This window comes from Rhodoferax potami (assembly GCF_032193765.1).
GTDB lineage: Bacteria > Pseudomonadota > Gammaproteobacteria > Burkholderiales > Burkholderiaceae_C > Allorhodoferax > Allorhodoferax potami.
In genome coordinates this window covers 3400324-3513127 of sequence record NZ_JAVBIJ010000001.1, presented here as the reverse complement: position 1 = coordinate 3513127, position 112804 = coordinate 3400324, and the positions used below count along the sequence as shown (strand labels likewise).

The following is a 112804-nucleotide window of genomic DNA, read 5'->3' as shown; positions in this document are numbered from 1 at the left end:
GTTTCTTGCGTTGCGGGCGAAACAATGTAGTTGCCCATCGGGATAGCGGATTCGAAATTCTGATTCATTTAAAGGGAGAGGTGCGGGCCACGTTGTAAGGCCGGCTTGAGCAAAAAGAGATTCGGTTGGCTGCTGCTCTGCAGATCAACGCGGTCGACAGGTGTCGAATAAACCGGGAACCAACGGCAGGAGACATCTCGTGGTGGTTCTCGTGGAACAGGGGTGTGTTGGGAGGTACACCGCATTCCTGCTCCGAATTATATGCATGTAGGAATAAAAGTCAACTCATTTATTCTCAATGGTTATAAACAGCGCTTTCGCCCCGGGTACGACAGCGCACCGACGGCCCCCAATGCCCCGCCTAAGGTGCAGCTTGTGCAACCTTTGTTGCATGCCGGTGATGAGCCGGACCACCTTTTCAGGAGCGAGTCATGGGTATCAACAAAGACCAAATCAAAGGGCGCACACAAGAAGCCAAGGGCAAGGTCAAAGAGGTCGTGGGCAAAGCCTTGGGCAACAAGTCGCTCGAGGTCAAAGGCAACGTCCAAAAGAACCTGGGTGCGGTGCGCGCCTCGGTGGGCGACGCCAAAGAAAGTGTCGCCAAAGCCATCAAGCGCTCATAAAACCTGCGCCAGGAGCCCCCCAGAATCACCCATGCCACTCCTCTCGATCCAACAGAGCCGTTTCGCCTACTTTGCAGACTTCGGGGTTTATGGCGTGTGCGTGGCAGCGTTGGCGGCTTTTCTGGGCTTGGCGGCGCCTCACGCATTGCAGTGGCAGCTGGTGGCCTGGGCCCTGGGCGGGCTGGGTGGCTGGACCTTGATTGAATATGGCCTGCACCGCTTTGTGCTGCACCGGCTGCCCCCGTTTCAGGCCATGCACGCGCTGCACCACCGCCACCCGCACGACTACATTGGCACCCCCACCTGTGTCACGCTCACCTTGTTTGTGGTGCTGGCGTTTCTGCCGGCGTGGTGGCTGGGCAACCTGTGGATTGCGAGTGCGCTCAGCCTGGGTTTGCTGCTGGGTTACATCGCTTATTCGATGACCCACCACGCGGCCCACCACTCCCGCTCGTCCAGCGAATGGATGAAGCGCCGCAAGCTACTACACGGGCTGCACCACCAGCGCGGGCACACCCACCATTACGGCGTGAGCACCAGCCTGTGGGATCACGTGTTTCGCACCGCATAACCCTCGACCACCACTGCCTGCACGTGCAGGTCGCGGTCAAGCACCACCGCATCGGCCCAAGCGCCGGGCTCTAGCCGGCCACGGTCCGCCAAGCCCATGTGGTCGGCCGCAAAGGTGGACACACGGCTGCTGGCATCCGCCAGGCTCAGGCTCAGTGTGTTGACCAAGTTGCGCAGCGCCTGGTCCAGGCTCAGCACCGAGCCGGCCAGCGTGCCATCGGCCAGGCGCACACCGCCCATGCACTTGGTGACGGTGTGGCGGCCGAGCTTGTAGTCGCCATCGGGCATGCCGGCGGCTGAGGTGGAGTCGGTCACGCAATACAACTTGGGAATAGCCCGCAGCGCCGCGTGAATGGCGCCAGGGTGCACATGCAGCAGGTCGGGGATGACCTCTGCAAACTCGGCATGCGCCAGCGCCGCACCCACCATGCCCGGCTCGCGGTGGTGCAGTGCCGACATGGCGTTGAACAAATGGGTAAAGCCCGTGGCCCCGCAGCGCAGAGCGGCCACGCCCTGCTCGTAACTGCCGGTGGTGTGGCCCAGCTGCACCTTGAAGCCCTCGGCCACCAGCTGCGCAATCAGTGCATCGTTGCCACCCACTTCGGGCGCAAGGGTGATCAGGCGGATGGGTGCGAGCGCATGCAGGCGGTGGATTTCGCCCAAGCTGGCCGGCCGCGCAAACGGTGGCTGCGCGCCCAAGCGCGCCTCGCTGATGTACGGCCCCTCGAGGTGCACACCCAGCACACGGGCCGCGTCGCGCGCAGGCGCGGTGCACAGGGGTGCGAGTGCGGCAAATGCGGCATCGAGGTCGCTTTGCGGCGCGGTCATGGTGGTGGCCAAAAGCGAGGTGGTGCCGTGCTGCGCATGCAGGCGCGCCACGTGCCAAGCGGCGTCGCCACCTTCCATGATGTCGTGCCCCGCCCCGCCGTGCACATGCAAGTCGATAAAGCCAGGCAGCACGATGGGCGCACTGCCCTCGCGCACTTGGGCCTCGCTCACCGGCTCGCCGGTGATGCCGGCAATGCGGCCGTCTGCGCCCATGTGCAGGCTGCCGTACACAAAGCCGGCGGGGGTGAGGATGTGGCCTCGCAAAGAGGTGGCGCTCATGGGGTGCTCCGGAGTTCGGCCACAAAGGCGTAGTAGTCGCTGCGGCAATAGGTTTGGGTGAATTCAATGGCTGCGCCATCGGCGCTATGGGCCACGCGGCTTACCCACAAGAGTGCAGCGCCCTCGGGCACTTGCAGGTGGGCAGCCATGTCGGCGGTGGCGTTGATGGCACGCAGGTGCTGCACCGCGCGCACGGGTGCTACGCCGCTGCGGGCCAGGTGCAAATACAGCGAGCCGTCCAGCTCTTGCGGGCTGGGCAACACCGGCAGGGGCAGCGCGCTGTGCTCGTAGGCCATGGGCACGCCATCGGCCAAGCGCAAGCGCAGCAGCCGCGCCACCTTAGCCCGGCGGGGCAGGTCCAGCGCCTCGCGCTCTTGGGGGGTGGCGGTGCCGGTTTCGCGGGTGATCCACTGGCTGGCTGGCACATAGCCGCGCTGGCGCAGCTCTTCAGAAAAGCTCGCCAGCTTGCTGGTGGGCTGCTCAATGCGCGGGGCAATAAAGTTGCCCGAGCCATGGCGGCGCAGCACCAGGCCCTGCTCCACCAGCACCGCAATCGCCTTGCGCGCCGTGATGCGCGACACCCCCAGCGACTCGCACAGCACCCGCTCCGAGGGCAGTGCCTGGTCTACCCGGTAGGTGCCCGCAAGAATGCCTGCCGTCAACTGGCGCGCCAGTTGCTGGTACAGCGGGGAGGTGTCTTCGGGGCTGAGTTCAGCGTTGGGTGAAGTGGCAGGCACGGTGCAGGGGTGGACTGGTGTGAAGTGGTCTTGATTGTATTACCACTTCAATACCAGTTACCAGCCCGAGGGCTGGGCCAACACCACCCGGTGGCGGCCCTGGGCCTTGGCCTCGTAGAGGGCGATGTCTGCATTGCCCAGCAGGTTTTCGGGGCTGCTCTCGGGGCCGGGCACCGTGAACGCGACCCCGCAGCTCAGGGTCACAAAGCCCTCTTCAGACAGCGGGTGCAACAGGGCCAGCTCGCGCACCGCATCGCAGGCGCGCTGGGCCATTTGCAGGGCCTGCGGGCCATCGTTGCCGGGGGCGATGATCACAAACTCCTCGCCGCCATAGCGGGCTACCAAATCGCTGGCGCGGCTCACACCGCTGATCGCCAGGGCCACCTCGCGCAGGCACTCGTCGCCGGCCTGGTGGCCAAAGTGGTCGTTGTAGCGCTTGAACCAGTCCACATCCAGCATCACCAGCGCCAAGGGCTGGCCCACCCGCTCCAGCCGCGCCCACTCTTTGTGCAGCACCTGGTCAAAGTGGCGGCGGTTGGCAATGCCGGTCAGGCCGTCCACCATGCTCAGGGCCTCTAGCCGGGCGTTGGCCGCTTGCAATTGGCGGGTGCGCTTTTCGACCCGGTAGGCCAGCTCTTTTTCAGAGGCCTGCAGGGTATCGACCAGCTGGTCTTGGATGGCTACCAGCTCGTTTTGCACACTCATTTTTTCGCGGCGCATTTCGTTAAAGCGGTCTGCAAGGGCCAAGGCCAGCACCAGCATTTCAAACACCGAGCCCAGCTGCAAGCCGTCTACGGTAAAGATGTTGGTGGGCACCCAGCCATAGGCGCGCAACACGGCCATCAGGGTGCCGGCCAGCAACAAACTAAACGCCCCCAGCTGGAAATACGCCGCCCGCATCCGCCGGATGGAGCCCCACACCGCCACCCCGCCGTAAAACAAAATCGTGAACCCGAAAAACGCAGTGCCGTAGGGCGCCACCACCGGCAAGGCAAACCAATAGGCCACAGGCGCCAGCACATGCACCCAAGTCATCAGCTGCATGACGCTGTCGACCCGGGGCATGGTCCGCGGGGTATCCAACATGCGCCGGGTGAACGGGTAAAACGCCGCCAGCGTGAAAGAGATAGCCGCAAAAAACGAGAAATTGCCCCACACCAAGCTCGCCGGCCACACAAATTGCGCACCCAAGCCGGTCTTGGAGGCCACGGTCACCGCCATGGCCAGCACAAAGATCACGTAGTAGATGTAGATGCGGTCCCGAATAGCGAGCCACAGCAACAGGTTGAACAGCACCATGGCGCTGGCCATGCCGAAATACCAGCCCTGCACCATGTACTCCGGGCGGCTGGCAATGTCGAAATCGTGAGGCTCCCAAAGGCGCAAGGGCACGATCAGCGAACTGCTGTTTTGCACCCGCATGTACACCACCTGCTCAGACTTCGGGCTCACGGTGAGCGGGAACACAAAGTGGCGGTGCGGGTACGGCCGGTTGGCAAAGGGGGTGTCACCCCCGGTCACCATGGCCTTGTAGTTGCCCGACGCATCAGGCACATACAGCGACACACTGGAAATGCGCGCATTGCTCACCTCCAGCAACTGCTCTATGGGCCGCAGCTCGGGGTTGCGGATGGCCAAGCGCAGCCAAAACGCCGAGCGGCTGTAGCCGAGCGAGAGGCCTTTGGCGACCTCGGCCCCTTTCTCAAAACCACCCGCGCGGTCTGCAGCCAACACCTCGGCCAAGGTGAACGCGCCCGACACGTCTTCAAGCACCGCCACCACCGGGCCCGGGTCCACGCTGCCGGAACCCGGCGCTCGCACATCGACTGCGGCTGCCGGCACCCAGAGTGGCAGCAGCATCAGGCAATATGCTATGAATTTAATAGCTACCCGCGCAGAATAAATGAGCGCCAGAGGCATATTTGGCTCGAAGTTTGATGGCGTTACCTGCATGGTAGCGGAATCAGACCCGGAGAGGTGATCGACTATCGCCCACGCAAAATCAGTGAAATTCGCAAGCGCTAAAACTGGAAATTGTGCTTTTATGCGGGCATGATGGCAGCCATCTAAAAAAATGCATTCAGGGTGGCAGGTAGTTCATGGCGACATTGATTCCGTCTATAGGCACGTCTGCCTTTGACTCGACAGGCGAGAGACGACTCGCAGAGCGGCTGGAGCAAAAGCTGGACGCAGACTACCTGCTCTGGCACAACGTGCCCATAGGCCCCAAGCAAACCCACCCCGACTTTGTACTGCTGCACCCGCGCCACGGCCTCCTAGTGCTGGAGACCAAAGACTGGCGCCTGCAAACCGTGCAAAAGGCCACCCGCCAGTACTGGGAAATTCTGGACAACAGCGGCCAACTCAAAACCGTCATCAACCCACTAGCCCAAGCCCGCCATTGCGCCATCCAGGTGGTCAATGCGCTGGAGCGCGACGCGCAGCTAGTACAGGCCAGCGGCGCGCACCAAGGCAAGCTGGCGTTTCCGTGGGGGCATGGCGTAGTGTTCACTCGCATTACGCGCAAAGAGTTTGAAACCTCAGGCTTGGGCGAAACCATCGCCGCCAACTACGTGATCTGCCAGGACGAGATGCTGGAGCAGGCCGACCCAGAAGAGTTTCAAAAGCGGCTGTGGAACATGTTTCCGCACTACTTTGGCGGCGCCATCACCCTGCCGCAGTTGGACCGGGTACGCTGGATCATGTTCCCCCAAGTGCGGGTGCAAACCCAAGGCGCCTTGTTTGACGACAACGACGCCGACGCCCAACTGCCCGACATCATGCGCGTGATGGACATCCAGCAAGAGCAGCTGGCCCGCAGCCTGGGCGACGGGCACCGCGTGATTCACGGCGTGGCGGGCTCGGGCAAAACCATGATCTTGGGCTACCGCGCCGAATACCTGGCCAAGGCCTGCACCAGCAACAGCAAACCCATCCTCATCCTCTGCTTTAACGAGCCGCTGGGCGTGAAGCTGGCCAGCGTGATGGACGCCAAAGGCCTGAGCGACCGCGTGCATGTGCGGCACTTTCATAGCTGGTGCCACCGCCAGCTCACCGCCTACGGGCAAGCGCTGCCGCCGCAAGGCAACGGGTTTTATGACGGCTTGGTAGACAACGTGATCCGCGCCGTGGAGCGCAGCCAGATTCCCGGCGGGCAATACCAAGCGGTGATGATTGACGAGGGCCACGACTTCGCACCCGAATGGCTCAAGCTCGTCACCCAAATGGTGGACCCCACCACCAACAGCCTGCTGGTGCTGTACGACGATGCGCAAAGCATTTACGAACGCGCGCGCAGCAAACAGTTCAGCTTCAAGAGCGTGGGCATCCAGGCGCAGGGGCGCACCACCATCCTGAAGATCAACTACCGCAACACCCGCCAGATATTGCACACCGCCAGCCTGGTGGCGGCTGACCTGCTGACCGCGGACGAAAAGGACGACGACGGCATCCCCCTGCTCAAACCTGTGAGCTGTGGGCGCGAGGGTCAAGCCCCCGTCATCGTCAAGTTGCCCACCCTGCGCGACGAAGCTTTTGCTATAGCCGACCATCTGGCCAGCGCCCACAAAGAAGGCTTTGCATGGGGCGACATGGCCATCCTATGCGCGGACTGGAAAACCATGGACCTGTGCGCCAGCGCCCTGGCCCAACGCAAGCTACCGCACCGCGTGCGCAAAAAGAGTGGCGAATACCAACCCGGCGCAGACGCCATTCAGGTCATGACCATGAAGGTCAGCAAAGGCTTGGAGTTCCCCGTGGTGGCGCTACCCGGTGTGGGGCATATGCCAGCGCCGGGGGAGGATGAGAAGGAAGCGGCGCGGGTGTTTTATGTGGCGGCTACGCGGTCAACGCAGCGATTGATTTTGGGAGTTACAACAAATGCTGCGGCGATTAACGATTCATTTGCAAATAAATTATGACCAGCAACGATTTAGCTTAAAAACAATTATTTAAGGAACATCACAACATGGACTATCAATCGACGCAATATACCGTGGATCTGCTTATTCAGCGAATTCGAACCGGAAGGTTGGCTCTTCCTGATTTTCAAAGAGAGTTCGTTTGGAACCCAAGTAAGGTCGTTGACTTATTAGATAGTGTTGCGCGCCGGTGGCCAATTGGGTCACTTTTACTTCTGAGCGGTCCTCAACCGTTCGCCATCCGTGCTATAGATCATGCACCGCAGATATCAAGCAATAATTTAGAACTTTATATTCTTGACGGGCAGCAGCGAATAACTTCACTATTCCATGCCGTAAACGATGTTTCTGATTATTGTTATTACATCGACTTCAACTTACTTCAACTTGGGGATGATGAATTCATTCGTTGGCAAAGACGAGAGCAGTTTGAAAAAAGCTACCCCACCGTCAAGAGCAGAGCGACTGCCCGGATCGCCACAGTCAAAGAGGTATGGGAGTTAGAGCTGTTTTTTGCCTGGCTGGAGCAGCTTCCACCCGGTGAAATTGGATCGAACTTTGTATCACTTAGAGAACATCGACTAGGTGGACTACAAGCAAAAGTCTACAAAGTAATGGCTGTTGAGCTTGATCAAGAAATTGAACTGGAAGCACTAGCACGAATATTCGAAACACTAAATAGAACAGGCGTGCGTTTAAGCGCCTTTGATTTGATGGTTGCCGCTCTATATCCGAGTGGCTTTAGATTAAGAGATGCGTGGGAAGAGGCATTACAAAAATATGAAATATTGCGCGAATCCAACGTCGATTCAAATGAGGTATTGAAATTAATTTCCTTATTGATAAGAAAATTTGAAGGCAAACCTTACTCCAAAGGTGTTCGACAAGGCGACCTGCTTGCAATCGAAAAATCCCTAATTCGTAGGTACTGGGTGGATGCCCTGGAGCTATACGTCAGCGCTCTTGAGTATTGCAAAAAGCACTTTGGCGTTATTTGTGAGGATGTCATGCCTACACCATCGATGGCGCTCGGAATTGCTATCTTTCTTAGTAAAGATTCGACCTTTGCGCATCAAGACATAGCAACTTGGTGGGTTGATCGTCTAGCTACTCAAAATTACTCGCAAGCAGCAAATACTCGAATCATTTCAGACACTGACAATATAAATTCTGGAAAATTTGAATTGATAGGAAATGCATCAACTCTTATTGCAGAGTTACTAGATCAGCCCGCAAGAAGGAATGGGTTGTTATTGCGTGGATTGTCCGGCATGCTGATTTCTAAGGGAGCTCGAGATTTACTTTCCGGCAACCTTCTCAAAGAGGAGAAGAAAGTTTGCTATTGCGCAATCGACGAAAATGGAGCACTGCGAAAATTGAGTGCCAGCGACCCATTACGAAGACTTGTACTAACAACTCAAGCTACTGAAAATCAGATTGGCAAAGGCAAGTCACTGGGATCATTACCAAGTGCTTCCATTCAACATCTTCTCACACAAGGGTTTGATTCCAATCTACATCGCTCAAATGAGTTTATAAATGCACTTATTCAAGCTTAAGGCAAGTATCATGAAATCATTTAAAGTTGCCTTAGGTTTTATCATCTCATTTTTTATTGTTGCTTCGATTTGGGCCTCTTCGGTTTATTGGCTTCCAAAACTAGCCATATATTTGCAAAAAAACACTGTATGCACGGAAACAGAAAAGCAAAAATTAGAGGCTTCCATATCTTCGACGGATCCAATCGCTTGTGTTGAGTCGCTGACTAACTTGGGCATTACCGGCGACCTATTCGGCGCAGTGAACTCTTTATTTACAGGACTAGCTCTCTTTGCTGTTGCTGTAACCTTGTGGATTGACAGCAAAGCAAGAAGGACGTCTCTTAAGCCATTAGTGATTGCGGTTGCAGACAAAGACTTCTTAGTAATTGATAAGCCACTAATCAAGCCCACCGCTTCTCTGAGATTTAAGTTTGAGCCAGAGATATCAAATATCGTCAATGAACCAGCATTAAATGTGGTATTGAAAATTACATTGAGAACAAGCAGACTTTCCCAGATCGTTTCTCAAAGTGCTTTGGATATACCATTAGTTTCTGGTAGCAATAGAAAAATCGAGCTAGTGAGTCGTATTGATGAAAGCGACTTATTGACCGACTTTCTGAGTCAGTTGACGGCCAATGGGCAGAATCCATCAGTTTTGATAGAGATCACATATGAAAATCTCGAATCCATTAAGTGGGTTACTAAGGTAGTTTATTGTTTGCAATTGAACTTTGAAGCTGATGGGAATAAGTTGAACGCCTTTAGAGCGAAGGTAGATGGCTTCGAAACTATATGGGACAACACCGCTGCAGTATCGATAAAAAGTTCTGTTGAGACAGGAAGTTGGAGGCGTGAGTTAGCTGGTTAGCGCTACAAACAATCGGGGCGGAGAAGCTTTCTACGAAAAGCTCAATGCATTTTCATGAATTTCAAGGTTATACGATCACTACGGGTGCCACACCCATGCGGCACTTGAGGGTGCTGCCCTGGAGCCCGACGACTGCCTATTTGGCCGACATCAGCAGCTTTTTGGTAGAACTGTGCACGCACGCGGGCTGAAACTGTTTCGCACTTACTATGTTTCGGTATCTGCTCGCGCACATTTGACGTGGGCTTACTATCAACTTGAACAATAGACATCCCCTCCTCATGCACGAAATCATCTGCCCCCACTGCAGCAAAGCCTTCAAGATCGACGAGGCGGGGTATGCCGACATCCTCAAGCAGGTGCGCGATGGCGATTTTGAAAAACAGTTGCACGAGCGGCTGGAGCTGGCCGAGCGCGAAAAGCGCGACGCGATTGCCCTGGCCGAGGCCAAGGTTGCCAATGAGCTGCAAAAAGCCGGGGCTGCCAAAGACACAGAGATTCAGGCCCTTAGAGCCCAGCTCGACGCAGGTGACGTAGCCAACAAGCTTGCACTAGCCGAGGCATTGGGCACTATAGAAAAGCAGCGCGATGCCATTGCCAACGAGCTAGCGCAAGCCAAGCAAGACCAGCAAGCGGCGCTCAGGCTGGCCGAGGCCCAGCTGGCCCATGAGCTGCAAAGTGCTGCGGCGCGCAAAGATGCGGAGATTCAGGCCTTGCAGGCCCAACTCGCGGCCGGCGAGGTAGCCCGCAAGCTGGCGGTGGCAGAGGCTTTGGGCGCGGTGAGCAAAGAGCGCGATCAACTGGCCAACGAGCTCGAGCAAGCGCGTAACGCGCAGCAAGCCGCTGCGGAGTTGGCTGCGGCCAAGCTGGCCCATGAGCTGCAGGCGGCTGCCGCCAAAAAGGACGCGGAAATTCAGGCGCTGCAAGCCAAACTGGAGGCCAGCGACACCGCGCGCCAGCTGGCCGTGAACGAGGCCGTGGGGGTGGTCGCCCGCGAGCGCGACGGGCTCAAAAATGACCTGAGCCTCATCACCGTCAAAAACCAGCTGGAAGAAAAAGCCATCAAAGAGCAATTCGCCTTGCAGCTGCGCGACCGTGAAGGCGAGATTGAGCGCCTGCGGGACATGAAAGCGCGGCTATCGACCAAGATGGTGGGCGAGACGCTGGAGCAGCACTGCGAGATTGAGTTCAACCGCATTCGTGCGGCGGCTTTTCAGCGCGCGCATTTTGAAAAAGACAACGACGCCCGCTCCGGCAGCAAGGGCGACTACATTTTTCGCGACATGGACGAGTCGGGCAACGAGATCGTTTCCATCATGTTTGAGATGAAAAACGAGAGCGACGAAACCGCCACCAAAAAACGGAACGAAGACTTTCTGAAAGAGCTGGACAAAGACCGCACCGAGAAGGCGTGCGAATACGCGGTGCTGGTGTCTTTGCTGGAGCCGGAGAGCGAGCTGTACAACAGCGGCATTGTGGATGTGTCGCACCGCTACCCCAAGATGTATGTGGTGCGGCCGCAGTTTTTTGTGCCCCTGATCACGCTGCTGCGCAATGCGGCTTTGAACTCGATGAAATACAAGTCCGAGCTGGCGCTGGTGCGCTCGCAGAACGTGGACATCACCAAATTCGAGACCCAGCTCGACGAGTTCAAGACCGCGTTTGGGCGCAACTGGCGCCTGGCTTCCGAGGGCTTTGAAGAAGCCGTCAAACGCATCGACGAAGCCATCAAGGACCTGGAGAAAACCAAGGAAGCGCTGCACAAGTCCGCCAACAACTTGCGCCTGGCCAACGACAAGGCCGACGACCTGACGATCAAAAAGCTCACCCGCGGCAACCCCACGATGGCGGCCAAGTTTGCGGAATTGGCAGGCCCCATCACCCCAGCGGGCACGGAGTAAAGGCGCATCAAATTGCTTCGATATTGATAGCTGCTTGCGCTTATTTCACCGGCGCTATCGGCCTACTTTGCCTTAAACCCATCCTCTCTCTGCGCTCGCACTGCCAGCACAAACACGGTGTCGATGGCCGCTACATAGCGGTACAGCGCCACATAGCCGCGAGTGGCGCGGCCAATGACGAGTTCGCGTTTGCCGTCTTTCACGGGCCGCCCGATCAGAGGGCTGTGGGTCAGGATTTGGATGGCTTCCAGAATGTCGCCAATGCGCTGAGGCGCAGATGTAGGGTCGAACTGGGCAATGTGTTCAAAGAAACGGTCAAAATCGTCAAAGACTTCCGGGGCCAGTTCTATACGCGTCATGCCCGAGGTCACTTGGCTAATTTGCGTGCGGCGGGTTTGCGTGCGGGTTCACCGTTCGCCCGCGCGGTGAGGTAGGTTTTTGCGGCGTCCCACGCCACGGTTTTGCCGCTGGCTTGTATGTTGGCCCAACGCTGATCGGCCAGCGCGTTAAAAGCGTTGTCCAGCTCCACTTGCTCCACGGTTTGGGAGATCGCATCCAGGATGAAAGCATGCGCAGTTTTACCAGCATGCTGTGCGGCGGCAGCGACGCGGGCTTTGAGCTCGTCTTCAATGCGGATGGTGGTGGTGGACATGCTGCAGTCTCCTTGTTGAGCTGAAATAGTAGCACGTCCGTGCTACATAACTCACTTCACCGGTATAGGCAGCTCCGCCGGCACCGGCACTGCGGTCACGCTGTTTTTGGGGCTGCCTTCGATGATCTTGTCGGAGTACGACATATAGACCAAGGTGTTGCGCTTCGCGTCCACCATGCGCACCACGCGCACGTGTTTGAACAAGAAAGAGGCGCTGGCCTTGAAGACTTCGTCTTGCTTGTCGACCTTTTCTTTGAAGCTGATGGGACCCACTTGGCGGCAGGCGACTGAGGCATCAGACGTGTCTTCTGCCAAGCCCAGCGCGCCGGCGTAGCCGCCGGTTTTGGCGTGCGACAGGTAGCAGGCCACGCCGTTGACGACCGGGTCGTCAAACACATCGACCACCACTTTGTCGTTGGGGCTGAGCAGTTTGAAGGTGGTGCTGACGGTGCCCACAGTTTCGGCGCTGGCGGCCAGCGCAAGGCTGCTAAGCAGCAAGGCGGCTAGTGTTTTTTTCATGACAAACTCCCTTGGTAAAAATGAGGCGGATGCTTCATTGTGTGCCCATTACCAACCCCAGGGAGACTTGCCATGCAGCTCGGCTACACCATCCTCTACGTCCCCGACGTGCCTGCCACGCTCAAGTTTTACGAAGCGGCCTTCGGGCTCACCACCCGCTTTTTGCATGAGGGTGGCGACTACGGCGAGTTGGAGACGGGTAGCACCGCACTGGCGTTTTCAGCCCACCGCCTGATGCAACAGCTGGGCAAGAACCCGCAAGCGGCCAGCCCCACGGCGCCCTGTTTTGAGATTGCACTCTGCACGCCCGATGTGGCCGCTGCGCTGGAGCGCGCCATAGCCGCCGGCGCCAGGCCCATGCGCCCCCTGGAGGTAATGCCCTGGGGCCAGACGATTGCTTATGTGGCCGACATCAATGGCTTTTTGGTGGAGCTGTGCACGCCCATGGGCTGAGCGTGGCGCAAGCGTGCCACGCGGTTTGCTACGGTTTTAATAGCTACCTGCGCAGGCTTTACCTGGGCTAGGTGCCCATTTGGCTTAAATGCGCGGTCAATACCGCCCGCGTCGCCTCGTCCGCCGGGAACACATGCTCCACCCGCAAGGATGCCAGCGTGATGTCTTGCGGGGTGCCGAAGGTGGAAAACATGCTGAAGAAAGACAGCTCGCCGTGCCGCGTGGCAAAGCGGGTGGTGAGCACCGGCGCCATTTGGCGCGGCCACGCTGCCAGCACCCGCTTGCCCAGGCGCTGCTGCATTTGCTGCGCCAACTGCTCGACGCGGGGCAGGATGTCGGGCACCACGCTGGCGTCGTCGCGCATGTGGGCCAGCAGGGCGGGGGCCACTTCTTCGAGGTTGGTGATGTGCAGGGTCATGCCATCGGGGTGCAGCATGGCGTCGATCATGTTTACCGGCGCGCCGGGGGGCAGGTCGGCCACCCAGGGCATGAGGGTGGTGGCCAGCCATTGGGCGCCGCGGTTCATGTGCAGCACGTTCCACGCCGCGTCCATCACCATGGCGGGCATGGGGTCGTGCGCTTGCAGCAGCTGGGCCAGCGCGTCGCGCACCGGGGCGAGCACGGCGTCGGCCAACTCGCTGCCGCGGTAGACCGGGGCAAAGCCGGCCTGCTGCAGGGCCACGTTGCGCAGGGCGAGCGGGGCTTGCAACTCGTGCAGCCAGCTCAGCAGCAGCTCGCGGCTGGGCTGGGCGCGGCCGCTTTCCACAAAGCTCACATGCCGCTGGCTCACGCCCATGCGCAGTGCCAGCTCCAACTGGCTCAGGCGCTTGGATTTGCGCGCGGTTTGCAGGGTGGCTTGCAGGCTGTCGGACTGGGCGTTAGGCGGGTGGATGGTGCTGGTTTCCATGCGGGCATTGAATCACAGCGCTGCGCTTTCGCAATTACCTGCGACGTAATTGCGCACATGCAGGGCGCTGCGCAAACTTGGCTCCGTCAGCGTTGTTTGCTGGCGCCACAACTCAGAAGGAACTCTCATGAACAAGGCTTTGTTGATCTTCGTACTCGTTGTTTTTGGTGCCCTGACCGGCTACACGCTGCTGCACTATGGCGGGCTGTTTGCGTGGCTGGCGTTTTACACACGCGACCCGGCCAGCTGGCAGATTTATGCCGACTTGGTGATCGCCATGTGTTTGCTGCTGGTGTTCATCAGGCGCGATGCGCAAGCCAACGGCCGGCCTTTTGTGCCGTGGGCGGTGTTCTGCCTGTTGGTGGGATCGTTCGGGCCGCTGCTGTATTTCATTACCGCCAAAAAGCGCGCGGCGAATTGAGCTATTCGGGGGGGAAGTCGGGGGGCAGTCCCGCAGGTGCGGTCGGGTGCGGTGCTTTCTGGTAGAACTCTGCTCGGCCATGGCACACAACAAAGGAGACTCCCATGTTCAGTCACGTCATCCTCGGTGTTAACGATCTTGAAGCCTCGCGCAAGTTTTACGACGCGCTTTTGGGCACCTTGGACATCAAGCCCGGTGTCCACAACCACAACGGCGAGGCCGGGCGCTACTTTTACCGCACGGCGACCGGGCTATTCGGGATCACCACCCCCATCAATGGCGAGCCGGCCACCCCCGGTAACGGCAGCACTATCGGCTTTGCCATGAGCAGCACAGAGCAGGCCGATGCGTTTCACGCAGCTGGTGTGGCCAATGGCGGCATTACCTGCGAAGACCCGCCCGGCTGGCGCAATGGCCCCTCGGGCAAGCTCTACCTGGCCTACCTGCGCGACCCGGACGGCAACAAGATCTGCGCACTGTTTCGCCCGCCTAAGGTGTAAATAGAGCCGGATTCACAGATACGGGGAGAACACACCATGCAGCGACGACACCGTCTTTTGGCATTGGCGGCCTGCTGCTTGGGCACCATGGGGAGTGGCGCCACGCACGCGATGGAGCTGGCGACACACGGCAATACCCTCATTCTTTCCGGGCCTGTGGTGGGCACCGAACTGGTTATGGTGAAAGACGCCTTTGCTGCCAACCCGAAGATTGATTTGGTGGTGTTGCGCAATTCGCATGGCGGTGATGCGTGGACCGGCTATCGCGTCGGCGAGTTCTTGCGCGATGTTGGCGTTACCACTGCGGTGTCGGGCTATTGCATTTCGTCATGTTCACGCATGTTCCTCGGTGGCAAATACCGGCTGTTTACCGACGACTACCCGGCGGACCGCACCTTGGTGGGCTTCCATGGGCACTACGGTGCAGATGGCAATCTGGACCGCGCTGCCGTGCAAAAAAACGGGCTCTATGCGTGGACCCTGCGCTACTCCGATGGAAAAGGTGACCCGGATCTGGTCAAGCGCTGGATATCCATCGAAAAGAACAGGGGCGCAGCGAATTTCTTTCATCCCGATCTGGGTGCACGCTTGGGCAACAGCGTGTTTTTCTGTGACGGTTTGACCCCACAGAACCCCACCAGCTGCGAGCCCATCGCAACCAACGCGCTGGAACGCGGGGTGATAACGGATGTTCGGCGCGTAGCCAGTCCGGACCAGGGCTTGCTGCCCGGGCGCCAACGGGCGCTGCAGTTTCCGCCCAGCGGATATGCCGCACTGGCAGACCTTGGCAAGCTACCGCTGGAGTCTGCCGCTGGCACAGAGCAATACCAACGCTATCTGCAAGCAAAACCGCCAAGGGCGTTTGCCGTGGCACCCACCCGCCAGCATTGGGGATGGGTGTCGGGTGGCACGGATGATGTGAACGCAGCAGCCCTGAAACGCTGCGAGGAGCGTGCCAAACAAGCCTGCACCTTGTACAGCGTGGATGACAACGTGGTCTATCACTAAGCCAGACTCTCCACCCGCAACACACTGGCATAGCCCAGCACGGTGGGCCAGGCCTCTATCGCTTGCAAGGCGGGGCGCAAAGTGCGCAAGGCCAGCGGGGCGGTTAGCAACACCAGGCAGCGCAGCTCGGAGTCGCTGGGGTGGGGGTGTTGCGCCATGCGCTGTACCTGCACGCCGTCAGCGGCCAGCTGCTGCAACACACGGGGCACGGTAGCGTCCGGGCGGCTCAGGTCCAGGCGGACATAAAAGGCGCTCTCCACATCGTCTGCGCCCACGACCGGCAGGCCGGGCTGCACTCCGCTGGCAAAGCCGAGTGCGGGCACCCGCTGCGCCGGTGCGAGGCTGGCACTGCGGGCTAGGTCTACCAGGTCGGCAATCACTGCCGAGCCGGTTTGCTCGGCCCCAGCCCCGGCGCCGTAATACAAGGTAATGCCCGCCGCATCGCTCTTGACCATGACGGCGTTCATGCTGCCATGCACCTGCGCGAGCAAATGGCTCTCAGGCAGCAAGGTGGGGTGCACCCGCAGCTCCAGCCCAGTGCCGCGGCGCTTGGCAATGCCCAGCAGCTTGAGGCGGTAGCCCAGTTGCTCGGCAAAGGCGACATCAGCCGCGTCTACCGCGGTAATGCCTTGCACCTGCACTTGCGGGAATTGCGGCAACGTGCCGAAGGCGTTAGCGGCCAGCAGGCTGAGCTTGTGCGCGGCATCGGTGCCCTGCACATCCAAGGCGGGGTCGGCCTCGGCGTAGCCCAGGGCTTGGGCCTCGGCCAGCGCGGCGGCAAAGCCCAGCCCCCGCTCGCGCATGGCCGACAAAATGAAGTTGCTGGTGCCGTTGATGATGCCGGCCACCCACTCGATGCGGTTGGCGGTCAGGCCTTCGCGCAGCGCCTTGATGATCGGAATGCTGACCGCTACCGCACCCTCGTAGGCCACCACCACGCCACGGGCTTGGGCGGCGGCAAAGATCTCGGTGCCGTGCTCGGCGAGCAATGCCTTGTTGGCGGTGACGATGTGTTTGCCGTGCGCAATGGCTTGCAGCACCAGGCTGCGGGCCAGCCCGGTGCCGCCCATGACCTCGACCACCACATCGACCTCAGGGCTGCAGACCAAGGCTTGCGGGTCGTCGGTCAGCAGCGGGGTGCCCGGCTGCTCGCCCAGCACGGTGCGGGCCCTAGCCAGGTTGCGCACGGCCACCATGCGCACCTCGATCCGGCGGCCGGCGCGGGCGGCAATCAAGGCCGCGTTGCGCTGGAGCACCGCATAGGTGCCGCTGCCCACGGTGCCGAGCCCGAGCAGGCCTACGCGCAAGGGGGCGGGCGCAGCAGGCGGTGCCGTGCCGGCCGGGCTGCTGGCAGAGAGGGAGAAGTGGTCTTGGTACATAAGGTGTCTTCCGGAACAGTTGCGGGCCCGGCTGCCGGGGCCGGTTCGCTCTGCGGGAGGTACACCAGGTGGCAGCCGGAACGGCCACCTGCACGACTCAGGTGGCCGTGGTGGTAATGGTGGTAATGCTGCGCACGGCCTCGCCCGGCAGGGCACGCGCCAAAGCGCGGTGGGGGTTCAGGCAAAAAGTGCACAACATGGGCCGGAGCATAGCACAGACAAAGTGCTCCGCGCGGAGCAAATTAAAACTATGCCACCGACCGTGCAAACGTCACATCGAAGGTGTTTTTCTGGATGTCATGGAGCGTCGGGTCGGTGCCGGCCCACAGCACCAGCACCGGGCCGGGCAAGTCCAGCGAGCGCTCGAGGCTGCGGCACAGCGCATAGCGCTCGCCATCGGGCAGGCCGGGCAGCTCCACAAACAGGATGTAGCAGCGGCGGTAGGCAAACTCTTGGAGGTTTTTGCGCACCAGCCAAGCGCGGCGCAGGGGCTTACAGCGCGCCAGATCGGCCTGCAGTTCGCCGGTCTCAAAGTCGTTGAGGTCGTGGCGGGTGATGGACTGGAAATACGGGGTGTCGACCATCTCGTTCCAGGCGCGTTGCTCGGCCTCGTCGGCCTGCTTGAGGCGGGCACGCCATTGCTTGAGCAGCGGGTCATAGGGCTGGCCTGCGGCCACCAGCGGCTCCAGCATCTGCACCGCGGTGCTGGCCGCCCACCAGGTGCTGGCGGCATGGACCTCGACCAAGCGGTTGAGCCCATCGAGGCGGCCGGCTACATCGGTGTCAGGCAGGGTGCGCACCATGCCGCGCAGGGCGCCCGGGTGGTTGGGCGCCAACTGCAGGGCGCGGGCATAGCAGTCGCGCACGTCGGCGGTGGCGTTAAGCCGGCGCTTCAGGTCGCCGAGCTGGGCGAGCTCATCGGCGTTGTTGCGCAAGAGGCTGGCTTGCAGGGCTTGGACCCGCTCTTCGACCCGGCGCAAATAGGCGTGGTGAAGCTTCCAGTCGGAGGCGTTGTCGCGGCACCATTGCTGGTCCATGCGCTGGAGCCAGGTGTTGGCGCTTGCGCCCAGCAGGTCGATCGCCGGTTTGGCGGACCACTGGGGCAGCTCTTTACGCGCGCCCATGGCCTCGAGCCGGTCGCGCAGCACGGGGTGGGTGTCGTCAAGGTTGCTCATTTCCTTGAGGGATTGGCGGAGCGCGTCGCGGGCAAAGTCGTCGCGCACCGGTTGGGTGAGCAGCACCCGCATGGCCGAAAACGGCCCCATGGGCTGGAGGCTGCGCCCTGCCGATGCCCAGTGCAAAGGCCAGAACTCGCGGCCCAGCCAGGCGCCTTTGACGGCGATTTCGGCCAGGGCGGCGCCAGTTACATCGCGCCCCAACAGCTTGCAGGCGATGCGGTCGGCCTCGTACTCGTCTTGCCGGGCCAGCGCAAAGGTTTTGGCCATGAACCGCGGAAAGTACCAGCGCAGAAAGGTCTGGGTGGCGTGGGCCATGAGGCCTGCATCTTCTTCCATGCTTTCGTAGAGCTTGGTCCAGCTCATGCGGGTGCGGTAGATCCAAGCCGCAAACTGGCCGTGGCCGCCGCGCAGGTGGCCGTATTCGTGCGCCATAACCGCCAGAAACCGCGGCCGGTCCAGCGCGAGCAGCAGGGGCAGGCCGATGGTCAGGTAGTTGGTGGCGCCGCCCAACAAGCCGAAGCGGGGCAACTGGCTGATGCTGGCGTTGAAGCTGGAATCGAGCAGCACATGGTGGATGGGCGGGCCCTGGGTTTTTTTGCGGATGCGCTCCAGCGCCTCAAACAGCAAGGGGGCGTCGGCAGGGGTGAGCGGGCTGCCTTCGGGCGCCTCCAGGCGCAGCCACAGTGCGCGCACGCTGCTCCAGAGCAAACCCACCCCGGAGAGCAGCAGCATGACCCAATATCCTTTGACTGGCCCCTGCAACAGCGCTTTGCCCGACATGACCAGCAGCACGATGGCCAAGACGAAACACAACACCACCCACAAGTAGCCCAGCGCCGCAAACCGCGCCAGGCTGCGGCGGTAGGCGCCACTGTTTTCTGCGCTGGCGTGTTCGCTCAGGCGCACTAGATGTATGAAGTCGGCTTTGTCCATCGCGCTCCCTTTTTTGGTAGATGCTAGCGCGGCGCCGGGCCCCTCTAGCGGCTGATGTGCTCCAGATTGCCGGCGCAAATGGCCCTGAAGCCGCCCGAGATGCGGGTGTCTTGCGCGGCAGCACTCCAAAAGCTGCGGGCCAGCGCCAGAGCTTGCGGCCATTCGGCCAGGATGGCGGCGGTGGGCTGCAAGGGGCGATCCGCCAGATTACGGGGCACCACCTCGCCGCCTACCGGCGCGTAAAGCATGGGGAGCATGTCGTAGGCGGGTGCAAGGGCCCAATCGTCGTCGTCGAGCAGCAAAGAGATGTTGCCGTAGTGCCGGTTGGTGTTGGCAATCAAGACGCCAAAGGCCTCGAGCAGGCGCAGGGTGCGCGCGTCGGCGGGGCGCAGCAGCTGGCGCTCTTGCATGCGGTTGGCCGTGGCGCCCCAGTTGTCCATGGCGCCGACGTATTCGGCGTCGTACACCATTAGCGACACCATGCCGATACGGCCCAGCCCCAGCGGGTTGGCGGGGCCGAGGGGCGTGCGGTCAAAGCGCTCGACCTCGAGAAACACCCGGCCCGCCGCGGTGCTGATGCGGCTGGCCGCAGCGGCAATGCCTGCGCTGGCCAGGGTTTGCAAAGCCAGGTGCTCGCACACCAGCAGATCGCGGGTGCGCTGGTCGGTGGGGGCATCGCCTGCGGGTGAAAACTTGACCAGCACATGGCGGGCGCCCTCGCCGGGTGCGGTACCGGGCGCGGCTGCATCGCCCTGCACGATCGTGCAGAACTTGGGCTGCTCACCGCCGGCGGATGAGCCGCCGATGCTGCCTTGCATGGCGGCCTCGGCCAAGGCGGGGTAGTCCGCAGGCGATGCCACACGGCTGGCGCGCTGCGGCAGGGTGTGGAAGCGGGCAAACGCCGCTTCGCCCACCACGAGGTTGCCGGGCAGGTCGTCGCCACACAGGGCGAGGGCGCGCAAGACGTCGTCATCGCTCCAGAAGCGGGGGTCGTTGCCGAGCTGCAGCTCGGGGTGGGTGGTCGCAAAAGTGCGGCCCATGAAGCCTTGGGGGCGCATGTCGTCCAGAAACCAGGGCAGGCCGTCAAAGCGGGCGCTGAGGCCGTCTTCTTCATCCACCCACACGGCGCCACTGGCGAGCGGCACCATGCGGGCAAAGGGGCTGGGCTGGCCGTGGGCGTTGATGCGCATGACCGGCACAGTGCGGCCGACATCGCGCACGGTGCGCGGCAGCACATAGCGTTGCTTGCGGGCGGCACCCACTTTTTGCACCTCGCCCGACTGGATCAGCGGCGCGAGTGCGCGCGACACCGTGGGCTGGCTCACCCGCAACACCGCTTGCAGCTCGGCGCTGCTAAGCGCCCCGCCTTGGCGGCGCAAGGCTTGCACGATGGCGTGGGAAAGGTCGCTAGCGGCAGGCATGAATGATTATATGAATAGATTTATTTTCCATTAAACCTTTTAAATCATGTGCTTAGGCGTTTATCTGCATAGATTTATCCTACAGTGCAGGCGGCTGTGATTGGCACCCGGCGCAAGGCCAGCGACAATCGGGCGCATGACTGACAAATACAAAGCCGCGGCCGAAGCCCGCGAAGCCGCACTCTGCGAACCCTGCCGCGGCATCCAACGCAACTGGCGACGTGCGCCCGGCCACGCCGAACTGGTGCAAACCCAAAACTGGAAAGAAGAGCGCGGCGGCAAACCGGTGACCATCACCCGCTGGCGCTGCGACCGCTGCGCCAGCACCTGGGATTACGAAAACGACAAGAACAACCAGCAGGCCGGCTGGTCGCTGCCCTCGCGCTAAAGCGCCTTTCAGCCCGCACGGTTCAAGCGGGCTTGGCGGGGGCGGTCACAATCGGTAGATGAAAGCTCCCCCCGCCTCCAGTCCCTCATGGAAGAAGGCCTCATCGACACTGTGGTGCGCCAGCTCATGAGCGGCAAAGAGGCCATGGTGTTTGTGGTGCGCAATGGTGAGCACACCTTGTGCGCCAAGATTTACAAAGAAGCCACCCACCGCAGCTTTCGCCAGGCGGTGGACTACACCGAGAACCGCAAGGTCAAAAACTCACGCTCCGCCCGGGCCATGGCCAAGGGCAGCAAGTTTGGCCGCCAGGAGCAAGAAGCCGCTTGGCAAAGCGCCGAGGTAGACGCGCTCTACCGCCTGGCTGCAGCCGGTGTGCGGGTGCCGCAGCCCTATAACTTTCACGATGGTGTGCTGCTCATGGAGCTGGTCACCGACGCCCATGGCGACGCCGCGCCACGCCTGAACGATGTGGCCTTTACACCCGAACAAGCCCTCACCCACCACGCCACGCTGATCGGCGAGGTGGTGCGCATGTTGTGCGCGGGGGTGGTGCACGGGGATTTGTCGGAGTTCAATATCTTGCTGGCGAACACCGGGGTGGAAGCGGGCGGGGTGGATGTGCCGGTCATCATTGACCTGCCACAGGCGGTGGATGCGGCGGGCAACAACCACGCCCAGCGCATGCTGATGCGCGATGTGGGCAACCTGCGGGATTTTTTCGGGCAGTTTGCACCCGAGCTGCTAACCACCGAATACGGCCCCGAGATCTGGAGCCTGTACCAGGCCGGCATGCTGACCAACGACACCCCGCTCACCGGCCGCTACGAGCGCCAACATGCCGATGTGGACATGCTGGCGGTGCTGCGCGAGATTGACGACGCCCGCGCCGAAGACGCCGCACGCCGGCTGCGCATGGCCGGCGGCTAATGGCAGCGTAACGGTCTCCCCGCGCTGGGGGCCGCGATAGCCGATACCAAACAGTCCGGAAGCCCCTAGAGACTGCAGCCCGCATGATGTCTCTACGCGATGCGGTTTAATCGCGGGTTTCCATTTCCGAAGAATGCCCCAATGAAATACAAAATGGCTCCCAACTCACTGTTTGCGATCTTGCTGCGCAACCCGTGGTGGTACAGCGTTTTGATTGCAGGCGTCATCAGTGCGATGTGCGCCGCTCTGATGCCCAAGGACCTGGTCGTGTTTGGCATCATCGGCACGTTCCCGTTCTTGGTGATCGCGGCAATGGCACTCAAGCGGCAATGGAACACCCCGTCTGCGGCAGCCGTAGAGGCCGAGACAGCGCGCTTGGCAGGCTTGTCGTGGCGAGAGTTTTCCGCAGAGTTAAACGCCAAATTCGTTAAGCAGGGATATAGCGTGACGCGTTTGGGGGCCAACGCCTCGGGGAGTGCGGCCGACTTTCGTTTGGAAAAGGCAGGACAAGTCACCCTGGTCGCTGCCAAACGCTACAAAGCGGCCACCCACGGGGTGGAGCCGCTCGAAGCCTTGGTGGCCCAGAAAGAAGCGCTGGGTGCGGACTTTGCGGTCTATGTGTGCTTGGGCTCTGTGAGCCCGCAAGCGGCCAAGTTCGCCAAGGACAAGGCCATCCAACTGGGGCTCTGAAGCACACAGCGCTTCAGCTGCGGGCTTAGCCCAAGTGTTTGCCGAAGAAATGCAGCGTGCGGTCCCACGCCTGCTGGGCCCAGACCGGGTCGAACTGGGTGGCGGGTGTGCGGCTGGGGCCCACAGCGGTTTCGTTGGCAAAAGCGTGGTGGGCCAGATAGCGGTGAAACTCAAAGCCCACACCCGCGGCGGTGAGCTTGGCCTCCAGGCCGTCTACGGTGTCGATAGCAAAGAACTGGTCTTGGGTGGCCCAGTGGCCTTGTAACGGCGCTTTGATTTTGCTGGCGTCGATGTAGTCGAGCGGCGGGCAGCCGTACCAGACCACAGCCGCATCAATATCCGGTGACTGGGTCACGCCCAGGAGTGTGAGCGCACCGCCCATGCAGAAGCCGGTGAGGCCGACTTTGGGGGCGCGAGTTTTCATGAACTGCACCGCACCGGTGATGTCTTGGCCGGCGGCGTCGCCAAAATCGAGCGCGGTCATGAGGTGGTGGGCTTCTTCGGCCTCAACGGTGGATTTGCCGCGGTAGAGGTCTGGCACCAGCGCCTGGAAACCCGCCAGGGCCAGCCGGTCGGCGACGCCGCGGATCTGGTCGTTCAGACCCCACCACTCCTGGATGACCACGATGGCCGGGGCGTTGGGTGCTTGGGCCGGTACGGCCAGATAGCCTTGCACGGCTTTGCCGTCGGGCCGCTGAAATTCAACCATGGTTCCCATTGCTGCTCCTGCTGTGTAAAAAAACGATGCCGCATTTTTACCGCGGCACCGTGACCGAGCGCGGGTACAGGTTATTCGGAGCGGAGCAAGAAGCGCGCAAGCAGGATGCGCAGCATTTCGACCTTGTAGGGCTTGGCGAGGTGCTCGTCCATGCCGGCTTCGAGGCAGTCGGCGCGGTCGCGGTCCATCGCGTTGGCGGTCATGGCGATGATAGGGGTGCGGGGCCGCTGCTCCTGGCGCTCCCACGCGCGCATGGCGCGAGTCGCCTCGAGGCCGCCCATGACGGGCATTTGAACGTCCATCAAGATCAGGTCCCAGTGGCCCCCCTTGAACAGGTCCAGGCCCTCTTGCCCATTCTCGGCAAGCACCACCTCGTAGCCCCACTTGCTCAAGAGGGTGATGGCCAGTTTTTGGTTGATCGGGTGGTCCTCTACCAGCAGGATGCGGCAAGGTGCGCCGGGAAGTGCAGGCTCTGTGTTTGCGGGGGTGCTTGGCACGGGTGGCGCAGATACCTCTGGGGTGTAGACCACCGCTGGGCCCTGCTGGGCAGGCTGCAGTGGCATCGTGAAATAGAAGGTGCTGCCCATGGAGGGCGCGCTCTCGACCCAGATGCCGCCGCCCATCAGCTCGACCAGGTTTTTGCAGATGCTCAAGCCCAGCCCGGTGCCGCCAAAGCCCCGGGTGGTAGACGCATCGGCCTGGCTGAAGGACTCAAAAATGTGTTTCTGGGTGGCTGCCGACATGCCGATGCCGGTGTCGCTCACCGCAAACTGCAGCTCTACCGTGCCATTGGGCAAACGGGTGGAGCGGAGCGTGACGCGGACCTGCCCCTCCGAGGTGAATTTGATGGCGTTGTCCACCAAGTTGCTCAGCACTTGGCGGATACGGCCGGGGTCGCCACGCAGAACGGTGGGTAAGTTAGTGGGCCAGAGGTATTCGAGCGCGATGTTCTTGGCTTCAGCCCGCGCGATGAGGGGGCGCAAGATGTCGTTGAGGGTTTCTAGCACCGAGAAATCGATGTGCTCGATGTGCAGTTTGCCGGCTTCGATCTTGGAGAAATCGAGCAGGTCGTTCAGGATGACCATCAGGGTCTGCGCCGAGCCTTTGACAGTGGTCAGGTAGTCGCGCTGCTGGGGGGAGAGGTCGGTGTCGAGCGCGAGCTCGGTCATGCCGATGACCCCGATCATCGGGGTGCGGATCTCGTGGCTCATATTGGCCAGAAACTCGCTTTTGGCATTGTTGGCCTGCTCGGCGGCGCGCTTGGCGTGGCGCAGCTCCCGCTCGGTGCGGGTTTTGTAGGCCATCATGGCGATCACCGAAGCGACCAGAATCAGGCCGAAGAAGAAGGTGGCGTCAGTGACGTAGCTTTTGGCGACCAGCTCGGCCTTGTCCAGCGGCACAGTGACGTAGAGGGCGCCCAAGAGCTCGTTTTGCTTCCATTGCTTGCCGGGGGTGATGCCTTCTGCAGTCCGGCGGGCCAGGATGTCGGGGCGCTTTTCGTAAGCGTTGTGGCATGCCACGCACGACATGTCGGAGGCGGGGTCGGCCTTGAGGTAGCGCAGCACCCGGATACCGTCTTGCTCGTCGATACGGCTGATGACCCGCCACTGCACCAAATCAGGCGGGGCCGATTTTTCTTGGGTTTCGAGCTGTGGCCAGGCCCAGCGCAGAAAGTCGTCGTTCAGGCCTTGGCCGGGGTCCAGGTTCCATTTGCTGACGGGACGGTAGGCAAACAGGTTGTCTGTGCTCTGGCTGGCGGCTTGCGCCATTTGCTTCAAGAACTGCGCCGGAATCGGCACATGGCCGGGCATGGTGAGAAAGTTTTCACTGGGGCCCGAGCCATCACGGCGTAGCTTTTCAGCAATCTCGCGGGAATACACCGTGCGGGCGGTAGCGGCCTGGCTGGCGACCACTTGCGCGATCGACAGCGCCTGGTGGTCTACGGTTTTTTGTACCGTGTTACGGACCACCAGATAGCCCAGCGCAAAGGCCAATAAAAGTAACGCTACCAGAAACAAGTAGCCACTCGAGATACGCCAAGGTCGCGAATTTGACATCGGTCACATTATGTCGGAGAGGCATCCAAAACATGGCGGACGCTGGCGACTCAAGTCTGGCGTGCGCGGCGCATGGCGTCGAGCTTGGGTTTCAAATAGAAGCCCATGAAAAACCCAATCAGCAGCCCGATAGGCAGCGAGCGGCTGAAGGCCTTCCACCAGTAGAGCGGCAAGGTGGCGTCCCACGGGCTGTTGATCAGCGAGATCACGAGCGCCAGCAGGCTTTCAATGGCCAATGAGCTCAGCAGCGACACCACCACCTTGCCCCAGAACGGGCGCAGCGTGGGCGCCACCACGGCAACCAGTTTTTCGAGTTGGGCGATGCCCAGCAAAATCAGCGGAAGCATCACCAGGCAGGTGGCAAAGTTGCGCGCCCACAGTGCTGCAAACGGGGCACCGGCTGCGGCATTGGCCCAAGTCATGAAGGCGCTGAGCAACAAAGCGATCGTAGGCAAGATGAGAACGGGCGGTGGAATTTTGCGGAAGGCAGAAGTAGGCATGGAAGCGTTAATAGTTGACAATATCAACATTGTAGAAATATTGGTTGATAAAGTCAACCATATAGCGCCATGCCGACCACACCGACTTCCACGCCCCCCACGCCTGCCCCCGCCGAGACCTCGTTAACAGTCGCCACGTTTGTGGCCTTCATGACGGCTTCGGGCCATGCCCAGCAAATCCTCAAGGCCCGCATGCTCGCAGCCGACGTTGAGCAGGGCCTGGGCCCGCTGCATTTGCACGCGCTGTGCCTGTGTCAGCGTAGCCCCGGGGCTACCCAGCAACAGTTGGTGCAGTCCATGGGGCGGGACAAGGGCCAGATGGCCCGCCTGATCCGCGAGCTGGAAGACCGGCAACTGCTGGTGCGCACCCCCGATGAGCGGGACCGCCGGGTGTGGCGCCTGAGCCTGACGCCGGAGGGTGCACAAAAAAGCGCCTGGTTTCTGGCTCTCGAGGCCACACTGGCAGAAGACCTGTTTGGCGCGCTGGACGAGGCGGAGGCCGCGTCTTTGTATGCGGTCTTGCAGACGGTGCAAGCTCGCATGAACGGATGGGAACCCCATGCATAAGCCGGTTCCCGCAGAACCCCATGCGGTGTCGCGCCTGCGCGCTGCACGCCTGGCCCGCAGCAGCAAACCGTTTCTGGCGCGCGGCGGCATGAAGGGTGAACGGTGCCCAGGCTGCCGCATCAACCCGGCGCACTGCATTTGCGCGTTACAGCCCCGAATGCAGGCGCGCGCCGGGGTGTGCCTGATCATGGCGGATATTGAGCCTCTCAAACCCAGCAACACGGGTTGGCTGATTGCCGATGTGGTGACAGACACCTATGCCTTCGGCTGGGCGCGCACCGAGGTCGACCCCGCCTTGCTAGCCCTGCTGGCAGACCCGCAGTGGCTGCCGGTGGTGGTGTTCCCCGGCGAGTTTGTGACGCCGGGGCGGGTGATGAACACCTTGCCACCGCCGGCATTGGTGCCAGAGGGGGCAGACTCCGGACCTGCCAAACGGCCTCTGTTTATCTTGCTCGATGCCACCTGGCCGGAAGCGCGCAAGATGTTCCGCAAGAGCCCTTACCTCGACCGCTTCCCGGTGCTCAGCTTGCAGCCCGAGCAGATCTCGCGCTACAAGTTGCGCCGATCCCGCAGAGAAGACCACTTTTGCACCAGTGAAGTGGGGGCCCTGTGCCTAGAGCTGGCCGGCGAGACCCGTGCCGCCCTGGTGCTGGAGGCCTGGCTGGAGGTCTACACCCACCACTACCTGCAGGCCAAGCACCAGCTCCCCCCGCACCTCGACACCCCGGCGCACCTCGCGTTACAACACTTGGCGCAAGAAGCTTCACCGGCCGGTGGATAATCCGCTCCTGTTTTGATAGCTACTCGCGCACTTAGAACCTGCGCCAGAGGCCGATTTGACTCTAAAACTTGGAGAACCCTGCCATGCCGCACTTGGTTGTTTTGTACACCGCGAATCTCGACCGTGAGGCCGATATGTCCGGCCTGTGCCGCAGTTTGTGCGACACCATGCTCGCCCAGCGCGACGAGAGCGGCAAACAAGTCTTCCCCACCGGAGGCACCCGCGTCCTGGCCTACCCGGCTGCACACAGTGCTGTGGCTGATGGCAAGGGCGACTACGGTTTTGTGTACATGAACCTGCGTATGGCCAAGGGCCGCAGCCCGGTGGTGCACCAGCAAATGGGCGAGGCCCTCAAGGCCACCGCCGGCACTTATCTGGCGGCGGTGTTAACCAGCAAACCCTTGGGCATTACGGTGCAAATCGATGAAGGCCACGAGGTGTTTGACGGCAAGCACAGCACCCTGCACCCCTTGTTTAACAAGGCCTGAGGCATGGCGCTGCCACAACACCCCGCACTGTCACCCGCTGCCCCCGACCTCACACACATCGTGAAGGTGCAACTCACCACCGGCTTGCTGCTGGCGGCGATTGCCTTCCCCTGGGTCAGCCCGCTGTCCTGGGGACCCAACCCTGACATGCTGCAGCGCTTGGGCACAGCGGGCAGCTGCGCGTTGTTTTTGCTGGTGTGGGCCGTGGGCGGGCACCGCATGCCGCGCGCGAGCCTGGTGGCGACGATGGCCTGGGGCTGGCTGCTCGCTGCACTGCTCAGCGCCAGCATGGCCTGGATGCAGTATTTCGGGGCGGTGGATCCAGGCTGGTCGGATTGGATCATGCAGACAAGCCAAGGCACAGCATTCGCCAATCTGCGCCAGCGCAACCAGTTTGCGACACTCACCTCCATCGGCTTGCTCAGCCTGCTGTGTTTGGCACATAGGCCGGCGAATGCGGCCCCACTGGCCCTGCCGGCCTTGCGCACGGCAGCGATAGGGGCTGCGGTGTTGTTACTGGCTGGGGGTAACGCGGCCAGCAGCTCCCGCACGGGAGCTTTGCAATGGATATTGATTGCTGCGGTGGCGTGGTTCTGGAACTGGCGCAGCACAGACGCAGGCAAGGGCACCGCTTGGCGCTGGAGCCTGTGGGCGCTGGCGGCCTACCTTGCTGCCAACGTGGCGCTGCCCTACGCCTTGCAATCACTCACAGGGCAAGTCCCTGCCAATGCATTCGCGCGTTTTTCAGAGGACGCAGGCTCCCAAAGCCGCATGATTCTGTGGGCCAACGTAATGGAGTTGATCACGGTGCACCCGTGGACGGGCTGGGGCTGGGGGGAGCTGAAGTTTGCCCACTTCATGCACCCCTATGCCGGTGCGCGGTTCAGTGAAATTCTGGACAACGCGCACAACCTGCCCTTGCAATTGGCGGTGGAGCTGGGGCTGCCGGCTGCGACCCTGCTGTGTGGTGGCGCGCTGGTTTTGGCGGCCCGCGCCAAGCCGTGGCGCGCACAGCACCCTACTACCCAGTTGGCTTGGGGTGTGCTGCTGGTCATCGGGCTGCACAGCCTGCTGGAGTATCCCCTGTGGTACGGGCCGTTTCAGGTTGCGGCCCTGTTGGCGGTGGGCATGTTGTGCACTGCACAGCACCTGCAAGGGACCGGCCTGCAAAGAAACGGCCTTCGGTTGGTGGCCTGTGGTCTGGCGGGTGCATTGATTGCAATCACCGCCTTCACCGGTTGGGAGTATTCGCGGGTGAGTCAGCTTTATATGCATCCCCAGGCGCGCAGCCCTGAGCTGAAAGACAACACCTATGAAAAAGTCAAAGACGCGGTGCTGTTTCGCAGCGCAGTGCAGTTTGCGTATGTGACCACCACACCAGTAACGCCGGAGACGGCTCGCGCGCTGTACACCGCTGCGCTGCAAACCATGCACTACTCGCCCGAACCAAGGGTGATCGAGGTGCTGCTGGAAAGTGCGGCCCTGCTGGGCTTGGAGAGCCCGCTAACCGCCCACATCCGCGAGCGGGGCAAAGTGGTCTACCCGCCGCGCTAACTGCCCTTTGTGTCTGCCGCTGCGCGGCGGCTGAACCACCAGCCCTCGAGGCTGTACACCCCTAGGGCAGCCCAGATCAGGCAAAAGCCGATAGCCCGGGCCGCCTCGAAGGGTTCGCCATAAAGCCACACACCAATCAGCAGTTGCAGGCTGGGGGAGATATATTGCAGGATACCCATAGTGGCCATGGACACCCGGCGCGCACCGGCGGCAAACAAGAGCAAGGGCACCGCGGTAAACGGGCCGGCCAGTAGCAGCCAGCCGATGTCCGACACACTGCCCTGGACCAAGGCGCCCTGCCCCTGCAGGCCCCACCAGAGCAGCAGGCCGCCCGCTACCGGTGCGAGCACCAGCGTCTCCAACGTGAGGCCTTCCAATGCGCCCAGAGCGCCCACTTTGCGCAGCAAGCCGTAGAACCCGAAAGTGACAGCCAACACCAGCGCCACCCACGGCACATGGCCCGAGAGCAGGGCCAGCCAGAGCACGCCGGCGGCCGCCACAGCCACCGCAATCCATTGACCAGGGCGCGGGCGCTCGTGCAAAAACACAAAGCCCAGCCCCACGTTGACCAGCGGCAGGATGAAATAGCCCAGGCTGGCGTCAAGCACATGGCCGTTTTGCACCGCCCACACGTATACCAGCCAGTTCACCCCCAGCAGCACGGCCGAGAGGGCAAACGCGCCCATCACTTTAGGGGTGCGCCACACCGCACCCAACCAGGCCCACTGGCGGCGCATGGCCAACACGGCAAGCAAAAGCACCATGCACCAGACGGTGCGGTGCATCACCACCTCCAGGGCGGGGATGGCGGAGAGTTGCTTGAAATAAAGCGGGAAGAGCCCCCAGGCCAGGTAGGCCAGGGCTGCATAAAGAACACCAGGTTGCATGCGGCGAGCTTACCCGCCCCGGGACTCAGGGCCCGCCGAGCAAGGCTAGCTTGAGCTTGGCATCGGCCGGGCGTTCGCCGAAGTAGTTGTACATCAGGCAGGCAAAGAACTCCGGCTCGGAAATCTCAGCGGCCACCTTGTTGTTGATGCTGATGACGGTCGCTTTGGCAGGAATTTCGTCCACGGTGAACATTTCTCCGACACCCATCTTTTTCTTGTCAGCAAAGAGCTCGCCCAGCTTGATAAGGCCGGGTATGCATTTGCCGAACTGTTCGCGCGGAAGGTTGTCACTCATCACCTGGGACATGGTTTTACCCAGGGTCGTGGCATCGATTTCGCGCACAAAACTCACCTTCAGACGCTTGGGGCCTTTGGTGGCATAGACCTCTGCAGGGGTTCTGGCCGGGGCCGCCAAATACAAGCCCGCCGCATAGACCTTGAAGACAAACTTGGACCGCACACCGGCGCCATTTAGCTTGAGTGCGGTGCCGGCCACCTGGGCTTCTTTCTCAAAGACCACGCCCTCGACGGTAACGCCACCGGTCGGGGCCGCGGTTTGCGCAGTGGCGGCAGAGGCCAGAAAAAGAGACACCAGCACCGCTGCCAGTACGCGGGGAGCATAGATCGTCATTACGGTGCGTTCTCCGGGGGTGAGCGGCGCAATACCAGAAATCCGAAGGCGGTTGCCGTGAGATACATGCTCACCGAGTAAATAGCGGCTGGCAGACCTAACTGCAGATTGCCCAAGACCGATAGCGCCACAAAAATCGCCAAGGTGGAGTTGTGGATACCGATCTCAAAACTCACCGCCGTGGCCAACGGCTTGGCAAGCCCTGCTGCCCGTGACAGGTAGTAGCCGACCAGCAAGCTGGCCAGGTTGGAGGCCAACACCACAGGGCCGAGGCTGTTGATGGATGCGGTGAGTGCGCTCCACTCTTTGACGATGGCAATCAACGAAAACGCAGCCAGCACCACCGCGCTGAACGCCTTCATGGGCGAACCCATGCGCTCACTGAAACCGGGCTGGCGGTGCCGCACCACCATGCCGATGAGCACCGGCACCATCACAACACCCACCACCTCCAGCACCTTGCCGAACTGCAGGGGAACCACCTGGCCCGTCTGCAAGTAGGTGGCAATGGCCCAGTTGGCAATGAGGGGGAGGCTCACAATGGAGAGCACCGTGTTGATGGCGGTTAGCGAAATGTTCATCGCCACATTGCCGCCAAACAAGTGGCTGAACAGGTTGGCTGACACCCCGCCCGGAGAGGCGGCCAGCAGCATCAGGCCGACGGCGTAAATGGGCTGCACGCCCAACAGCACAATCAGTCCGACGGCCACTGCCGGCAGCGCCACCATCTGCAGCACGAGGGCCAGCAACACGGCGCGTGGATGTTCGCGCAGGCGGGCAAAGTCCTGAACGGTCAATGACAGACCCAGACCAAACATCACCAGCGCAAGCGCCAGCAGCAACAAGGTGGGCAGCGCAGCGGTAAAGCTCATGCTGCCAGGCCGGTTGCAGCAGGAGCCGCGCCCAAGCGGCGACGGATCTCATCGCGCACTTCGGTGCGCATGTTCCAGTGGAAGGCCACCTCGGCCACCAGAAACAAGGGGCCGACCAGCAGGCCGATCAGGTCATCCACAAAAGCCGGTTTCTTGCCCTCGTAGTAATGGCCCACAAACTGGAACGCCCAACCCACCACAAACAAGCCAATGCCCCAGCCCAGCCAGACACTGGTACTTTGTGCCGCAAACCATTGGCTGGCCGCCAGCGCTGCGGCCAATAGCACCGCCATGACGACACCAAAACGCGCATCCAAGCGTGTGTAAAACCAGGTGGACCCCAAGGCCACCAACACAGCAGGGCTGAGGTGCAGCCCGGCGGCAGACCACTGGGGACGCGACAACAAAATCGTGACGGCCAGAACAATCATCGGGATGCCCACAAAGTGGGTGACCACGTTTCGGCTGTCCTGGTGGTAGGCAGCGTATTGGGTTAGATGGTCGGTGAGGGTTTTCATAGGTGTCTCCTTGGCTTTGGGCGGATCATGGGCGCAGGTATGCTTGGCGTCTGTCAAGTAGCCGACACAACACCACCCACCTAGTGAAAGCCCTAGCCCCGACGCCATGCCTGATATCTCGAGTCATTTGCCCATGCTGCGTAGCGGCCGCTGGTTTGCCCAGTTGCCACCGGACTTTGCCCAAGGCCTGTTGGCCATGGCCCGGGTACGCTACCTGCAAGCCGGCGAAAAGCTGTTTTTGCGGGAGGCTGCGCCTTGCGGGCTCTATGCGGTGGTACGCGGCACCATCCGCATTTCCGGTCACAGCGGAGAAGGCGATGCAGCCCGCGAAGCGGTACTGGTGCTGCTGTCACCCCCGCAATGGTTCGGCGAAATCTCAGTGTTTGACGGATCTGCCCGCACCCACGACGCCCATGCGGCCGAAGCCTGCACCCTCCTGCACATTCCGCATGAAGAACTGCTCGCATGGCTCGCCCGGCACCCTGCACATTGGCGCGACTTGGCGGTGCTGATGGCCGACAAACTGCGCCTGGCCTTTGTGAGCATGGAGGAACAAACCGTGCTGCCCGCGCCCCAACGCCTGGCGCGGCGACTGCTGACCATGGCCCTGAGCTACGGCCAAGCCACGGAAAGCGACCGCACCTTGCGTGTGCTGGCCGTCACCCAAGAGCAACTGGCCTTGATGATCGGCGTATCCCGCCAGACCACCAACCAGATCCTGCGTGACTTCAAAGCCCGTGGAGTGCTGCAGGCGCAACGCGGCTCTATCGAGCTGCTGGACCTGCAGGCGCTGCGCGCAGAGTGCGAATAAAGTACCAGCCACAACCCCATAAAAAAACGCGCCCGAGGGCGCGTTTTTTTTGCATGAAGGGGAGTCCCACCAAGGCTACCGCAGCACCGGCTCAGCCGGGCTGCTGGCAGCGCCCCCTGCAAGGGGGAAGGCGGCAAAGCCGCCACGGGGGTGAACCTTATTTCGATACCACGCGAGCCATTTCCAACACTTTGTTGGAGTAGCCCCATTCGTTGTCGTACCAGCTCACCAACTTGACGAAAGTGCCGTCCAAAGCGATGGAGGCTTCTGCGTCGTAGATGGAGGTGCGGCTGTCACCACGGAAGTCGGTGGCAACCACTTTGTCTTCGGTGTAACCCAACACGCCCTTCAAGGCGCCTTCGGATTGCGCCTTCAACTCGGCGTTGATTTCGGCAATCGTGGCAGAAGTGTTCAGCTCAACAGTCAAGTCGACCACGGACACATCGCTGGTGGGCACGCGGAAAGCCATGCCGGTGAGCTTTTTGTTCAGCTCAGGAATCACCACGCCCACAGCCTTGGCAGCGCCGGTGGAAGAGGGAATGATATTTTCCAAAATGCCGCGGCCGCCGCGCCAGTCTTTGTTGGACGGGCCGTCCACAGTCTTCTGGGTCGCAGTGGCAGCGTGTACGGTGGTCATCAGGCCGCGCTTGATGCCGAACTTGTCGTTGATCACCTTGGCCAGGGGAGCCAGGCAGTTGGTGGTGCAGGACGCGTTGGAGATGATGGCTTGGCCGGCGTAGGTCTTGTTGTTCACGCCGTAGACGAACATGGGGGTGTCGTCTTTGGAAGGAGCAGACAGGATGACCTTCTTGGCACCAGCGTCGATGTGCTTCTGGGCGGTTTCCTTGGTCAGGAACAAGCCGGTGGACTCGACCACGATATCGGCGCCGACTTCGGACCACTTCAGGTTCGCAGGATCGCGCTCCTGGGTCAGGCGGATTTTCTTGCCGTTGACGATGATGTTGCCACCGTCCACGGTGACTTCACCCTTGAAGCGGCCGTGCACGCTGTCGTACTGCAGCATGTAGGCTAGGTAGTCAGGCTCCAACAGGTCGTTGATGCCGACGATTTCGATGTCGTTGAAGTTTTGCACCGCTGCGCGGAACACCATACGGCCGATGCGGCCGAAACCATTGATACCTACTTTGATTGCCATTTGCTTCTCTCTTCAATTAAAAAATTGTCGGACTCAAAAACCAGAGTTACTTACTTGCGCAAAACTTTTTCGACGGTGTCGGCCACGTTCTCAGGCGTGAAACCGAAGTGCTTGAACAATACCGGTGCGGGTGCGGATTCACCGTACGTATCCAGACCGACAACCGCGGCCGTGCCGTACTTCCACCAGCCACCGGTGGAGCCCATTTCCACCGCAATGCGGGGCACACCGGCCGGCAACACGCTGGTCTTGTACTCGGCGCTCTGCAAGTCGAAGGTGGTGGTGGAGGGCATAGAGACCACGCGCACGGCGATCTTGCGTTCAGCCAACACCTTTTGCGCGGCAATCGCCAACTGCACTTCGGAACCGGTGGCGATGATCACAGCTTGGGCCTTCTTCTTGATACCCACATCCGCTGGCTCGGACAACACGTAGGCGCCCTTGCTGATGGAGTCGATGCCGGAGGCATCAGGCGCGGCAGCGGAGTCGCATTTGGCCGCATAAGCGATGTTCTGGCGGCTCAAGAGCAGCGCCGTAGGCTTGGCCTTGTTTTGCAAGGCAACAGTCCATGCCACGGCAGTTTCAGCCGTGTCAGCGGGACGCCAGACGTCCAGGTTGGGGATCAGACGCAGAGAAGCCGCGTGCTCGATGGACTGGTGGGTCGGGCCGTCTTCGCCCAGACCGATGGAGTCGTGGGTGAACACGTGCACCACACGCAGCTTCATCAGGGCCGCCATGCGAATGGCGTTGCGACTGTAGTCGCTGAAGGTCAGGAAGGTGCCGCCGTAAGGGATGTAGCCACCGTGCAGGGCCACGCCGTTCATGATGGCGGCCATGCCGAACTCGCGCACACCGTAGTTGATGTGGCGGCCGCCCTGGCCGGCTTCGTTGGTCACCACGTCGCCGGTCAGTGCGTCAAAACGCAGGTTGGGCGTGCTCTTGGTGTTGGTCAGGTTGGAGCCGGTCAAGTCGGCAGAGCCACCCAGCATTTCGGGCAAGGCTGCGGTGAAAGACTCCAGCGCCAACTGGCTGGCCTTGCGGCTGGCCACGGTTTCGCCCTTCTGGTGGGCGGCGATCACGGTGTCCACCGCAGTCTGCACAAAGTTCTTGGGCAGGTCGCCCTTCATGCGGCGCACGAACTCTTTAGCCAGCTCAGGGAAAGCGGCTTTGTAGGCAGCAAACTTCTCGTTCCATGCAGCTTCTGCAGCCTTGCCTTTTTCCTTGGCATCCCAGTCTGCATAGACTTCTTTGGGGATCACGAAGGGGGCGTGGCTCCAGCCGATGGACTCGCGGGTGAGCTTGATTTCTTCAGCGCCCAAAGGTTCGCCGTGGGCCTTGGAGGTGTTGGCGCGGTTGGGGCTGCCCTTGCCGATGTGGGTCTTGCTGATGATCAGGGTGGGGCGGTTGTCGGTGCCGGCCTTGGCTTGCGCGATGGAAGCAGAGACAGCAGCAGCATCGTGACCATCCACGGGGCCGATCACGTTCCAGCCGTAGGCCACAAAACGCTGAGCGGTGTTGTCGATGAACCATGGGGCCACTTGGCCGTCGATGGAAATGCCGTTGTCGTCATACAGGGCGATCAGCTTGCCCAGCTTCCAGGCGCCGGCCAGTGCAGCGGCTTCGTGGCTGATGCCTTCCATCAGGCAGCCGTCGCCCATGAACACGTAAGTGTGGTGGTCCACGATGGCGTGGCCTTCACGGTTGAACTCTTTGGCGAGCAGCTTTTCAGCCAAGGCGAAGCCCACGGCGTTGGTGATGCCCTGGCCCAAGGGGCCGGTGGTGGTTTCCACGCCGGGGGTGATGCCGAACTCAGGATGGCCCGCAGTCTTGCTGTGCAGCTGGCGGAAGTTCTTGAGTTCGTTGATGGGCAGCTTGTAGCCGGTCAGGTGCAGCAGCGCATAGATCAGCATGGAGCCGTGGCCGTTTGACAGGATGAAGCGGTCGCGGTTAGCCCAGTTCGGGTTGGTGGGGTTGTGACGGAGGTGATCACCCCACAAAGCCACTGCCATGTCGGCCATGCCCATGGGGGCGCCGGGGTGGCCGGAATTGGCTTGCTGCACAGCGTCCATGGACAGTGCGCGAATGGCATTTGCCATGTCTTTGGTATTGGGGGTGGGGGCCATTGAGGGCAGCTCCAAGGGTAAGGTTAAGAAACAGGTGAAAGGCAAAACTCCGCTGATTTTACCGGTGCGCGCTTTGGGGCCGTTACAGAGCAGTACTGCACCGAATTTGACCCATGGGCTATGCTTTTGTGCATGAGCCAACTCTTCACCTCTTACACCCTGCCTTCGCCCCGCGGCGGCCTTGTTTTACCGAACCGCATCGTCGTCGCTCCGATGTGCCAATACCAAGCGGTGGACGGCGAAGCGACGGACTGGCATTTGATGCACTGGGGCAATTTGCTCAACAGTGGTGCGGGCCTATTCACGATTGAGGCGACCGGTGTGTTGCCCGAGGGGCGCATCACGCCCGCTTGCCTCGGGTTGTGGGACGACCGCACCGAAGCGGCCTTTACAGACAAACTGCACCGCGCGCGAAAGCTCGCGCCGCACACGGCGGTGTGCATCCAGCTGGCACACGCAGGGCGTAAAGCATCCAGCAAGTTACCTTGGCAAGGCGGGCAGCTGCTGGCTCGCGAAGACGGCGGGTGGGAGCCCGTGGGCCCCTCAGCCCTGCCACAGTTGCCCCAAGAACCGCCACCTACCGAGCTGACCCTGGAAGGCATGGAGCGCGTCAAGGCTGCGTTTGTGCAGGCGGCGATTCGCAGCGCACGCATGGGCGTGAACGCTATCGAACTGCATGGCGCCCACGGCTATCTGGTGCATGAATTTTTGTCGCCGATTGCCAACCAGCGCACCGATGCCTATGGCGGCAGCCTGGAGAACCGCATGCGCTTTCCTCTGGAGCTGTTCTCCGCCATGCGGGCTGCATTTGACGGCGTGCTGGGTGTGCGTATCTCCGCCAGCGATTGGGTGGAGGGCGCGTGGGACGTCACACAAAGTGCCGTCTTCGCACAACAACTCAAGGCGCTGGGTTGCGACTTCATCCACGTCTCCAGTGGGGGGGTATCACCGCAGCAAAAAATCGCGCTGGGTGCCAACTACCAGGTGCCATTTGCGCGCGACATCCGCGCTGCCAGCGGCATGGCCACCACCGCGGTCGGACTGATCACCGATCCGCAACAGGCTGAAGATATTCTGCAAGCCGGCGATGCGGATCTGATCGCCTTGGCGCGCGCTTTTTTGTACAACCCGCGTTGGGGTTGGCATGCCGCGGCCGCGCTGGGCGGCCAAGTGGAAGGCAACCCCGTCTACTGGCGCTGCCTGCCACGCGAAGCACAAGCCGTGTTCGGCAAAGTGGCAGTGGGCACGCGTTAGTTGGGTACTGCAAGTGTCTGCCCAACCCCTTCGGCTAACTGAGGGGTCGGTTTAACGGCCAATGCCGGTGAAATCGCTTGCCCGTCAACCCCGAGGCTTTCGATGAAACCGCCTTCGGCCCATTCCGCATAGCGCCAATCGTCACCGGCGCGCACGACGCCCTCAGGGGGCTGCACCTCTTGCACCGGCACACCGTTAAGAGCCACCGACATGTAATCAATCCAGGCGGGAAGCGCCAGCGCGGACCCGGAGGCACGGGTGCCCAAGCTGCGGGGCGTGTCGTAGCCCACCCACACCACCGCCACCACACCGGGCTGGTAGCCGGCAAACCAGGCGTCCACCACGTCATTGGTGGTGCCGGTCTTGCCATACAGATCAGGGCGCTTGAGTGCGGCCTGTGCTTTGGCGGCTGTGCCGCTACGCGTCACTTCCTGCAACAAGCTCGACACCATGAAGGTGTTGCGGGCCGGCACGGTGCGCAGCGTCTCGTCCAACACCTGGGGCTTGGCTTCGAACACCACCTCGCCACTGGCGCGGGCAATCTTCTGGATCAGTACCGGATTCACCCGGTAGCCACCGTTGGCCAACACCGAATAAGCACCCGCCATTTGCAAGGGGTTGGTGGAGCCCGAGCCGAGGGCCTGGGTGAGGTTGTCCGGTTGGCGTTCCGGGTCAAACCCAAAGCGGCTGACCCACTCCCGCGCGCCTTGGGGCGAGAGCAACTGCATCAGGCGGATAGACACCAGGTTTTTGGAGCGCGCCAAGGCGCGGCGCAAGGTGATGGGGCCATCGGTGCTGCCGTCGTCGTTCTCGGGGGCCCAGTCGCCTACGTTTTCCATGGGCGCATCGTTCACCAGCGATTCAGGTTGCATGCCGCTCTCAATCGCGCCAGAGTAAATGAACGGCTTGTAGCTGGAGCCGGGCTGGCGCCAGCCTCGGGTGACGTGGTTGAACTGGTTGCGGTGAAAGTCGAACCCTCCCACCAGGGCGCGGATATCGCCATTCAGGGGGTCCATGGCGACCAGCGCGCCTTCAGCCTCCGGCCACTGCACCAGACTCCAGGCCTTGGCCTGCTGCACCACCCGCACCACCGCGCCGCGCCGCACCCGTAACTTGGCGGCAGCAGATTCGGCTAGGCCTGACTGGGCGGGTCGCAAGCCAGTGCCCTCGATGGTCACGACCTCGCCAGTACCCAACACCACGGTCACGGATTTGGTGCTGGCACGGGTCACGATGGCAATACGCAGGTCTTCGTCATCGTCGTAATCGGCAAGTGCCTGGGCCACCGCAGGGTCGTCGTCTTTCAGGTCGGTGGCAAGGGTCTCCTGCCCTTCAGGGCCACGCCAGACCTGGCGCAAGGAGTGCTCCACCAACGTTCGGCGCAGTGCCTTGTAAGCGGCCTGCTGCTCAGCGGCGCGCAGGGTAGTGGTGACATTCAGGCCGGTGGTGTAGCTCATTTCGCCGAACTGGGCATAGACCTGCTGGCGCACCATTTCGGCCACGTGTTCGGCGTGCACATCGACTTCGTTGCGCTTTCGCACCACCAGCTTCTCTGCCTTGGCGGCTTGGAACTGGGCGTCGGTGATCACGTCTTGCGCCCGCATGCGGCCCAGGACCAACAGCTGGCGGGCCCGGGCGCGCTCAAAGTTTTGAATCGGGTTGGCAAAGTGCGGGTTCTGGGGCAGACCGGCCAGCATTGCGGACTCAGCGGCACTGAGTGCTGAGAGTGTTTTGCCGAAATACGCCTGGGCCGCCGCTTCAAAACCATAGGCCCGCGAACCCAGATAGATCTGGTTCATGTAGAGCTCCAGAATCTGGTCTTTGCTGAGCTGGGACTCGATTTTGAACGCCAGCAGCGCTTCTTTGATCTTGCGCTCCAGGGTCCGGGAGCGGCTCAAAAAGAAGGTGCGCGCCACCTGCTGCGTGATGGTGGATGCCCCTTGGGTGCGCCCACCAGTGAGGTTAGCCACGATAGCCCGGGCCACGCCGATCGGGTCCAGCCCGCCATGTTCATAAAACCGCGCGTCTTCCACGGCCAGCAGACTGTCTTTCATCAACCGGGGAATCTGGTCGATCGGCTTGTAGACCCGGCGCTCGGTGCCGAAACCTGCCACTTCCACCCCATCCGCAGTCAGCACACGCAGGGGCTGCTTGGGCTGGTAGTTGGAGAGGGACGAGGTGTCCGGCAGCTGGGTCGAGAAAAACGCGGTGAGCGCCAGCAGGGCGACGAGGCCCAAGCCGGCCAACACCAGACTGATTTTCAAGAGGCGCAGGGGCCAGGAGCCCCGGGAGATGGTTTGCATGGCGATTCACAATTGGACCGCGCATTATGGGCAGCCCGGGCGCCGGCTGGTGGCCGGCTTTGTAAACGCTATGAAATAAGGAGCTAATCCGGAACTATTTGTGCCGGCTAGCGGCTTTTTTTACTGTTTTTCTTCTTGGGCAGCAGAGCGTCATGCAGCGCTACAAATTCCTGGGTCAGCTTGTGGCCGGGTTCCAGGTAGATCATGGGTTTGGACTGCTCGTGCGACTCGCGGATCTTCACCGAGGCACCGAGGTAGGGCTGCAAGACCGGCAGGCCTTCGTCAATCAGCTCCTGTACCATGCGCTGCGGCAGGTTGGCGCGCGGCTGGAACTGGTTGACCACAATGCCTTCCACCTCCAGGGTCTTGTTGTGGTCGGCCTTGATTTCCTGCACGTTCTCCAAGAGGGTGTAGAGCGCGCGGCGGGAAAAGTCGTCGCAGTCAAACGGGATCAGGCAGCCCTGCGCGGCAATCAGCGCGCTGCGGGTGTAGAAGTTGAGTGCGGGCGGGGTGTCGATGTAAATCTGGTCGTAGTCGGCGGCCAAGAGCTCCAGCGCATCGCGCAACTTGTAGATCTTGTGGCGGCTCTCCAGCTTGCTGTGCAGCTCGTCAAGCAGCGGGCTCGAAGGCAGCAAGTCCAGGTTGGGCCACTGGGTCTCGCTGATGTAGTCACTGGCGGGCTTGTCGCGCACAGTGAATTTGAGGCTCTGCTCAAAAAACTCCGCCACGTTCGGCAGCTCGTCCGTCATATCGGCCCCCAACAAATAGCGGCTGGAGTTGCCCTGCGAGTCCAAGTCAATCACCAGCGTGCGCAGCCCCTGCGAGGCGCTGATGGCCGCCAGGTTACAGGTGATGGTGGACTTGCCGACGCCACCTTTCTGGTTGAAAACAACATGCTGCATAACGATTTCCTTTGCTCAAAGCGGACCACAGGCGTGCAGGCAGTCTAGCGGGGCTGCATGACACGACCCTGAACACCCTGCGCACACGCCATGCAGGCAAAAACTACGCCAAGGCCGCCGCTTGACGTGCGTCAAGAAAGACCGATCGCCCGACGGCTCCACATGGACACCATCCGACTGGCGTGGCACCATTCGCAAAACGGTCACAGAACCGGTTTTCTATGGGGGTTGACACCATGACCAGCACACTGGAGGGCGCTTTGCTGCGGCTGGCGCACAAGCAATCTGCCTCGCCACACGAGGATTTCACGGAAACGCTGTCGCGGAGCCTGCACGCCATCCGCACCCACCTGAATATGGATGTGGGCTTTATCTCCGAGTTTGTGGACGACCGCCGTTACTTTCGCTATGTCGATGCGGACAACCGGGATGCGGTCATTTGCGTGGGCCAGTCTGATGCGCTGGAAGACAGCTTCTGCCAACGCGTGGTCGACGGGCGCCTGCCCGGCCTGCTCACAGATGCAGGCCTTCATCCAGAAGCACTGACCCTGCCAGCGACCCAGTCGCTGCCCGTGGGTGCACACCTGAGCGCGCCCATACGGCTCAGTAATGGCCGGATATTCGGGACTTTGTGTTGCTTCAGTGCACGGGCGGACCACAGCCTGAACGGGCGCGACATCGCCATGCTGCAAGTGGTGTCCGACATGTTGGCAGGCCACATCGAGGCCCGCCTGCAAGAGCAACGTGCGCAAACCGACATCGAAAGCCGTATCGCACTGGCCATGGAGCCGGACCATATGCGCAGCGTCTACCAACCCATCTGGGACCTGACGCAGCAGCGATTGGTGGGCTTCGAAGCGCTGACCCGCTTCCAGTGCGGGCCTGCGCAATCGCCAGAACAGTGGTTCATGGAAGCCGCCCAAGCCGACCTGGGCACCGTGATGGAGATTCACGCCATCGAGTGCGCCGTGCAAGCGCTCCACCATCTGCCCGAAGGCATCTACCTCGCTATCAACGCGTCCCCGCGCACGGTGGTGAGCCCTGAACTCTCGCAATTGCTGGCAGGCCTTCCGCTGGACCGGCTGGTGCTGGAGATCACGGAACACGAAGTGGTGGATGCCACGATGTACACCCACATTGCCCATATCACCCGCTCGTTGCGGGACGCGGGCCTGCGGGTGGCGGTTGACGATGCAGGCGCGGGTTACGCCAGCTTCAAGCACATCCTGCACCTAGCGCCCGACATCATCAAGCTCGACGTCAGCATGACGCGGGACATCGACCGCGACCTCAGCCGCCAAGCCCTGGCCGCCGCTTTGGTGCGCTTTGCCGAATCCACCCATGGGCGCTTGGTTGCCGAGGGCGTGGAAACCGACGCGGAAATGGCCACCCTGCGCCAACTCGGCGTTGGCCTGGCACAGGGCTATGCCTTGGGCAAGCCCATGCCGCTGGAGCAGGCATTGCACCTCGCACGGACGCCCTGACGCCTGCCCCCATGCTTGGGCTATGCTCGCTGCCCATGCCTGACGCACTCCCTTTTCAACCGGTCAAACCGGCCATTTCCAGCCCCGCCATCGTGCTGGCCGCCGGACGCGGCGAGCGCATGCGGCCGCTCACCGACACCACGCCCAAACCTCTGCTCCAGGTGCACGGCAAGCCGCTCATGCAGTACCACCTGGAGGCGCTGGCCGCGGGGGGCTTTGCGTCCGCGGTGGTGAACACCGCCTGGCTAGGGGAGCAGATTGAAGCTGCGTTTCATGATGTTTTAGCCCTCCAGCCCTCGCCATATTTGCGCGAGCAGCTATCAAATTCAGAGCACTCCACTGCCGGCATCCGCCTGCACTACTCCCATGAAGGCCGCGATTTCGGCAGCGCGCTGGAGACAGCGGGTGGCATTGCCCGCGCTCTGCCGCAGTTGGACACGGTGTTCTGGTCCATGGCAGGTGACGTGTTTGCGCCCGACATGGTGTTCACCCACAGCGCCTTGGAGCGCTTTGCGCGCAGCGGCATGTTGGCCCACCTGTGGCTGGTGCCCAACCCGGCGCACAACACCAAGGGTGACTTCGGGCTTGAGGCCGTGGGCGCGGATGGCATTGGCCGCTGCGTGGACCCCGCTCCGGGCAGCACCGCGCCCCGCTACACCTACAGCACCTTTGCGCTCTTCCACCGCGACCTGTTTGCCCTGCCCTGGTGCGACATCCCCGCCGGCAACCCGCAAGGCATCAAAGCGCCGCTGGCCCCGCTTTTGCGCCGGGCCATGCAGGGTGCAAGGGTAAGCGCCGAGATTTACACTGGCCGCTGGACCGACGTCGGCACCCCCGAGCGCCTGGCAGAACTCAACGCACAGACACCATGACCCAGCCCTCCACTTCCGCACTCACCGCAGACTATGCCGGCCGCCGCGCGCGCCTGGCCGCCCACATCGGCCCGCATGGCGTGGCGGTGCTGCCCACGGCCCCGGAGCAGCAGCGCAACCGGGATGCGGACTTTTTGTTCCGCCACGACAGCTACTTCCATTACCTGAGCGGTTTTGCCGAGCCGCGGGCTTGGCTGGTGATTCAGGGTGATGGCACCACCACCCTGTTTTGCCAACCTAAAGACCTGGAGCGCGAAATCTGGGACGGCTTTCGCCTCGGGCCGGACGCAGCGCCTGGCGCCCTCGGCGTGAACGCCGCCTATTCGGTGGCCGAGCTGGACCAGCGCCTCCCCGGCCTGCTCGATGGCGCCGATGCCGTCTGGTACCCCTTTGCCACACACAAAGGCCTGGAGACGCGCATCGACGGCTGGCTCAGCAGTCTGCGCGCCCGCGTGCGCTTTGGCACGTTGGTGCCCGAGCAGGTGCGCGACCTGTGCGGTCCGCTGGACGAGATGCGCCTGATCAAGGATGCCTATGAACAGGACGTGATGCGCCGCGCCGCGCAGATCAGCGCGCAAGCCCACATCCGCGCCATGCAGCTCTCTGCCCGCATGCTACGCGAAGGCAAAGACGTGCGCGAATATCACCTGGACGCTGAGCTGCTGCACGAGTTCCGCCTGCAGGGCTCGCAGTATCCGGCCTACAGCTCCATCGTGGCCGCCGGTGCCAACGCCTGTGTGCTGCACTACCGTGCCGACGCGGCCCCGGTGCGCCATGGTGAGCTGGTGCTGATTGACGCGGGCTGCGAGCTGGACGGCTACGCCTCAGACATCACCCGCACCTTCCCCGCCAACGGCACATTCACCGGCCCGCAGCGCGCGCTGTATGACCTGGTGCTGGCCTCGCAAGTGGCCGCTGTGGAAGCCACCAAGGCCGGGGCGCGCTTTACCGACCCGCATGACGCCACCGTCAAGGTGCTGGCGCAAGGCATGCTGGACCTGGGGCTGCTAGACAAAAACACCGTGGGTAGCCTGGACGATGTGATCGAGAAGCGGGCCTACTTCCAGTTCTACATGCACCGCACCGGCCACTGGCTGGGCATGGATGTGCATGACTGCGGCTCGTACACCGAGCCGTCTGAGCTGGGCACCAAGCATGTGCGCAAAGACGCGCTCACCGGCAACGAGATCGTGAACCGGCCCGCCCGCATACTGCGCAGCGGCATGGTGCTGACCATCGAGCCCGGCATTTATGTGCGTCCGGCACCAGGGGTGCCAGAGGAGTTCCACCACATCGGCATCCGCATCGAAGACGACGCCATCGTCACCGACACCGGCTGCGAGCTCATCAGCCGCGGCGTGCCGGTGGAGGCAGACGCCATCGAAGCCTTGATGCGCGGCTGATCAGTCTTCGGCGCTATCGTCCTGCTCAGCGGCCTGCTGGGCAGCCGTCCAGTGGCGCTTGGGCAGGTGGCCGAACAGGCGCTCGATCACGGTATCCACCACCGCATCGTTCACCTCGTGGACGAGGAAGGGAATGACATCCGCCGTCACATCCGCACCCAGGCTGACCAGGTGTTCCGCAGCCGTCACGGTGTAGCCATAGTGCATAACAGTGTCCGCCTTGCCGTGCACCATGTGCAGGGTCGTGTGGGCGTGGGGCGCCAGTGGCAGCTGGGCAAAGCGGCCTGACAAGGCGACTACGCGGCCGGCCAAAAAGTCGTTTTGCTGGGTGGACTCGAGGCACATGATGGCGCCCTGCGAAAAGCCCACCAGCGCTGTGGCCTCAGAGCTCACGCCGGCGCGGGCTTGCCAGTCTTGCACGGCTTTCACAAACGCGGGCATGGCGGCGGCTACACGCTCCGGGCGGCTTTCTTCGGTGATGCCGATGACCGAAAACCATTGGTAGCCCTGACCCAAGTCAGAGGCTTCTGGCCCCTGCACGCTCACCACCAAGGCCTCAGGAAATTCGGCCGCCAAACGCCGCCCCAAAGGCAACAAACCTTGGGGCGTGGCACCTACGCCATGGTGCAGCAAGAAAAGTTGTTTGGCTGCGCCCGCGGGCTGTTGCACAACGATATCGGTCATGGGGTCACTCCTGCGAAAACGGGTATCTGAAGATGGAGGGGTTAGTCCGCCGCTGCGGCTGTTTTGCCCAGCGTTATACGGGTCAACAACAATGCCACGATAGCGGATCCGGCAATGCCAGCCACCATCGGCCGGGCGGTGCCATCGGCGAGCGCGCCGGTAATACCCATGACCACGGCACCGGTCACAAACTGCAAGGTGCCCATCAAGGCAGAGGCGGTGCCGGCAATTTCGCCGTGCTCATCCAGGGCTAACACGGCCGTCGTGGGCACCACGAGGCCCAAAAAGCCATAGCCCACAAACAGCATGCCCAGCATCACATCGAGCCGCTCGATACCACTGAGGTTCACCGCCAGCAGCAGGCTCATCATGAGCGCGTAGCCCACCACCGCGAACTTCACCAGTTTGACCAACCCGAAGCGCGCGCTGAGTTTGCCGGTGAACTGCGAAATGCCGATGAAGGACGCCGCGTTGGCCGCAAACGCCAAGCTGTACTGCCGGGGCGTGAGACCGTAATGGTCGATCAGCACGAACGACGAATTAGCCAGGTAGGCAAAGAAGCTGGAGATGCCAAAAGCACCGATGAACACCAGCCCCAGAAAATGCCGGTCGCGCAGCAACACGCCATAGGCGGCCACCGCACTGCCGACGCTGCTATTTACACGGTCCTTCGCGGGCCGGGTTTCCGGCAGGCTGGTGGCCAACAACACCAGGCCCAAAATGGCGGCCACCGTCACCGCCCAAAACACCGCGCGCCAGCCGGATGCCTCTATCAAGACACTACCGACCAAAGGGGCGAGGATGGGGGACACGCTGAACACCAGCATCAACAGCGACATCAGCCGCGCGGCGTCGTGGCCTGTGTGCAAGTCGCGCACCACGGCGCGTGGGATCACCATACCCGCGCAGGCGCCCAGCCCCTGGATAAAGCGCAACACCACCAGGGTTTCAATATCCGGTGCCAGTGCACAGCCCACACTGCCCAGAGCAAATAGCACCAGGCCGAAATACAGCGGCTTCTTGCGACCCAGCATGTCAGAGACCGGGCCATAAATAATCTGGCCCACCCCCAGCGAGATAAAGAAAGCCATCAAGCTAGCCTGCACGGCCCCCATGGAGGCACCAAGGCTTTGGCCGATGGAGGGGAGGGCGGGGAGGTACATATCGATGGCGAAAGGGCCGATGGCTGACAGCAAGCCGAGCACCAGGGCGGTGCCGAAGAAGGAAGTTTTCATAGGGGCGCGAGCATACCCCCGCGCGCTCACCTCCGTATGGCACCGGGCGTTCGCCCCGGTCGGCAAAATGGGCGAGACAGCGGCTCCCTGCTCAGGTATAACCCCAGTACCTTCAAGGAGATGGCGCATGAAAGGCATGGTCTTTACCGAATTTCTGGAAATGGTGGAAAGCACCTTTTCCGCGGACATGGTGGACGACATCATTGACGACAGCGCACCGCCCAGTGGAGGGGCTTACACCTCGGTGGGCACCTATGACCACCAGGAACTCGTCGGCATGGTGACGGCTTTGTCCGCCCGCTCGGGTTTGCCGGTGCCAGCGCTGATCCATGGGTTCGGTACCCACCTGTTCGGCCGGTTTCATGCGCTGTACCCCCGCTTCTTCGAAGGCATTCCGTCGGCCGTAGATTTTCTGTTTGGCATCGAATCCGTCATCCACACCGAAGTGCGCAAGCTCTACCCCGATGCGCAGCTCCCCAGCTTTGACTGTGTGCGCCGGGACGACGGGCTCGATATGGTGTACGCATCACCGCGCCACTTCGGCGATTTGGCGGAGGGCCTTATCGGCGGCGCGATTGCGCATTTCGGTGACCCTCTGGGGCTGACAAGGGTGAATTTGCCGGATGGCTCCATCCGGTTTGAATTGCGTCACAAATCTTAAGCGCATGTCTGATCCGGTGAACCCACCCACCTCCGACGCCCACGCAGATCCACTGCGCCGTTTGCTCAACCGGGTGGAGCGCGAGAAATCGGCCCGCAAACAAGCCGAGCAACTGCTGGAAGAAAAAAGCATGGCGCTGTTTGAGGTCAACCAGGCCTTGGAGCAACGGGTAAACGAACGGACGGCGGCCCTACAAGCCGCCTTGGCACAGGCAGAAGCGGCCAATGTTGCCAAGAGCCGCTTTCTAGCCATGATGAGTCACGAGATTCGCACGCCGCTGAATGGGGCGCTGGGGCTGACGGAGTTGCTCAAGAGCACACCACTGAGCGCGGAGCAATCGCACTTTGTGGACAACATCTTGCTGGCAGGCAATGCGCTGCTGAACCTGATCAACGACATCTTGGACTTTTCCAAGATTGAGGCCAACCAGATGGAGCTGGAGCGCATCAAGTTCAATCCCCGGAATTTGGTCACCGAGACCTTGGACATGTTCCGCCCGCAAGCCAACGCCAAGCAAGTGGCACTGTCACTCCAGATCGATAGCCATGTGCCCTACGCCGCCACGGGAGACCCCAGCCGCTTGCGCCAGGTGTGGATGAATCTGGTGGGCAATGCACTCAAGTTCACCCACCAGGGGAGCATCACCATCAGCCTGCGGTGCACACCGGAGGGACTGCACTGCTCCGTCAAAGACACGGGCATCGGCATGACTGAGGAGGTCATGCAACAGCTGTTCTCCCCCTTCAAGCAAGGTGACAGTTCGATTGCCCGAAAATTCGGCGGAACCGGCCTGGGCTTGGTGATTTGCAAAGCCATCATCACGCAGATGGGCGCAGATCTGAAGGTCGCGAGCCGTCCTGACGAGGGTTCGGAGTTCAGCTTTACGTTGTCGGCGGCGTCTTTGGGACTGGAAGCCTCCGACACCTGGATCACACCGCCCGCGCTACCTGCATCACCCGCTCAGGCGCCCACTACGGACTTGAGTGGCCTGCGTATTTTGTTGGTGGACGATCAACCGATCAATCGGCTTCTCGCGCGCAGCCAATTGCGGCAGCTCGGCTGTCCACCCGTAGCGGAAGCAGAAAACGGATTGGTCGCTTTGCAAAAGTTGAGCGAGCAGCCCTTCGATGTGGTGTTGATGGACATGCAAATGCCCGAGCTGGACGGCTTGAGCGCGACCAGAGCGCTGCGCACCATGCCGCTGGACTTTCAACCTTTTGTAATTGCGATGACTGCCAATGCCTACGCAGAAGACCGGGCCGCTTGCAGTGCGGCGGGCATGGATTTCTTTTTGAGTAAACCGGTTCAACTGGACACCCTGCGCGAAGCGCTGAGCAGCATCACGGTACCCAGCTAATGCCGCGTTCCCGGCGCACCGCCGCGATAACAGCGGCGTCTACCCCATCATAGTTTTTATGAATTAGTTAGTAAATATCGATTGGATGCAGGAATCCGCTTCCGATACCATTCATTCCAGTCCCCGGAGCATGGGCACCATCCACCACAGCCCCCCCCCGGTGAAGCACTTCAAGGAACCACTCGCATGACCCGCTTTGTCCGACAAAACTTATCCACGCTGAAAAAGACCGCCAGTTATTACGTGGTGCACATCAGCGTAGCCGCCATGGTCGCCTACGCAGTCACTGGCGACGTGCTGATGTCTTTGACGCTTAGCTTGCTTGAGCCGACCGTGCAAGCCGTTGCCTTCTTTTTCCATGAAAAAGGCTGGGAGCGCATCAACCAGCGCAGGGCATTGCGCGCTGCAGAAGGAGCCCCCGCATGAGCCAAGCACCCCTTATCGTTGTCGGTACTGGCGTAGCCGGTTGGTCCACGGTGCGTGAGTTCCGCAAGCTGGATACCGCCACCCCTGTGATGTTGATCACGACCGACAGCGGCGACTTCTATGCCAAGCCGACGCTTTCCAACGCCTATGCACAGAAGCGTACGCCAGCCCAGTTGGTCACCACACCAGCCGCCAAAATGGTCGAGACACTCGGCATCACATTGATGGCACACACGCAGGTGCTTAGCTTTGACCCAGCGGCCCGCACGGTCACTCTGCAAAGTTCCGCAGGCGTCCAGACTTTGGCTTTCCGTCAACTGGTTCTGGCCACCGGTGCTCACCCGATTCGCGTGCCTTTGGCTGGCGATGCGGCTGACGCGGTGCAATCCGTCAACACCTTGGACGACTTTGCCGCTTTTCATCAAGCGCTGGGGGTGGACGCGAGCCTTCCGGACAGTGGCAAGGGCAAGACCGTAGTAGTCATGGGCGCCGGCTTGATCGGCTGCGAATTTGCCAACGACCTGGCCCAAGCGGGTGTGCACGTCCATGTGAGCGATCTGGCACTCCGCCCTTTGGCGGCCTTGCTGCCCGAAGCCGCCAGCCAGCAGTTGGAAACCGCCCTCGCAGGCCTTGGCATAGAGTGGCACTTTGGCACCTCTGTGGCCAAGGTAGAGCATGGCGAAGGCAAGCGCTTGTCTGTCACTTTGTCAGACGGTCGCAGCCTGGTGGCCGATTGCGTACTCAGCGCCATCGGGCTCCGGGCGGACACTGAACTCGCCCTGTCCGCGGGCTTGGTGTGTGAACGGGGTGTTGTGGTCAACGTGCTGCTGGAGACTTCGGCACCGGGCGTGTATGCCTTGGGAGATTGTGTGCAGTACGAGAGCGCAGGACAGCGCACCCTGCCCTATGTGATGCCGGTGATGACGGCTGCACGCGCCTTGGCGGCTACGCTCGCGGGCACACCCACTGAGGTGGTATTTCCGCTGATGCCTGTCAGTGTCAAAACACCCGCTTTACCCTTGGTGGTTGCCGCCGCCCATCCAGCAGTAGGAGGTGACTGGGAAGCCGAAGGTGGAGAGGGTGCCTGGCGCTTTGTAGACAAAGCGGGCGTACAACGCGGCTTTGTGCTTGCCGGAAAGAGCACCGCGCGCCGCATGGAAATGTCCAAACTCACCACGCCGTAAGTGAGCATAAACCCATACCCCATTCGCATAAAGTTGACCTCCTTACAGGTAAGCCTTTAGTAAGCGAGGTCTACAATGCAAAGCCCATTAACGTGCTGCGGGTCACGCGCCTTTGCTAGAGCCCCAGCCGCAGAGGAAGCCGAATGACAGATCTGATCCAGCCGCTTACGCCACGTCCCCCTGTTTCAAATTCCGCTGAGAAAAAAGCCCAGTTGCGTCAAGCAGCGCTGGAGTACCACGAGTTCCCGACCCCGGGCAAAGTGGCGATTGCAGCGACCAAACAGCTGATCAACCAACACGATCTGGCGCTGGCGTATTCGCCCGGCGTGGCTGCTCCCTGCGAAGAAATCGTCAAAGACCCCAACAACGCTTTCAAATACACCAGCCGGGGTAACCTGGTTGCAGTGATCACCAACGGAACCGCAGTGCTCGGCCTGGGTGACATCGGCCCCTTGGCCTCCAAGCCGGTCATGGAAGGCAAAGGCGTCTTGTTCAAGAAGTTCGCCGGCATCGATGTGTTCGACATCGAAATCGATGAAAAGAACGACCTCGACAAGCTGGTTGACATCATCGCCTCGCTGGAGCCCACCTTTGGTGGCATCAACCTTGAAGACATCAAGGCGCCTGACTGCTTCTACGTGGAGCGCAAGCTGCGCGAGCGGATGAAGATCCCAGTGTTCCACGATGACCAGCATGGCACTGCGATTTGCGTGGGCGCCGCCATTTTGAACGGCTTGAAAGTCGCAGGTAAAGACCCTAAATCGGTCAAGCTGGTGACGTCCGGCGCAGGCGCCGCTGCATTGGCCTGCTTGGGCTTGTTGGTGAAGCTGGGTATTCCACGCGAAAACATTTTCGTGACCGACCTGGCAGGCGTGGTTTATGAGGGCCGTACGGAGCTGATGGACGAAGACAAGATCCAGTTCGCCCAAAAAACCGACGCACGCACCTTGCGTGAAGTCATTGCCGGTGCCGACATTTTCTTGGGCTTGTCCGCGGGCGGCGTGCTGAAGGCGGACATGGTGAAATCGATGGCGGCGCGTCCTCTGATTTTCGCTCTGGCCAACCCCACCCCGGAAATCCTGCCTGAAGAAGTCAAAGCGGTACGTGACGACGCCATCATGGCCACCGGACGCACCGACTACCCCAATCAGGTCAACAACGTCCTGTGTTTCCCCTACATCTTCCGCGGCGCGCTGGATGCAGGTGCTTCCACGATCACCCTGGAGATGGAAATCGCTGCGGTACACGCCATTGCAGAGCTCGCCCAAGCGGAGCAGAGCGAAGTGGTGGCTGCCGCCTATGTGGGCGAACAACTGGCGTTCGGACCAGAATATTTGATTCCCAAGCCGTTTGACCCGCGCTTAATGATGAAGATTGCTCCCGCAGTTGCCCAGGCCGCAGCGGACAGCGGCGTGGCCTTGCGCCCGATCCAAGACATGGATGCCTACCGCGACAAGTTGCAAAGCTTTGTCTACGCATCCGGCACCACCATGAAGCCGATATTCAATGCCGCCAAAAAGGCGCTGAAGAAGCGCGTGGCTTACGCGGAAGGCGAAGACGAGCGCGTGCTGCGCGCTGCGCAAATTGTGGTGGACGAGCGTTTGGCGCTCCCGACCCTAATTGGTCGCCCTGCAGTGATTGCTGAGCGTATTGAAAAATTCGGGCTCCGCTTGAAAGAGAATGTGGACTACAACGTAGTCAACGTGGAGCAGGACCACCGCTACCGCGACTTCTGGCAGACCTACCACCAGATGACTGAACGCAAGGGCGTGACGGTGCAGATGGCCAAGATCGAAATGCGCCGCCGCCTGACCCTGATCGGCTCGATGTTGCTCCACAAGGGTGATGTCGATGGCTTGATCTGCGGCACCTGGGGCACCACCGCGACCCACCTGCAGTACATCGACCAAGTGATCGGTAAACGTCAGGGCGGCAGCCCCAGCACGCCCCAGGATGTCCAGATTTACGCGTGCATGAACGGCTTGATGCTGCCTAACCGCCAAGTGTTTTTGGTCGACACGCATGTGAATTACGACCCCAGCGCAGAAGAGCTGTGCGAAATCACGGTCATGGCTGCAGAGGAAATGATGCGTTTCGGCTTCAAGCCCAAGGCAGCGTTGTTGAGCCACTCCAACTTCGGCAGCAGCAACGAGCCCAGCGCAATCAAGATGCGCCGCACCTTGGAGCTATTGCGCGAACAAGCGCCGTGGCTGGAAGTCGACGGGGAAATGCACGGCGATGTCGCGCTGGACAGCGCCGCCCGCAAAGCCCTGATGCCCAACAGCACCTTGCATGGCGATGCAAACCTCTTGGTTCTGCCCAACATCGATGCTGCCAATATTGCCTACAACCTGCTCAAAACAGCGGCGGGCGGCAACATTGCTATCGGGCCAGTGTTGTTGGGCGCGGCCAAACCGGTGCACGTGTTGACTGCCAGCACCACGGTCCGGCGCATTGTGAATATGACAGCATTGACAGTGGCTGACGCCAACGCAACGCGCTGAAAACGGAGGGGGCTCACCCCTCAAAATCTGTAAATCTTGTGTAAGGGCTTGCTTATTTATTGAGCAAGCCCTTGCTTTTTTGTGCTGTTTCCGCGACACTAGAAGCTTAGTTTTTCGGGTTAACCCGCAGTAGTCGCAAAGGATTCTGGGTGCACAAGGGAGTCATCAAGTTAGTACTCACTGGCTTGTTTTTATCGGTAGCGCTGACCTCTGGGCATGTAATTGCCAAAGAGACACCGGGCTTCGCAACAGACAGCGTCGTCTCACTCAACAGCCTGCCGCCCCAAGCGCGCACGACCTACCAACTGGTACTGCAAGGGGGCCCATTTCCCTACGACAAAGACGGCAGTGTTTTCGGTAACCGGGAGCGATTACTCCCCCTGCAAACACGTGGTTTCTACCGTGAATACACCGTCAAAACCCCTGGCGCCTCCAACCGAGGTGCTCGAAGAATTGTGTGTGGTGGGCGCCAGATCACGGCGCCACAAGCTTGTTACTACACGGCCGATCACTATGCGAGCTTTCGCAAGATCGTGCCCTGAATCGAATTTTGTACTTTGAGAAAGAGAATCGGGGATGGATATGCCACTTCGAACTGTTAGAACGAATATCGTTCAGTCTATTCGCGCTTTTCGCGTGTCGGACTTACAAGAAGCCGCTCAGGGTCTGGGCCATCACTTTTTGTACGCCAATTTGGCGGACGCGCAAACCAAACAAGATGTTTTGGACATGATCGGACAGCAATTCATGTTGCCTACGACTGTCAGCAAGAACTTTGATGCGCTGTACGACAACCTGACGGATCCCGTCCACAAATCAGGCCCACAGCCCGGTTTTGTGGCTGTGCTGGAGCACATTCCGGCCAACGTGAAATTCGACAAGGAAGCGCGCGAGCAGTTGCTCGACATCTTCCGTGACACTGCAGATTACTGGGGAGACCGGAAAATTCCATTCCGATGCTTCTATTCTTTTCTGTAGCCCGTTCTGCACAAACCAGCCAAGCAGAACGGGCGAACGAGGCAAGCAGCGATGCAATGGCCGAATTGGCCATCACAGAGCCCGTAACCGAGAGTGGTGAAAAAATGCCCACTGACAAGTTATTGGACGTATCACCTTTGGCGCTGCGCATGAGCAGCCCTTTCAATGCAGGTTATTGGCTGGCAGCCGCTTAAAGACCACGCATTGAGCGATAAAAAATGCCTGTCGATGACAGGCCTTTTTTTCGCCCCTGAGTTTTCTGTTCAGGGGTTTCAGACAAAAGTCTGATCAGGTTTTGATAGCCTGAACCAACGCGACGTATTCCTCCACAGGCACCTCTTGCGCGCGGCGCTGGACATCAAACTGCCCGGTAAATCCTTTTTGCTCCAACCATGCACCCAAGGTGTGGCGCAGCAGTTTGCGGCGCTGGCTGAAGGCCACTTGCACCATTTCTGAAAACAAGGCGATATCGAGCACCGGCGGCTGCTCCAAGGGCACCATCCGCACGACCGCGCTATTGACGCGCGGAGGCGGGTCAAAGCACTCGGGCGGAACAAACAAGACATCTTCCATGGCGTAGCGCCACTGCAGCATCACGCTCAAGCGACTGAAATCGGAGCTATCGGGTGCTGCCACCATCCTGTCGATCACCTCTTTTTGCAGCATAAAGTGCTGGTCTTCAATGCGGTCTACGTGATCCAACAGGTGAAAAAGAATCGGTGTCGAGATGTTGTAGGGTAAGTTACCCACCACACGGAGCTTGCCAGATCCGGCCTTGGCACCGGACTCCGGAGCCGCCGGAGCGATCTCAATGGCGCTGAAATCCACATTCAGGACATCTGACTCGATCACGGTGAGTTGAGGGTGACTGCGCAGCCGCTTGGCGAGGTCGCGGTCCAGTTCGATCACTGTCAAGTGCCCCAAACGCTCCACCAGAGGCTGGGTCAGAGCGGCAAGGCCGGGCCCGATTTCCACCACGGGTTGACCGGGTTGGGGATTAATCGCCTGCACGATGGCGTCAATGATGCCGGCATCCGACAGAAAATGCTGCCCAAAGCGTTTACGCGCCAAATGTTTCATAGCGGTGCCTCGCGCAGCTCAACAAAAGCCCGGGCGCGCACATCACGCGCCCACGCGGTGTAGGCCTCTTCGTAGCGGCTTTGTCGCAATTGAGCACGCACCGACTCGCGAACCTGTTGGGGACTCAACTCCACACGGCGACGATCATTCAGTTGAATCAAGTGCACACCAAACCGCGACACCACGGGTGGGCTAACAGCACCTTCTTCTTGCAAACGGCCCATGGCTTCCTCAAACTCGGGCACAAACATCCCCGGGGAGGCCCAGCCCAAATCGCCACCCTGCTCGGCAGAGGTGTCTTGCGACATCTTGCGCGCCATGCTGGCGAAGTCCGCTTGGCCACTGACAATCTGTTTGCGTGCATCGCTCAATCTCGCGATCGCCTGTGCTTGCGTCATTTGGGCATTGGTGCGCAACAAAATATGCCGTGCACGGGTCTGCACCATCGTCACCACCAGGCGTTCCGGCGCTTTGCGTTCTATCAGTTTCAAAATGTGAAAGCCTGCGCCGGTGCGCACCACGTCAGAAACCTGACCCGGCTGCAGGCCCTGAGTCGCGGTCACAAAAGCGGGGGGCAAACGGTCGCCGCGACGCAAGCCGATTTGCCCACCATTTCGGCGATCCGCTGCCGAAAATTCCTGGACCAACGCATTGAAGTCTTCACCGTTGCGGGCACGCTGCATCAGTTTTTGGGCTTTCAATAACAAGGCAGCTGCTTCTTCGCCGTTGGCCTTCTCGGGCAGCACCAGCAAAATCTGGGCGAGGTTGATTTCCTGGGTAAACGGGTCTGTATTCGTCGCTTGCTGTTCTTGGATCGCCCGATCGACATCCACATCCGAAATACGGATGGACGACTCCACTTCGCGTTCGTGGAGCCGGTTCAAAATCAGCTGATCCCGCAAATTGTTACGAAAGCTGGTGACAGAAAACCCGTCATTCGCGGCCTTTTGGCGAAGCGCATCCACGTCCAACCCATTCTGGCTCGCGATGTTTTGCTCGGCCCGGTCAATGGCAACCGCATCTATCCGGATACCCTGCTCCCGCGCCAGTTGCAGCTGGGCCCGGTCATTGATCAGCCTGTCCAAGACCAAACGACGCAACTCCTCAGCACCGGGCACAGGGCGCCCCTGCTGCGCCAATTGCTGCCCGACACGACGGACTTCAAGGTTCATCTCTTGAAAGGTGATCGGCTCAGAGTTCACGACTGCCACGATGTAGTCTGCGGCTTGACTGGTCTGTGCCATCGATGCAGGTACCGACACGGTCAGCATGCAGGCCAGGGCCAACGCCCTTACACAAAAATTCATGGTTTTCATTCGTAGTTACTAAAGCGGCTGTTATTGGAGCCACCTGGTTCCCGCAAGTTCTGGTAACGCGAAATATTCGATTTCAAGGCCTGGAGGGGGCTTACCCCGACGCGGGTAAATCCCACAAACTCCAGTTCAAATTTGATGCTGCTAGTCGACGAACTGGCGCTCGTCTGCACCCGCCCGATCACGACCCGGGCAAGCCAACAGCCGGCATCGTACTCGACACCCAACAGGGTATCGACCATACGGTTCTCATTCAAGCTGTAGTTCAGGCGCCCCACTCCGTAGTAGCGGCCCTCACCCAAGCCACCGCCGGGAACTGCTGCGCTGCCTGCATCGCCCCAGAGATCATTCAGGGGCCACTGCCAACTCACGTCAATTTGCTCGCTCACACCCCGCTGGAACCGATAAGCGGCATTCAGCACACGATAGGGCGAAGGCGTATAGCGGGCGCCGACGGTTGCACGGCTCGACTGCGAGGTCAAGGGGTTGTATTGGACCGTTGAATCAAATCCCCATTGACGCGACACATTGACCCCGGCCCCGAGCAGAATGTCGCTCCAACCGGCCAACGCGGGCTCGGCTGCGGGGCTCAAAGTCACCCGTTGGTCTTCAAAACGGTAACGTTGCGCAACGCCGAAACGCGCCAATTGCTCACCGGTTTGCGCATCCAAAAAGCGGGTCGTCAGACCGAAGGTCGCCAGATTGTTGTCTGAAATCTTGTCGTGCCCGACGTAGGCATTTTCGGTAAAGATGCTGGCGAAGTTGAAGTCGCTCGCAGCGGTATCGTAGTTGGGGAGGTAGCTCTGGTTGCGATAAGGGGTCCGGACATAAAACAGCCGCGGCTCCAGGGTTTGGGTCATTGCACGCCCATTCCACCCGGTGTCGCGCTCAAACACCAAGCCACTATCAAGGCTGAACGTGGGAACGGTACTGTCAGCCGACCGGTTGCCGGTAGAAATAGCCGAATCGAACTGGTAGACCGATGTGTGCAGCTGAAGCTTGGGGGTTACAAAGCCCTCAGGCGCAATAAAAGGCCTGCTAACCTGGGCCAAGCCGTACATCCGCTGGGCATTCGGCTGAAGCGTGAGTGCACGATCCGACTCAAACTGCGACAGATCGCCCTGCACAGACCAATCGAAGCCACGATCATTAAGCTGGCTACGCAGCACATTGAGCTGGGTCAGGTCATAGGGAGGAGTGATCACCGATGTGGAAGACTGCAAGGTCTGCCACCGCAACGCCCGACCCGTCACCGTATAGCCGGAGCGGGACCAGGTGGTCACCGCATCGTTGGCCAATGTTCGCGACGTCAGGGCACCGATACTGGCGAAATCGCTCCAGTAGTTGTCATCGCTGACCCGGTTCAGATTGAGCGAATAAGCCGCATTTCCTAAGTCCGCGCCGAGAGTGCCCGTTTGGTTCAGTGAGGCGCCCCAGCGGTCTGCGCTGCGCAGTTTGTCAGCGGGCATGTAATTGCCCCGCACAACGCCGGAATAGGTGGGCTCGAGGTAGCGGAACTCGCCCGCCACGGTCACACCACGCGCGGTCATCACGGTCGGGGTGACCGTGGCATCCCGGTTGGGCGCAATATTCCAGTAGTAGGGAACACTGACTTCGGTACCGTTCACATCCCCCAAGCCGATGGTGGGCGGCATGACCCCCGACTTGCGGGCATCACTCAGGGGAAAGCTGATGGCCGGAACCGGCAGGATGGGCACATCCATGAAATGCAGGTATGCGCCATGCGCAATGCCAACGTCCTCGCCACTGTCAAACTCAATATCTGCTGCGCGGAGCACCCATTCGGGAACCCAATCAGGCCCGGGTTTGCGGCGGCAGGTGGTGTAGGTTGCCCCGTACACCACAGTACGGCTTTCATCCAGGAAAACCGCTTTCGAGGCATCCCCGTGCGCGCCGTTTTGGAGAAACCGGTATTGGGGCGACTCAAAAGTGCCTTCAAAGGCCTCGACTTTGAGCTCTAGCGCAGGCCCTTCAAATACATTGCCATTGCGGTTGATCCGCACATTACCGGTCGCGCGCGCCAGATCATCAGGTGCGTAGTACTCGAGGCGGTCTGCTTTGATGACTGTGCCGGGTTTGCGCATTTCAGCGTTACCTTGCACGATGGTTTCAAGATCGGTACGGCCGGTCAGGGTGTCACCAAACAAGAAGGTCGGCGCAGACTCCAGCTGGGTCGCCTCGAGCCCCTCTTGCAACTTGGGAGTGGCGATCAGCTTTAACGGGCTTTGATCGGCTTCCTGTTGCGCTTGTGCAGACATCTGGACACACGCCAACGCCACCAAAGCCACAAGGCGGATCAACGGCGGCCGGCAATCAGGCGCCCCGACGGGCAGAGCGCACATAGAAAAACGCATGGGCGGAAGGCAGAAACCACGTTATGGGAGAAAGGCACCAGCACGCTGCCCACAGGGCGCGGCGGCATGGCTTTGTAGAATGGATTATCCATGACCCCAAGCTCTCACCCTGTGCCGTCCGCCACATCCACTCCCCCCACCTCGCCCTTGCAACCCATTCCATGGGCTGATACGGAACGACAACAGCGTTTTCAAGCCTGGTTTGATAGCCAACAAGTGGGTTTCGGCTTTGTGCCCGACACCCTGGGGCTGGCCTCTGCCGACGCCAGTTTTCGCCGTTACTTCCGGGTGCAAAGCAACCGCGGAAACCTGGTGATCATGGACGCCCCCCCGGAAAAAGAGAACTGCAAGCCCTTCGTGGACATTGCCGCCTTGCTTAACCATGCGGGCTTGCGCGCCCCGAAGATACTGGCGTGGGACGAAGGCAATGGCTTCATGCTGCTGACGGACCTAGGCACCCGGACCATGATGCAAACCATAGACCCGGCGCAGCCCCCTTTGAATTTGTACCTGAATGCGGTGGATACCCTGGTCCAGTGGCAACTCTCGTCCGCCCCCCAAGTGCTACCGCCCTACGACGAGGCGCTGCTGCGCCGCGAGCTGGAATTGTTTCCCGAGTGGTACATCGGCGCACACCGCCAGGTCACCATCGACCCGGCCATGCGTAAAACGCTGGATGACACCTTCGCACTGCTGATACAAAACAACCTGTCGTGGCCCAGCGTCTATGTCCACCGCGATTTCATGCCCCGCAACCTGATGGTGCCCGATGACCTCGCGGTGCCCGGCCAGACCGACCCGCGCTACTTGGGCGTGCTCGACTTTCAAGATGCGGTGTACGGCCCCATCACCTATGACATTGCCAGCCTGATGCGTGACGCGTTCTTGACGTGGGAAGAAGACTTCTGCCTCGACGTGACGATCCGCTACTGGGAAAAAGCCCGTAAGGCGGGCCTGCCCGTGGGGGATGATTTCGGTGAGTTCTACCGTGGCGTGGAGTGGATGGGGCTGCAGCGCCATCTCAAAATCGCCGGTATCTTTGCGCGCCTGACCTTGCGTGATGGCAAGCCCAAGTACCTTGCGGATACGCCCCGCTTTATTGACTACATCCGCAGCACCTGCAGCCGCTATATCCAGCTCAAGCCTTTGTTGCGCTTAGTGGAAAAGGTGGATGGCATTGAAGTGCCGAATGTCTTCGCGTTCGGCCGTTCATAGCCAATAGCAGCGCTAGCGCTCTTATTACTTGCGCCTAGCGCTACTGAATTCATAGCAAAATATGCCACGCTTTTACTGCGCTGCCCCTCTGGTACGCGACACAGAACTGGACTTGCCTGCAGGGGCCGCCCGGCACGTCCAGGTGCTGCGGCTGCAACCGGGGGATGCCATCACCCTGTTCGATGGGCGCAGCCAGGACGAATACGATGCCACCGTCACCCGCATGGGCCGCAGCGATGTCCAAGTGCGTGTCGGCGCCGCCCGCAGCATGGCCCGTGAACCCGCACGGCAGATCCATCTCGCCGTCGGCATGCCGGCCAACGACCGCATGGACTGGCTGATTGAAAAAGCCACCGAGCTCGGCGTTGCCGGCATTCAGCCACTGATGACCGAGCGCAGTGTCCTCAAACTCAGCGGCGAGCGTGCTGAGAAAAAAATCGCCCATTGGCAAAGTGTGGCCATCTCGGCGTGCGAGCAATGTGGTGGCAATCGGGTCCCCGTCATCCACCCGATGCAAAGCCTGACCCAGTGGCTGAAAACACCGGCCGCCGGGCAAGCCGACCACCAGCGTTTGCTACTGTCCTTGCGCGCAGGCAGCACACCGGTTGCGCGCTTGCCCGCGCAACCCGGGCCTGCCTTGTTTCTTTCCGGCCCCGAAGGCGGCCTGAGCCAAGCAGAAGAGGAGTTAGCCATCGTGACCGGCTTTGCACCCGCGTCTCTGGGGCCGCGCGTGCTGCGGGCCGAGACCGCAGCACTTGCAGCACTCACCTTGCTGACCCAAGCATGAACCGGAGCCTTTGGCTGCTCGCTCTGTGCCAGGGGCTGTTTCTCACCAACAACGTCACCTTCATTGCCATCAACGGACTGGTGGGCTTGAGCTTGGCCCCCTATGGCTGGATGGCGACGCTACCCGTCATGGGCTACGTCGTGGGCGGCGCCTTGGCCACCCCGCTGGTGGCTGCTACACAAGCGCGCTTCGGGCGCCGGACCTCGTTCCAGATTGGCTTGGCAGTCGCCGTGGTATCGGCGCTCGCGGGCGCCTGGTGCGTGGCACACCACCAGTTTTGGGGCTTGGTCGCGGCGACAGTGGTGGCCGGCTATTACAGCGCCAACGGGCAGCTCTACCGGTTTGCAGCTGCCGAGTTGGCACTGCCGGCCTTTCGTGAAAAAGCGGTCTCGCTGGTGCTGGCGGGCGGTCTTCTGGGCGCCATTGCCGGACCTAATCTCGCCGCCCAAACCCGCACCCTGATGGAGGTGCCATTTACCGGGGCCTATCTCGTATTGGCTGGCGTCGCATTGCTGGCGATGGTGCTCATGGCCTGGGTGCAGTTTCCACCCCACCAGCCGCCCACGAGCCAGGTGCACACCGGTCGCTCCCTGGCAGAGATCGCACGCCAACCGGCATTTCTGGTGGCCTGCCTGAGCGCATCCATGGGCTATGGCGTGATGAACCTGCTAATGGCGGCAACCCCACTGGCAATGCAGCAATGCGGCCTCAGCTTTGACGATGCCGCGCTGGTACTGGAGTGGCACGTAATCGGCATGTTTGCGCCCGGCTTCTTCACCGGCCACCTGATCAAGCGTTTTGGCACGTTGCCAGTGATGGCCGTCGGACTGGCCCTGAACCTGCTGTGTGTGGCGATTGCCCTGAGCGGTTTGGAGCTGCAGCAGTTTGTCGTATCGCTGTTTTTGCTGGGTGTAGGTTGGAACTTCCTGTTCACCGGCAGCACCACCCTGGCACTCAGCGCCTACCGGCCGGAAGAAAAAGACCGTGCGCAAGCCGCAATCAACTTCTGCGTTTTTGCAGTCATGGCCCTGAGCTCGCTCACTTCTGGCGCACTGGTGATCACGCAGGGGTGGGCCTGGCTCAACATCGGATCCATCCCCCCGCTGCTGCTCACGGCAGCCGGCTTGCTCTGGCTACAGCTCAAAGGCCGAGCAGCGCGTCCTTGAGTTTGAAGTCCGCCGGCACGGGGCCGATCCATATTCTGAGCACCATGCTGAAGAACTCGGCATCGCCGATCGGTGCACCCTGCGCTTGTCCTTGAATATAAAAGGTCGTGCCTTTGCCCGGTACGAACTCCATCGCAAAGGTGTCACCCGCCGACAGCTTTGCCTTGCCCGAGAAAATCTCAATCAACCGGGTGCTCGAAGCGGTGTGTTTTTGAACCAGTTCTGCCGGTGAGTTGTTGGTCAAGCCTTTGATGAAGGCCAAGCCCAAATCAGTCCCCGGCAAATCGCGCAAGGCAACAAAACTCAAGCGCTTGGGGCCCTGCATGGCAATCAAGGACTCCGGCGTGTTCACCTTGGCGGGGGTGTACAAAGCCATGTCATAGACCTTGAAAATCGCACGGTAACGAGTACCCGCACCGTTGAGCTGCAAGGGCACCCCTTGCACTACCGGTCTGGCTTCAAACGTACTGTTCACAGTACCCGCCGCATGCACTGCGGCCGGCGACGCACTAAGTGCGGCCAGTACGAGTGCTGTCAAAACAAACGATGTGTCTGCGGATGTTTTGGTTAATGTATTCATCCTGTTTCTCCCTGTATCAATTTATGTTTTGCGGTTGCGAAGCCAGTCCTCCAAAGCGTCGACATTCAGTGGCTTGGCAATGAAATACCCCTGCAAGGTGTGGCAGCCCGCCTCGATCAAAAACTGCTGCTGCTCGGCGGTTTCCACCCCTTCAGCCACCACATTCAGCCCCAAGGCGTTCGCAAGCCCTATGACGCCCTTGACGATGGCTCGCGAGTCGCTGTCGGTTTCGGTGTCATTCACGAATGAACGGTCAATTTTGAGTTGGTGGGGGCGCAAGCGCTTGAGATAAGCCAACGACGAGTAACCCGTGCCGAAGTCATCAATCGCAATGCCGACACCGATCTGCCGCAAGCGCTCAATGATGCGTTGGCTGGTTTCCGTCTCCGCCATCAAGACGCTTTCGGTGATCTCGATCTCCAGGCGCTGCGGCGGCACGCCGCTGGCTTCCAAAGCGGCTTGCAAACTGTCCAGCAAGCGGTGATCGCGGAACTCCAGCGCCGACACGTTCACTGCCATATTGCCGACCATGATTCCACGCGCGGTCCAGTCTGCGAGTTGGCGGCAGGCCTCGCGCAAGGTCCAGACGCCCATTTCCGCAATTTGTCCGGACTCCTCGGCCAAACCGATAAATTGGGCCGGATACAAGAGGCCGCGGGTAGGGTGCTGCCAGCGGACCAAGGCTTCCACCGCAACCAGTTGACCGCCGGAAGCATCTACTTGCGGTTGGTAGTGCAGCACCAGCTGGTTATGGTCGATCGCATAGGCAAGCTCTTGCTCGAGCTCCAGATTAGCCAGCAATCGCGAGTTCAACTCCGAGTGATAAAAGCTGTAGCGGGCCCGGCCCAATGTCTTGGCTTGGTAGACCGCGATATCCGCATTTTTAACCAGCGTTTCAAAATCGCGGCCATCCTCAGGAAACAGGGCAATCCCCATACTGGCCGACACCTTGACCGGTATCTGCGCCAAAACCACCGGTGCTTCCACCACCCGCAAGATGCGCTGTGCCAACTCTCCCAGCGACTCCCAGTGGTCGATGTCCCGCACCAGCACCAGGAATTCGTCTCCGCTCTGGCGGCATACCACATCGACTTCGCGCAGCACCTCGCGCAACCTGCGGGCGACTTCGATCAGCAAGGCATCGCCCGCGGCATGCCCCATGGAATCGTTGACCGCCTTGAAGCGATCCAGGTCGATAAAGAAAATCCCGAAGTGCTGGCCATTGCGCTCTGCCGCCAGCATTTCGCGCTGCACCAAGTCAATAAACAGCGAGCGGTTGGGCAGACCCGTCAACTGGTCGTAAAACGCCATTTGCTGCAACTGTGCATTTTTTTTGCCCAGCTGCATGAACAGCTCGCGCAACTCCTCTTGCACCCGGCCCAAATGCCGACCAAGCAAGCCGAGCTCATCGTGCCTGCGCCAAACAAAAAGCTGAGCAGCCGGGGCGTCGAGGTTGTGGTCCAGCAAGGCACTGGCATGCTCTTTCAAGCGCTCGATAGGACGCAACACCCGGGTGACCAGAATCGGCATCAACACCGCCAAAATCGCGAGGGTCTGAAGCAACACCAAAACCAACATCTGGTCGCGCCGCGCCTGCAGCAGACCTCGCCCGTAGTCGGCATCAAACCACAGCACCAGCGTCCCTAGGGACTCGCCGTTGCGCATCACCGGTTGGGCACGACGGCTTAACCGGGCACCAGCGGTATCGCGATCCAGGTCACCGGTGAAGTCGGCACGCACTCGCTCCAGAACCGGGGTGTTGGCAAGGCCGTCTTCAATGCGGACCGCCACAATCTGCGGGCTTTCCAGCAAGCGCACGGCCGCAGCATCCAGCGCCACCCGGTCAACGACCCACATCGGTTCCGCGATAGACACACTGCCGATTTTCATCAGCGCTGTTTCGCTCTGGGTCAAAAGCGCCTGCTGGGACTTTTCTGAAATCCGCTGCTCCAACGCCAAGAGCAAGAGCGCAGGCAGCAAGACACCCACCACCACCACAACCATCATGGTGTAGCGCAAAGGCATGCCCTTGCGCACGCGCAAACGCAAACGCCGCCACCGTGTGAGAAGAAAGTTCATCCGACGGAGGGATTAAAAAGCCACGCGATCAATACGGTCCCTGCACGTCAAAAGCGCTTGTCCAGCCAATCACGCAAGGTATTAAAAACCGGCGTGGCATCAGGCTCATTGAAAATCTCATGGAAAAAGCCGTCAAAACAGACCGACTTCACCAAAGACGCGGGGGCTGCAGCGGCAAAGTCGCGGCTGCCTTGGGGGTTGACCAGACGATCGTCCCCGGCATACATCAAGAGCGTGGGCACGGTCCATGAAGGTGCTACCTGCAAGGTCGCCTCGCCTTGCGTCGCAATGAATTGCGCCAGACGCGCCGAGATACGGTCATGCACCAGCCGGTCCTCCAGGTACGCGCGGACCACAGCAGGGTCATGCGAAATGTGCGCCGCGTTCAGGCCATTGCCCACCCGCAAGTTAGGCACGATTTTGGGCAATACCGAGACCAGAAATTTTTGGAAGGCATTCATGCCGGGGTTCAAGGCCGGCGAAGACAGCACCAAGGCATCGATCTTGCGCAGCCCCAGCGAGACAAAGCGGCCTGCGACCAAGCCGCCCATGCTGTGCCCCAGCACAATCAAAGGCGTGCCGGGTTTGAAGCGTGCCCGCGTGGAGTCCACGAGATCGGCCAAATCATCCAGAAGCCGTGTATCCGACCGCAAGCTACCAGGAAGGCCGGAGCTTTCACCATGGCCGCATTGGTCATAGCCGCGAACTGCAAAGCCCCATTGATTCAGCTGTTCAGCAACATGCTGGTATCGGCCCGCATGCTCGCCCAAGCCATGCACGATGAGCACCACACCGCGCACAGGAACACCGGGCTCCAACGGCCAGTCCTGCACGGCCAAGTTGTCACCGTCATTGGCGGTAAATGTGCTGAGAGTCGAATCAGAGGCCATGCGTTCCTGCCTGTTCAAGGGAATCGGGAGATCACTTGTGCAACCGCTGCTGTGAGTTTTTTGGCGTAGGGTACATGCAAAAACTCGTTGGGACCATGGGCGTTACTCTTGGGTCCCAGTACGCCGCAGACCATCATCTGCGCCTTGGGAAAGCCCTTGGAGAGCATGTTCATCAACGGGATCGTGCCGCCCTGACCGATGTGGCCGCAAGGCGCACCGAAATGCGCATTCGAGGCATCGTTCAGTGCTGCGTCAAACCAGGGAGCGGTATCGGGCGCATTCCAGCCGGTTGCGCTGGACAGGCCTTCAAAAGTCACCTTGGCCTGATAGGGCGCGTTGTCTTCCAAGAGCGCCTTGAGTTCTTGCACCGCAGCAGAAGCTTCCACCAAGGGTGGCAGCCGCAGACTCAACTTGAACGCCGTGTAGGGCCGCAGCACATTGCCTGCGTTTTGGATGTCCGGAAAACCATCCGCACCGGTCACGCTCAGAGTCGGCTGCCAGGTGCGCTTGAGCAGGGCTTCCAATGGGTCGGAGGTCGTGGGCAGCGCGAATGTGGTGGCGCCGCCGCAATCGTAGTGGGCCCACGGGAAGCGCTTGAAAAGCTCGTCACCCAATATTGCTGCGGTTGCTTGGGCCTGCTGCATGCGCTGCACAGGCACCTCGCAATGGAAGTTGGAGGGCAGCAGGTGGCCGGTCTTGCTGTCTTCCAAACGGTCCAGCACCTGGCGCAGGATGCGGAAGCTGGACGGCACCAAGCCGCTAGCATCCCCCGAGTGAATGCCCTCGGTCAGAATTTCCACTTTTAATACCCCGCTGGCCATGCCGCGCAGGCTATTGGTCAGCCAGAGCTGGTCGTAATTGCCGGCACCGGAGTCCAAGCAGACCACCAGCCCGACCTCGCCCAGCCGAGGCTTGAGCGCATCCACATAATGGAGCAGGTCGTAAGAACCGCTTTCTTCGCAGGTTTCAATCAAACCCACGATGCGCGGGTGGCGCAGTTTTTGGGCCTTGAGTGCCTGCAGGGCGGCAATGGCGGCATACGCGGCATAGCCGTCGTCCGCCCCACCACGGCCATAGAGCTTGCCGTTCTCATATTTGGGAGTCCAAGGTCCGAGGTCGTTGCGCCAGCCGGAGAACTCGGGCTGCTTGTCCAAATGGCCATACATCAGCACCGTCTGCCCGGAGGCCGGTTGTTCGCCGGCTTCGCCACCACTGGCCTCGACTTCGAAAAACAGGACCGGCGTGCGGCCCTCGAGGCGAATGACTTCCAGCGTCAAGCCAGGTACTTTCTGGGCTTCGATCCACTGGGCGGTGTTGCGCACCACGGTATCGAGCAAGCCAGACGAAGCCCAGTCGGGGTCAAACATCGGCGACTTGGCCGGGATGCGGATGTAATCGGTCAGGCGGTGGACGATGTCCTGATCCCAAGCTGCGCTGACGTGGTCAAGGGCTTGGGCGGTATCGAAAACGGAAGAGGGAACGCGGGCGTTCATGGAGCTCCTGCTGCAAATTTAGCCAAGCATCCATCATGCCATGCGCGCCGCCCCCCACAGCCGCTGGCTTACCCGCAAAAAGTCGCACTAACGCGCCAATTTGTACACCGAAGTGCCGGCCCGCAAGTTCGGCAACCAACGCACCGTGCGACCGTCCTGCAAGCCAAAACTATCCAACACGCGCAATCCATTACGCGCTGCCAATACCTCGAGGTCCGCATGGGTGCCCACGCGGATGTTGGGCGTGTCGTACCACTGGTAAGGCAGGCGCTTGGTCACCGGCATACGCCCCTGCAAGATGCTCAGGCGGTTGGGCCAATGCGCAAAGTTGGGGAATGCCACGATACCGACCCGCCCCACGCGAGCGGTTTCACGCAACATGGTCTCGGCATTGCGCAGGTGTTGCAGGGTGTCGATCTGCAGCACTACATCGAAGCTGGCGTCCTCAAACACGGTGAGGCCTTGGTCAAGGTTGAGCTGCAGCACATTGACGCCGCGCTTCACGCAGGCCAGCACATTGGCATCGTCCAGCTCCACGCCATAACCGCTGCAGCCGCGCTCGCGCTGCAGGTGGTCCAGCAGGGCGCCGTCGCCGCAACCGAGGTCCAGCACGCGCGAGCCTTGAGGCACCAAACTGGCAATCGCATGCAAGGTGTTGATATCTGTCATACGGCCACCTCCAAACCCGTAGAAATGCTATCAAAATAAGAGCGCATCACGCTCATGTAACGGGCGTCATCGAGCAAAAAGGCATCATGACCGTGGGGTGCGTCGATCTCGGCGTAGCTCACGTCGCGCTTGTTGTCCAAGAGGGCCTTCACCACCTCGCGGCTGCGTTGGGGGCTAAAGCGCCAATCGGTCGTGAAGCTCACAAGCAGGAATTTGGCGCGCGTGCGGGCCAGGGCCTGGCTCAGGTCGCCGCCATAGGCTTTGGCCGGGTCAAAGTAATCGAGCGCGCGGGTGATCAGCAGGTAGGTGTTGGCGTCAAAGTACTCGGCAAACTTGTCGCCCTGGTAGCGCAGGTAGCTCTCGATCTGGAACTCCACCTCCTGTGTGCTGTACTTGTAGCCGTTGGCGCTGGCCAGCACTTTGTCTTTGAGCTCGCGACCGAACTTGGCGTTCATCACATCGTCGCTCAGGTAGGTGATGTGGCCGATCATGCGGGCAATGCGCAAGCCGCGTTTGGGGATCACACCGTGCTCGTAAAAGTGCCCGCCATGGAAGTCGGGGTCGGTCACGATGGCGCGCCGCGCCACTTCATTGAACGCAATGTTTTCGGCATTCAGGTTGGGAGCACTGGCCACCACCACCGCGTGGCGCATGCGCTCAGGGTATTGCAGCGTCCAGCTCAGGGCCTGCATGCCGCCCAAGCTGCCGCCCAAGACCGCAGCTAGCGTCTGGATGCCCAGCGCGTCGAGCAGCAGGGCTTGGGCATTCACCCAGTCTTCCACGGTAACCACCGGAAAGTCCGCGCCATAGACCTTGCCCGTGTCAGGGTGGGTATGCATCGGGCCGGTGGAGCCAAAACAAGAGCCCAGGTTGTTGATGCCAATGACAAAGAACTTATTCGTATCCACCGACTTGCCTGGGCCGATCATGTTGTCCCACCAGCCTTCGGACTTGTCTTGACCTTCATAAACACCCGCTACATGGTGCGAGGCGTTCAGGGCGTGGCACACCAGCACCGCGTTGGACTTGTCGGCATTGAGCGTGCCGTAAGTCTCGTAACTCAAGGAATAGCCGTGGATGGACGCCCCGCTTTGCAACTGCAAAGGGGCATCAAAGCGCATGGTCTGGGGTGTGGCAATCAGCATAAAAACAAAACCCGGCAACGCTAAACGCGGGCCGGGTTGCAATGCCTGAAGGCGGGTCCGTGTTTAGCTGAATTTATTAAGCGCCCGCAAGCTGGAGCAAATTGGCGCTGTGTGGGGCAAGTATATCAACGACCCGCATTTTTGCGCTCAAGGGCGCAATGCACCAGCTTGGACTGGTTGGCGTGTTTTTTGCTTAATTTTGGTGCGCAAAGCAGTTTTGAGCTGCTTTTGCACCAAGCACAAGCATTTAACGACCAAAGGACTCGTATGGAAGCACTAAAACAGGGCGCGGACGCTTTGTTCATTTTGTTGGGCGCAATCATGGTGCTGGCCATGCACGCCGGTTTTGCCTTTCTGGAACTCGGCACCGTGCGCCGCAAGAACCAGGTGAACGCGCTGGTCAAGATCCTGGTGGACTTCTCGGTGTCCACCGTGGTGTATTTCGCTGTGGGCTACAGCGTGGCTTATGGCACGCACTTCTTTATCGGCGCCGAGCAGTTGGCCGCGCAAAACGGTTATGCACTGGTGAAGTTCTTCTTCTTACTGACCTTTGCCGCCGCCATTCCCGCCATCATTTCAGGCGGAATCGCAGAGCGGGCCAAGTTCTGGCCGCAGCTGATTGCCACAGCCGTCATCGTGGGCGTGATTTACCCCTTCTTTGAAGGCATTGTCTGGAACCAGCACTTCGGCGTGCAGGCCTGGATCAAGGCGCTGACCGGCGACGAATTTCACGACTTTGCAGGCAGCGTAGTGGTCCACGCCGTAGGCGGCTGGATCGCACTGGGTGCCGTGCTCTTGCTCGGCGCACGTAGCAACCGCTACCGCAAAGATGGCGCCATGTCGGCCCACCCACCCAGCAGCATCCCTTTTCTGGCATTGGGCGCTTGGATTTTGATCGTGGGTTGGTTCGGCTTCAATGTGATGAGCGCACAGCTGCTCGACAAAATGTCCGGTCTGGTAGCGGTGAACTCGCTCATGGCCATGGTGGGCGGCACGCTGGTGGCCCTGCTCATGGGCAAAAACGACCCCGGCTTTGTGCACAACGGCCCCTTGGCTGGCCTAGTGGCCGTGTGCGCCGGCTCTGACCTGATGCATCCGCTGGGCGCACTGGTAGTGGGCGGTGTGGCAGGCGCCATCTTTGTGGTGATGTTCACCCTGACCCAAAACAAATGGAAGATTGACGACGTGCTGGGCGTCTGGCCGCTGCACGGCTTGTGCGGCACCTGGGGCGGGATTGCCGCCGGCATTTTTGGCAGCACCACCTTCGGCGGCCTGGGCGGCGTGAACCTCGCCGCGCAACTCATCGGCACCGCCATGGGCGTGGCATGGGCGGCTGCGGCCGGGTTCGTGGTGTACGGCTTGCTCAAAGCCACCATGGGCCTGCGCATGAGCCAGGAAGAGGAATATGACGGCGCCGACCTCTCGATCCACAAAATCAGCGCCAGCCCCGAGCGCGAGGCCAACTGGTAACTCAAGAGCAGAAACAGGCAGCTACAAAAATCATAGCTACCTGCGCAAGCAAAACGGGCGCTAGCGCCCGTTTTCTATTAGAGTCCGCAGAAAAACCGCTACGGCTCGGTTCAGTGCCGAGTAGCTGCACACAGAGCTATGTGCTCGATAACAACCAGGCATCCAGCTTGTCACCGTGCAGAGGACGGCTACCAAGGTAGCCTTGCATGACATCGCAACCCAGCGCCTTCAAGGTATCGCGCTCTGCAGGTGTCTCAACGCCTTCGGCCGTCACCATCAGGTTCAGGCCGTGGCCCATCTCAATCATGGCCTTGACCAGGCGTTGGGTGGCGGGCGCGGCGTCTAACCCGTCGACAAAGCTGCGGTCAATCTTGAGCTCGCTCACCGGCATCTTCTGCAAATACGCAAGTGACGAATAGCCGGTACCGAAATCGTCAATCGACAAGGGCATGCCCGCAGCGCGCAAGGCATGCAGCAAGGCAACACTTTTGGCGGGGTCATCCATCAGCCCGCTTTCCGTGATCTCCAGGCGCAACCGCTTCGGATCCACACCGCTGGCGGCGACCCGCTGTGCGAGCCGCGGGGCAAAACCGGGGTCCTGCAGATCCCGAGTGCTCAGGTTCACGGCAATGCTCAAGTCGGGGTGACTGCGCTGCCATGTTTGCAAGGTGCGTAAGGCCTCGGCCAACATCCAGTCGGTGACCAGGGTGATGTAGCCGGTCTGCTCCGCAAACGGCACAAAGTCGGCCGGAGACACCATGCCCCGCTCAGGGTGCGCCCACCGCACCAAGGCCTCCGCACCGACCGGGCGGCCATCGCGCAGACTGAACTTGGGCTGCAACCACATTTGCAGCTGCGACTGGGCCACCGCCACACGCAGATCAGACACCAAGCTGAGGTGGTCAAGCCGAGCAGCCTCTTGCGCTTCGCTGTACCAGGCAAAGCTACCGGCAGTGCGTTTGGCGGAGTGCAAGGCCACCTCGGCATTGCGCAACAGTGTTGCCACAGGAGGGACGGGTGCAGCAGGGCCGTTGCCCGCATCTGCACACCCATAGGCCAAGCTCAAATCCACCTGGTGGCCGCTGCACGACACGGCGGGTGCCATGGCGCGCTCCCACAAGACGTGCAGCCGCTCCACTGCGGCGCGCTCAGGCACCTGCACCGCAGCCGCCATAGTGCCGCCCGATAGGCGAGCCAGCACGAACTCCGCGCCGATACAGCCCTCCAGAGCGGCAACCGCCAGCGTTTCGTGCGCGCGGGCTGCCATTTCCCGGATCAAGGTGTCACCGGTGGTGTAACCCAAGGTTTCGTTCACTCCCTTCAGCCGGGCCAGGTCCATCAAAACCAGCGTGTTCATTCCTACAGGAGGCGGTTGGAGTGGCGTTAATAGTGCAGTGCGATTGGGCAGGCCAGTCAGGCTGTCCTGGTAGGCGAGGCGCACGATTTGTTGCTCGCGCTGTGCGACGGCTTCGGCCATGGTGTTGAGGGCGCTGCCAACCCGGTCGACCTCGCGCGTGCCGGTGAGCGCCATGCGGTGGGCGTAGTCTCCCTCGGCAATAGTGTTCGCCACGGTTTCCAGTTGCAGCAAAGGCCCGACCACGCGGCGGGCAGTGCGCCAGGCCACGTAAATGGCCAACACCATGGCGAGCACCGAGAGCGCTGTCAGCCACCACATGACCCGCTCCAGCAAGTCCAAGGCGCTGTCAAGCTGCGCCTCCACCCGCTGGCGCTCTCTTTGCAAGAGGGCCTGGGACTCTTGCAACAGGGCCTTCAAAGCCGGATTGACCTGTTCATTGAGCATCTGCACTGCCGCGGGCAGGTTCTCGGCCTCAATTTCGTCTACCGTGTTGATGAAGGCCTCTGCGTATTGCTTGCGGGAGGCCACGAGGCGTGCGAGCGTCGCTTCTTGGGTGGCATCCATCAGATCTTCCGACAGGGACTCGACGATGCCGTCCAACACCCGGTTGCGTTCGTCGACAACCGCATATTCCCGGACCCGGTCCGCACGGGGCGCATGTACCAACCGCACTAGGGCACTGCCTGCGCCCTCGATTTGTTGCGACAGGGTTTGCACCCGCAATAAGCGTTGCATGTCGCCGGTGGCGAAGTGCCGGGTCAGCTCGGTCACCATGCGCAGCTGCCAAGCGCCTTGGCCCAGGACCAAAAGCAGCATCAAAACCAGCCCGCCCAAAGCCCATGCCAGACGCGCAGCAATACTTCGCGGGCGCAGCCACGCCAGCCAGTGGGCAGAGTCAGTCTGGTGAGCGTGCGCCATGCACCGGATTAAACCCCAGCCAAGCGGCGCCGGTAGATCCAACGATCCACCGACCACGCACCGCAGCTGTACAAAGCCAACGCAGCCAACAACACGCCCCACGTGATGTGCTGCTGCAAGGCTGCCGCAGCAATCTCACTCAAGGACCATACGGCCACCACGTTCACCACACTCAAGCCCAAAGCGGCGAAGCGACCCGCCAGCCCGAAAACGAGGAGAACCGGCAACACCAACTCACCGGCCGTACCCAGCCAAGCAGCGACGTTAGGGTGCAGCAGGGGTACGTGGTATTCGTCCATGAAAAGCGCCAGGGTGGTCTCCCAATCACGCAGTTTGGTGAGCCCCGAGGAAAAAAACACATAGGCCACATACAAACGGGCCAGCAAGGCTGCGGGAGCTTGCAGCGCATCCAACGCACCATGGGCGAGGATCACGACACGTTCGCCAGCCACCCAACCAGCAAAACGGGTGCGGGGAAAGTACACGGGGACAGAAGATTTCACACAAAGCCTTGTTTAAAAAAGAAATGTCACTCAGCGCGACAGGGCGGCGGGCACCACAACCCGCACCGCCAATAGCAGGCCGGTCTGCACCGCGAGCGGCAACCAAGCCGCCACATCAAGGCCCGGAGCCGCATCCAAGGCAGCGCCCAAGGTGCCGTGCTGGAGCAGCACTGCCAGCGCATCGGCCTCACCTTCGAGCGCCACTCGCACTTGCGGTTTAAACCCTTGACGCCAGACCACCGCGTTTTCACCGGTGCCGGCTTGCAGCAAGCGATGCACTTCATCAAACCCCGCAGACTCCGATTGGTGAGCCGCCCAGATGGCGACCACCGGCCACGGGCTGCACAGCAAAGCAGCGCCGGGCGCCAATGCAAGTTGCAACAGGTCGGGGTCTTCGGCGCTGAGCAGGGCGAATGTTGACGCATCAGGCGGCGCATCCAAAGCGCCGGCGGCATGGTGCAAAGCCCATTCCAAGCGGGCAACGTCCGGCAAAAACGGGGTATCACGGAGCTGCGGGCTCGCGGCCACGAATTCAGCCAGATCGCTGCCCCACAAGGCCAGATCGCCAGCCTGCGGCGGGTGCGCGTGCCAGAGTGCAGGCGCGAGGTCGTCCATGCTCTCCAGGCCGATCAACTGGCTCAGCACAGGGTACGCCTCGTGCAAGGCGCGACGGGCCAGGGCATGCCCGTTCGTTTGATAAGCTTTTAGGCCTCTAGCGCCCGTATCTATTGCGCAGTCAGCTATTATTTTCATAGCATCATGCGATGGCGAGTCGAACAGGGCGCGAATCAGGGCTTGCTGCTGGGCGATCAATGGACTCATGCCACCACCTGTAGATGTGGAGCCAGGGTCCCGCTGATTGCGCGAGCGCGCGCAGCCTCTTGCAACAGCACATCGAGGGCGGGAACATCGGTATCCCACTCGATCAAGGTCGGCACAGGGCCGAAACGCTCCAGCGCATGGCGGTACAAGTCCCACACGGGTTCAGCCACGCGGCTCCCGTGATCGTCGATCACGATGTGACCATGCACATCGTTCACCTCGCAATGCCCCGCCAGGTGCAGCTCACCTACACAGTGCGCAGGTAGAGCGTCCAACCACTGCCGACAGGCTGCGATCGGGTCTTGCACCAGACCCCGGAGCTGCGCATTCAGGGCGTTCACATAGATGTTGTTAACGTCAACCAACAGCGCGCAACCCGTACGCTCGGCCAGCGCGGCCAGGAACGCAGGTTCTTCCCATTCACGCATCCCCACCGGCACACGCCAGCTCAAGTAGGCCGACAGGTTTTCCACCATGAACTGGCGCTGCAGGCGCTCTTGCACTTGCTGCACGTGGGTGCACAACACATTGAGCGCTTCGTCGGTAAAGGGCAGGGGCAACAAATCCGAGGCATGCACCATCAAGGCTTCGGCCCCGGGGCCATAAGGCGCGCGGGCAAAGGAGGCGTGGTCACTCACCCGCACCGGGTCGATGCGATCTACCAGCCGGGCCAGCTGATCCAGATGCCACGGGTCGAGCCCGGCGGCAGAGCCCAGCGACAAGCCCACCCCATGCAAACTCACGGGGTACAGCGCCCGGCCCTGCTCAAAAACCGCGAGGGCAGCGCCACCTGCAGCGAAGAAGTTTTCAGAGTGGACTTCCAAAAAGTCCACCGCAGGCTGCCGCTGAAGCAGCTCCGCGTAATGAGGATGCCGCCACCCTATGCCGACCGGCACTTGCGCACCCTGCATAGGCAGTGCTGGCTCGGTTCGCTTCATGGGTGGTCGGGCTTTCAAACAGCGCGAAACGCCGGATTACATCTTGGGCGCTTTGACGCTGCCCTTCATGCTTTCGCAAGTGCCTTTGGCCACATATTTCCACTCGCCCTTGTCCATATCGACTTTGGCTTGGCCCGCGCAGGAGTGGCTGCCGGATGCATTGGCACAGTCGTTTTGACCGGCTTTGGCAATGCCGTAGCACTTTTCTTTTTGCTGGGCAGCAGCGGGTGCGGAGGCCAGGGCCATGGTCATCAAAGTGGCGGCCGTGGCGGCGAGCAGAGCGCGTTGGTTCATGTCGTAACTCCTTAACAAAACAAGTTGGGTCGCAAGAAAATCAACCAGCCGGCATCTGTGGCCTCATGCCCCAGGGCGGTGGTTATGTTTTAGTCTGGCGAGATTGGCGTTCCTTACGCGGCCTGTCAAAAAAACTTCCGTTGCGCCCCGTACACTGGCCGCTCACTCACCGAGACGCCCATGACCCGCTACGAACAACAGGTCGCCGACCACCGGAGCTACCTCTACAAATTCGCACGCCTGCAGCTCCGCAATGATGCATGGGCCGAGGACGCGGTCTCTGAAACCATGCTGGCAGCACTCGCCAAACCCCAGGCTTTTGAACAACGCAGTCAACTCAAAACCTGGCTGGTGGGAATCTTGAAACACAAGGTCGTCGATGCGCTTCGGCACCACGGCCGGGAAATCACCGGCGCCGGTGCCACTGAGGATGAAGATACCGACCCTCTGGATTATTTGAGCTTCAAGACCGATGGCCACTTTTCAGAGGCGCCGGCCGACTGGGGCAATCCGGAGCAACAAACACAGAGCCGCCAGTTTTTCGAAGTGCTGGAAGCCTGCGCGGACAAACTGCCCGCCACCCAAGGACGTTTGTTTTTGATGCGGGAGTGGCTGGAACTCTCCAGCGAAGAAATCTGTAAGGAGTTGAATCTGACGCCGACGAACCTGTACGTCCAACTCCACCGCGCGCGTCTGCGATTGAGGGAGTGCCTTGAAATGAACTGGTTCCGGAAAGCAGTGGCTCCATGAAACTCTTACGTCGCACCTGCAAAGAAACCGCCGCCCTCTTGGTCGCAAGAGAAGACCGTGCTTTGCCCCTTAACGATCGGGTCGCGCTGTACTTCCATTTACTCGCATGCAAAGCCTGCCCGCGCTTTGAAAAGCAGCTTCTGACATTGCGAAACAGCATGCAGCAATGGCGGCATTACCGCGAAAACGATATCGATTCTCCCGGCTAGCCTGAAAAAACAAGAAAAATTAGGTTTCAGCAACAAAGTAACGCATAATGGTCTGGCATTGCCGAAATATCGGTGTGCAAGTTTGCGGTGAAGTGTCAGTTTCGCGTCTGCTCTAAGTCTTCAATGGTTTGTTGATTGCGGTTAAGGACTCCATCGCGTTTTGAGTTATTTTGAGGAGTCCCTCCATGGGCAACAAACTTTACGTGGGCAACCTGCCTTATTCTTTCCGTGACGAAGACCTGCAACAAGCATTTGCAGCACACGGTTCTGTTTCCAGCGCCAAAGTCATGATGGAACGCGACACAGGTCGCTCCAAGGGTTTCGGCTTTGTGGAAATGGGCAGCGATGCTGAAGCACAAACCGCTATCAACGCAATGAACGGTCAGCAATTCGGTGGCCGCGGTCTCGTGGTGAACGAAGCACGTCCGATGGAGCCACGTCCTCCACGTTCCGGCGGCTTCGGCGGCGGCGGTGGCGGCTACGGTGGTGGCGGACGCTCCGGTGGCGGCGGCTTTGGTGGCGGCGGTGACCGTTCCGGTGGCGGCGGCTACGGCGGCGGTGGCCGTTCCGGTGGCGGCGGCTACGGTGGCGGCGGTGACCGTTCCGGTGGCGGCGGCTACGGCGGCGGCCGTTCCAGCTACTAAGCCAGGAACTGCTTCTGCAGAACTAAAAAGGGACCCTCGGGTCCCTTTTTGCATGGTGGCCTCTACATTCAGGCTTCGTCTGCCCTGCGTTTGCGCGGACGTCCCGCCAAAACACGGTCAAACCATGCATCAGGCAAGGCACGCAGCATCTTTGCAACCCAACCCATCTGCCATGGAATCACGCGGTAGCGATCACCGCGTTGCACCGCGTCGAAGGCTTTATCTGCAAAAACCTCCGGCCGCATCAAGAATGGCATGGAGTACCGGTTCTGTCGGGTCAGGGGGGTGTCTATATAACCGGGGCAAATCGTCACAACCTGAACACCACTTGCACGCAGCTCCCCGCGCAACGATTCGCAATAGGCAATAACGGCTGCTTTGCTTGCGCAATACGCCCCGTGCCCGGGTAATCCACGGATACCAGCCACGCTGCCAATCCCTACCAGTCGACCGGAACCTCTCTGCTCCATCGCCCGCACAAAAGGGTGGAAAGTGGCTGCCAACCCGAGGTTGTTGGTGGCGAAAGTACGCTGCATGACGTCCAGATCAGTCCGCACACCGGTATCCATTCCAATACTGATGCCCGCATTGGCCACCACCACATCCGGCAGACCTTGCGCCTGAATACATTGCTGCCCAGCTGCGACGATGCTCTCGATCTCAGACACATCGGCGCTGTAAACCCGGAAACGTTGGGGATCCAGCTTCTCGGCTTGCGCCCATGTGTGAATCTCCGCCGTACGGCGAGCCGCCAGTGCAAGCGAATAACCCGCGTCATAGAACCGCTTGGCAAGCGCTTGGCCGATGCCGCTGGAGGCGCCTGTAATGAAAATCAGTGGAGGCATATGACCGTTCTTTGAGTGCTGTTGGAGTCAGCGCTTGCTCGGAATCAACGTGCCACGCACCCGACCTTGCAGAAGCATGGTTTGCTGCACATTGTCAAAGTCCAAGCTGTCTGCGGTGAAGACATCTTGACCGCGACGCAGTTCCACAGGCTTGTGGGACTTTACTTGCTCAGTGTCCATAAAGGCATGCAAAAACTCTCCGCGGTATTCAGACCGGGGCTGTGCGGGCGCCGAGCCTGCCGCAGTTACCGCCTCTCGAACGACCACCGCGTTGCCCATGAGCTGTACCTCTGAGCCATCTTCGTTGGCCAAGCCTTTGTTGGCCGTCGCCGTCGTCAAGCGACCACTGGCGTCAAAAGATCGGATGCGGATGGCATCAATTTCCATCCACTTCGTGTCCGGGTAGTGTTTGGCGACATCGCCCGCCACCTCAGATCGCAAGCGGCCTGTTGCATCAAAGGTTTTCACCTTGAAACCATGCATGAAATAGTCGGGCTCGTGCCCGCGCACCCGCTCCGGCACTTGAGGCCCCGATACAGGCGTGCTCCGCACCAACCAATAGGTGCCCAAAGCCAGCACTCCCATCACCAACACTGGGAGGTACAGCATGAGCCGCTCCCACGCGGCGTACAAAATGCCTTTCACCGCAAGTAAGGCTTCAGGAGCCCCGCGTAGCGACCACTGGCAACCAAAAGTACGTCACACACCTCACGCACGGCCCCATGACCGGCTGCAGCACGGGTCACGTAATGGGCGCGACCACTCACTTCCGGATGGGCGTTTACCGGAGCGCACGCAAAACGAGCGCGTTCCATCATGGGCAGATCCGGCCAGTCATCGCCCATCGCTGCGGCGTGGTCCCAAGTCAGCCCCAATTCGGTCAGAATTTCTTCGGCGGCCGGTTGTTTGTCCTCGGTTCCGAAACGCGCATGGTGCACGCCCAGCGCCTGTAGACGGACCCGCAGCGCGGGCGAGTCTCGCCCGGTCACCACGGCAGGCGTGATGCCCGCTTTTTGCAACAGCTTCAGTCCGTGGCCGTCCAAGGTATTAAAGCGCTTGCTGGTTTCGCCCTCCGCAGTGAAATGCAAGCCACCGTCCGTCAATACCCCGTCGACGTCGAGAAACAGAATACGAATGTCTTGCGCTTTGAGCAGCAGCTCTGCGGGAAAGTTGAGAAGAGGTGTCATCAAATGACCTTGGCCCGCATCAAATCGTTGCTGTTGACTGCGCCGCACAAGCGGCCGGCTTCGTCGACCACCAGGACGCTGGTAATACGGCGTGCCTCCATGAGATCCGCAGCATCGACGGCCAAGGCGTGTGCACCAATAGTGCAGGGGGCCGCGTGCATGACTTCGGCTGCTGTTTTGCACCGCAAGTCGGCGCCTTGCTCCACCAAGCGACGCAAATCACCGTCGGTAAATATGCCCAAGACATCACCGGCCTCTGACACGACAGCCGTAGCGCCTAAGCCTTTGCTGCTCATTTCGCGCATTAACTCGCTGAAGTTTGCACCGGGCAAAACGCGGGGCACGGCATCGCCACTGCGCATGACATCCGACACATGCGTCAGCAACTTGCGCCCCAAGGCCCCGCCCGGGTGCGAACGGGCAAAGTCCTCCGCCCGGAACCCACGTGCATCCAACAGCGCCACCGCCAATGCATCTCCCATTGCGAGCTGGGCTGTGGTGCTTGCGGTGGGCGCCAAATTCAAAGGGCATGCCTCTTTGCTGACTGCGGTATCAATCCAGAGGGTGGCATGCAGCACCATCGTGCTTTGGCTATTGCCCGTCATGGCGACCAAGGGGATCCCGAGGCGCTTGAGCACCGGCAGGATCGCAGCTACCTCTTGTGACTCTCCGCTATTGGAAATCATGAGCACCAAATCGGAGGTGGTGACCATCCCCAGATCGCCGTGACTGGCTTCACCCGGATGCACAAACATCGCCGGGGTACCGGTAGAGGCCAGGGTTGCAGCAATCTTGCGACCTACATGCCCGCTCTTGCCCATGCCCATGACGACGACACGGCCCGGGATCTGCAAGATGGCTTCAACTGCCCGGGTAAAGCCATGTCCTACGCGGGCTTTCAGCCCCTGTATGGCCTCAGCCTCGATATCAAATGTTTCATGAGCGAGGTCAATGGCCCGCTGGGCATTGAAAGCGGGAGCTGCTGCAGTGGATGCTGTCATCCCGTCATTTTATAGAGCGCATGTCTCTTGCTAGTATCCATGCATGTCCGGTTTAGAAATTACTCTGCTCTACCTGTTGGCCGCTGTGCTCGGCGTTGTGGTGTGCCGCTCGCTGAAGCTCCCCCCTATGCTGGGATATCTGGCGGTAGGCGTGGTGATTGGGCCAAATGCTCTTGCACTTTCGCAGAACTCGGAAGCGGTAAGGCACCTTGGGGAATTTGGCGTCGTTTTCTTGATGTTCGTGATCGGGCTGGAGTTCAACCTGCCACGTCTACGCGCGATGCGACAGCATGTTTTCGGCCTCGGGCTCTTGCAAGTGACGCTCACCATTTTGCTGGCAACAGGCTTGACTCTGGGGCTATCCATCTGGCTGTCCGTTGCATGGAGCCTGGGATGGCAGGCCGCTTTGGCCCTGTCAAGTGCGTTGGCAATGAGCAGCACGGCAATCGTCGTGAAGCTCATGATTGAGAGATTAGAGCTGGAGTCTGAACACGGCAAACGGGTGATGGGCGTTTTGCTGTTTCAGGACTTGGCGGTAGTGCCGCTGCTGGTGTTGATACCCGCGCTCAGCGCTTCAGGTGAGGCTTTGTTTGAAGCACTGGCGTGGGCGGCCGTGAAAGCCACCGTACTGGTGACGGTGTTGCTGGTGGGTGGCCAGCATTTGATGCGGCGTTGGCTCACCATCGTCGTACGGCGCAAGAGCGACGAGCTGTTTGTTCTCAATTTGTTGCTCATCACGCTCGGTCTGGCCTGGTTGACCGAGATGGCTGGGCTGAGCTTAGCGCTCGGCGCGTTTATCGCCGGCATGCTGATTTCCGAGACCGAATACAAGCATCAGGTGGAAACCGATATCCGCCCCTTCCACGACGTGCTGCTCGGCTTGTTTTTCATCAGCATCGGGATGCTTCTGGACTGGAGATTGGTCTTGGAACGATGGCCGCTGGTGTTGCTGTTGGTGGTGGTGCCCACCGTGTTCAAAGCAGCCTTGGTTGCCGCTATTGCCCGGGTTCTGGGCTCAACGGCGGGGGTTTCGATCCGTACCGGGCTCTATCTTGCGCAGGCGGGGGAGTTCGGTTTCGTGTTGCTGACTTTGGCGCAAAAGAACGCATTGGTTCCCCCAGAGCTGCTGAACCCGATTCTGGCGGCTATGGTGCTCTCGATGTTGATCACGCCTTTTATCGTGATGAACACCAACCGAATTGTGATGAAACTGGTGAGCAGTGAGTGGTTGCAACAATCGCTGCAAATGACCTCGATTGCCCGCAAATCGATCAACGCCAACCGGCACGTGATCATTTGCGGGTATGGGCGTTGTGGCCAGAACTTGGCGCGCATGTTGGAACGGGAAGGGATTCCCTACATGGCCCTTGACCTGGACCCCGATCGGGTGCGGCAGGCGGCCGCAGCCGGTGACTCGGTGGTGTTCGGTGATGCAGCACGCCTGCAGGCGCTGATGGCAGCTGGCCTGGCTCGTGCGAGCGCTGTGGTTATTACTTATTTGGATGTACCCGGCGCACTCAAGGTTTTGGCCAACACCCGGTCCCATGCGCCTCAGGTGCCAGTCATTGTGCGCACCCAAGATGATCAAAATCTGGAAAAGCTCCAAGAGGCTGGTGCGACCGAAGTGGTCCCGGAAGCCATCGAAGGCTCCCTGATGCTGGCTAGTCACGCATTGGCGCTGGTGGGGGTGCCGATGCGGCGCGTTATCCGCATCGTGCAGGAACAGCGAGATGCCCGTTACAACCTGCTCAAAGGCTTCTTTCATGGAGCGGACGACAACTCCGTTGATGAGTTGCAGAACGAGCGGCTTGCCACTGTCAGCCTTCCTGCGGCGTTCAAGTCCAGTGGACAACCGGTCACGGCTTTTCAACTCGATCGCCTCGGGGTTCGGCTGGTCAGTCTGCGGCGCGCCAACGGTGCACAGGTCACCGTGGATGAGTCGGTCTGCATCCAAGGTGGGGACACACTGGTACTCAGTGGCAAAGCCGTCGAATTGGCGACCGCTGAACAAAAACTGCTGAAAGGCCTGTAAGGTCTGCCGGACTTGGGCGCACAATAGCCCCGCGCCACATTGGCGCTTTTTTCATGAGTTTTCTATGCAACATCTGAGCATTAATCAGTATCTTCGTGACCACATCCGGACCGTTCCCGATTGGCCGACGCCGGGAGTGCAGTTCCGCGACATCACGCCTTTGCTGCAAGATGCCAAGGTATTCCGGGTCTTGATCGACGCCTTTGTGCACCGTTATATGGACCCCGCCATGCGACCTGATGTCGTCGCGGGACTGGATGCACGTGGCTTTATTTTGGGCGCCGTGGTGGCCTATGAGCTCAACATCGGCTTTGTGCCGATCCGGAAAAAGGGCAAGCTGCCCTTCACCACCGTCGAAGAGACCTACGAGCTGGAATACGGCAGCGCAACCGTGGAGCTCCATACCGATGCGGTCAAGCCGGGGGACCGGGTCCTTTTGATCGACGACCTGATCGCGACCGGGGGCACCATGATGGCGGGGAGAAAGCTATTGGAGCGCCAAGGAGCCCATGTGATGGAGGGCGCTGCCATCGTAGACCTGCCGGAGTTGGGTGGCTCGCAGAAGCTGCGTGATTCGGGCCTGCCGCTGTTTACCTTGGTGGACTTTTCCGGCCACTGAAAGCAGCACGGTTAACGGCGGACCGAACCGGCTCAGTTCAGTTCGCCGTACTGTGTCGTACCCAAAGGAAACAAGCGCTCGTTCAACTCTGCATCACTGAAGCGAACGGGGGCAGGATTGCGCTTTGCGGACTTGATGATCTCTCCTGGCGCAGACAACGCCGGCGCAGCGGGCACTGACGACAGTGCACGCTTAAAAGCCTCAATCTCTGAAGGTTGAAGCGGCTCAAATCGTTCTGCTTGGCGAGCACTGGTATTTGAATGGGCCGGCAGGGCCTGTTCCCCTGTGCCGAGTTGTTCATTGATGCGCCAGTACATGGCAGTCACCAGCAAGTCATGGCGATTCTTCGCAATTTTCCCGATATGGCTTTCGATACCAAGCAACAACTTGGCATCGCGCACATTGTGCTCCGCCAAATCCACCATGATCAAGTACTGGCGTCCCCGTGAGTCCAGAGACAAAACTTTGAACTTGTAGCTGCCGGAGAGGAGACCTGCACCTGTCATCGACTCACGGACAACGGCATACAAAGACTCCCGGCGCTCGTTGCGTTCTGCTTTACGCCCATGCGGCTCTTGTGTGTCTGCAGAAAGCGCTTTTTTCGTACGAGAACGTGTGCCGGCACTCCGACCCGATGGGGCGCCAGGCGCTGCAGGATGTGTGGTTTCTGCCGAACGGCTAAACCATTTGAAAAAAGACATCAGTACAAGTCCTTCCCTTGAAAGCACGGCACCCGACTATTTGCCAATACAAAACTTCGAAAAAATGACGCCCAGCAAGTCATCTGCACCGAATTCACCAGTGATTCGGTTGAGCGCATTCTGACCCAAACGCAGCTCTTCGGCGAGCAGGTCCAAGGCGTTACTACCATTCGCCAGCAAATCAGAAGCGTGCACCAAATGGTCGGCCACTTCCTTCAAAGCATGCAGATGGCGCTGGCGTGCGATAAACGTTCCCCCTTGGGCGGGCTGCCAACCCGCCGCCTCCAAAAGACGTGAGCGCAGGGTGTCGAGGCCTGCACCTGTCTTCGCAGAAAGCACAAGCCCCTCGTCAGAAGAAGCCAATGGTTGTGCATCGGCTTTGTTCCAGACATGGATGACCGGCACTTTCTGCGGCAGTTTTTGGGCTATCGTGCCCGCTATATCTGCGTCAGCTGCTATGTAATCAGGAGCGCTGCAACGGGTTAGGTCGTGCAAAAACACGACCGCATCTGCGGCAGCAATGGCCTCCCAGGCACGCGCAATGCCGATTTGCTCCACGGCATCGTCGCTTTCGCGCAGACCCGCCGTGTCGATGATGTGCAATGGCACGCCCTCGATCTGGATCGTTTCCTGCACTTTGTCGCGGGTGGTCCCGGCGATCGGCGTTACGATGGCGAGTTCGGCGCCAGCCAGCGCATTGAGCAGGGACGATTTACCAGCATTCGGCTGCCCTGCAATCACCACCTTCATACCCTCACGCAGCAGCGCGCCCTGTGCAGCTTTGGCTTGCACAGCGAGCAACGCGGTTTGCAAGCGCTGCAACTGGCCGACAGCATCCGCTTTTTCAAGGAAATCAATTTCCTCTTCGGGGAAATCCAGCGTGGCCTCTACCAGCATGCGCAGGTGAATCAAGGCATCGCGCAAGGAGGCGACCTGTTTTGAAAAAACACCCGAGAGAGACTGGCTGGCACTGCGTGCAGCGGCTTCCGTGCTTGCATCGATCAAGTCCGCAATCGCTTCCGCTTGCGCGAGATCGAGCTTGTTGTTGAGAAACGCACGTTGGGTGAATTCACCGGGATCCGCCAAGCGCAAGGCGGGCAAAACCGCACCTTCATCACCGGGCCCGGGCTGCGCAGCTATTTCGAGGCAACGGGCGACCAGAAGCTGCAAAACAACCGGCCCACCATGCGCTTGAAGTTCAAGAACATCTTCGCCGGTGAATGAACGGGGCCCCGGAAAAAACAAAGCCAGTCCATGGTCAATGGGCTGGCCTTGCGCGTCGGGGAAGGGAAGGTAGGTCGCTTCGCGCGGCACCAGTGTGCGCCCGAAGAACGCCTCGGTGAACGCAAGCAGCGACTTGCCGCTTACCCTCACGATACCGACGGCGCCACGGCCAGAGGCCGTAGCGATGGCGGCAATCGGGTCAGTATGCCGTGACAGCACCTCGTCCCGGCCCGATTACTTGAACTTCGGCAGATTGAACTGCGGTGGCACGCCCATGCGGGTGTTAATGATCCACTGCTGTGCAATCGACAGAATGTTGTTGGTGATCCAGTACAGCACCAAGCCGGACGGGAAGAAGAAGAACATCACACTGAACGCCAGCGGCATGAACCACATCATCTTGGCTTGCAAAGGATCCGGAGGTGCCGGATTCAGCGCAGTTTGCAGCAAGGTCGTCAAGGTCATGACCACAGGCAGGATGAAGAATGGATCAGGCGAAGACAAATCCTGGATCCACAAAATCCACGGCGCGTTGCGCATTTCTACGCTGGACAACAACACCCAGTAGAGCGCAATGAAGACCGGGATCTGCACCATGATCGGGAAGCAACCACCCATGGGGTTCACCTTCTCTTCACGATAGATGCGCATCATCTCTTGTTGCATCTGCTGCGGGTTGTCCTTGAGACGTTCGCGCATTTCCATGATGCGGGGGTTCACCGCCTTCATCTTGGCCATGCTGGCATACGCCTTGGCGTTGAGCCAGTAGAACGCGATCTTCAGCAACAGCACCAAGGCCACGATAGACCATCCCCAGTTCTGGATGAAGCTGTGCAGCTTGTCGAGCAACCAGTACAAAGGCTTGGCCAGAATGGTCAACCAGCCATAGTCTTTCACCAGCTCCATGCCGGGAGCCAAAGCTTCGAGCTTTTTCTCCTCTTGGGGGCCCACAAACAGTTTGGCTTCCAGCGCCTTGGTTTGACCGGGGGCCACTGTTTCCAGCGGCGTAATCATGGTGGCTCGGTAGCAGCAATCAGCAACTGTCGCACCCACATCTCGCGCATCCAGAGAGAAAGTGCGTTTCACATCCGCAGGCAAAATCCAGGCGCTGGCGAAGTAGTGCTGCACCATGGCGATGTAGCCGTTGGTGCTTTCCTTCTCAAAATCGGCCTTGCCTTTTTTGATGTCACTGAACTCGACCTTCTGATACTTCTTGAGGTCGGTGTAAACCGCAGGGCCTGTGAAAGTGGAATAGAAAGAAGACTCACCGGCAGGTTTGTTGCCGTCACGCACCAACTGCAAGTACAACTGGGGGTTCAAGGAGGTCGCGCCAGTGTTGATCACCTCATGCTTCACGGCAATATCGTATGCACCGCGACGCAATGTGTAGGTCTTTACAAGCTTGATACCGCCCGTGTCTTGCGAGGTGAAAACAAGTTTGAGCTCGTCTTGTCCGTCTTTGAGCACCTTGTCACCACTCACCGCCATCACCGACTTGTGGGTCGGGAAGCTGTCCGGCGCAACGCCGCCGATCAACCCGGTCTGGGCTTGGTAATAACGATCCTTGGTGTCGTCCAACAAGACGAAATTGCGTGTCTTGTCGTTGGAGTCCAGATACTGCAAAAACTCAGTCCGCACCAACGCGCCACCTTGGGTGTCAAACGTCATTTTGAGCACATCCGTGCTGACCTCAAAACGCTCAGATGCCACGGCTACCGCAGACTCGGCCACTGGTGCTTGCCCTGCGACCGCTGGTGCAACGGGCACACCCGCGGATGCACTCACTGCAGGGGCGGGAGCCGACGCTGCTTTTTGTGCCGGATTAGGGAAGAAAGTGGCTTGCTTTCCGTTGTGGATCTGCCACTGATCCCACAACAGGACCATGGAGAACCCAAAGATCACCCACAAAATGGTGCGGCGAATATCGTTCATGAAGACTTCTTCTCAGAGGGGGATTGAATCAAGCGACTGAACAGTCGCGGCGCATTCTCAGGCACGGGGTCGTGCCCACCCGCGCACCACGGGTGACAGCGCGCAAGACGCGCAACCGTCAAATAGGTGCCTATTGTCGCACCGTGCCGTTCGAGGGCTTCAAGCGCATACACAGAACATGTGGGGTTAAAGCGGCAAGCGGATCCTAGCCAGGGGCTCAGCATCAAGCGATAGCCACGCACCAAACCCATCAGGATCCGCTTCATCATGGCCTCACCTGTGACGGGTCGGAACCCACCTTGCCGGGCAACGTGCCCACAATTTGGCCGAAAAGATCCATCAGTTCGCTGCGCACCGCCGCTTTCAGGGCATCCGACGTGGCGCTCACAAAGACTTTGCGATCAAAGTCGCGCCGCAAGCGGATCAAGTGGGCTTTTTCTTTCAGCAATGGAGCGAACTCAGCCCCCAAGCTGTACACCTGGCGCTTGATCGTATTGCGGGTCACCGCCCGTTTGGCCCAGCGCTTGGGTGCCATCGCTCCCAGCCAGAGGCCTGGCTCAGGAAAAACGGAAGAGTTTGCATCTACGCCAGAAACACTAACAGCGCAGCAATGCAAAGCAAAGTGCGCTGTTTTTGAAACCGTAGAGCCACCCAGGACCGCTTGGAACTGGGCGCGCGTTTGAAGGCGCTTAACGGCAGGCAGCCTGCCGATGTGCGGTTCCGCTATCACCAAAAGCCAAAAGCTCTGGTTTGCGAAGCCGTCTTAGACAGCCAGACGCTTGCGGCCTTTGGCGCGGCGTGCATTGATCACAGCGCGGCCGCCGCGAGTCTTCATGCGGACCAGGAAGCCGTGGGTACGTGCGCGACGGATTTTGGAAGGTTGGTATGTGCGTTTCATGAAATTTTCCTAACAGGCTCAGTGGTATCTGCGTGGCCCGCCAGTGCTACTCACCAGGGACTCGATAACGCAGATTTCGGTCTTATCGCCCCGAACACAATCAGGGGAACCGCGGATTATCGCAAATTTTCCCAAGCAGGGCAACACCTTAGGCGGCAATCAGATTCTTTTGCACGAACTGCGGCCGTCCCGGTCGACAATGTGGATAAAGTATTGATAAATTAGAATGCGCTTCGCAGCAAACAACAACTATCCACAGAAGCTGACCCGCACAATGACCCAGGGCTCCCTCCCTTCCCCCCACGACGGCTCCAATTTTGAACTCGGGCAAAGCCTGTGGCAGAGCTGCGTCGATCAGCTCGCCCAAGAGCTTCCCGAGCAGCAATTCAACACCTGGATCAAGCCGCTCACCGCCCTCGTTCACGAGGACATGTCCAAAATTACGGTGTTCGTTGCCAATCGCTTCAAACTAGACTGGGTTCGCGCCCAGTACAGCCAGCGCATTGCAGGAATGCTCGAGAAGCTTTATGGGCAAGCCGTAGCCGTTGAGTTAGTGATCACTCCGCGAGAGGCGCCTGTGCGCCCGACAGCGACTCCCCGTGCCGCTGAGGTGCCTGCAGCCATCGAAGAAGTCGAAGTAGGCGAAGACCGCTTCGCCGGCGTCCCCAAAAGCCGCCTCAACAGCATGCTCACCTTCGAGAGCCTGGTGGAAGGCACTGCCAACCGCATGGCGCGTGCAGCCGCCATGCATGTGGCCACCATGCCCGGGCACTTGTACAACCCCCTGTTTATCTATGGCGGTGTAGGCTTGGGCAAAACCCACTTGATGCACGCCGTAGGCAACCGCCTGCTTGTGGATAAGCCCGGATCCAAGGTGCTTTACATCCACGCAGAACAATTTGTGTCAGATGTCGTCAAGGCTTATCAGCGCAAAACTTTTGATGAATTCAAGGAGCGATACCACTCCCTAGACCTGCTGTTGATCGACGATGTGCAGTTTTTTGCGAACAAAGACCGCACCCAGGAAGAGTTTTTCAACGCCTTCGAAGCCCTGCTGGCCAAGAAGTCCCACATCGTGATGACCAGCGACACCTATCCCAAGGGTCTGGCCGATATTCACGAGCGTTTGGTATCCCGTTTCGACTCCGGCTTAACCGTGGCCATCGAGCCGCCGGAACTCGAAATGCGGGTGGCGATTCTGATCAACAAAGCGCATGCCGAGGGCTCTGAAATGCCCGAAGAAGTGGCGTTTTTTGTGGCGAAAAACGTGCGCTCCAACGTCCGCGAGCTCGAAGGCGCGCTGCGCAAAATCCTGGCGTATTCGCGCTTTAACCAGAAGGAAATCTCCATCCAGCTGGCCCGCGAAGCACTCCGCGACTTACTGTCGATCCAGAACCGGCAGATCTCAGTGGAGAACATCCAAAAAACCGTGGCCGATTACTACAAGATCAAGGTCGCGGACATGTACTCCAAGAAGCGTCCGGCGAGCATTGCACGGCCGCGCCAGATTGCGATGTATCTGGCGAAAGAACTGACCCAAAAGAGCCTGCCGGAAATCGGCGAGCTATTCGGTGGGCGCGATCACACGACGGTGTTGCACGCCGTGCGAAAAATCGGCGGCGAGCGCCAGCAACTGACCGAACTGAACCAGCAGTTACATGTTCTGGAGCAAACGCTCAAGGGTTAAGGGTAAAAACAGAGGCAAGCCCCCGTAACTCACTGAAAAAACAGAGAAAATGGCGGGATTGTTTGTTTGGCAGAGATTCACAAAGAGGTTGACATGATCGTATTGAAGGCAACGCAAGACAAGGTCTTATCGGTTCTGCAATCGGTGGCCGGTATTGTCGAGCGCCGCCACACCTTGCCCATTCTTGCCAACGTACTGCTGCGCAAGACCGGCACCTCCCTGCAACTCACCACCAGCGACCTCGAAATCCAGATCCGCACCACGGCAGAACTGGGCGGCGACACCGGCAACTTCACCACCACCATCGGTGCGCGCAAGCTGATCGACATTCTGCGCACCATGCCCGGTGACCAGACTGTGTCCCTCGAATCCAGCCAAAGCAAAATCATTCTCAAAGGCGGCAAGAGCAAGTTCACGCTGCAGACCATGCAGGCGGAAGACTTTCCGCTGGTGCAAGAAAGCGCCAGCTTCGGCCCCGTGTTTAGCGTGCCGCAAAAAACCCTGAAGGACCTGCTGAGCCAGGTGTCCTTCGCCATGGCGGTGCACGACATCCGCTACTACCTCAACGGCATTTTGTTTGTCGCCGAAGGCAAGCAACTCAGCTTGGTAGCCACCGACGGGCACCGCCTGGCATTCGCCTCCGCGACCTTGGACGTAGAAGTGCCCAAGCAGGAAGTCATCCTGCCCCGTAAAACCGTGATCGAGTTGCAGCGCTTGTTGTCTGACGCCGAAGGCGCCATCGAGATGCAGTTCGCCAACAACCAGGCCAAGTTCACATTTGACGGCATGGAATTCGTGACCAAGCTGGTCGAGGGCAAATTCCCTGACTACAACCGCGTCATCCCCAAGAACCACAAGAACAGTATCACCCTGGGCCGCGAAGCGTTGCTCAAGACGCTGCAACGCACCGCCATCCTGACCAGCGACAAGTTCAAGGGCGTGCGCCTGAACATCGACCCCGGCAGCCTGCGTGTGGCATCCAACAACGCCGAGCAGGAAGAAGCGGTGGACGAGTTGGACATCGACTACGGCGGTGACAGCATCGAAATCGGCTTCAACGTCACCTACCTGATCGACGCCCTGAGCAATATGAGCCAGGACATGGTGAAAGTGGAGCTGTCAGACGGCAATAGTTCTGCCCTGATCACCATCCCCGACAACACGACCTTCAAGTACGTCGTGATGCCCATGAGAATCTGACGCTATAAAAATAGTAGCTATCCGCGCAATCAAACCCCCGCTCACCGGGGGTTTGGTCATTCAAGAGTTTGAGATTTTTCGAAGAGAAGTTAGCCATGACTGAAGAAAACAAGTCGGTTTCCACCCCTGAAAACGCCGATGGCGCTGTGCACACGGGCGAGGGCGGAGCCGACAGTTCCAACTTCCAGCCCACCATCGACACCAACCAAGCCGGTGCGACGGAGGCCTATGGCGAAGGCTCGATCCAGATTCTTGAAGGCCTGGAAGCCGTGCGCAAGCGCCCCGGTATGTACATCGGCGACACGTCCGACGGCACCGGCTTGCACCACCTGGTGTTTGAGGTTGTGGACAACTCCATCGACGAATCGCTGGCCGGCCATTGCGACGACATTCTGGTCACCATCCACTCCGACAACTCCATCAGCGTGGTCGACAACGGCCGTGGCATCCCCACTGGCATCAAGCTCGATGACAAGCACGAACCCAAGCGTTCCGCCGCTGAAATCGCGCTGACCGAACTGCACGCCGGCGGCAAGTTCAACCAGAACAGCTACAAGGTGTCCGGCGGTCTGCACGGCGTGGGTGTGTCCTGCGTGAACGCGCTGTCCAAAATGCTGCGCCTGACCATCCGCCGTGACGGCAAAGTCCACACGCTGGAATTCAGCAAAGGCTTTGTGCAGAACCGCATCGTCGAGACGCAAAACGGCATCGAAGTCTCGCCCATGAAGATCATTGGCGACACCGAAAAGCGTGGCACCGAAGTGCACTTCCTGCCCGACACCGAAATCTTCAAGGAAAACAACGATTTCCACTACGAAATCCTGTCCAAGCGTCTGCGCGAACTCAGCTTCCTGAACAACGGCGTGCGCATCCGCCTCAAAGACGAGCGCAGCGGCAAAGAAGACGACTTTGCCGGTGCCGGTGGCGTGCAGGGCTTTGTGAACTACGTCAACAAGGGCAAGACGGTTCTGCACCCCAACGTGTTCCACGCCATGGGCGACCGTCAGAGCGACCAGGGCACCAACATCGGCGTCGAAGTGGCCATGCAATGGAACAGCGGCTTCAACGAGCAAGTGCTGTGTTTCACCAACAACATCCCCCAGCGTGACGGCGGTACCCACCTGACCGGCCTGCGCGCCGCGATGACCCGTGTCATCAGCAAGTACATCGAACAAAACGAAATGGCCAAGAAGGCCAAAGTCGAAGTCACCGGTGACGACATGCGCGAAGGCCTGTGCTGCGTGCTGTCGGTCAAAGTGCCTGAGCCCAAGTTCTCCAGCCAGACCAAAGACAAGCTGGTCTCCAGCGAAGTGCGCGGCCCGGTGGAAGACATCGTGGGCAAGCTGCTCGCTGACTACCTCGAAGAGCGCCCGAACGATGCCAAGATCATCGTCGGTAAAATCATCGAGGCCGCCCGTGCCCGTGAAGCCGCCCGCAAAGCCCGCGACATGACACGCCGCAAGGGCGTGCTGGACGGCATGGGCCTGCCCGGCAAACTGGCCGACTGCCAGGAAAAAGACCCCGCCGGCTGCGAAATCTACATCGTGGAGGGTGACTCCGCCGGCGGCTCTGCCAAGCAAGGCCGCGACCGGAAATTCCAGGCCATCCTGCCCCTGCGCGGCAAGATCCTGAACGTGGAAAAAGCCCGCTACGAGAAGCTGCTCACCAGCAACGAAATTTTGACGCTGATCACCGCCTTGGGCACCGGCATCGGCAAGGCCGGCGGCACGACCGGCAACGACGATTTCAACGTTGCCAAGCTGCGCTACCACCGCATCATCATCATGACCGACGCGGACGTCGACGGTGCGCACATCCGCACCCTGCTGCTGACCTTCTTCTACCGCCAGATGCCTGAGCTGGTGGAACGCGGTCACATTTACATCGCCCAGCCCCCGCTTTACAAAGTGAAGTCCGGCAAGGAAGAGTTGTACTTGCAAGGCCCCGCCGAGCTGGACGGTTACTTGCTGCGCATCGCCTTGGTGAATGCATCGGTCTACACCGGTGGCCCCAACGGCACCACCCTGAACGGCGACACGCTGGCCGAACTGGCCCGCAAACACCAGCTGGCACAGGCCGTGATTGCCCGACTGAAAAACTTCATGGATGCCGAAGCCCTGCGCTCCGTGGCCGATGGCGTGGTGCTCAACCTCGACACCGTGGCCGATGCGGAAGCCTCTGCCGCCGCCCTGCAAGCCAAATTGCCTGACGCTGAAGTGGCCGGCGAGTTCGATGCCCGCACCGACAAGCCGATCCTGCGCATCAGCCGCCGCCACCACGGTAACGTGAAGAGCAGCGTGCTCACCCAGGACTTTGTGCACGGCGCGGACTACGCCGCCCTGGCTGAAGCCGCCAACACCTTCCGCAACCTGCTCAGTGAAGGCGCCCGCGTCATGCGCGGCGAAGGCGAAAAGCAGAAGGAAGAAAAAGTCTCTGACTTCCGCGAAGCCATGGCCTGGTTGATCACCGAAGCCGAGCGCACCACCAGCCGCCAGCGCTACAAAGGACTGGGCGAAATGAACCCGGCCCAGTTGTGGGAAACCACCATGGACCCGACCGTGCGCCGCCTGCTGCGCGTGCAGATCGACGACGCGATCGAAGCTGATCGCGTGTTCACCATGCTGATGGGCGACGAAGTGGAGCCGCGCCGCGACTTTATTGAAACCAACGCACTGCGCGCAGGCAATATCGACGTTTGATGCAGGGCCGTTCCAGCCCCTCGGGGCTCGTCGGCCTGCTGGAAACATGGGCCGCGGTTGATACCCGCGCCCCGCGGCAAGACTGGGCAGAGCACTGGAGCGCGTGGCTGGGCCCCTTGGATGCGATCGCGCTCAGCACGGCGCTGCCCGAGATCCGCAACGCGGGAATGACCGCACCGGAGGCCGGCAAAAAGCAGGCGGTAGATATCGCCCAGCTGCTGCAACAGCTGCAAGACGACCTGACCCGCTCTGTCCGCCTGATACCAGCCCCGCAACGCTCCAGCCTGCGCTCGGTCCCGATGCCGCAAGCCGTGACAGAGCCGCTGGTGGGAGAGGATTACGGCAGCTACCGGCAACGCTACCTCGATATCCAGCGGCGCTTTGAGCTGCGCATAGACCCTTTGCGCCAACACTGCCGGCAAGTGCTGTCACAGGCGAGCCCCCGGCTGCGTCAGTTGGCACAACTCGATGCCACGCTGGAGACCATGCTCATGCCCCGCACCCAGGCGTTGCTCGCGACACTGGCAGTCTTGTTGGAGCGGCGCTTTCACCGCTACCGCCAGGACGAGAGCCTGCCGATGGCAGATTTTGAGCAGGATTTTCAAGCTGCCCTGGTGGCAGAACTGCACTTTAGATTGGAACCGGTCACCGGCCTGGTAGAGGCCTGGCGCACTGGTGCTTGAGACGATATGAACAAAGATTTGAACCGGTTTTTCATCCCTGCCGCCTCGGCCCTCGGTGCCCTGGCGCTGGTCTGGATCGCTGCGGGTTTTGTGAGCACCAGCCCCTTGGCACTGGTCATGACCTTGGTGATCGCCGCCGTTTACGCAGCAGGCCTGCGCGAACTCCACCACTACCGCGCCGGCACGCGGGGGCTGCATGCGGCACTCTCGAATGTTCCGCCCGCGTTGGACACGCTGGCGCCGTGGCTCGAACAAGTGCCAGCCCCACTGCAGCACAGCGTGCGCTTGCGGATTGAGGGCGAGCGCGTGGCGCTACCCGGCCCGGCACTCACGCCCTATCTGGTCGGTCTGCTGGTCATGCTCGGCATGCTGGGCACCTTTCTCGGCATGGTGCTGACCTTCAAGGGCGCGGTGTTTGCGCTCGAAGGCTCTACCGACCTGCAAGCCATCCGCTCAGCACTGGCGGCCCCCATCAAAGGCCTAGGCCTGTCTTTCGGCACCTCGGTGGCTGGTGTGGCCAGTTCGGCCATGCTCGGGCTGGTGTCAGCGCTCAGCCGGCGCGATCGCTTGCACACCGGCCGCTTGCTGGACCAGCGCATTGCCGGCGTGTTGCGGCCTTTCTCGCTGGCCCACCAGCGCGAAGCCAGCCTGTTGGCCCTGCAACAACAGTCACAAGCCTTGCCCGCAGTGGCCGAGCAACTGCAACGCCTGATGACCCAGATTGAGCAGCGCCACGACACGCTCAGCACCCAACTCGAAAGCCGTCAGCACGCCTTCCACGAAGACGTTAACCGCGCGTACACCACCCTGGCAGCGGCAGTAGGCCAATCCTTGCAAGACAGCTTGTTGGCAGGTGCCCGCCATGCCGGCGAAACCATAGTGCCAGTGGTGGAAACCGCCATGCAGCAGCTGGCCGCAGAGTCCCGCGCCCAGCACGACCGGACCAGCAACACCCTGCACACTCAATTGCAAGACATGCTGGCGGGCTTCCGCGAAAGCACACAGGCCCTGACCTCGGACTGGGCGCGGGCCCTGGGTAAAAGCACCCAAACCCTGCAAACCGAATGGCAAAACGCCGGGGCGCAAGCCCTCGCCCAGCAACAAGCCGTGTGCGCCGCACTCGAGACCAGTGCTGCCACCATCACCACCCGCACCACCGAGCAGGCGGCCGCCGCTTTGAGCGGGGTTACGCAAGTGCTGGCCCGGTCGGAAGCGCTGTTCGACGCCCACCACCAGAGCGAAGCCGCATGGGCCGCGCAACAACAAAGCCGCATGGACGCGCTCGCCGCCCTGTGGCGGACCGAGCTGGCCGCACTGCGCACCGAAGAAGCCGCCCGCGGCGAGGCCGCCAGTGCCCGACTCAGTGAACTCACCACCCGCTTGCGCACTGAAATGACGCGCCTCGACGAGCGCGACACCCAGACCCTGCAAGAGCGCCATCAGCTCATGGAGCGACTCGGCGGGCTGCTGCAATCTGCAGAAGCCACCACCCAAGGGCAGCGCGCCGCAATTGACACCTTGGTCGCCACCGCCGGCAGCACACTGGCCCAGGTGCAAGCGCAGTTTGCCCAAACCCTGGCGCTGCAAGGCGACAAGGCCGAGCAGCTTGCCGCCCATGTGCAAGGCAGCGCCGTGGAGCTCACCAGTTTGAGCAGCAGCTTTCAACACGCGGTGGAACTGTTTGTGGGCAGCAACGACGCCCTGGTGCGCAGCCTGCAAGGCATTGAAGCCGCTGTGAGCCAATCGGTCGAGCGCAGCGACGAGCAACTGGCCTACTACGTGACCCAGGCCCGCGAGGTCATTGACCTGAGCCTGAGCGCGCAAAAATCCGTGGTCGAAGACCTGCGCAAACTGCGCAACCAACCCGCAACCACCGCCCAAGGCCAGGCATGACCGGCGATACCGACATCGCCGACGAAGGCGGTCTGGAGACCGCACCGGTATGGGCCGTCTTTGGCGACCTGATGGCTGGGCTGCTCGGCGCGTTTGTGCTGATCCTGGTGGGCGTGCTGGTGGTGCAGATGGACCTGGTGGCCAACCTCGAGGCCGAGGTCAAAAAGCGCCAGCAGGAAGAGCAGCGCCGCATGGCCCTCGAAAAAGCATTGGCCATACCGCTGCAGTCCGGGCGGGTCACCCTCAATAACGGCCGTATCGGCATCAGCGGCAGCGTGCTGTTTGCCGTCAGCTCTGACCAGCTGCGCCCCGATGGGCGGCAGCTCCTCAAAAGCTTGGTGCCACCGCTGCAGGTGTACCTGGGTGAGCGCAATGAAATGCTGATGGTCAGTGGCTTTACTGACGACCAGCCCGTCTCCGGCAGCAACCGGCGGTTTGCGGACAACCTCGAGCTCTCGGCCCAGCGCTCACTCACAGTTACCCGCGCACTGATCGAAGAGGGCATGCCCGCCTCCCGCGTATTTGCCGCCGCATTCGGTGCCGAACAGCCGGTGGCCTCCAATCAAAACGACAGTGGCCGGGCGCTCAACCGCCGGGTCGAAATGGCGCCCGTTCCCAAGGGAGCGCCCGCACATGACTGAGGCGGCAGCCCCAGCAGATCAACTGCTGGCCACCTTGGACGCGTTGCGCTCTGCCGGCCGGCAGGCACTCGACCCGGTGCGCTTTCGCTACCTAGAGACACTGGCACAACGGCTGCCCACGCAATCAGGCGCAGTGCAACACCACCTGTGTACCGCCTTGAGCAACGCGCTGGCAGATTTTGAGCGCCGCTGCGCGATAGCCCCGGCCCGACTGTCGAGCACGGCCGCGCCTGGCTGCGCGCCCTTGCGGCGAGCGGGCCTGAACAGCTTGAAAGCGCTCAACACGCAGCTTCGTGTGCCGCAAGCGGACACACCACACGGCGCGGCCCCAACACCCACACGCGGTGTGCCGGAGATGAAGAGCGTTCAGCAGTTCAAGCAAGCCTGGGGCCGCATGAAAGTGCAAGACCAAGTCGGACACGCCCTCACCCAAGGCCCTGCCAATGCCGGCCCACTCAACTCGCACCGGCTGGTGCTGCGTACCCTGGGCCTAATGCAAGACCTGTCACCGGCCTACCTGCACCACTTCATGAGCCACTTGGACACCCTGCTGCAGCTCGATACCTTGACGCTGCCGCAGGCCCCAAAAGCAGCCAAGCCGGCCAAGGCTGTAAAAAGTACCAAACCGGTGGCCCGGAAGACGGCTGTCAAGAAGTAACGGGATTCAAAGCCTAGCGGGTTAGACGCCACGATCTATCCCCCGATTTGACGTGCCTAAATACCTGTAGGTATACTTCGCCCAACACGGCCCCCTTCAGAAACGCACTTCGGTGCCAACTGCTTGGGGGTTTTTCTTTGGGCGATTACTTACCAAGCCCGCTGATCCCAGCCCTCATCGACCCCCATTCCGATCAATGTAATGCCCACATGACTCAGGTCTGGAAATTGGGTTGAGAGATGCTGCTTAAACCGCGCGCCCCAACTGGACGACGGATTGATCACCCGCATCAGATGCTGGCAAATACACATCAGCAAGAACGGGCGAGTTCTTAGAACGTTGCCGCTTTCGCCCACAAAAGCATCCAAAGACGGCACCTGCCCCAATTTGGGTAGCTTAGGGCTCTCCACAATGTTGCGATTCCACAAGCGGCTATGGTGGGCACATACATTGCGCAAATAGTTCAGGCTGCGCAACCAGCTAGCGAAAACACGGCCATCCTCCACACCGTAGCTATTTGCGATGGCATCTTGATCTTCAGTTTTCAGCCCTGAAAAAAGGGTGGACATACAGCCAAAATCCCACACCTCACAAGCAACCCATATGGCAACGGGCAAGCCATATTTGTCCTTGTTATGGGTCATAAATGTCTCGCGGGAGCGACCGATAAGCCCCGCATGTTTTGCGAGCCATGCATGGTGCCGTGGCAGCCCGGTATCTGCCTGAATCTCCGTTGCAAAACTCTCATGAAAAAGTTCTGGCTTCAGGTACGCAAATTGGTCCTGCTCGCCCAAACGATGCGATAGATCGACCCGCAGCGCGACCTCAATCCGCTCAAGGGCATCCAACACCAACAGGCGCAACTTCTTGTCAAACACATACAAGTCCACCGCGTTTTGAAAGGAAGTTCCCGGCTTGAAGTCATCCAGCACAGGGCGATCGATGCGTACTTTTTTGGGCTTTCCGCCCGTCTTTTCGTCCAACGGGCAATAGGCGGTGCGAAGACGAAAGTCATACCAATAGCCGCTCAGCCTGTAGTACCCGATGCGCTCCAGATAGTCCAAGGCCTTGCCCACATCGCCCACCACCATGCCGCGACTTTGCAACTTGGCGAGCTGCTGTTCCATGCTCAGCCACGGCTTGATATAGGGCATATGTACTCCGTTTGCGTGAAGTTAGGTAGCCACCTCTTGCACCAGCGCCTCGGCCAGATGAGCTTGGGTGGATTGGCTGTCGGACAGGAGCTGGCGCAAGCAGGCGAGATTGGAGACACGCACGATTAGCTAGCGCTCCTGCTTCAATAGCTGAAGGATTTCCCCGGGCGCATCCCAGTCTCCTTCGGAATACCAAATTGGGCTGATGCCATGAGATGCCAAGAACTGGTCACGTACTCTCAACTCTTGTTCGTCATCAGGGGCCGTCAGGATTGCAAAGTGATCCGGCATCGACTCTCTATTTTGCTCAAACACATCCTTCAGACTACTCAAGTACCTATCCGCAATCAAACTACATCCAAGGAAAACAATAGAAAAGCTGGCAAAGACACGCATCAAAGTCCGTGGCACGGGTCGGTCATTAGCGTAGCTTTGATCGTACTCTTGTCGTGTGAGAACCCGGTTCTTCTGGTCGTCAATATTGCCATGCAATTTGAGGAGGTACTTCTCTCCCTGAAACGCTGCCTTTATGAATCGATATGAATCCTCATTGCCGACTACTTTTTCTGTGAATGGTCGGCGAACCTCCTGATGGCAGTTTTCCAGTACACGATCAAAATTTGTCGTAATGACTGCACCACCGAAGAGATCGATCAGCTCGGTGGATGGACTTCGCGAAGGATCAATGCGTGGATTTTCGAATGCTGAGCGAAATTCCCGCGTGAACACATCAAGCGTTTGAGCAGCGATAACTTCATCCATCACGAGTTCATGCTCACCTGCTTGCAATCTAAGTTTCGTAGTCGCTTCATCCATCCCTCCTTTGATAGCTTGCTGAACAACATAGCTTCTCCAAGACGGACAACCAGCAGCGACTGAAAAACCAGCACCGATAAATGGCAAGACAATCGCCTGACGTCGCACCAGCATCTGTAACCGCTCAAAAACTGCTTCGTTTGTCGGGAATCCCTCTAAGCGGAGTGTTCTTTTTCGCTCCAATGCATTTTGTTCATTAAGCAGAGCCGAATAAGTAGGGCGGTCCGCATAGAACAAGGCACGACTAATGGAAGGAATGGGAGACTCAGTTCCATCCGGTCTTTTTAGAGTAAGCGCGTATTCACCAAGATCACCATCGTCGAGCATGTCATTGAAACGCTCATTCTGGTCGAACGCTATGCTGCCATCTCTTACTTCATCTGAGTCAGGAAAGGCTTCAACGTTTTTCATGTTGCAGCAACCTCATCCGTGAGTGCCTGGGCCAGTTGAGCTTGAGTGGATTGGCTGGCGGCCAGGCGCTGGCGCAGCTCGGCGCACAGGCGGCGCAGCTGGGCTACGCGGGTGACGATGCGGGATTGTTCGGCTATCGGTGGGAGCGGCAGCGCCAACTCGGTGACGTCTGAAACTTTCAAATTTGGCTGTAGGCCCGATCCATTGAAACGATTTTGATAGATGCTCAATACTTCCGGCAACTGCATGTACGCAAATGCAAACTCACAGTCGATGCTTGAGCCGCACCTAATTGCAGCCACACGTTGATTGATCAAAGCTCCTTCGTAAGAAGTCGGACACCTGCTAATTTTCAGACCGTCGGAAACGTATGGTCGGGTCAAAGCAAGAATCAAATCATGCTTCGCAGCCTTGAAACTATTAAAGCCTTCAGCAAAGCTCGGCGGCAGATAGTCATCAGTCACATGGAATTCACCAACCCCTGCATTTGTGATCTTTATTGCTCGGATGCCAGATTCAGCAGAGAAATCTTCACTGCTGAAGGCATAACCAGAAATCACCTTTGACACGTCACCCAACCGCACCCACTCCCACCCTGTTGGCAACATAAACAGCTGTTCATGCTCTGCAATCGACGGCAGGAGCTTGTCGCGTTTAATCTTGCCCTCGGCGATGAGTTTGTCTTTCTCGGCGCGGATTTTCTTGAGCAGCTCGCTGGCGGGCTCGTCTTGCGGATCTTGGGGGACGAGCAGGCCGCGCACTGCGAGTTGGAGGATGTTTTGCTCCAGGGCGTCTACTGCTTCGGGGCGGTCTAGCAGCAAGTCGAAGTGGGTGGCGATGCGCTGCCAGTTGTCAGCCAGTTGCGTGGGCGTTTCACTCTCAGTGAGCGTGGCCAGCAGGGTGCTGACGAGTTGGGCGTGTTGAGTGGCTTCGAGCTGGCCTTTGGCTTCGAGCGCGTCGCACAAGTGCATGAGCTCTTCGACGCGGGTGACGATGCGGGATTGTTCAGTAAGGGGTGGTAAACAAACTGCTCTCTGCAGCGTCTCAGTAACCTTCACGAAGGGCTGCGCTCCACCACTCCTAATCCAATAACTTTCATTGTTTAACAGCAGCATCGCATATTCCGGCATGACCACGTCTAACACCGGCCAGATGATGTGCGTGTTTGCAATTGAGCTCCATTTTCCCGTCGCTAGAAACGCTTTGCCACATCGAGCACCAACTGCCGAAAGCACAAGTGCTGTTCCCTCATATTCAAAATCTGCCAGCCATACATCCTGCCCTGATGCTGAAAAACCCGGAAACAGATGATCTGCAGGCTCAGAAAACAGCTTTCCCTTGATCAACTTGGAATTGCCACTACGAGGAACAAAAACATTTGATCCGACGATTGATATCCATCCGTTTGGAAGACAGTCAATATCTTCCGTGAGTTCGACTCGCTCAAGAGTACGAGATCGAGGGACCTTGCCTTCTTCGATCAACCGTTCAACCGCACTTGTGATTCGCGACGTATCTGCAGACAACTCACTTGAGTCTTGAGGCACCAGCTTGCCTTGGACCGCCAGCGTCAAAATCAGCTCGCGCAAACGCGCCACGCCACCGGGAGAAGTGGCCAACAGGTTCAAATTTGATAGCAGCATGCGCTTATTCAATCTGCGCTAGCGAGCGATTTGGCCAATATTCCCTTGAGCTCATCGCGCAGGGCTTGCGCCTCACCTTGCAGGCGGGCGTAGTCGGCCAGCAGTTGCGCAGGGTCGTGGCTCACGGTGTCTGCGGCGTGGGGGTTCTTTTGGTCGAGGTTGTAGTTGGCGGCCTTGATCTGCTCGATGCTCACCTTCCAGGCGCGTTCGTTTTCTTGCCTAGAGGCAAAGCCATCGGCCTCGGTGCCCCACCAGGCTTTCTCGGCGTCGAACTCTTCGATGCGGATGGGCTTGGTTTTGTTGTAGTTCTTCACGCCCGTGGGGTACGGGTGCTCGTAGTACCAAACTTCCTTGGTGGGCGTGCCTTTGGTGAAGAACAGCAGGTTGGTCTTGATGCCGGTGTAGGGCGCAAACACACCGTTGGGCAGGCGCACGATGGTGTGCAGGTTGCACTCGGCCAGCAGTTGCTCTTTGATGCGCGTCTTGACGCCTTCGCCAAACAGGGTGCCGTCGGGCAGCACCAGCGCGGCGCGGCCTTTGGCTTTGAGGATGTGTTTAATGAGCACCAGAAACAAGTCTGCTGTTTCTTTGGTGCGCACGTCGGCAGGAAAGCCTTGCTCGATGCCCGGCTCTTCCACACCACCGAAGGGCGGGTTGGTGAGCACCACGTCCACGCGGTCTGCCTGGGTCACTTCGCGCAGCGGGCGGGCCAGGGTGTTGCCGTGCTGGATGAGGCTGGGCACCTCGATGCCGTGGAGCATGAGGTTGGTGACGCACAGCATGTGGGGGAGTTGCTTTTTCTCGACGCCGGTGATGCTGTTTTGCAGCATGACATCGTGCTCGGGCGTATGGGCTTGCTTGCGCAGGTGCTCGATGGCGCAAACCAAAAAGCCGCCGGTGCCGGTGGCGGGGTCGAGCACTTTTTCGCCCAAGCGGGGGTTGACCATGTCCACCATGAACTGGGTGACGGCGCGGGGGGTGTAGAACTCGCCCGCGTTGCCGGCGCTTTGCAGGTCGCGCAGTATCTTCTCGTACAGGTCGTTGAACTGGTGGCGCTCGGCCTGGCGGTTGAAGTCGATAGCCGCGAGCTTGTTGATGACCTGGCGTAGCAGGTGGCCGCTTTTCATGAAGTTGTTGGCGTCTTCAAACACGCTGCGCACCACGTAGCCGCGCGGGTTGCGCTGGGCGTCGCCCCCTAGGTTTTTGAGTGCGCCAAACAGGTCGTCGTTCACGAACTTGAGCAGGCCGTCGCCGGTGATGCCCTCAGCGTCTGCCGCCCAGTTGCGCCAGCGCAGGGGCTCGGGGATGGGGCTTGTGTAGCTGTCGCGGGTGAGTTCGAGCTCTTCTTCCAGCGCGTCAAACACTTTGAGGAAGAGCAGCCACACCATTTGCTCGATGCGCTGGGCGTCGCCGTTGATGCCGGCGTCCTGGCGCATGACGTCTTGGATAGATTTGATGGTTGCCGAGAGGTTGGACATGGTTTGTTCTTGTTTTGGTATGAAATATGGCTCTAGCGCACGTGGAATGTGCGCAAGCAGCTATGAATTTAGTAGCAATTCACTCATCTACCCAATCAAGTTGCGGACTTGCTGGCGGCCATGAGCCCGCTGCGACGCGCTGGGTGTACCAGCGGAGCATGGCGGCGTCCTCGACCGCGTATTCGCTGCGGGCGGATTTCCAGATCAGGCTGGGCTGGTGGGCGCGCAAACCTTCCAAGGCTTTTTGCGCCTTGGCCACGGTGACTTTTTCACCCGTTTTCTCGTTGTAGAACTGAAGCGCGTCGGCGTCATACGGGCGAAAGCGTTGGCCCAGTTCCAGCATGCGCCAGAGCACGGCTTGCTCCAGCGGACGCAGGGCGGTGAAGTCGCTTTCCATCTGCGACTCGTCAGCGTCTTGTTTCTGCAGGGCTTTATCCAGCATGGCGTCTTCAAATCTGCCGGTGTTGGTGGCCAAAGGGCTGAGCACCTGCCCGAGGGCCTCCATAAAAAACTGGGGACGCTGGCCGAAACGCGTAAAGGCTTCGCTCAAGGTAGCTTCGTTGACTGGGGCAAGGTCGGCACGCTGGCGGACTATGAGTTGCGCGATGTGGGCAATGAAGTCAGCCCCTAGCTCGGGCATGCGGTGGATTTGGGAGCCGTAGAAAGGGGCCGCATTGGTGTTGACCAGCCGCAGGAGCTTGTCGCGATCGGAGCCTGACATCACCAGCATGAGCCGCACCTCGCCGGGGCGGTTGAGTTGGTCACGGGCGGACTTGAGTGCCGCCATCGCGGTTTCACCCGCCTCGCTGGTGAGTGCATGCTGGGCCTCGTCTATCACCAGCGCGACGGGGGCTTTGCTAGCTTCGGACAGGGCGCGCAGTGCATCGGTGAGGGTGCTGCCGTCGACCTTGCCGATTTTTGAGGTGTCGATTTTGATACCCCCGACGCTGATGCTGTCCAGCCCCGCCAACTTGGCAGTCTTGGCCACCACGCCCAACTGCTTTAGCAAAGCTTGGCCCACCGCCTCGGCAATGAGGCTGCCGGGGTCACGCTTCTGGTCCGCCCACAGGTCCACGTACACCACCACCACCTGGCGGCGCTGCAACTCGGGCATGAGGTCGGCTTGCAGGAAGGTGGATTTGCCTGTGCGGCGGGGCGCTGCCAGAAACAGTCCGTTGGGCGCATCGCTAAAGACGTCTTTACCCTGCAAAGCATCGGCCAAGCTGGATGCCAAGGGCGTACGCGGGTAGTAAAGCATGGGTTTATCCAAAAATATCTTGGTTCAGATATTTTATCTGAATTTGGATAATTTTGGATAATTTCCGGCGAAACCGACTTACTCGCTTGCCGCGTAAAGCTCGCGCTCCAGCGTCTGCAGGGCGGTTTTGTACTGGGGGCGGCCGCCGAAGCTCTTGATGATTTCAGCTGGGCGGCCTATGTCGGTGAAGGGTTGTACGTTGAAGACCGTGTCGGCCTCGATGGTGGCAATGCCTTCGTCGGCGTATTTGTCGAGCAGGGCGTCGATGACCTGGCGGGCCACCGGGCCGTAGTGGGTGAATATGTTGTATTTGGCATTGCGCTTCTTCACCCTGCGGGCGCGCTCGCGCCGGGTGAGGGGCGGCATGTTGTAGGCCACGTGCAAAAGCGCATCAAACGGGTCCAGCCCGGTGTGTCCTTGGGCGCTGAGTTCCTCTTGCATTGCCTCCACCAGCACACCGCGCGACTCCAGCTCTTCCAGCAGAGCGGCTTTGCGGTCTGCGTCGTTCCAGGCTTGCAGGAACTTGTCCAAAGAGTCGTATTGCTTGGTGAGGTTGATGCGGGTGTAGTCGCGCAGACTCTCGGTGATGAGCTTGCCCTGGGCGTTGAGGTACTGCACCCGCTCGCGGGCCACCGCGACGGTGACCTGGTTGCCGAGCACGTATTTGATGGGCGGCGTGCCGCCTGCGCCGCCGAAGGGACCGAGGGGATCCAGTGGATCTTGGGGGCCTTGCGTGCCATCAATTCCGGGCAGGCCAGGGTTAGCGGGGGCTAACGGTTCAGGCGGCGTGTCCGGTGGCGCGATGGGGTCGCTGCCTTTGGGTTCGTAGATTTGCACAGGCTCGCCGTCAAAGGCGGGGTCGGCAAAGTTGTCGGTGGCGCGCTTGAAGTCGAGGATGGTGAACCAGCTTTTGCCCAGATCTTCGCGCAGGCGGGTGCCGCGGCCAATGATTTGCTTGAACAGCGTCATGGACTTGATGTTCTGGTCCAGCACGATGAGCTTGCAGGTTTGCGCGTCAACCCCCGTGCTCATGAGTTTGGAGGTGGTGGCAATGACCGGGTAGGATTTCTCGGGGTCGATGAAGTTGTCCAGCTCGCGCTTGCCCTCCAAGTTATCACCCGTGATTTGCACCACGTAGTTGGGTTGGGTGGCGCAGATGTCGGCATTGGCGTTGCTGATCGCCTGGCGCATGCGGGCGGCGTGGTCTATGTCTTCACAAAACACGATGGTTTTGGCCATGCGGTCGGCGGCGCGCAGGTAGGCGGTGATGCGCTCGGCCACCACCGCGTCGCGCGGCTCCATGACCAGCTTGCGGTTCATGTCGCGGCCGGTGTAGACGCGGTCTTCGATGAGCTGGCCCTTGTTGTCAGTCATGCCTGCGGTGGGGCGCCAGCCGAAGGTGTCTTTGTCCAGGTCCACCCGGATGACTTTGTAGGGCGCCAGAAAGCCGTCTTCAATGCCTTGCTTGAGGCTGTAGGTGTAGATGGGTTCGCCGAAGTAGGCGATGTTGGACGTGTCTTTGGTTTCTTTGGGTGTGGCGGTCAGCCCCACATGGGTGGCGCTGACAAAGTAGGTGAGGATGTCGCGCCAAGCGGAGTCTTCATTAGCGCTGCCACGGTGGCACTCGTCCACCACGATGAGGTCGAAGAAGTCGGGGCTGAACTGCTTGTAGATGTTTTGCTCTTCTTCGGTGCCTGTCACTGCCTGGTAGAGCGAGAGGTATATCTCATAGCTTTTGTTGACGGCCTTGGTAGTTTTGTCCACCGCGAGGTCTACGTCATCCACCTCAATCTGGCCTTGGGCGTTGACGCGTTCCACGCCCTTCGCATTAGCGCTGAGCTTGGCCATGGCGCCCTTGAAGGGGCGGAAGTCGTTGACCATGGTTTGGTCAATGAGGATGTTGCGGTCCGCCAGAAACAGGATGCGCTTTTGGCCAAGGGGTTTGTTAGCGCGCCAGCTGGACTTCCACAGCCGGTGGATGATTTGGAAGGCGGTGTAGGTTTTGCCGGTGCCGGTGGCCATGACGAGTAGCACGCGGTTTTGTCCGGCGGCAATGGCTTCTACCGTGCGGTTGATGGCGTTGAGCTGGTAGTAGCGCGGCACTTTTTTGCCACTCGGGTCCGGCGCGTAGTCATAGGCAGCCACGCTTTGCACTTCAGCGCTCCAACCTTTCCAGGTGCAGTAGCGCGCCCACAGCTCATGCGGGGTTGGGAACTGGTCCAGCGTAAGGGCTTGCTCCAGCACGCCGGTGGCCAGCGTGGCGTCGCGGAAGATGAAGCTGTCGCCATTGCTGGCAAAGCTGAAAGGCACATCTAAAAGCGTGGCGTAGTTCAGCGCTTGCTGCATGCCCGCTTGGGGCGAGAGGCGCGCCTTCTTGACCTCAACCACCGCCAGCGGGATATTGGGCTTGAGGAATAAGACGAAATCGGCTTTGAGGACCGTGTCTTTGTCGCGGTGGGACTTGTTGCCCCGCACCACGACACGGCCTGCGCGCAGGGGGAACTGGGCGTAAATCTGGTCCAGTGTGTGCCAGCCGGCTTGCACCATGGCAGGGCGAACGTATTTGTCGCTGATGTCGCTCTCGGATAGCGCGTGTTTATCCATGCTTTTGCGGGCTCCCTGCCTTGCTTTTAGTACCGCGCAATCTGCGTTGCGGGGGCTACGGCGCATTCTGCCATTGGGCTTGGTTGCGGCGGGGTTCTAGTAGTATCCGCCGCACCCAATTTCACTAGCACAGATACACACCATGAACAGCTCCGCGATCCAACGCATCAACCCCGCCGCCCAATGGTCGGACGCAGTGGTGCACAACGGCACCGCGTATTTTGTAGAAGTGCCTGAGAGCGGCACCGACATCACCAGCCAATCGCAGGCGGTGTTTGCCCAGGCAGAACGCACGCTGGCGCTGGCCGGCAGTAACAAAAGCCGCCTGTTGATTGCCACCATTTACCTCAAACACATGGCTGACCGCGCCGCCTTTAACGCCGCGTGGCAAGCCTGGTTGCCCGAAGGCTGCGCACCGGCCCGCGTATGTGTCAGCGCCGAGATGGCCAGTCCGGACTACCTGCTGGAAATTGCCTTCACCGCCGCGGTGGCTTGAGCTTGTGACGGCGACAACTCAGCCCCCCTTCCAAGCCTCCGCCGATAGCCTGGACCCGACCGACTGGAATTCGGTGCGGCAGATGGGCCACCGGATGCTCGACGACATGGTCGACATGTTGGCCGGCCTGCGCGAAACCCCCGTGTGGCAGCCCATGCCACCAGAGGCTCGCCAGGCACTGCGCGGCGGTGCCCTACCTACAGAGCCCGGCGACCTGGATGCGGTGTACCAAGACTTTCAAACTCTGGTGCAGCCTTACGGCAGCGGCAACAGCCACCCCCGCTTCATGGGCTGGGTGCAGGGCGGGGGCAACCCGGTGGGCATGTTGGCCGAACTGCTGGCTGCCGCTACCAACCCCAACCTCGGCGGGCGCGACCACGCACCGATTGAGGTAGAGCGCCAGGTGATCCGCTGGGCGGCAGAGATGCTGGGTTTCCCGCAGGATGCCAGCGGTGTGCTGGTCACCGGCACCTCCATGGCCAATCTGATTGCCGTGCTGGTGGCGCGCACGCGGGCGCTAGGCACCGACGTGCGGCGGACCGGACTGCAGGGCCGCCGGCTGGTGGCCTACACCTCGGTCGAAGCCCACAACTGTGTGGCCCGCGCCATGGACATGGCCGGCCTGGGTAGCGATGCGCTGCGCCTGATCGGTGTGGACGCCCACCACCGCATCGACCTGCACGCCCTGCAAGCCGCCATTGCGCAAGACACGGCAGCAGGCCTGCAGCCTTTTATGGTGGTGGGCTGCGCGGGCACGGTGGATACCGGCTCGGTAGACGACTTGTCGGCCCTGGCCGCACTGGCGCGCACACAAGGCCTGTGGTTTCATGTGGACGCCGCCTACGGTGCGCTGGCCATGCTTTCGCCTGCACAGCGCCCGCTGTTGCAGGGCCTGAGCGAAGCGGACTCGGTGGCCTTTGATTTTCATAAATGGGCGCAAGTGCCTTACGACGCGGGCTGCATTGTGGTGCGCGATGCCGCGCTGCACGCTGCCACCTTTGCCAGCCAACCGGCCTATCTGCAACGCAGCGTGCGCGGTATGGCGGGCAACCAGCCGTGGCCCACCGACTTCGGGCCCGACCTGTCGCGCGGTTTCCGGGCGCTCAAGGTCTGGATGACACTCAAAACCTATGGCGCAGCCAAACTGGGGCAGGTAGTGGCCCACAACTGCAGCCTGGCGCAGCACCTGGCCCGTTGTGTGGACGCTGAGCCGCAGTTAGAGCGGCTGGCACCCGTGACGCTCAATGTGGTGTGTTTTCGGGTGAAGGCCCAGGGGGTGGACCTGGACGCGCTGAACGCCGACATCGTGGCCGATGTGCAGGAGTCCGGCATCGCGGTGCCATCTACCACGCGCATTGGTGGGGTGCTGGCCATCCGCGTGGCACTGGTGAACCACCGCACCCGGCAGGAAGATGTGCAGATGCTGCTGGACGCCGTGCTAGCGGCAACTCAGCAGCGACTGGCCAGCGCTTAGCTTTAAGGCGCGCTGCGTACCGGCCCGGTCGAAGCGCGCACCACCAGCACCGGGTCAGGCACATGCATGATGGTCGGTTCGTGCTGCGGGTTTTCAATCAGGTCCAGCAACAGGTTGATCGACATGGTCGCCACCTGCTCGATGCCCAGCGCGACCGTAGTGAGGGCGGGGCGCATGTCGCGTGCGAGTTGGATGTCGGTAATGCCGATCAGCGAGATGTCTTGCGGAATCCGGATGTTGCGGTCTGCCAGCGCTTGGCTCGCGCCATAGGCCATCAGGTCGTTGGTGCAAAAAATGGCGGTCAGGTCGGGGTGCTGCTCCAGCAGTGAGTCGGTGGCCTCATGGCCCCCGGCCACGGTATCGCTGACATTGCGCACCAGCGCATCGTCCACGGTGATGCCGGCAGAAGCCAGTGCACCCTTGAACCCATTCAGGCGCCCGAGCTGCATACCCTCGAGGCCGCAACCCACAATGGCGCCAATGCGCGTGTGACCCAACGCCAATAGGTGCTGGCCTGCAATTTCACCCGCGCGGTGAAAGTTCACCACCACGTGCGGAATACGGTCGGCCAGGTCCACATGCTCTTCCGACGCCAGCACGATGGGCGAGCGGCGGGTTTTGAGCTCATTGATGTCGTCCGCACTGATACCGGTGTGCAGCACCAGCACGCCGTCAGCCAAGGTGCCGGCGATCTGGTGCAGATAGGCGCGGCCGATGTCGGGCCGTTCGTCGGTGTTACACACCATCAAAAAGTAGTTGCGGTGGCGCGCCACCCGCTCGGCCACCCGCACGAACTCGGGGTAGAAGGGGTTGTTGATATCGGGCAGCACCAGCGCCACCATCGACGACTTGCCCTCGGCCAATGCACGCGCCATCAGGTTGGGGCGGTAACCGGTCGCGGCAATTGCGTCTTGCACTTTTTGCACCGTGGCGGGCTTCACCTTCTGGGTGTTGCGCAGCACATTGGACACGGTGGCCGTGGTGACCCCGGCCAGACGGGCGACTTCGCTCAATGTGGCCATAAAGGCAAGGTTTTCATGTGAATTGGCATCGTTCGATACGTTTTTTTGAATCCTAGGACATACCCTAGTCCAGCGTTTTTTCTGCAATACCCATAGGTATACTACAAAAATTGTCGGATTTAACCGCTTAAATTTCTATTTAACGGATGTCTCCCCGGCGGGTCTGCAAGCCCTGCCGGACCGGTGGCGGTGCGAATATCGGCATGTGTTTCAGTCAGAAATTTAACCGCTTAAATTTACGAAAGGACGCCAGCCGGTACCAGGATTCAACCCCAACACACTCTGGTTTCATTCACAAAGGCAGAGCCAGGCCCGCCCCTTTCACAAGGCAGGCTCAGGACTCTGGAGACAACAGAAACGCGTGCTACGGTGCACCCCTTGCACCACGCGCCTGACCCCATATCAACAGGAAGACAGACTATGAATTTCGCCAAACGCTTCACGATCCGCAGCACCGCAGCCGCCATGATGGGCCTGGCCCTGGGCACCACCGGCCTGATGGCCAGCCACGCCGCCAACGCCGGCGAAGTCACCATTTGGGCATGGGACCCGAACTTCAACATCGCCATCATGCAAGAGGCGGCCAAGCGTTACACCGCCAAGAACCCCGGCGTGACTTTCAAGATCGTGGACATGGCCAAGGCCGATGTGGAGCAAAAACTGCAAACCACCCTGGCCTCCGGCGTGACCAAGAACCTGCCCGACATCGTGCTGGTCGAAGACTACAACGCCCCCAAGTACCTGCGCTCTTTCCCCGGCGCGTTTGAATCCCTGTCCGGCAAGGTGGACCACAAGGCGTTTGCCAACTACAAGGTCAACCTGATGACCATGGGCGGCAAGGTCTACGGCTTGCCTTTTGACACCGGCACCACCGGCATGTACTACCGCAGCGACCTGATCAAGCAGGCCGGCTTCACCGACAAGGACATGCAGAACATCACCTGGGACCGTTACCTGGAAATCGGCAAGCAAGTCGAAGCCAAGACCGGCAAGAAGATGTTCGCCATGGACCCGCAAGACATCGCCAGCATCCGCATCATGATGCAGTCCGCAGGCCGCTGGTACTTTGACAAAGACGGCAAGCTCGACATCAAGAACAACCCCGCCCTGAAGGCCGCGCTGGAAACCCAGGTCAAGTTCATGAAGACCGGCGTCTACAAGCCCACCTCCGGTTGGGGCGAGTGGGTCGGCGCGCTGAACAAGGGTGACGTGGCCTCCGTGATTACCGGCGTGTGGATCACCGGCTCCGTGAAGGCTGAAGCCAGCCAGTCCGGCAAATGGGCTGTGGCTGCCACACCCCGCCTGAACGTGCCGGGCTCCACCAACGCATCCAACCTGGGCGGATCCAGCTGGTATGTGCTGGCTGCTGGCAAAGAAAAAGCCGCCGCTGCCGACTTCCTGAACCAGATCTACGCCAAGGATGTGGACTTCTACCAGACCATTCTGCAATCCCGCGGTGCGGTGGGCTCCTTGTTGGCCTCACGCAATGGCAAGGCTTACTCGGAAGCCGACCCCTTCTTCGGTGGCGACAAGGTATGGCAGAAATACAGCGACTGGATGAGCAAGGTGCCTAGCGTGAACTACGGCATCTACACCGCCGAAGGTGACGCTGCGGTGGCAGCCCAACTGCCGGGTCTGGCCCAAGGCCTGCCGGTTGAGAAGGCGCTGGAAAACATCCACAACCAGCTCGCTTCGCAAATCAAGTAAGTCACGGCAACACTGCACCCAAGGAGCACCATGGCGTCCAAGCCTACGACCAGCTACCGGCGTTTTTACGACGTCAACGGTTGGCTATTTGTTTCCATTGCACTCGGGCTGATCGGGGTCTTCATGGCCTACCCGATCGTCCGCTCGCTGTGGATGTCTCTACACGCCGGACAAGGAACGGTGGTTGAGTTCGTAGGCGTGGGCAACATCGTGCGTCTGGCCAGTGACCCTGTCTTCCTGAAAGCGCTGCAGAACACCAGCATCTTTCTGGTGATTCAGGTGCCCATCATGCTGTTGCTGGCGCTGGTCATGGCCAGTTGCCTCAACATGCCGAACCTGCGCTTTCGCGGGCTGTTGCGCACGGCAGTCTTTCTGCCTTGCGTGACCTCGCTGGTGGCGTACTCGGTGGTGTTCAAGAGCATGTTTTCGTATGACGGCCTGGTCAACCACGCGCTGGCGTGGCTGGGCCTCATCGCTGAGCCTATTCCCTGGCTCAACGACCCGTTCTGGTCCAAGGTGGTCATCATCATCGCCATCACTTGGCGCTGGACCGGCTACAACATGATCTTCTATCTCGCGGCCATGCAGAACATCGACAAGTCGATCTACGAGGCTGCGCGCATTGATGGCATCTCGGCCTACCGCCGGTTTGTCTCCATCACTATCCCGAATCTGAAGCCGGTGATTCTGTTCACCACGGTGACCTCCACCATCGGCACCCTGCAGTTGTTTGATGAACCCATGAACATCACCACCGTGGGCACCGTGTTCTCCGACAACACGCTCACACTGTCCATGTACATCTACAACCTGTCATTCAAGTTTGTGCCCAACTTCGGCTATGCCGCCACGGTGTCTTACGTCATCGTGTTGCTGGTCGCCGCACTGGCCGCCATCCAGTTTTATGCCGCCCGGGAGCGCAACTGACATGACCAACTGGGCTGAAAAATTCCGCATGGCCGGCGTCTACCTCTTTCTGGGGGTGATGGCCTTTGTCTCCTTGTTCCCCTTCGCCTGGATGGTCATCAGCTCCACCAACGCGTCGGTGGATGTGACCAAGGGCAAGTTCACCTTCGGCAGCGCGCTGCTGGAGAACTTCGAAAAACTCAACAAGAGTTTCGACGTGGCCCAGGTCTTCTGGAACTCCGGAAAGATCGCCATCATCGGCGGCTTCTTCACGCTGCTCATTTCGTCCCTGGCGGGCTACGGCTTTGAAGTGTTCAGCTCCAAAGCCCGCGAACGCCTTTACAACGGCATGCTGCTCACGCTGATGGTGCCGTTTGCCGCGTTGATGATCCCGCTGTTCATCCTGATGGCGCAGTTTGACTTGCTGGACACGCACCTCGCCGTCATCCTGCCGGCGCTGGCCTCGGCCTACATCATCTTTTACTTCCGCCAGAGCACCAAAGCCTTCCCGCCAGAGCTTCGCGAAGCCGCGCGTCTGGACGGCCTCAAAGAGTGGCAGATCTTCCTGTTTGTGTATGTGCCGGTCATGCGCTCCACGTACGCGGCGGCCTTCATCATCGTGTTCATGGCGGCGTGGAACAACTTCCTCTGGCCCCTCATCGTGCTGCAGTCCCCCGAGCTCAAAACCATTACTTTGGTGTTGTCCTCGCTGGGCTCGGCTTACTTCCCTGACTTCGGCGTGATCATGCTGGCGGCCATGCTGGCCACCTTGCCCACCCTGGTCGTCTTTTTCGCAATGCAACGGCAGTTCGTACAGGGCATGCTGGGCTCCGTCAAATAAGGTTTTTCACATGCGCACCGTTACCAAGCTCGTCTCGGGCTGGACCTTTCACACCTCTTTTTCGTCTGAACTCGTCGCCAAGGCCGCTGCCGGCGAGGCCGTGCGCCTGCCGCACAACGCCGTCGACATGGACATGACCTACTTCGACGAGCGCTGCTTTCAAAAGGAATTTGCCTACCAGTACACCTTGGCCTGGCAGCCCGCATTTGCCGGCCGCGAAGTAGCCCTGCGCTTTGACGGCGCCATGGCCAACAGCGTGGTCTGGGTCAACGGCCAGCAAGTAGCTGCGCACAAAGACGGCTACACCCCGTTCAGCGCCCGCCTCACCGGTTTGCTGAAAGAAAGCGACAACCTCATCACTGTGAAGGTGGACGGCAGCGAGAACCCCGAGATTCCCCCCTTCGGCGGCCAGATCGACTACCTGACCTACGCCGGCATTTACCGCGACGTGTGGCTGCAAGTGACCGACGCGGTGTCGATTACCAACCTCAAGGTCGAAACCGCTAACGAACTGAGCGACGCCAAGGGCGTCACCGTCAAAGGCTTTCTGGCCAACCCCACGCAAGCGGCCTTCACCGGCACCGCGCTGGTGGAGCTGTGCACTGTGGATGGCGCCGTGCTGCACCAGCAAACCGTAGACGTGTCTGGCGCGGAGTTCAGCGCCTCGTTGGAGTCACTGGCAGGCCTCTCGCTGTGGGAGCTGGACAGCCCGGTGCTGTATGTCGCCCGCGTCACGCTGAACACCAGCGCCGGCAGCGACCAGCACAGCACCCGCTTCGGCTTCCGCACCGCGCGCTTCACCACCGAGGGCTTTTTCCTCAATGGCAAGCCGCTCAAAATC

General features: G+C 60.3%; 107 protein-coding genes (2 of these 107 running past the window's edge). 52 read left to right on the top strand and 55 right to left on the bottom strand.

Annotated features, from left to right (window positions below; genetic code table 11):
• Window positions 1-68, bottom strand: the start of a protein-coding gene (locus RAE21_RS16985) for a hypothetical protein (protein ID WP_313882376.1). Its footprint begins 172 nt before the window's first position; only the first 68 of its 240 coding nucleotides appear in the window; it begins with the start codon at window positions 66-68; its stop codon lies off the left edge, out of view.
• Between the two features lie 363 nt (window positions 69-431).
• Between RAE21_RS16985 and RAE21_RS16980 the strand changes: the two genes are divergently transcribed.
• On the top strand, window positions 432-623 hold the full coding sequence (locus RAE21_RS16980) for a CsbD family protein (protein WP_428984042.1): 192 nt from the start codon (window positions 432-434) through the stop codon (window positions 621-623).
• Window positions 624-654: 31 nt separating this feature from the next.
• The gene (locus tag RAE21_RS16975; RefSeq protein ID WP_313882375.1) at window positions 655-1194 is read left to right on the top strand and encodes a sterol desaturase family protein; all 540 of its coding nucleotides are present in this window, start codon (window positions 655-657) and stop codon (window positions 1192-1194) included.
• Here RAE21_RS16975 and nagA read toward each other — a convergent pair.
• Genes nagA through RAE21_RS16960 form a run of 3 tightly spaced genes read right to left on the bottom strand, consistent with a single transcriptional unit; the run spans window position 1173 to window position 4897 of the window.
• Window positions 1173-2300, bottom strand: coding sequence for an N-acetylglucosamine-6-phosphate deacetylase (nagA, locus tag RAE21_RS16970; protein ID WP_313882374.1), 1128 nt, complete (start codon window positions 2298-2300; stop codon window positions 1173-1175). The genes RAE21_RS16975 and nagA overlap by 22 nt on opposite strands.
• Entirely contained in the window at window positions 2297-3037 is a 741-nt protein-coding gene (locus RAE21_RS16965) for a GntR family transcriptional regulator (protein WP_313882373.1), read from the bottom strand. Before RAE21_RS16965 ends, nagA begins: the two co-directional genes overlap by 4 nt.
• Window positions 3038-3094: 57 nt before the next feature.
• The gene (locus tag RAE21_RS16960) at window positions 3095-4897 is read right to left on the bottom strand and encodes a sensor domain-containing diguanylate cyclase (RefSeq protein WP_313882372.1); all 1803 of its coding nucleotides are present in this window, start codon (window positions 4895-4897) and stop codon (window positions 3095-3097) included.
• 239 nt (window positions 4898-5136) lie between these two features.
• Between RAE21_RS16960 and RAE21_RS16955 the strand changes: the two genes are divergently transcribed.
• The 4 genes from RAE21_RS16955 (at window position 5137) to RAE21_RS16940 (ending at window position 11270) form a co-directional block, all read left to right on the top strand.
• Window positions 5137-6957, top strand: coding sequence for a DEAD/DEAH box helicase (locus RAE21_RS16955; protein WP_313882371.1), 1821 nt, complete (start codon window positions 5137-5139; stop codon window positions 6955-6957).
• Window positions 6958-7004: 47 nt separating this feature from the next.
• Entirely contained in the window at window positions 7005-8516 is a 1512-nt protein-coding gene (locus tag RAE21_RS16950; protein WP_313882370.1) for a DUF262 domain-containing protein, read from the top strand.
• Window positions 8517-8526: 10 nt separating this feature from the next.
• Complete coding sequence (locus RAE21_RS16945) at window positions 8527-9369, top strand: hypothetical protein (protein ID WP_313882369.1); 843 nt, start codon at window positions 8527-8529, stop codon at window positions 9367-9369.
• 281 nt (window positions 9370-9650) lie between these two features.
• A complete protein-coding gene (locus RAE21_RS16940) occupies window positions 9651-11270 on the top strand; it encodes a DUF2130 domain-containing protein (RefSeq protein ID WP_313882368.1) in 1620 nt (539 codons plus the stop codon).
• Between the two features lie 62 nt (window positions 11271-11332).
• Here the strand turns inward: RAE21_RS16940 and RAE21_RS16935 are convergent, their stop codons facing one another.
• The 3 genes from RAE21_RS16935 to RAE21_RS16925 are packed head-to-tail and all read right to left on the bottom strand — an operon-like array spanning window position 11333 to window position 12441.
• Window positions 11333-11629, bottom strand: a complete 297-nt coding sequence (locus RAE21_RS16935; RefSeq protein WP_313882367.1) for a type II toxin-antitoxin system RelE/ParE family toxin — start codon at window positions 11627-11629, stop codon at window positions 11333-11335.
• 8 nt (window positions 11630-11637) lie between these two features.
• A complete protein-coding gene (locus RAE21_RS16930) occupies window positions 11638-11922 on the bottom strand; it encodes a type II toxin -antitoxin system TacA 1-like antitoxin (protein WP_313882366.1) in 285 nt (94 codons plus the stop codon).
• A 51-nt stretch (window positions 11923-11973) separates the two neighbouring features.
• A complete protein-coding gene (locus RAE21_RS16925) occupies window positions 11974-12441 on the bottom strand; it encodes a CreA family protein (protein ID WP_313882365.1) in 468 nt (155 codons plus the stop codon).
• A gap of 72 nt (window positions 12442-12513) precedes the next feature.
• Here RAE21_RS16925 and RAE21_RS16920 point away from each other — a divergent pair, with 72 nt between their 5' ends.
• Entirely contained in the window at window positions 12514-12894 is a 381-nt protein-coding gene (locus RAE21_RS16920; protein ID WP_313882364.1) for a VOC family protein, read from the top strand.
• A 67-nt stretch (window positions 12895-12961) separates the two neighbouring features.
• Here the strand turns inward: RAE21_RS16920 and RAE21_RS16915 are convergent, their stop codons facing one another.
• Window positions 12962-13801 (bottom strand): helix-turn-helix transcriptional regulator, encoded by an 840-nt coding sequence (locus tag RAE21_RS16915; protein ID WP_313882363.1) that lies wholly within the window; start codon window positions 13799-13801, stop codon window positions 12962-12964.
• Window positions 13802-13928: 127 nt separating this feature from the next.
• On the opposite strand from RAE21_RS16915, the gene RAE21_RS16910 reads away from it, so the two are divergent.
• The 3 genes from RAE21_RS16910 to RAE21_RS16900 all read left to right on the top strand — a co-directional run bounded on the left by RAE21_RS16910 (window position 13929) and on the right by RAE21_RS16900 (window position 15730).
• Window positions 13929-14222 carry a DUF2834 domain-containing protein gene (locus RAE21_RS16910; RefSeq protein WP_313882362.1) on the top strand — a complete coding sequence of 98 codons (294 nt, stop codon included), beginning with the start codon at window positions 13929-13931 and terminating at the stop codon, window positions 14220-14222.
• A 104-nt stretch (window positions 14223-14326) separates the two neighbouring features.
• The gene (locus RAE21_RS16905; RefSeq protein ID WP_313882361.1) at window positions 14327-14722 is read left to right on the top strand and encodes a VOC family protein; all 396 of its coding nucleotides are present in this window, start codon (window positions 14327-14329) and stop codon (window positions 14720-14722) included.
• Between the two features lie 36 nt (window positions 14723-14758).
• Entirely contained in the window at window positions 14759-15730 is a 972-nt protein-coding gene (locus RAE21_RS16900; RefSeq protein WP_313882360.1) for a hypothetical protein, read from the top strand.
• Here the strand turns inward: RAE21_RS16900 and RAE21_RS16895 are convergent.
• The 3 genes from RAE21_RS16895 to yjjJ form a co-directional block, all read right to left on the bottom strand.
• Window positions 15727-17109 carry a homoserine dehydrogenase gene (locus RAE21_RS16895; protein WP_313882359.1) on the bottom strand — a complete coding sequence of 461 codons (1383 nt, stop codon included), beginning with the start codon at window positions 17107-17109 and terminating at the stop codon, window positions 15727-15729. The two genes, RAE21_RS16900 and RAE21_RS16895, sit on opposite strands and share 4 nt — an antisense overlap.
• A 248-nt stretch (window positions 17110-17357) precedes the next feature.
• Complete coding sequence (locus tag RAE21_RS16890; RefSeq protein WP_313882358.1) at window positions 17358-19220, bottom strand: M48 family metalloprotease; 1863 nt, start codon at window positions 19218-19220, stop codon at window positions 17358-17360.
• Window positions 19221-19264: 44 nt separating this feature from the next.
• Complete coding sequence (yjjJ, locus tag RAE21_RS16885) at window positions 19265-20641, bottom strand: type II toxin-antitoxin system HipA family toxin YjjJ (RefSeq protein ID WP_313882357.1); 1377 nt, start codon at window positions 20639-20641, stop codon at window positions 19265-19267.
• Between the two features lie 136 nt (window positions 20642-20777).
• Here yjjJ and RAE21_RS16880 point away from each other — a divergent pair, with 136 nt between their 5' ends.
• The 3 genes from RAE21_RS16880 (at window position 20778) to RAE21_RS16870 (ending at window position 22646) form a co-directional block, all read left to right on the top strand.
• Entirely contained in the window at window positions 20778-21029 is a 252-nt protein-coding gene (locus RAE21_RS16880; RefSeq protein ID WP_313874753.1) for a hypothetical protein, read from the top strand.
• An 87-nt stretch (window positions 21030-21116) separates the two neighbouring features.
• Entirely contained in the window at window positions 21117-21956 is an 840-nt protein-coding gene (locus RAE21_RS16875) for a PA4780 family RIO1-like protein kinase (RefSeq protein WP_428984041.1), read from the top strand.
• Window positions 21957-22097: 141 nt separating this feature from the next.
• Window positions 22098-22646, top strand: coding sequence for a restriction endonuclease (locus RAE21_RS16870; protein ID WP_313874752.1), 549 nt, complete (start codon window positions 22098-22100; stop codon window positions 22644-22646).
• A 25-nt stretch (window positions 22647-22671) separates the two neighbouring features.
• Here RAE21_RS16870 and RAE21_RS16865 read toward each other — a convergent pair whose 3' ends face one another.
• The 3 genes from RAE21_RS16865 to RAE21_RS16855 all read right to left on the bottom strand — a co-directional run bounded on the left by RAE21_RS16865 (window position 22672) and on the right by RAE21_RS16855 (window position 25921).
• Window positions 22672-23364, bottom strand: coding sequence for a dienelactone hydrolase family protein (locus tag RAE21_RS16865; protein ID WP_313882356.1), 693 nt, complete (start codon window positions 23362-23364; stop codon window positions 22672-22674).
• A 71-nt stretch (window positions 23365-23435) separates the two neighbouring features.
• Window positions 23436-25421, bottom strand: a complete 1986-nt coding sequence (locus RAE21_RS16860) for an ATP-binding protein (protein ID WP_313882355.1) — start codon at window positions 25419-25421, stop codon at window positions 23436-23438.
• A gap of 50 nt (window positions 25422-25471) precedes the next feature.
• Entirely contained in the window at window positions 25472-25921 is a 450-nt protein-coding gene (locus RAE21_RS16855) for a DUF2798 domain-containing protein (RefSeq protein WP_313882354.1), read from the bottom strand.
• 69 nt (window positions 25922-25990) lie between these two features.
• On the opposite strand from RAE21_RS16855, the gene RAE21_RS16850 reads away from it, so the two are divergent.
• From RAE21_RS16850 to RAE21_RS16835, 4 genes are all read left to right on the top strand, one after another.
• The gene (locus RAE21_RS16850; RefSeq protein WP_313882353.1) at window positions 25991-26488 is read left to right on the top strand and encodes a MarR family winged helix-turn-helix transcriptional regulator; all 498 of its coding nucleotides are present in this window, start codon (window positions 25991-25993) and stop codon (window positions 26486-26488) included.
• Window positions 26481-27269, top strand: a complete 789-nt coding sequence (locus RAE21_RS16845) for a tRNA-uridine aminocarboxypropyltransferase (protein WP_313882352.1) — start codon at window positions 26481-26483, stop codon at window positions 27267-27269. Before RAE21_RS16850 ends, RAE21_RS16845 begins: the two co-directional genes overlap by 8 nt.
• A gap of 83 nt (window positions 27270-27352) precedes the next feature.
• Entirely contained in the window at window positions 27353-27757 is a 405-nt protein-coding gene (locus RAE21_RS16840; RefSeq protein WP_313874746.1) for a 5-carboxymethyl-2-hydroxymuconate isomerase, read from the top strand.
• A gap of 3 nt (window positions 27758-27760) precedes the next feature.
• Window positions 27761-29311, top strand: coding sequence for a PglL family O-oligosaccharyltransferase (locus tag RAE21_RS16835; RefSeq protein ID WP_313882351.1), 1551 nt, complete (start codon window positions 27761-27763; stop codon window positions 29309-29311).
• Here RAE21_RS16835 and rarD read toward each other — a convergent pair.
• Genes rarD through RAE21_RS16815 form a run of 4 tightly spaced genes read right to left on the bottom strand, consistent with a single transcriptional unit; the run spans window position 29308 to window position 32219 of the window.
• Window positions 29308-30198 carry an EamA family transporter RarD gene (gene rarD / locus RAE21_RS16830; protein WP_313882350.1) on the bottom strand — a complete coding sequence of 297 codons (891 nt, stop codon included), beginning with the start codon at window positions 30196-30198 and terminating at the stop codon, window positions 29308-29310. The genes RAE21_RS16835 and rarD overlap by 4 nt on opposite strands.
• Before the next feature lie 25 nt (window positions 30199-30223).
• A complete protein-coding gene (locus RAE21_RS16825) occupies window positions 30224-30829 on the bottom strand; it encodes a chalcone isomerase family protein (protein ID WP_313882349.1) in 606 nt (201 codons plus the stop codon).
• Window positions 30829-31701 (bottom strand): bile acid:sodium symporter family protein, encoded by an 873-nt coding sequence (locus RAE21_RS16820; RefSeq protein ID WP_313882348.1) that lies wholly within the window; start codon window positions 31699-31701, stop codon window positions 30829-30831. The genes RAE21_RS16825 and RAE21_RS16820 overlap by 1 nt, the downstream gene beginning before the upstream one ends.
• Entirely contained in the window at window positions 31698-32219 is a 522-nt protein-coding gene (locus tag RAE21_RS16815; protein WP_313882347.1) for an Mpo1 family 2-hydroxy fatty acid dioxygenase, read from the bottom strand. Before RAE21_RS16815 ends, RAE21_RS16820 begins: the two co-directional genes overlap by 4 nt.
• A 106-nt stretch (window positions 32220-32325) precedes the next feature.
• Between RAE21_RS16815 and RAE21_RS16810 the strand changes: the two genes are divergently transcribed.
• Window positions 32326-33030: a Crp/Fnr family transcriptional regulator gene (locus RAE21_RS16810; protein ID WP_313882346.1), complete on the top strand. Its 705-nt coding sequence runs from the start codon at window positions 32326-32328 to the stop codon at window positions 33028-33030.
• A 157-nt stretch (window positions 33031-33187) separates the two neighbouring features.
• Here RAE21_RS16810 and gap read toward each other — a convergent pair whose 3' ends face one another.
• Both gap and tkt read right to left on the bottom strand, forming a co-directional pair.
• Window positions 33188-34186, bottom strand: coding sequence for a type I glyceraldehyde-3-phosphate dehydrogenase (gap, locus tag RAE21_RS16805; protein WP_313882345.1), 999 nt, complete (start codon window positions 34184-34186; stop codon window positions 33188-33190).
• A gap of 50 nt (window positions 34187-34236) precedes the next feature.
• Window positions 34237-36309 (bottom strand): transketolase, encoded by a 2073-nt coding sequence (tkt, locus tag RAE21_RS16800; protein ID WP_313882344.1) that lies wholly within the window; start codon window positions 36307-36309, stop codon window positions 34237-34239.
• Window positions 36310-36441: 132 nt separating this feature from the next.
• On the opposite strand from tkt, the gene RAE21_RS16795 reads away from it, so the two are divergent.
• Window positions 36442-37563, top strand: coding sequence for an NADH:flavin oxidoreductase/NADH oxidase (locus tag RAE21_RS16795; protein ID WP_313882343.1), 1122 nt, complete (start codon window positions 36442-36444; stop codon window positions 37561-37563).
• Here RAE21_RS16795 and RAE21_RS16790 read toward each other — a convergent pair.
• Together RAE21_RS16790 and RAE21_RS16785 are read right to left on the bottom strand one after the other, a co-directional pair.
• Window positions 37560-39866, bottom strand: coding sequence for a penicillin-binding protein 1A (locus tag RAE21_RS16790; RefSeq protein ID WP_313882342.1), 2307 nt, complete (start codon window positions 39864-39866; stop codon window positions 37560-37562). The genes RAE21_RS16795 and RAE21_RS16790 overlap by 4 nt on opposite strands.
• Before the next feature lie 107 nt (window positions 39867-39973).
• Window positions 39974-40768 carry a ParA family protein gene (locus RAE21_RS16785; protein ID WP_313882341.1) on the bottom strand — a complete coding sequence of 265 codons (795 nt, stop codon included), beginning with the start codon at window positions 40766-40768 and terminating at the stop codon, window positions 39974-39976.
• Between the two features lie 236 nt (window positions 40769-41004).
• Here RAE21_RS16785 and RAE21_RS16780 point away from each other — a divergent pair, with 236 nt between their 5' ends.
• Genes RAE21_RS16780 through RAE21_RS16770 form a run of 3 tightly spaced genes read left to right on the top strand, consistent with a single transcriptional unit; the run spans window position 41005 to window position 44527 of the window.
• Window positions 41005-42252 (top strand): sensor domain-containing phosphodiesterase, encoded by a 1248-nt coding sequence (locus RAE21_RS16780; RefSeq protein ID WP_313882340.1) that lies wholly within the window; start codon window positions 41005-41007, stop codon window positions 42250-42252.
• A 35-nt stretch (window positions 42253-42287) separates the two neighbouring features.
• Window positions 42288-43124: a nucleotidyltransferase family protein gene (locus RAE21_RS16775; protein WP_313882339.1), complete on the top strand. Its 837-nt coding sequence runs from the start codon at window positions 42288-42290 to the stop codon at window positions 43122-43124.
• Window positions 43121-44527, top strand: a complete 1407-nt coding sequence (locus RAE21_RS16770) for an aminopeptidase P N-terminal domain-containing protein (protein ID WP_313882338.1) — start codon at window positions 43121-43123, stop codon at window positions 44525-44527. Before RAE21_RS16775 ends, RAE21_RS16770 begins: the two co-directional genes overlap by 4 nt.
• Here RAE21_RS16770 and ypfH read toward each other — a convergent pair whose 3' ends face one another.
• Together ypfH and RAE21_RS16760 are read right to left on the bottom strand one after the other, a co-directional pair.
• Window positions 44528-45211 (bottom strand): esterase, encoded by a 684-nt coding sequence (gene ypfH / locus RAE21_RS16765; RefSeq protein ID WP_313882337.1) that lies wholly within the window; start codon window positions 45209-45211, stop codon window positions 44528-44530.
• A gap of 41 nt (window positions 45212-45252) precedes the next feature.
• Window positions 45253-46446 carry a multidrug effflux MFS transporter gene (locus RAE21_RS16760; protein WP_313882336.1) on the bottom strand — a complete coding sequence of 398 codons (1194 nt, stop codon included), beginning with the start codon at window positions 46444-46446 and terminating at the stop codon, window positions 45253-45255.
• Between the two features lie 127 nt (window positions 46447-46573).
• Between RAE21_RS16760 and RAE21_RS16755 the strand changes: the two genes are divergently transcribed.
• The 8 genes from RAE21_RS16755 (at window position 46574) to RAE21_RS16720 (ending at window position 53750) form a co-directional block, all read left to right on the top strand.
• Window positions 46574-47107, top strand: coding sequence for a heme NO-binding domain-containing protein (locus tag RAE21_RS16755; RefSeq protein WP_313882335.1), 534 nt, complete (start codon window positions 46574-46576; stop codon window positions 47105-47107).
• A gap of 4 nt (window positions 47108-47111) precedes the next feature.
• A complete protein-coding gene (locus tag RAE21_RS16750; RefSeq protein WP_313882334.1) occupies window positions 47112-48464 on the top strand; it encodes an ATP-binding protein in 1353 nt (450 codons plus the stop codon).
• Between the two features lie 186 nt (window positions 48465-48650).
• The gene (locus RAE21_RS16745; RefSeq protein WP_313874727.1) at window positions 48651-48890 is read left to right on the top strand and encodes a DUF2061 domain-containing protein; all 240 of its coding nucleotides are present in this window, start codon (window positions 48651-48653) and stop codon (window positions 48888-48890) included.
• The gene (locus tag RAE21_RS16740) at window positions 48887-50074 is read left to right on the top strand and encodes an NAD(P)/FAD-dependent oxidoreductase (protein ID WP_313882333.1); all 1188 of its coding nucleotides are present in this window, start codon (window positions 48887-48889) and stop codon (window positions 50072-50074) included. Before RAE21_RS16745 ends, RAE21_RS16740 begins: the two co-directional genes overlap by 4 nt.
• 143 nt (window positions 50075-50217) lie before the next feature.
• The gene (locus RAE21_RS16735) at window positions 50218-52578 is read left to right on the top strand and encodes an NADP-dependent malic enzyme (protein WP_313882332.1); all 2361 of its coding nucleotides are present in this window, start codon (window positions 50218-50220) and stop codon (window positions 52576-52578) included.
• Window positions 52579-52799: 221 nt separating this feature from the next.
• Window positions 52800-53120: a guanyl-specific ribonuclease gene (locus RAE21_RS16730; protein ID WP_428984070.1), complete on the top strand. Its 321-nt coding sequence runs from the start codon at window positions 52800-52802 to the stop codon at window positions 53118-53120.
• Window positions 53121-53154: 34 nt separating this feature from the next.
• On the top strand, window positions 53155-53556 hold the full coding sequence (locus tag RAE21_RS16725; RefSeq protein ID WP_313874724.1) for a barstar family protein: 402 nt from the start codon (window positions 53155-53157) through the stop codon (window positions 53554-53556).
• A 56-nt stretch (window positions 53557-53612) separates the two neighbouring features.
• Window positions 53613-53750 carry a hypothetical protein gene (locus RAE21_RS16720; RefSeq protein ID WP_313882331.1) on the top strand — a complete coding sequence of 46 codons (138 nt, stop codon included), beginning with the start codon at window positions 53613-53615 and terminating at the stop codon, window positions 53748-53750.
• A gap of 94 nt (window positions 53751-53844) precedes the next feature.
• On the opposite strand, the gene rsmA is transcribed toward RAE21_RS16720, so the two are convergent.
• The 3 genes from rsmA to RAE21_RS16705 are packed head-to-tail and all read right to left on the bottom strand — an operon-like array spanning window position 53845 to window position 58312.
• Window positions 53845-54636 (bottom strand): 16S rRNA (adenine(1518)-N(6)/adenine(1519)-N(6))-dimethyltransferase RsmA, encoded by a 792-nt coding sequence (gene rsmA, locus RAE21_RS16715; RefSeq protein ID WP_313882330.1) that lies wholly within the window; start codon window positions 54634-54636, stop codon window positions 53845-53847.
• The gene (locus RAE21_RS16710) at window positions 54633-55943 is read right to left on the bottom strand and encodes a peptidylprolyl isomerase (protein ID WP_313882329.1); all 1311 of its coding nucleotides are present in this window, start codon (window positions 55941-55943) and stop codon (window positions 54633-54635) included. The genes rsmA and RAE21_RS16710 overlap by 4 nt, the downstream gene beginning before the upstream one ends.
• Before the next feature lie 5 nt (window positions 55944-55948).
• A complete protein-coding gene (locus tag RAE21_RS16705) occupies window positions 55949-58312 on the bottom strand; it encodes an LPS-assembly protein LptD (protein ID WP_313882328.1) in 2364 nt (787 codons plus the stop codon).
• A 102-nt stretch (window positions 58313-58414) separates the two neighbouring features.
• On the opposite strand from RAE21_RS16705, the gene RAE21_RS16700 reads away from it, so the two are divergent.
• The 3 genes from RAE21_RS16700 (at window position 58415) to RAE21_RS16690 (ending at window position 61492) form a co-directional block, all read left to right on the top strand.
• Window positions 58415-59539 carry an aminoglycoside phosphotransferase family protein gene (locus RAE21_RS16700; RefSeq protein ID WP_313882327.1) on the top strand — a complete coding sequence of 375 codons (1125 nt, stop codon included), beginning with the start codon at window positions 58415-58417 and terminating at the stop codon, window positions 59537-59539.
• Between the two features lie 61 nt (window positions 59540-59600).
• Complete coding sequence (locus RAE21_RS16695; protein ID WP_313882326.1) at window positions 59601-60326, top strand: 16S rRNA (uracil(1498)-N(3))-methyltransferase; 726 nt, start codon at window positions 59601-59603, stop codon at window positions 60324-60326.
• Window positions 60323-61492, top strand: a complete 1170-nt coding sequence (locus RAE21_RS16690) for an MFS transporter (protein WP_313882325.1) — start codon at window positions 60323-60325, stop codon at window positions 61490-61492. The genes RAE21_RS16695 and RAE21_RS16690 overlap by 4 nt, the downstream gene beginning before the upstream one ends.
• Here the strand turns inward: RAE21_RS16690 and RAE21_RS16685 are convergent.
• The 6 genes from RAE21_RS16685 to metX form a co-directional block, all read right to left on the bottom strand.
• Window positions 61467-62072: a chalcone isomerase family protein gene (locus RAE21_RS16685; RefSeq protein WP_313882324.1), complete on the bottom strand. Its 606-nt coding sequence runs from the start codon at window positions 62070-62072 to the stop codon at window positions 61467-61469. The genes RAE21_RS16690 and RAE21_RS16685 overlap by 26 nt on opposite strands.
• 21 nt (window positions 62073-62093) lie before the next feature.
• Window positions 62094-64151 (bottom strand): putative bifunctional diguanylate cyclase/phosphodiesterase, encoded by a 2058-nt coding sequence (locus tag RAE21_RS16680; protein WP_313882323.1) that lies wholly within the window; start codon window positions 64149-64151, stop codon window positions 62094-62096.
• Window positions 64152-64198: 47 nt separating this feature from the next.
• Window positions 64199-65041 (bottom strand): alpha/beta hydrolase, encoded by an 843-nt coding sequence (locus tag RAE21_RS16675; protein WP_313882322.1) that lies wholly within the window; start codon window positions 65039-65041, stop codon window positions 64199-64201.
• Window positions 65042-65055: 14 nt separating this feature from the next.
• Window positions 65056-66534, bottom strand: coding sequence for a M20/M25/M40 family metallo-hydrolase (locus tag RAE21_RS16670; RefSeq protein ID WP_313882321.1), 1479 nt, complete (start codon window positions 66532-66534; stop codon window positions 65056-65058).
• Between the two features lie 87 nt (window positions 66535-66621).
• Complete coding sequence (gene metW / locus RAE21_RS16665; RefSeq protein WP_313882320.1) at window positions 66622-67203, bottom strand: methionine biosynthesis protein MetW; 582 nt, start codon at window positions 67201-67203, stop codon at window positions 66622-66624.
• A complete protein-coding gene (gene metX, locus RAE21_RS16660; protein ID WP_313882319.1) occupies window positions 67200-68348 on the bottom strand; it encodes a homoserine O-succinyltransferase MetX in 1149 nt (382 codons plus the stop codon). The genes metW and metX overlap by 4 nt, the downstream gene beginning before the upstream one ends.
• Before the next feature lie 267 nt (window positions 68349-68615).
• Here metX and RAE21_RS16655 point away from each other — a divergent pair, with 267 nt between their 5' ends.
• The gene (locus RAE21_RS16655; RefSeq protein WP_313874702.1) at window positions 68616-69818 is read left to right on the top strand and encodes an ammonium transporter; all 1203 of its coding nucleotides are present in this window, start codon (window positions 68616-68618) and stop codon (window positions 69816-69818) included.
• 136 nt (window positions 69819-69954) lie between these two features.
• Here RAE21_RS16655 and RAE21_RS16650 read toward each other — a convergent pair whose 3' ends face one another.
• From RAE21_RS16650 to RAE21_RS16630, 5 genes are read right to left on the bottom strand one after another with little or no spacing between them, the layout of a single operon-like run.
• Window positions 69955-72093, bottom strand: a complete 2139-nt coding sequence (locus RAE21_RS16650; protein WP_313882318.1) for a putative bifunctional diguanylate cyclase/phosphodiesterase — start codon at window positions 72091-72093, stop codon at window positions 69955-69957.
• Between the two features lie 8 nt (window positions 72094-72101).
• Window positions 72102-72596: a DoxX family protein gene (locus RAE21_RS16645; RefSeq protein ID WP_313882317.1), complete on the bottom strand. Its 495-nt coding sequence runs from the start codon at window positions 72594-72596 to the stop codon at window positions 72102-72104.
• Window positions 72597-72626: 30 nt separating this feature from the next.
• Window positions 72627-73418, bottom strand: a complete 792-nt coding sequence (locus tag RAE21_RS16640) for a DNA-binding domain-containing protein (RefSeq protein WP_313882316.1) — start codon at window positions 73416-73418, stop codon at window positions 72627-72629.
• On the bottom strand, window positions 73415-74356 hold the full coding sequence (gene bufB, locus RAE21_RS16635) for an MNIO family bufferin maturase (RefSeq protein WP_313882315.1): 942 nt from the start codon (window positions 74354-74356) through the stop codon (window positions 73415-73417). The genes RAE21_RS16640 and bufB overlap by 4 nt, the downstream gene beginning before the upstream one ends.
• Window positions 74357-74392: 36 nt before the next feature.
• Entirely contained in the window at window positions 74393-74650 is a 258-nt protein-coding gene (locus RAE21_RS16630; protein WP_313874698.1) for a BufA1 family periplasmic bufferin-type metallophore, read from the bottom strand.
• Window positions 74651-74830: 180 nt separating this feature from the next.
• Here RAE21_RS16630 and RAE21_RS16625 point away from each other — a divergent pair, with 180 nt between their 5' ends.
• From RAE21_RS16625 to rbp, 3 genes are all read left to right on the top strand, one after another.
• Window positions 74831-75400: a sigma-70 family RNA polymerase sigma factor gene (locus RAE21_RS16625; RefSeq protein WP_313882314.1), complete on the top strand. Its 570-nt coding sequence runs from the start codon at window positions 74831-74833 to the stop codon at window positions 75398-75400.
• Window positions 75397-75609 (top strand): zf-HC2 domain-containing protein, encoded by a 213-nt coding sequence (locus RAE21_RS16620; RefSeq protein WP_313882313.1) that lies wholly within the window; start codon window positions 75397-75399, stop codon window positions 75607-75609. Before RAE21_RS16625 ends, RAE21_RS16620 begins: the two co-directional genes overlap by 4 nt.
• A 185-nt stretch (window positions 75610-75794) precedes the next feature.
• Window positions 75795-76253: an RNA-binding regulator gene (gene rbp / locus RAE21_RS16615; RefSeq protein ID WP_313874695.1), complete on the top strand. Its 459-nt coding sequence runs from the start codon at window positions 75795-75797 to the stop codon at window positions 76251-76253.
• Between the two features lie 68 nt (window positions 76254-76321).
• Here the strand turns inward: rbp and RAE21_RS16610 are convergent, their stop codons facing one another.
• Genes RAE21_RS16610 through RAE21_RS16595 form a run of 4 tightly spaced genes read right to left on the bottom strand, consistent with a single transcriptional unit; the run spans window position 76322 to window position 79286 of the window.
• Window positions 76322-77098 (bottom strand): SDR family oxidoreductase, encoded by a 777-nt coding sequence (locus RAE21_RS16610; protein ID WP_313882312.1) that lies wholly within the window; start codon window positions 77096-77098, stop codon window positions 76322-76324.
• A gap of 27 nt (window positions 77099-77125) precedes the next feature.
• Entirely contained in the window at window positions 77126-77707 is a 582-nt protein-coding gene (gene lptC / locus RAE21_RS16605; protein WP_313882311.1) for an LPS export ABC transporter periplasmic protein LptC, read from the bottom strand.
• Between the two features lie 32 nt (window positions 77708-77739).
• The gene (locus RAE21_RS16600; RefSeq protein WP_313882310.1) at window positions 77740-78285 is read right to left on the bottom strand and encodes a KdsC family phosphatase; all 546 of its coding nucleotides are present in this window, start codon (window positions 78283-78285) and stop codon (window positions 77740-77742) included.
• A complete protein-coding gene (locus tag RAE21_RS16595; RefSeq protein WP_313882309.1) occupies window positions 78285-79286 on the bottom strand; it encodes a KpsF/GutQ family sugar-phosphate isomerase in 1002 nt (333 codons plus the stop codon). The genes RAE21_RS16600 and RAE21_RS16595 overlap by 1 nt, the downstream gene beginning before the upstream one ends.
• A gap of 43 nt (window positions 79287-79329) precedes the next feature.
• Here RAE21_RS16595 and RAE21_RS16590 point away from each other — a divergent pair, with 43 nt between their 5' ends.
• Window positions 79330-81318, top strand: coding sequence for a cation:proton antiporter (locus RAE21_RS16590; RefSeq protein ID WP_313882308.1), 1989 nt, complete (start codon window positions 79330-79332; stop codon window positions 81316-81318).
• Between the two features lie 64 nt (window positions 81319-81382).
• Window positions 81383-81937, top strand: a complete 555-nt coding sequence (locus tag RAE21_RS16585) for an adenine phosphoribosyltransferase (RefSeq protein ID WP_313882307.1) — start codon at window positions 81383-81385, stop codon at window positions 81935-81937.
• 32 nt (window positions 81938-81969) lie between these two features.
• On the opposite strand, the gene RAE21_RS16580 is transcribed toward RAE21_RS16585, so the two are convergent.
• The 6 genes from RAE21_RS16580 to rpmH form a co-directional block, all read right to left on the bottom strand.
• Window positions 81970-82467: a hypothetical protein gene (locus tag RAE21_RS16580; protein WP_313882306.1), complete on the bottom strand. Its 498-nt coding sequence runs from the start codon at window positions 82465-82467 to the stop codon at window positions 81970-81972.
• A gap of 207 nt (window positions 82468-82674) precedes the next feature.
• Complete coding sequence (gene mnmE / locus RAE21_RS16575) at window positions 82675-84081, bottom strand: tRNA uridine-5-carboxymethylaminomethyl(34) synthesis GTPase MnmE (protein ID WP_313882305.1); 1407 nt, start codon at window positions 84079-84081, stop codon at window positions 82675-82677.
• A gap of 15 nt (window positions 84082-84096) precedes the next feature.
• Window positions 84097-85794: a membrane protein insertase YidC gene (yidC, locus tag RAE21_RS16570; protein WP_313882304.1), complete on the bottom strand. Its 1698-nt coding sequence runs from the start codon at window positions 85792-85794 to the stop codon at window positions 84097-84099.
• Window positions 85791-86063: a membrane protein insertion efficiency factor YidD gene (gene yidD, locus RAE21_RS16565; RefSeq protein WP_313882303.1), complete on the bottom strand. Its 273-nt coding sequence runs from the start codon at window positions 86061-86063 to the stop codon at window positions 85791-85793. Before yidD ends, yidC begins: the two co-directional genes overlap by 4 nt.
• The gene (locus RAE21_RS16560; RefSeq protein WP_313882302.1) at window positions 86060-86524 is read right to left on the bottom strand and encodes a ribonuclease P protein component; all 465 of its coding nucleotides are present in this window, start codon (window positions 86522-86524) and stop codon (window positions 86060-86062) included. Before RAE21_RS16560 ends, yidD begins: the two co-directional genes overlap by 4 nt.
• A 33-nt stretch (window positions 86525-86557) precedes the next feature.
• Window positions 86558-86692, bottom strand: coding sequence for a 50S ribosomal protein L34 (gene rpmH, locus RAE21_RS16555; protein ID WP_006299042.1), 135 nt, complete (start codon window positions 86690-86692; stop codon window positions 86558-86560).
• A gap of 274 nt (window positions 86693-86966) precedes the next feature.
• Here rpmH and dnaA point away from each other — a divergent pair, with 274 nt between their 5' ends.
• The 7 genes from dnaA (at window position 86967) to RAE21_RS16520 (ending at window position 96153) form a co-directional block, all read left to right on the top strand.
• Window positions 86967-88379 carry a chromosomal replication initiator protein DnaA gene (gene dnaA, locus RAE21_RS16550; protein WP_313882301.1) on the top strand — a complete coding sequence of 471 codons (1413 nt, stop codon included), beginning with the start codon at window positions 86967-86969 and terminating at the stop codon, window positions 88377-88379.
• Window positions 88380-88472: 93 nt separating this feature from the next.
• Window positions 88473-89579 carry a DNA polymerase III subunit beta gene (gene dnaN / locus RAE21_RS16545; protein ID WP_087495810.1) on the top strand — a complete coding sequence of 369 codons (1107 nt, stop codon included), beginning with the start codon at window positions 88473-88475 and terminating at the stop codon, window positions 89577-89579.
• A 95-nt stretch (window positions 89580-89674) separates the two neighbouring features.
• Window positions 89675-92278, top strand: coding sequence for a DNA topoisomerase (ATP-hydrolyzing) subunit B (gene gyrB, locus RAE21_RS16540; RefSeq protein WP_313874683.1), 2604 nt, complete (start codon window positions 89675-89677; stop codon window positions 92276-92278).
• Window positions 92278-92961, top strand: a complete 684-nt coding sequence (locus tag RAE21_RS16535) for a DUF3348 family protein (protein ID WP_313882300.1) — start codon at window positions 92278-92280, stop codon at window positions 92959-92961. Before gyrB ends, RAE21_RS16535 begins: the two co-directional genes overlap by 1 nt.
• Before the next feature lie 6 nt (window positions 92962-92967).
• Window positions 92968-94854, top strand: a complete 1887-nt coding sequence (locus RAE21_RS16530) for a hypothetical protein (RefSeq protein ID WP_313882299.1) — start codon at window positions 92968-92970, stop codon at window positions 94852-94854.
• Window positions 94851-95495, top strand: a complete 645-nt coding sequence (locus tag RAE21_RS16525) for an OmpA family protein (RefSeq protein WP_313874680.1) — start codon at window positions 94851-94853, stop codon at window positions 95493-95495. The genes RAE21_RS16530 and RAE21_RS16525 overlap by 4 nt, the downstream gene beginning before the upstream one ends.
• Complete coding sequence (locus RAE21_RS16520; RefSeq protein WP_313882298.1) at window positions 95488-96153, top strand: DUF2894 domain-containing protein; 666 nt, start codon at window positions 95488-95490, stop codon at window positions 96151-96153. The genes RAE21_RS16525 and RAE21_RS16520 overlap by 8 nt, the downstream gene beginning before the upstream one ends.
• A 149-nt stretch (window positions 96154-96302) precedes the next feature.
• On the opposite strand, the gene RAE21_RS16515 is transcribed toward RAE21_RS16520, so the two are convergent.
• The 6 genes from RAE21_RS16515 to hsdR all read right to left on the bottom strand — a co-directional run bounded on the left by RAE21_RS16515 (window position 96303) and on the right by hsdR (window position 105517).
• A complete protein-coding gene (locus tag RAE21_RS16515; protein WP_313882297.1) occupies window positions 96303-97244 on the bottom strand; it encodes an Abi family protein in 942 nt (313 codons plus the stop codon).
• 192 nt (window positions 97245-97436) lie between these two features.
• Window positions 97437-98534: an SIR2 family protein gene (locus RAE21_RS16510; protein WP_313882296.1), complete on the bottom strand. Its 1098-nt coding sequence runs from the start codon at window positions 98532-98534 to the stop codon at window positions 97437-97439.
• The gene (locus RAE21_RS16505; protein ID WP_313882295.1) at window positions 98531-100177 is read right to left on the bottom strand and encodes a restriction endonuclease subunit S; all 1647 of its coding nucleotides are present in this window, start codon (window positions 100175-100177) and stop codon (window positions 98531-98533) included. The genes RAE21_RS16510 and RAE21_RS16505 overlap by 4 nt, the downstream gene beginning before the upstream one ends.
• An 8-nt stretch (window positions 100178-100185) precedes the next feature.
• Complete coding sequence (locus tag RAE21_RS16500; protein WP_313882294.1) at window positions 100186-101655, bottom strand: type I restriction-modification system subunit M; 1470 nt, start codon at window positions 101653-101655, stop codon at window positions 100186-100188.
• Window positions 101656-101734: 79 nt separating this feature from the next.
• Window positions 101735-102913: an AAA family ATPase gene (locus tag RAE21_RS16495; protein ID WP_313882293.1), complete on the bottom strand. Its 1179-nt coding sequence runs from the start codon at window positions 102911-102913 to the stop codon at window positions 101735-101737.
• A 78-nt stretch (window positions 102914-102991) separates the two neighbouring features.
• A complete protein-coding gene (gene hsdR / locus RAE21_RS16490) occupies window positions 102992-105517 on the bottom strand; it encodes an EcoAI/FtnUII family type I restriction enzme subunit R (protein WP_313882292.1) in 2526 nt (841 codons plus the stop codon).
• A 142-nt stretch (window positions 105518-105659) separates the two neighbouring features.
• Between hsdR and RAE21_RS16485 the strand changes: the two genes are divergently transcribed.
• Together RAE21_RS16485 and RAE21_RS16480 are read left to right on the top strand one after the other, a co-directional pair.
• Entirely contained in the window at window positions 105660-106013 is a 354-nt protein-coding gene (locus tag RAE21_RS16485) for a RidA family protein (RefSeq protein ID WP_313882291.1), read from the top strand.
• Between the two features lie 4 nt (window positions 106014-106017).
• Window positions 106018-107487 carry a pyridoxal phosphate-dependent decarboxylase family protein gene (locus RAE21_RS16480; protein WP_313882290.1) on the top strand — a complete coding sequence of 490 codons (1470 nt, stop codon included), beginning with the start codon at window positions 106018-106020 and terminating at the stop codon, window positions 107485-107487.
• Between the two features lie 2 nt (window positions 107488-107489).
• On the opposite strand, the gene RAE21_RS16475 is transcribed toward RAE21_RS16480, so the two are convergent.
• The gene (locus RAE21_RS16475; RefSeq protein WP_313882289.1) at window positions 107490-108509 is read right to left on the bottom strand and encodes a LacI family DNA-binding transcriptional regulator; all 1020 of its coding nucleotides are present in this window, start codon (window positions 108507-108509) and stop codon (window positions 107490-107492) included.
• Window positions 108510-108929: 420 nt separating this feature from the next.
• On the opposite strand from RAE21_RS16475, the gene RAE21_RS16470 reads away from it, so the two are divergent.
• The 4 genes in view from RAE21_RS16470 to RAE21_RS16455 are tightly spaced (at most 30 nt apart) and all read left to right on the top strand, a layout consistent with a single transcriptional unit that may run on beyond the window.
• Window positions 108930-110216, top strand: a complete 1287-nt coding sequence (locus RAE21_RS16470; RefSeq protein ID WP_313882288.1) for an ABC transporter substrate-binding protein — start codon at window positions 108930-108932, stop codon at window positions 110214-110216.
• Window positions 110217-110246: 30 nt separating this feature from the next.
• Window positions 110247-111143, top strand: coding sequence for a carbohydrate ABC transporter permease (locus RAE21_RS16465; RefSeq protein ID WP_313882287.1), 897 nt, complete (start codon window positions 110247-110249; stop codon window positions 111141-111143).
• A gap of 1 nt (window position 111144) precedes the next feature.
• Window positions 111145-111963: a carbohydrate ABC transporter permease gene (locus RAE21_RS16460; protein WP_313874663.1), complete on the top strand. Its 819-nt coding sequence runs from the start codon at window positions 111145-111147 to the stop codon at window positions 111961-111963.
• Window positions 111964-111973: 10 nt separating this feature from the next.
• Window positions 111974-112804: the start of a glycoside hydrolase family 2 protein gene (locus RAE21_RS16455; RefSeq protein WP_313882286.1), read on the top strand. Its footprint extends 1416 nt past the window's final position; 831 of the gene's 2247 nt are visible here — the first part of the coding sequence; it begins with the start codon at window positions 111974-111976; its stop codon lies off the right edge, out of view.

Bases quoted from the DNA above. Each gene is read 5' to 3' on its own strand.
- RAE21_RS16595 (WP_313882309.1), bottom strand. From the start codon at position 79,286: ATGACAGCATCCACTGCAGCAGCTCCCGCTTTCAATGCCCAGCGGGCC.
- RAE21_RS16825 (WP_313882349.1), bottom strand. From the start codon at position 30,829: ATGACGATCTATGCTCCCCGCGTACTGGCAGCGGTGCTGGTGTCTCTT.
- nagA (WP_313882374.1), bottom strand. From the start codon at position 2,300: ATGAGCGCCACCTCTTTGCGAGGCCACATCCTCACCCCCGCCGGCTTT.
- RAE21_RS16695 (WP_313882326.1), top strand. From the start codon at position 59,601: ATGCCACGCTTTTACTGCGCTGCCCCTCTGGTACGCGACACAGAACTG.
- RAE21_RS16750 (WP_313882334.1), top strand. From the start codon at position 47,112: ATGTCTGATCCGGTGAACCCACCCACCTCCGACGCCCACGCAGATCCA.
- RAE21_RS16980 (WP_428984042.1), top strand. From the start codon at position 432: ATGGGTATCAACAAAGACCAAATCAAAGGGCGCACACAAGAAGCCAAG.
- RAE21_RS16485 (WP_313882291.1), top strand. From the start codon at position 105,660: ATGAACAGCTCCGCGATCCAACGCATCAACCCCGCCGCCCAATGGTCG.
- RAE21_RS16875 (WP_428984041.1), top strand. From the start codon at position 21,117: ATGGAAGAAGGCCTCATCGACACTGTGGTGCGCCAGCTCATGAGCGGC.
- RAE21_RS16940 (WP_313882368.1), top strand. From the start codon at position 9,651: ATGCACGAAATCATCTGCCCCCACTGCAGCAAAGCCTTCAAGATCGAC.
- metW (WP_313882320.1), bottom strand. From the start codon at position 67,203: ATGACAGATATCAACACCTTGCATGCGATTGCCAGTTTGGTGCCTCAA.
- RAE21_RS16850 (WP_313882353.1), top strand. From the start codon at position 25,991: ATGCCGACCACACCGACTTCCACGCCCCCCACGCCTGCCCCCGCCGAG.
- RAE21_RS16855 (WP_313882354.1), bottom strand. From the start codon at position 25,921: ATGCCTACTTCTGCCTTCCGCAAAATTCCACCGCCCGTTCTCATCTTG.
- RAE21_RS16655 (WP_313874702.1), top strand. From the start codon at position 68,616: ATGGAAGCACTAAAACAGGGCGCGGACGCTTTGTTCATTTTGTTGGGC.
- gap (WP_313882345.1), bottom strand. From the start codon at position 34,186: ATGGCAATCAAAGTAGGTATCAATGGTTTCGGCCGCATCGGCCGTATG.
- tkt (WP_313882344.1), bottom strand. From the start codon at position 36,309: ATGGCCCCCACCCCCAATACCAAAGACATGGCAAATGCCATTCGCGCA.
- RAE21_RS16865 (WP_313882356.1), bottom strand. From the start codon at position 23,364: ATGGGAACCATGGTTGAATTTCAGCGGCCCGACGGCAAAGCCGTGCAA.
- RAE21_RS16600 (WP_313882310.1), bottom strand. From the start codon at position 78,285: ATGACACCTCTTCTCAACTTTCCCGCAGAGCTGCTGCTCAAAGCGCAA.
- RAE21_RS16625 (WP_313882314.1), top strand. From the start codon at position 74,831: ATGACCCGCTACGAACAACAGGTCGCCGACCACCGGAGCTACCTCTAC.
- yidD (WP_313882303.1), bottom strand. From the start codon at position 86,063: ATGATGAAGCGGATCCTGATGGGTTTGGTGCGTGGCTATCGCTTGATG.
- RAE21_RS16535 (WP_313882300.1), top strand. From the start codon at position 92,278: ATGCAGGGCCGTTCCAGCCCCTCGGGGCTCGTCGGCCTGCTGGAAACA.
- RAE21_RS16700 (WP_313882327.1), top strand. From the start codon at position 58,415: ATGACCCCAAGCTCTCACCCTGTGCCGTCCGCCACATCCACTCCCCCC.
- RAE21_RS16890 (WP_313882358.1), bottom strand. From the start codon at position 19,220: ATGGACAAAGCCGACTTCATACATCTAGTGCGCCTGAGCGAACACGCC.
- RAE21_RS16510 (WP_313882296.1), bottom strand. From the start codon at position 98,534: ATGAAAAACGTTGAAGCCTTTCCTGACTCAGATGAAGTAAGAGATGGC.
- RAE21_RS16495 (WP_313882293.1), bottom strand. From the start codon at position 102,913: ATGCTTTACTACCCGCGTACGCCCTTGGCATCCAGCTTGGCCGATGCT.
- RAE21_RS16710 (WP_313882329.1), bottom strand. From the start codon at position 55,943: ATGAATTTTTGTGTAAGGGCGTTGGCCCTGGCCTGCATGCTGACCGTG.
- rpmH (WP_006299042.1), bottom strand. From the start codon at position 86,692: ATGAAACGCACATACCAACCTTCCAAAATCCGTCGCGCACGTACCCAC.
- RAE21_RS16465 (WP_313882287.1), top strand. From the start codon at position 110,247: ATGGCGTCCAAGCCTACGACCAGCTACCGGCGTTTTTACGACGTCAAC.
- RAE21_RS16820 (WP_313882348.1), bottom strand. From the start codon at position 31,701: ATGAGCTTTACCGCTGCGCTGCCCACCTTGTTGCTGCTGGCGCTTGCG.
- dnaA (WP_313882301.1), top strand. From the start codon at position 86,967: ATGACCCAGGGCTCCCTCCCTTCCCCCCACGACGGCTCCAATTTTGAA.
- RAE21_RS16610 (WP_313882312.1), bottom strand. From the start codon at position 77,098: ATGCCTCCACTGATTTTCATTACAGGCGCCTCCAGCGGCATCGGCCAA.
- RAE21_RS16685 (WP_313882324.1), bottom strand. From the start codon at position 62,072: ATGAATACATTAACCAAAACATCCGCAGACACATCGTTTGTTTTGACA.
- RAE21_RS16895 (WP_313882359.1), bottom strand. From the start codon at position 17,109: ATGTACCAAGACCACTTCTCCCTCTCTGCCAGCAGCCCGGCCGGCACG.
- dnaN (WP_087495810.1), top strand. From the start codon at position 88,473: ATGATCGTATTGAAGGCAACGCAAGACAAGGTCTTATCGGTTCTGCAA.
- RAE21_RS16870 (WP_313874752.1), top strand. From the start codon at position 22,098: ATGAAATACAAAATGGCTCCCAACTCACTGTTTGCGATCTTGCTGCGC.
- yjjJ (WP_313882357.1), bottom strand. From the start codon at position 20,641: ATGCCTGCCGCTAGCGACCTTTCCCACGCCATCGTGCAAGCCTTGCGC.
- RAE21_RS16735 (WP_313882332.1), top strand. From the start codon at position 50,218: ATGACAGATCTGATCCAGCCGCTTACGCCACGTCCCCCTGTTTCAAAT.
- RAE21_RS16910 (WP_313882362.1), top strand. From the start codon at position 13,929: ATGAACAAGGCTTTGTTGATCTTCGTACTCGTTGTTTTTGGTGCCCTG.
- RAE21_RS16520 (WP_313882298.1), top strand. From the start codon at position 95,488: ATGACTGAGGCGGCAGCCCCAGCAGATCAACTGCTGGCCACCTTGGAC.
- RAE21_RS16500 (WP_313882294.1), bottom strand. From the start codon at position 101,655: ATGTCCAACCTCTCGGCAACCATCAAATCTATCCAAGACGTCATGCGC.
- RAE21_RS16460 (WP_313874663.1), top strand. From the start codon at position 111,145: ATGACCAACTGGGCTGAAAAATTCCGCATGGCCGGCGTCTACCTCTTT.
- RAE21_RS16525 (WP_313874680.1), top strand. From the start codon at position 94,851: ATGACCGGCGATACCGACATCGCCGACGAAGGCGGTCTGGAGACCGCA.
- RAE21_RS16975 (WP_313882375.1), top strand. From the start codon at position 655: ATGCCACTCCTCTCGATCCAACAGAGCCGTTTCGCCTACTTTGCAGAC.
- RAE21_RS16470 (WP_313882288.1), top strand. From the start codon at position 108,930: ATGAATTTCGCCAAACGCTTCACGATCCGCAGCACCGCAGCCGCCATG.
- RAE21_RS16775 (WP_313882339.1), top strand. From the start codon at position 42,288: ATGCCTGACGCACTCCCTTTTCAACCGGTCAAACCGGCCATTTCCAGC.
- yidC (WP_313882304.1), bottom strand. From the start codon at position 85,794: ATGAACGATATTCGCCGCACCATTTTGTGGGTGATCTTTGGGTTCTCC.
- RAE21_RS16725 (WP_313874724.1), top strand. From the start codon at position 53,155: ATGGATATGCCACTTCGAACTGTTAGAACGAATATCGTTCAGTCTATT.
- RAE21_RS16680 (WP_313882323.1), bottom strand. From the start codon at position 64,151: ATGAACTTTCTTCTCACACGGTGGCGGCGTTTGCGTTTGCGCGTGCGC.
- RAE21_RS16955 (WP_313882371.1), top strand. From the start codon at position 5,137: ATGGCGACATTGATTCCGTCTATAGGCACGTCTGCCTTTGACTCGACA.
- RAE21_RS16810 (WP_313882346.1), top strand. From the start codon at position 32,326: ATGCCTGATATCTCGAGTCATTTGCCCATGCTGCGTAGCGGCCGCTGG.
- RAE21_RS16515 (WP_313882297.1), bottom strand. From the start codon at position 97,244: ATGGTGGTGGGCGATGTGGGCAAGGCCTTGGACTATCTGGAGCGCATC.
- RAE21_RS16880 (WP_313874753.1), top strand. From the start codon at position 20,778: ATGACTGACAAATACAAAGCCGCGGCCGAAGCCCGCGAAGCCGCACTC.
- RAE21_RS16650 (WP_313882318.1), bottom strand. From the start codon at position 72,093: ATGGCGCACGCTCACCAGACTGACTCTGCCCACTGGCTGGCGTGGCTG.
- RAE21_RS16760 (WP_313882336.1), bottom strand. From the start codon at position 46,446: ATGAAAACTTCCTTCTTCGGCACCGCCCTGGTGCTCGGCTTGCTGTCA.
- RAE21_RS16795 (WP_313882343.1), top strand. From the start codon at position 36,442: ATGAGCCAACTCTTCACCTCTTACACCCTGCCTTCGCCCCGCGGCGGC.
- RAE21_RS16505 (WP_313882295.1), bottom strand. From the start codon at position 100,177: ATGCTGCTATCAAATTTGAACCTGTTGGCCACTTCTCCCGGTGGCGTG.
- RAE21_RS16590 (WP_313882308.1), top strand. From the start codon at position 79,330: ATGTCCGGTTTAGAAATTACTCTGCTCTACCTGTTGGCCGCTGTGCTC.
- gyrB (WP_313874683.1), top strand. From the start codon at position 89,675: ATGACTGAAGAAAACAAGTCGGTTTCCACCCCTGAAAACGCCGATGGC.
- RAE21_RS16720 (WP_313882331.1), top strand. From the start codon at position 53,613: ATGGCCGAATTGGCCATCACAGAGCCCGTAACCGAGAGTGGTGAAAAA.
- RAE21_RS16860 (WP_313882355.1), bottom strand. From the start codon at position 25,421: ATGTCAAATTCGCGACCTTGGCGTATCTCGAGTGGCTACTTGTTTCTG.
- metX (WP_313882319.1), bottom strand. From the start codon at position 68,348: ATGCTGATTGCCACACCCCAGACCATGCGCTTTGATGCCCCTTTGCAG.
- bufB (WP_313882315.1), bottom strand. From the start codon at position 74,356: ATGAAGCGAACCGAGCCAGCACTGCCTATGCAGGGTGCGCAAGTGCCG.
- RAE21_RS16630 (WP_313874698.1), bottom strand. From the start codon at position 74,650: ATGAACCAACGCGCTCTGCTCGCCGCCACGGCCGCCACTTTGATGACC.
- RAE21_RS16900 (WP_313882360.1), top strand. From the start codon at position 14,759: ATGCAGCGACGACACCGTCTTTTGGCATTGGCGGCCTGCTGCTTGGGC.
- RAE21_RS16780 (WP_313882340.1), top strand. From the start codon at position 41,005: ATGACCAGCACACTGGAGGGCGCTTTGCTGCGGCTGGCGCACAAGCAA.
- hsdR (WP_313882292.1), bottom strand. From the start codon at position 105,517: ATGGATAAACACGCGCTATCCGAGAGCGACATCAGCGACAAATACGTT.
- RAE21_RS16925 (WP_313882365.1), bottom strand. From the start codon at position 12,441: ATGAAAAAAACACTAGCCGCCTTGCTGCTTAGCAGCCTTGCGCTGGCC.
- RAE21_RS16640 (WP_313882316.1), bottom strand. From the start codon at position 73,418: ATGAGTCCATTGATCGCCCAGCAGCAAGCCCTGATTCGCGCCCTGTTC.
- ypfH (WP_313882337.1), bottom strand. From the start codon at position 45,211: ATGACCGATATCGTTGTGCAACAGCCCGCGGGCGCAGCCAAACAACTT.
- RAE21_RS16945 (WP_313882369.1), top strand. From the start codon at position 8,527: ATGAAATCATTTAAAGTTGCCTTAGGTTTTATCATCTCATTTTTTATT.
- RAE21_RS16785 (WP_313882341.1), bottom strand. From the start codon at position 40,768: ATGCAGCATGTTGTTTTCAACCAGAAAGGTGGCGTCGGCAAGTCCACC.
- rarD (WP_313882350.1), bottom strand. From the start codon at position 30,198: ATGCAACCTGGTGTTCTTTATGCAGCCCTGGCCTACCTGGCCTGGGGG.
- RAE21_RS16770 (WP_313882338.1), top strand. From the start codon at position 43,121: ATGACCCAGCCCTCCACTTCCGCACTCACCGCAGACTATGCCGGCCGC.
- rbp (WP_313874695.1), top strand. From the start codon at position 75,795: ATGGGCAACAAACTTTACGTGGGCAACCTGCCTTATTCTTTCCGTGAC.
- RAE21_RS16930 (WP_313882366.1), bottom strand. From the start codon at position 11,922: ATGTCCACCACCACCATCCGCATTGAAGACGAGCTCAAAGCCCGCGTC.
- RAE21_RS16675 (WP_313882322.1), bottom strand. From the start codon at position 65,041: ATGGCCTCTGATTCGACTCTCAGCACATTTACCGCCAATGACGGTGAC.
- RAE21_RS16920 (WP_313882364.1), top strand. From the start codon at position 12,514: ATGCAGCTCGGCTACACCATCCTCTACGTCCCCGACGTGCCTGCCACG.
- RAE21_RS16950 (WP_313882370.1), top strand. From the start codon at position 7,005: ATGGACTATCAATCGACGCAATATACCGTGGATCTGCTTATTCAGCGA.
- RAE21_RS16935 (WP_313882367.1), bottom strand. From the start codon at position 11,629: ATGACGCGTATAGAACTGGCCCCGGAAGTCTTTGACGATTTTGACCGT.
- RAE21_RS16840 (WP_313874746.1), top strand. From the start codon at position 27,353: ATGCCGCACTTGGTTGTTTTGTACACCGCGAATCTCGACCGTGAGGCC.
- lptC (WP_313882311.1), bottom strand. From the start codon at position 77,707: ATGCTGTACCTCCCAGTGTTGGTGATGGGAGTGCTGGCTTTGGGCACC.
- RAE21_RS16915 (WP_313882363.1), bottom strand. From the start codon at position 13,801: ATGGAAACCAGCACCATCCACCCGCCTAACGCCCAGTCCGACAGCCTG.
- RAE21_RS16755 (WP_313882335.1), top strand. From the start codon at position 46,574: ATGAAAGGCATGGTCTTTACCGAATTTCTGGAAATGGTGGAAAGCACC.
- RAE21_RS16690 (WP_313882325.1), top strand. From the start codon at position 60,323: ATGAACCGGAGCCTTTGGCTGCTCGCTCTGTGCCAGGGGCTGTTTCTC.
- RAE21_RS16815 (WP_313882347.1), bottom strand. From the start codon at position 32,219: ATGAAAACCCTCACCGACCATCTAACCCAATACGCTGCCTACCACCAG.
- RAE21_RS16620 (WP_313882313.1), top strand. From the start codon at position 75,397: ATGAAACTCTTACGTCGCACCTGCAAAGAAACCGCCGCCCTCTTGGTC.
- rsmA (WP_313882330.1), bottom strand. From the start codon at position 54,636: ATGAAACATTTGGCGCGTAAACGCTTTGGGCAGCATTTTCTGTCGGAT.
- RAE21_RS16960 (WP_313882372.1), bottom strand. From the start codon at position 4,897: ATGCTGCTGCCACTCTGGGTGCCGGCAGCCGCAGTCGATGTGCGAGCG.
- RAE21_RS16740 (WP_313882333.1), top strand. From the start codon at position 48,887: ATGAGCCAAGCACCCCTTATCGTTGTCGGTACTGGCGTAGCCGGTTGG.
- RAE21_RS16585 (WP_313882307.1), top strand. From the start codon at position 81,383: ATGCAACATCTGAGCATTAATCAGTATCTTCGTGACCACATCCGGACC.
- RAE21_RS16745 (WP_313874727.1), top strand. From the start codon at position 48,651: ATGACCCGCTTTGTCCGACAAAACTTATCCACGCTGAAAAAGACCGCC.
- RAE21_RS16670 (WP_313882321.1), bottom strand. From the start codon at position 66,534: ATGAACGCCCGCGTTCCCTCTTCCGTTTTCGATACCGCCCAAGCCCTT.
- RAE21_RS16790 (WP_313882342.1), bottom strand. From the start codon at position 39,866: ATGCAAACCATCTCCCGGGGCTCCTGGCCCCTGCGCCTCTTGAAAATC.
- RAE21_RS16845 (WP_313882352.1), top strand. From the start codon at position 26,481: ATGCATAAGCCGGTTCCCGCAGAACCCCATGCGGTGTCGCGCCTGCGC.
- RAE21_RS16530 (WP_313882299.1), top strand. From the start codon at position 92,968: ATGAACAAAGATTTGAACCGGTTTTTCATCCCTGCCGCCTCGGCCCTC.
- RAE21_RS16905 (WP_313882361.1), top strand. From the start codon at position 14,327: ATGTTCAGTCACGTCATCCTCGGTGTTAACGATCTTGAAGCCTCGCGC.
- RAE21_RS16475 (WP_313882289.1), bottom strand. From the start codon at position 108,509: ATGGCCACATTGAGCGAAGTCGCCCGTCTGGCCGGGGTCACCACGGCC.
- RAE21_RS16835 (WP_313882351.1), top strand. From the start codon at position 27,761: ATGGCGCTGCCACAACACCCCGCACTGTCACCCGCTGCCCCCGACCTC.
- RAE21_RS16705 (WP_313882328.1), bottom strand. From the start codon at position 58,312: ATGTGCGCTCTGCCCGTCGGGGCGCCTGATTGCCGGCCGCCGTTGATC.